Here is a 115,343-nt window from a genome sequence, read left to right as displayed (position 1 = left end):
TCGCTGGCTGGGTCTATGCGTACATCTTCAAAGCGCTGGCGGGCGAACTGGCGACGACCGATCCGCAGGTCGCCGGCGCGATCTTTGCCGGCCTGGTGGCCGATCCGCTGGCGTCGCTGGGCTGGCAGTGGCTGGTGCTCGGCGTCACCGGCAGCATCGTCATGCTCGGCGTCGCCAAGGGCATCGAGGCAGTGACGCGCAAGTTGATGCCCTTGCTGTTCATCCTGCTGCTGGTGCTCTGCGCGCGTAGTTTGAGCCTGCCGGGAGCGGCGCAAGGGCTGAGCTTCCTGTTCAGCCCCGATCTGGCGAAGATCACGCCCGCTGTCTTGCTCACCGCGCTCGGCCTGGCCTTTTTCAAGCTGTCGATCGGCATGGGCTGCATGCTCACTTACGGCAGCTATTTTCGCGATAACCAGAATATCCCGGCAACCGCGACGCGGGTGATGTTCGCCGACCTGTCGGTTTCGCTACTCGCCGGCATGGCCATCTTCCCGGCCGTTTTCGCCTTCGGTTTCGAACCGGCAGCCGGACCGTCGCTGGTCTTCATGACCATTCCGGCGGTGTTTACGGCGATGCCCGGCGGCACCGTGTTCATGAGCATCTTCTTCATCCTGACGGCGATTGCCAGCGTCGGCGCGATGCTCTCGCTACTCGAAGTACCGGTAGCCATTCTGGCCGAGCGCTACGCGCTGGGGCGCAAACGCGCGTCGCTGTACACAATTCTGGCGGTTGCCGTGCTCGGCGCGCCGGCGGCGCTATCGTCAAGTCTGACCAGCGAGATCAAGCTGTTTGGCATGAATCCATTCGAGCTCTTCGACTTCCTCAGTTCGAACATCCTCTTGCCGCTCGGTGGCATCCTGATCTGCGTCTTCGTCGGCTGGGTGTATGGCCTGCCGGAAATGACCAGGCAGCTCGGCAACCACGGCGAGCTGCGCAACCAGCGCCTGATCCGGCTGGTGTTCTTCCTGATTCGCTACGTCGCGCCCTTGTCAATCGCCGCCGTTCTGCTGCATGGGCTGAAGATCTTCTGACGCCGCTGCCGCGGCGACCCTGGCCATCGACCGGCCAGGTGGCCGCGTCAGACCTTGAAGTAGGCGACCGCCGATTGCAGTTTGCCGGCCAGCGCCTGCAAGTGATCGGCCGCGTCGGCGTTGCTGCGCGTTGCCGCATCGCTCTCTTCGGTCATCGAGGCAATGTTCTGCACGTGCGCGGCGAGGTCGGTGGCGGCGGCCGCTTGCGCGCGCGTGGCGGTGGCCACTTCACCCGCCTTGCCCAGCGAGTCTTCGGCGTGGTGCTGGATCGCGTCGAGCAGAGCGGTCGCCTGCGACGCCAGTTCCTGGCCGCGACGGCACGCGCGGCTCGGAGCTTTGCATGGCCGCCACGGCGTTGCCGGTATCGCCCTGAATCGTCCCCACCGTCTCGCTGATCTGCGCCGTCGCCAGGGTCGTGCGTTCGGCCAGTTTGCGCACCTCGTCGGCAACCACCGCGAAACCACGCCCCTGTTCGCCGGCGCGCGCCGCCTCGATGGCCGCATTGAGCGCCAGCAGATTGGTCTGGTCGGCGATCTCCTTGATCACCCGGGTGATCGCGCCGATCTCCTGCGAGCGGCCGACCAGCGCGTGAATCCGCGTCGCCGAGTCTTGCAGCGAAGCGGCGATGCCCTCGATCTCGCCGGCTGCCAGGCGGACAACGCCGGCGCCCTGCTTGGCCAGGTCGGCCGTCTGGCGCGAGTTGGATTCGGTCAGGCGGGCGATCTCCGACACCTCGTTGATGCTCGCCGTCAGCTCTTCGAGCGACGCCGCGGTGGCGGCGCTCGATGCCGCTTGCTGGCGCACCGCCAGGCTGATTTCACTGGTCGCTACCGACAGTTCGCCGGACTGCCTGGCGATCGCCTGGCTGCCCTGGTTGATGTCGCGGACGACGTCGTGCAGTCGGCTCTGCATTGTCGCCAGCGCGCCGAGCAGGTTGCCAGCCAGGCTGCTGCGCGAGCTGATCTGCTGCGTCAGGTTGCCTTCGGCGAATTGCTCGACCTGCGCCGCCGCCAGCGCCGGTTCGCCGCCGAGCTGCTGCTGCACGCTGCGGTTGATGGTCCAGCCGAGCGCCGCCAGCAGGGCGCTGACCACCAGCACGAAGGCGATGCTGGTGCTGGCGCTGCGCCAGAAGGCGGCGTCTACGTCTTCGATATAGACCCCGGTGGCGACCCACCAGCCCCACGGCGCAAAGAGCTTGGCGTAGGCGATTTTCGGTATGGGCTTCTCGGCACCAGGCTTGGCGAACTGGTAATCCATGTTCGCCTCGCCGTTGCGCTTGAGCAATTCGATCCAGTCCTTGACATAGGTCTTGCCAGTCGGATCGGTGGCATCGAGCGTGTTCTTGCCTTCGCGCTCGGGCCGCGTGCCGTGCATCATCGTCGTGCCGTCGAGGTCGTAGATGAACAGGTAGTCGTCCTGGTTGAAACGGCTCTTGCGCAGCGCGTCCTTGGCCACTTGCTGAGCCTCTTCGGGCGTCCGCTTGCCGGCCTGTTGCATTTCGTATTGCTGCTCGATGATGCCCATCGCCGAACTGACGACGGCGCGGATGGCCAGACGTTTTTCTTCCAGGATGTGCTGGCGCAGTTCGAAGACCGAATAAGCCCCGAGCGCAAGCAGCCCCAGCAACATGCTGGCGAGCAGCAGGTACAGGCGTGTTGTCAGGGTCAGCTTCCTCAGGAATCCAAGCATCGTTGTCTCTCCGGCAAATGGTTCAGACCTGGCCGGCACGCTCGGACAGGAGGTGTCGACAGTATCGGCTGAAACCCGGAATTCTTGAGGCTTATCGTCGCGCTGAGACGATGGCCTACTTTCGCCCGATCACGTTAGACTGCGCTCTTCGCCACGATTTGCCCGGCCTTCGCGCGGGCAACCTGCCTGCCATGGACCTTTCGCGCAAGCCACCGATCAAGCCCTTGCCGGCGCTTCCCCGCTGACATGACCAGCACTCAACAGGTGCGCGACACGATCCCGCTGACGCTCGCCGATCTGCAATGCGCGCGGGCGCGCATCGCTGCCGCGGTGCTGGCGACGCCGCTATGGCTCAACGATCCGCTGTCGCGCGAGTTCGCCGTGCCGATTCACTTCAAGCTCGAGAATCTGCAGCCGACCGGCTCCTTCAAGCTGCGCGGCGCGACGCACAAGATCGACCGCCTGCTCGCTGCCGGCGCCGCGCCGCGCGGGGTGATCGCCGCATCGGCGGGAAACCACGCGCAGGGTGTGGCGCGCGCGGCGCTGGTCAAGGGCCTGGCGGCGACGGTGGTGATGCCGGTCGCGGCACCGCTGACCAAGATCGAAGCGTGCCGCGGTCTCGCCGCCGAGGTCATTCTCGCCGGCGCCAACCTCGAGGAGGCCAAGCTCGTCGCCGAGCGCCTGGCCGGCGAACGCGGACTCGCCTTCGTGCACCCCTACGACGACTGGGAGATCATCGCCGGCCAGGCGAGCGTCGGCCTGGAGATCATCGAAGCGCTGCCGAGCGCCACGCTGGTCGTCGTGCCGCTCGGCGGCGGCGGCCTGATCGCCGGCGTCGCGCTGGCCATCAAGCTGCAGCGTCCGGACGTACGCATCGTCGGCGTGCAGACCGACAGCGTCGCGCCCTTCCGTCGTTTCCTTGACGACGGCAGCCTGGAAACGGTATCGCTGGCGGCGCATACCATCGCCGACGGGATCAAGGTCAAGGCGCCCGGCGTGTTGACCCGCCGCGTCATCGCCCGCTACGTCGACGCCATCGTCACCGTCGACGACAATGCCATCGCCGAGGCGATGGTCTGTCTGCTCGAACGGACGCGGACCATCGGCGAGGGCGCTGGCGTCGTCGCGCTGGCGGCACTGCTCAAGGGCAAGGTCGTACCGCAGCCAGACGATCGCGTCGTCGTCGTGGTCAGCGGTGGCAACGCCGACATGACGCTGGTCGGCCGTTCGATCGACTACGGCCTGGCATCGAGCGGGCGGCTGATGAGCGTCGCCGTGCGTGTCGCCGATTCACCGGGACGTCTGGCGGCGCTGCTCGGCGTCGTCGCCGAACACGGCATGAACGTTCGTCACGTCGAGCATCGGCGCGGCGAACTGCACGTGCCGGTGGGGATGACCGAGATCATCATGCAGATCGAGACGCGCGATTTTGCGCACCAGGGCGAACTGCTCGATCACTTTGCCGGGCAGGGGCTGGATGCGCGCAACCTCATCGCTGCCGCGGTGTAGAGCGGCCGCGCTCGGCGGCCTGCCTCCGAGTGCGACGTGAGCGCTGAGCCGCAGGCCGCGTCATCGTCGGCGCGCGCCGAGGCGGCGCTGCGGCCGCTGCGACCGCTATGGCGCTGGCTGGCGCTGCGCTTACTGCCGGCGAGCGTGTTGCCCTTGCTGTTGGTCGCTGCGCTGGTGTGCTTCAGCCTGCCGCAGCGGCTGGCCGACGCCGAGGCTCGCCAAAAGGTGCTCGCCACTGCCATTTCGCGTCAGCTCGAGGCGCAGCTGCGCGGTGCCGAACGCGAGTTGTCGGCGCTTGCCGGGCAACTGCGGCGACACAGCGATCAAGAACCCTCATTCTGGCTCCCCGAGCTTGACGCACACGTCGGCACGGGCGAGTGGTTGGCGGCGATCTACCTCGTCGATGCCGCCGATGCGGTGCTCGCCGTCGGCTTGCCGGAAGGCTTGCGTGGCCAGCGCGGCGAGCTGCAGAAAGTCGATCTGGCCGCCTGGCCGGTGCTGCGCGAAGCACGCGCCAGCGGCCAGCCGCTGTGGTCCGAGGCCTGGCCTGCAGCGGTCGCTGGCCGAGGGTCGCTGCGCCTGGTGATGCCGCTGGCCGGTGCCGCCTTGATTGGCGAAGTGGCGAGCGATCGGCTGGCGGAGTTTCTCGACAATCTGGCCGCCGACAGCGGTCTGGTGGCGATGATTGTCGACCGTCGCGGGCAGCTCGTCGCCAACTCGCCCGACGCCGCTGGTGGCGACCAGCGCCAGCTCGGTCAGCTAGCGATCGTTGCCGATGGCGTGCACGGGCGCTTCACGACGCAGGACTTCAGCTGGCGAGGGAAGGAATTTGTCGGCACGCTGCGCGGCATCGGACAAACGGGCTGCATGGTGCTCGTCGCGCAGCCGCGCAGCGAGCTGCTCAAGCCGTACCTGGACACCCTGTGGGCGCTGGCGGCCGGCACGCTGCTGGCCGTGCTGCTGGCGACCAGCAGCGCGCTGCTGCTGGCGCGCGCCGGCGTTCGCCGCCTCGGCGACTACAGCGCCCGCGCCCGCGCGCTCGCCGACGGTGACTACGAGCAAGGCTGGCCGGCTTCCCACATCAGCGAATTTGCCGCCCTGGCTGACGACCTCGAGCGCATGTCGCAGGCCATTCGCCAACGCGAGCTCGATCTGGCGAGCAGCGAGGCACGCTATCGTGCGGTGATCAGCAGTGTTCCGCTGGTCATTTTCCAGTTCGACGAGGGCGGCATCTTCTCGCTCAGCGAAGGCAAGGGCCTGGCCGGCCTCGGCCTGGCTCCCGGCGAGGCCGTCGGCCAGTCGCTGTTCGACCTTTATGGTGACTACCCCGAGATCTGCGAGCCGGCGCGGCGGGCGATCGCCGGCGAGGAACAGCACTTGAACCTGCACGCTGGCAGCGGCGTTTTCGAGACCTATTTCAACCCGGTACACGACGGCGACGGACGGCTGCAGGTGATGGGCGTGGCACTCGACGTCAGCGAGCGGGTGCGCGCCGAGGAGCAATTGCGGCAAGCGAACCTGGTGGTCGAGAACAGCCCGGTGATGCTTTTCTGCTGGCAAGCGGTGGCCTCCTGGCCGGTGCTATTTGCGTCGCGCAACGTCAGCCAGCTGGGCTATGCCGCCGCCGAACTGCTCGATGGATCGGTTCGCTTTGCTTCCCTGATCCACCCCGACGACCTGCAGCGCGTCGGCGCCGAGGTGCAGGCCTACTGCGAACGCGGCGTCGACCATTTCCAGCAGGAATACCGCATCGTTCGCCGTGACGGCGCGATCCGCTGGGTAGACGACCGGACGGCCGTCGAACGTAACGTCGCCGGCGAGGCCAGCCACTTTCTCGGAATCGTCATCGACATTACCGAGCGCAAGCACGCCGAACGCCTGCTGCGGCGGATGAACCGGCAGTTGCGCATGATCAGCGAGTTCAACCAGGCGCTGATTCACGCCACCGACGAGACGGCCTTGCTGGCTACCGCCTGCCGGATTGTCGTGCAGATCGGCGGCTACCGCATGGCCTGGATTGGTTACGCCGAGAACGACGAAGCCAAACAGGTGCGCGCAATCGTTCATGCCGGGCATGAAGACGGCTATCTCGAGCGCCTGGATACCAGCTGGGCCGACAGTGAGCGCGGCTGGGGCGCCAATGGCACGGCGATTCGCAGCGGCCGCCCGTGCGTGATTCAGGACCTCGCCAGCGACCCGCGCTTTGCCCCCTGGCGTGCGCAGGCGGCGGCGCGTGGCTATGCCGCGCTGTGCGCACTGCCGCTGCGGGCAGGCGAGACGATCATCGGCGCCTTGAGCATCTACTCGTCGGCAGTCGATGGCTTCGACGCCGACGAAGTAGCCCTGTTGAGCGACATGGCCAATGATCTGGGCTTCGGCGTCAGCGTCGTGCGTCGGCGGATCGAACACGCCGAAGCCGATCGCGCATTGCGCGAGAGCGAGGCGCGTTACCGCCTGCTGTTCGACAGCAATCCGCATCCGATGTGGGTGTACGATCGGGAAACGCTCGCTTTCCTGACCGTCAATGACGCGGCGCTCAAGGGCTACGGCTATGCGCGCGACGAATTTCTGAAGATGAGCGTCACCGATATACGGTCGTGCGACGACACGCCGATCCCCGCCGAGGACATCGTCGAGGAGTACGCAGGGGACGAGGTGGGAGAGCTGGGAGAGGGCGGTGAGCGCGGTGAGGGCGGTGAGGGCGAAGACGCCGACGAGCCGGCCATTTTCGCCGGCGTCTGGCAACATAGCCGCAAAGACGGCTCGATCATTGACGTCGAGGTCGTCTCGCATCCCGTTTCCTACCAGGGGCGGCGCGCAGAACTCGTCCTCGCCGACGACATCAGCGAGCGCCGGCGCTCCGAGCAGGCCTTGCTGGAGAGCGAGCTGAAGTACCGCGAACTTGTTGAAAACGCCAACAGCATCATCCTGCGCTGGACTCCCGAGGGCCGGGTGACCTTCGTCAACGAGTTCGGCCTGCAGTTTTTTGGCTACAGCGAAGGCGAACTGGTGGACCGTCATGTCATCGGCAGCATCGTTCCGGCGTATGAAAGCAGTGGCAAGGACCTGCGCACCTTGATGGACGAGATCTGTGCCAGTCCCGGGCGCTTCGAGCACAACATCAACGAGAACATGCGGCGCAGCGGCGAGCGCGTGTGGGTTTCGTGGACCAACCGGGCGATCACCAACGAGCACGGCCGGGTCGTCGAGGTGTTCAGCGTCGGCTCGGACATCACGCAGCGCAAGCAAGCCGAGGACGAGCTTCAGAAGTATCGCGAACACCTCGAGGAGCTCGTCGCCGAGCGCACCGCCGAGCTGCGGCAGGCGATGGCGCAGCTGTTGCAGGCCGAAAAACTGGCGGCGCTGGGCAACCTGGTCGCCGGCGTCGCGCACGAACTGAATACGCCGCTGGGCAACGCACGCGTCGTCGCCAGCCTGCTCGGCGAGCAGTTTCGCGAGTTCGCCGCCGCCGTCGCCGCCGGCAGCCTGCGCCGTTCGCAAGTCGACACGCTGCTCAGCCGCGGCCGTGAAGCCATCGACCTGCTCGAACGCAATACCGCCCGCGCCGCCGAACTGATCGGCCACTTCAAGCAGGTCGCGGTGGACCAGAGCAGCGCCCGGCGGCGCTCGTTCGACCTGCGTCAGACCGTCGACGAGATGCTCGTCACCTTGCGACTGAGCTTCAAACACACGCAGCACCGGATCGAAGTGGCGATCGCCGCCGACCTGCAGCTCGACAGTTATCCCGGCCCGCTCGAACAGGTCATCGCCAACCTTGTCGGCAACTCGCTGGTGCATGGTTTCGCCGGCATCGACGAAGGGCGCATCGAGATCGAGGCGCACGCCGCTGGTCCCGATCAGGTGATCCTGCGCTACGCCGACAACGGCGTCGGCATTGCCGAGGCGACGCGCAACCGCATCTTCGAGCCCTTTTTCACCACGCGTCTGGGGCAGGGCGGCAGCGGCCTCGGGCTGTACATCGTCTACAACCTGGTGAATGCGGTGCTGGGCGGCACGATCGAGGTCGATAGTCCGCCCGGTCGCGGCACGCGTTTCACCCTGACCTTGCCGCGCCAGGCACCCGATCGCTCTGCTTCTGCCGGAACGGATGGATCGCCGTCAGGTGACGGATTGTGACAATTCTTGTCAGTCGTGTGACGCAATGCGGCGCCAGCGGCAGGTGCTGCGTGCGGAAAGTCACGCTTTTACGTTCCTTCGGCGCCTGGCACGGAAATTGATACCGTTAAAGCAACGGATTGTCCGTTGCACTCACTGGAGGAGTCCAAACCATGAAGAAGCTGCAAAAAGGCTTTACCCTGATCGAGCTAATGATCGTCGTGGCGATCATCGGTATCCTGGCCGCCATCGCCATTCCGCAGTTCTCCGAGTACACCAAGAAGGGTGAAGACAAGTCGGCACAATCGGATGCGCGTAACCTACTGACAGCTGCCATCGCCAACTCGACCCTGTAAGCCTACTCTCTGATCGGAGATTTCCTATGAAAACTAGCACTATGAAAAATGTCATTATGGGTTCGGTTCTGGCAGTCGCCGCCATCAGCTCCCTTTCGGCGAATGCAGCCGAGGTCACCATTTGCGCAGGTGGCGGGGCAAAGGACGGTGCGGCGGTTACAGCTGGTACCGACTTCGTGAAGGTGGCCTTCACGCCGAAATGTTCAGCCAACGTGATCCTGTCCGGCGATGACGTTTCTGCGACCGTCTACAAGGTGGGAGCGGCTTCGGTCAAGGGCAAGACAGTTTTCGCGGGCTCGAGCCTTGGTGGTGCGGTGGGCAATGTCGGTACCTGCGGCGCATCGCCCTGTACCCCAGGTGAGATCACGACTGGCATGGGCACCTTGCCTGGTTCTTAAAACCCGGGATCTTGGTCGGAAAACCGGCGCGCCCCAGGGTGCGCCTTTTTTTGTGGTTGACGATAATGTTCGAGTTCGCTGTTTCGGGTCTGCGCTCCGGCCTACGGGGCAAGAGCTTCCAGGCGGTATTCATCTTCGGCGTCTTGCTTATCGGTATCGCCTATCTGTCGGGCTTCTTCTCGCCGCGGCAGCCGCAAACCGTCGCACTCGACGTCGGCTTTTCCGGAATTCGTTTTTCGCTCGTCCTGCTCAACCTTTTCTGGGTTCAGGAGTTGGTGGCGCGAGAGATCGATCGGCGGGTGATCCTTTTCTCGCTGGCCTATCCTGTTTCGCGTGGCGCTTTTTTGGCCGGTCGCTTTGCGGCCATTCTGCTTCTGTCGACGCTGGCGGCAGTTGTTCTTGGCCTCCTTCTCCTGTTGGCAGTGGTCGTCGTTGGTGGCGGCTATAGCCAGGAGTTCCAACTGGCTCTCGGAGTGCCGTTCTGGAGCGCTGTCGCCGGCTTCACGCTCGATGCTGCCGTCGTGGCTGCATTTGCCTTGTGTATCGCGGCATTGTCGACGGTCTCGGTTTTGCCGCTCGCGCTCGGGGCGGCGTTCGCCCTGGCGGGCAAGGCGCTGGGGGCGACCATGGCCTACCTTTCGCAAGGCGCCGATGGCAACGAGGAACTGGTTAGCAGCTACAGTCCGCTCGTTGATCTGGTGAAATGGCTGGTTCCCGACCTTTCTCGCCTGGATTGGCGCGAGTGGGCCATGTACCAGTTGCCGCCGGGCAGCCAGGTAGTTTTTTGGGCGGTGACGATGGCGGCCGCCTACATCCTTGTTCTCCTGGTGTGTGCGAGCCTGTTGTTCGCCAGGCGCGAGTTTTCCTGATGCCTTCCCGGCTGACGACGCTTCCACTGCTTGCGCTCGGCCTTCTTTCGGCGCTGGTCTATGGCCTTGCCGCACAGCGGTTGTCTGAACTTCCCCGAGCCACCGCCAAACCCGAGCTGCTGATAGCTTTGCCGCGCTTCGCGCAGGTCTTGCTGGCTGCGGGTGATCGCTATCTCGCCGCCAACCTGGCAGGTTTTCGCGTGCTCGTTGCCGAGACGGCGCACATGCGCCCAGAGGATTACGCGGTGCAGGCGAAGCTGCAGCGAGACATCGCCTGGTTCAACCCGTCGCACGAGGACAATTACTACATCGCAGCGGCGATCCTGCCCTGGAACGACCAGGTCGATGCCGCGGAGTACGTGCTGCGCAAGGCTTCGGATGCGCGCACCTTTGACTGGTATCCGCTGTTTCACTACGGTTTCCTCCATTATCATTTTCGCCACGATCCGGCGACCGGCGCGCAGTGGCTGCTCAAAGGTGTTCCGCGGGTCAAGAACCAGCAGGATGCGTGGGCGCTGCAGAATGTCGCCGCGGCGTGGATCGAAAAAGGCTACGACACGGCCAATGCGGCCGGATTGGTCGGCGCGATGGCAGCAAATGCGCCGCAAGGCGCGTTTCGCAACTATCTGCAGGTCAGGGCCGATCGTCTGCGCGACCTGGCAAGCCTGCAGGACGCGGCGAAGCGTTTTCGCGAGCGCTATGGCAAGGACGTGCAAGGACTCGACGAACTGGTAAGCAGCGGTCTAATCACAGAAATCCCCAAGGACGCGCTTGGCTTCGGTTTCGGGCTCGATGCATCGGGTCGGCCGATATTGCATTCATCTTCGGAGGGCCGCAAATGACGCTCCCCGCCATCGCCATTGATGGCCTCGAGAAGCGCTATCGGAAAGGCTGGCGGTCTTCCCCGGTTGCTGCGCTCGCGGGCGTGTCACTGACTGTCGAAGCCGGCGAGGCTTTTGGCTTCATCGGTGCGAACGGAGCCGGCAAGACGACAACGATCAAGATCCTGATGGGCTTGATCCAGGCCACGAGGGGAAGCGCGAGCATTTTCGGGACCCCCGTCGCGTTGCCGAGTGCCCGCCTCGGCCTCGGCTACGTTCCCGAGAATCCCTATCTTTACGACTACCTGACGCCGCTCGAAGTGTTGCTGATGAGCCTGCGTCTGCATCGTGTCAAGGTCGATCATCCGGAAGCTCACTGCATGAACTGGCTGGAGCGCCTCGGCCTGGCGCACGCAGCGAGGAAGACCATTCGCTCGTTCTCGAAGGGTATGACACAGCGGGTGGCGATTGCGCAGGCCTTGTGCATTAATCCGCGCTTGTTGATTCTCGATGAGCCTCTGTCGGGCCTGGACCCGATCGGTCGCCGCGACGTGGTTGATATCCTTTCTGACTACAAGCGCGGCGGCGGGGCGCTGTTTCTCACCTCGCACGTGTTACACGATGTTGAGAGACTGGCGGACCGTTTCGGACTGATTCACGAGGGCGTTCTGCGTGCCGTTCGCTCGCCGGCGGAATTGAGCGGCGACGAGGAAATGGTGCTCGTACGTTCCTTGGGGCAGGCGCCCGTCGACGGCATGCGCGAGGATTTTTCGGGACGCTGGATAGGCGAAGTGCCGCGTGCGAATCTCTGGGCGTGTCTCAACGCCTTGCAGAATGCCGGGCATGTGTTGCTCGAGGTCCGCCCGAGCCTATCCTTGGAGGTGGCGTTCATGCGGGCCGTCGGTCAATAGCGTCCAGCGCCTGTGGCGGCGCTTGCACGAACTGGTGCGGCCCCGATTGATTGAAAGAAGTGTCGAGACAATGAAGACTTTTCGCAAGAAACAGCGCTCGGGCAGCACGAAGCGAGCGCCACTCGATCCTGAATGCCTGGCCCTGATGCGCCTCGTCGATTCCGGCAGCTACGTCGATGCCGAAGCGGCAGCGCGACGCATCCTCGGTGGTCGTCCAACACATTCGTTGGCGTTGAAAGCCGTTGGCTTTGCCTTGATTGGCCAGGGACGTTATGACGAGGCGCTGCCGATTGTCAGCCATGCCATCGAACGTACTCCCGACGATCCGGAGTTGCACAATAACCTCGGGATAGTCCTTTCGTCGTTGATGCGCTGGGATGAATCGATCAAATGCTTCGCACACTCGATCGAGCTCAAGGCTGGTGATCCGGAGGTGCTGAAGAACTACGGCGTTGCCTTGGCGCGAATGCACAAATTCGGCGAGGCCGTTCCCTATTTCCTCAAGGCCATCGACTGCCATCCCGGTGACTATCTGGAAGCGATCGAGCAGCTTGCCGGTGCGCTGCTGAGCAGCAACCGCAATGATGAAGCCTGGGTCTGTCTCAACGAACTGTGGAAGAACGATCCGGGCAATGCCGCCATTCTGTCGCAATTTCTTTGTGCGAGCCTCAAGCGCTGTGACTGGAGCGACCTGGAGGCGAGGCTGCTCAGCCTGAGGTCGCTATCCGCGGATTACCTTTCGCTGACCGAAAATCCCTTTGTTACTTTATCGTTCCCATCGGTGACTTCCGCAGAGCAGCTGCGAGTGGCGGCCAATTTCGTGCGCCGCAGCATTCCGGTGGGTGTACTGGATGCAAAGGACCTTGATTGGCCCCCTGGCGATCCGGACCAGGCGTCTGAGCGACGTTTGCGGATCGGCTATCTGTCGGCGGATTACCGGAACCACCCGGTCGGTCTTATTCTGCCACAGGTCATCGAATTGCACGATCGCTCGCAGGTCGAGGTTTTCGGCTATTCGATGGGCATTGATGATAAGAGTGACATTCGGAGACGTCTGCTTGCTGCCTTCGATCATTTCGTTGATCTCTTGGACTGCAGCGTGAGTGAGACGGCGCGGCGCATCCGGGCAGACCGGATCGACATCCTGATCGACCTGCACGGCTGGACGACCGATGGGCGACCGGAGGCGCTGGCCCTTCGATGTGCTCCGGTGCAAGTCAACTGGCTTGGCTATGCAGGCACGCTTGGACACCGGAAACTGGCCGATTATCTTCTCGGCGACCCGGTGGTCACGCCGCTTCAGCAGCAGGCCTGTTACAAGGAGACGCTTGCGCACCTGCCGAACTGCTACCTGCCCGCCGATACCAGCACGGCATTGGGCTGTCGACCGGCACGGCGTGACGCTGGCTTGCCGGACGAGGGTTTCGTTTTCTGTTCGTTCAACAATAGCTACAAGTTCAACCCGCAGGTTTTCGACCTTTGGTGTGGGCTGCTACGCGAGTTGCCGGGGAGCTGTCTGTGGCTGAGTCAGCCGAGCGGTTCGGCTGCGGAGCGTTTGCGCGAGGAAGCGCGTGCTCGCGCTGTGGACGCCGCCCGGATCATCTTTGCACCGCGGGTTGAGTCGCGAGTCGATCACCTGTCGCGCCTGCAACTGGCGGATCTGGCGCTCGATCCCTTTCCCTACAACTCGCACTCGTCGGGGCTTGATGTGCTGTGGGCGGGCGTTCCGATGGTCGCGCTACTTGGCGACACGTTTCCGGGACGTGTTGGCGCCAGCTTGTTGCGCGCCGCCGGCCTTGAGGAACTGATCGCTGCTTCCCCGGATGACTACTACCAACTGGCTTTGGCACTGGTGCGCGAACCGTCGCGTCTGAATGCGTTGCGCTCGAGGCTGGCAGAAAACAAACGCGACTGCCCGCTTTTCGATATGCCGCGTTTCGTTCGGTCGCTGGAGGAGGTGTACGCGAGGATGTGGGGACAGCATCAGCTGGGGAGCACGAGCGCGCTGGTTTGAGCAAGGGCGCCGCCTGGCTGTCGCGGCGTCAAGAACGGCGTTTCAGCGTCTGCCAGGACACCTGCGTTTGCTCATTCAGCGCTTGTGCGGGGCGCCGGGAGCGGCTTCAGCCAATCTCGCAGCGGCGAGGCGCTGAGTCGTCCAACATAATGTTCTGCTGGCTGGCCGCCTTGGTGATCGGCCAGCGTCTGCCGGTAGTTTGGTGCCCATCGCGGAAAGGTGGCTGAGCGCCAGAGTTCATTGAAGGCGGTGTGGGCGCCTATAAGAAGAAAAAGGGCGGCTATCCAGAGTGTAGAACGGAGAGGCACGTCGCTTTGTGCAAACAGCGTTTGCAAGCAGATCGCCAGTAGGAATACCAGCGGTATCGTACTCAGCCGCAGCCCGAGATCGTTCGTCGGGCCGAAACGGAGTAGCGGCAAAGCCAACAGGACGACTATCGCCAGCCAGAATTCTGCACGTCCCTGGCGAACGTGCGGCGCCATGACCAGTGCCAGGAACATGAACTCGCAGCCGACGAAGAGCAGGTAGCCGCGTAGCGACACCTGCTGCAAGGCGTACTTCACGGCAGTCGTCGATGGCGTGGTCGCTACCACGGAATCGATGTGGCCGATGTCAGACGTCAGGAAAAGCAGCATTGGCAGCGAAAAGGCGCTCGCAGCGAGGATGGCGTCCCATGGCACGCTGCGCCAGCCATGGTGACGGATGCCGAGCACCGCTCCGAGGGTCACGAACGGGATCAGCCCGATCACCGAAAATGGTGTCCAGATAAGGGTCAGGGGAAGCGCTGCGCTGGCCATTGCGAGAAACTCGCGACCATGCCGATGGCGAAAGCAGAGCGCGGCGGCGAGCCAGCTCGACAGGCAGTGATTCGGCGCCCAGAGCAGTTGGCCGGTGAGCGAAGGGTAGCTCAACGGGGACCACCATTCCAAGCGCAAGGGAAAGATCGGCAAGGACTCGGTTGCGATGACGACACCGACGAAGTCCATGCCACTGAAGAAAACGACCAGCAGCAGGGCCGCCGCAAGCCGCCAGCCGGCGCTTCTGGGCAGCGGCAGCAGGAGCAGAAAGATCAGTACCCCGAGCGCAGTCCACAAGTGGACGGCGATATCGATATGGGTCAGGCCGAAGATCTTTCCGAGCATGGCAGGTGGCAGAAAGTAGCCAATTGCCGAGCGGAGTATCAGCGGTATCCCCTCTGCCGACAGGTAGTGCACCGGCCACTCACCGATTACCAAGTCACCGAGAACCGCATCACGGATCTCCCAGTCGGCGTTCGCGTACATGTAGTGGCTGCCGCCGCCGAATGCCGACCACGCACAGCTCGTTGCGACGATCAGAAGAACAGCCGACTGCGTATGTTTGCTGCGCCAGGTGCCAGTTCTTGACCAGAACACTTTGGCGAGGCAATAGAACATCGCGGAACACAGCAAAAGGGCCAGCGGAAGGCGCAACCAGCCGAAGAGAAACAGCAGATTGGGCAGGGCAAGGTAAGCGAACGAGCAGGCCGTAAGGCCGTCGGCACCGTTCGGCTCACCGATCAAAGCTTCGGCTGACTCAGGAGGCTGTATCGGAAGCCGAGTTGCCGCCAGCGCGGCGCTGGTGGTGTCAGTCGATGCTTCCCATCTCTTCATTCATCAGCCGTGGGGAAATTGATGCGCTCCTTTTCCACGACCAACGGTCGCTTCAGGACCTGTGTGTGGATCGCAGCAATGTATTCGCCGAGGATCCCGATGAAGAAAAGTTGCACCGAGGCGAAGAAGAAGAACCCGATCAGTACCGGCGCGATGCCAAGCGAGAACTGTTCCCAACTGACCAGTTTGTAGATTAGGTAGGCGATTGCCACCAGCAGGCTGAGCGCTGAAAGTGCGAAGCCGGCCATCGTCGCCAGACGTATTGGCACTTTCGAATGGCTGGTGATGCCGAGTATGGCAATGTCGTAAAGCGTGTAGAAGTTGTTCTTGCTGATGCCGCGGATGCGCCGTGGTTGCACGAAGGGGATTTCCGCGTGTTCAAAGCCGATGTCGGCGATCAGTCCGCGAAAGTAGGGATAGGGGTCGTCCATCTGGCGGATGATTTCCACAACCTTCCGGTCGTACAGGCCGAAGCCGGTGTAGTTCGGGATCAGCCGGGTGTCCGAGATGCGCCCGATGGTGGCGTAGAACGAGTGGCGGATGAAAGTCATCGCCGTGGTGTGGGCGCTGCTCGGCTTGACGGCGGCGACGACGCGGTAGCCTTGCTCCCATCTGGCGATGAAGTCGGGAATCAGTTCGGGCGGTTCCTGCAGGTCGGAGGCCATGGCGATTACCGCGTCGCCGCGCGCCTGCAGCAGAGCGTGGATCGGCGACCTGATATGGCCGAAGTTGCGCGTATTGACGATCAGCCTGACGCGCTTGTCGTGTGCAGCGAGGGCCTTGATCCGGGCGACCGTAGCGTCGCTCGATGCGTTGTCGATGAAGATGTGTTCGTAGTCGTACTCCGGCAAGCGTTCGAACTGCGCGCGGATGCGCTCGTAGAGCTCGTCAACGTTTTCTTCTTCGTTGAAACAGCCGGTGACGACACTGATCAGCTTCATTGTGTGCCGTCGAGGTCGAAGATGATTGACTGAAACAAGGCCGTGCCCGATCAGAGTCCGCGTTGGTAAATGAGCGCCTTGAGCTGTTCGATCTCGGCGTAGGGGCTGTCGATCATGTCGATCATGATCGGCTCGTCGGCTGCGACATCGCTCAGCAGCACCTCGCCGCGCATCAGCTCGCGGCACGAGATCTGGCCCTTCTGCAGCGGGATCGCCAGGTAAATGTCATCGTCGCAGAGCGCGTGTCCCCGGCGCAGATCACGCCGCGCGTAGACACCGCGCACGAGCGCGTCGAGATACTGGCTTTCCCGGTTCAGCGGAATGCGTTTCTGGGTTCCCGGCGCACCGCACATTTCGACCACGCGCCGGTACGCCTTGAACCACTGGTCGATCTGTTGCGGCAGGCTGCAGTACGCGGCGACCGTGATGTCGTCCGCCGCGATGTCGATATGTCGTTCGAAGCTGCGCGCGCCCTTGGCGTAGGCGACGGCGATCGACGTGTGCCAGTCGCGGTGTTCGTGCGTCGACAAGCCGATGACGTTGAGCGGGTAACGGCGACGCAGGAAGTCGATCTGGTTGAGCTCGATCTCGTGGTCTTCGGATGGGTAGAGCGAGACGCAATGGTTGATCGCCAGCGGAATCGCGCGCCGGTTGAAGAACTTGACCAGATCGTCGACATCCTTCAGCGACGACCCGCCGGTCGACACGATGACCGGCTTTTTAGCGGTGGCGATCTTCTCGATCAGGATCCAGTCGTTGATGTCGGAACTGGCGATCTTGATGATGTCGACGCCGAGTTCGACGCAGAGGTCTACTGACACCTCGTCGAAGGGTGTTGCCATCGGGATGCAGCCGCCACGACGGATGGCCGTCGTCAAGCTGGCGTACTCATCCTTCGACAGGCGGGTGTCGAGCGTTCTCTTGATGTAGCGGATGTCGGTGCGCGCACGGAAGTCGCGGTGAATGAAAGCATCGACATCACGAAACTGCAGCTTGATTGCCGCCTTGACGTTGTTGAAGCGGACGATTCGCGAGAAGTCCCGGACGATGCGCAACCCGCGCTCCAGGCTGCCTTGGTGGTTGTTCGCCAGTTCGAGGACGAACAGATGTTCAAAGATCTCTGCGGTTTGCGAAGGGTTCATGGGCTTGCCGGTGAATTGCCGCAGGGGTCTGCATGGCCAGGGAAGGGGCACAGGCAGTTGCGGGCGTCGGAGAGCTGATGTGGATTCCCCCGAATTCTATACGCATTGCAGCCGGATGCGCTGCGCCAGCGCTGCTTGCATGCGCCAAAGCCTCTTCAACAAGACGTCGCCAGAAGGCGCCAGACGCATCGCTGAGCTAGCCACGCGGCGCTGTCTGCATCTGCTCGCCTAACTGCATGTCGCTGCAGCACAGGACGCCGCCGGCCGAGCGCTGACGGTGGTCGACGCGTTCAGGCCGGCGCATCGGTATCGTCGGGCGGCCACAGGTTGCGCGCCAGTTCTTCCCGATCGAGGAAAGGGTACATGTCTTCGAGCGGCGCCGAAACGATGCGCCCGTCATCGAGTTGTCGCGAACTGGTGCGCGGTTCGAATGGCTGCTGCTCGTCGAGCATCACCTGGCACAGTTGCGGGCCGGGAGTGTCGAGAATGCCGGCAATCCGCTCGGCGAAGTCGGCAGAGTAGAGGCGCGACGCCGGAATGGCGAAGGCCCTCGCGACGGCAACGAAATCGGGAAGCACCACGCCCGACTCCGGGCCGGCGCCGGCCAATCGGCCGAAGAAGTTGTTCTGCGAGCTGCGGATCGACAGGTAGCCGCCGTTGTCGAGAACGAAGATCTTCACTGGCAGTTGGTGCTGGGCGACGGTCTGCAACTCCTGGATGTTCATCATGATGCTGCCGTCACCGGCCAGGCAGATGATACGTTCCAGCGTGCTGCGGGCCGTGCGAGCGCCGTAGAAGGCGCCGATCGCCGCGGGCAGGTCGTAGCCCATCGACGCGCTGCCCGAATTCGAGAACATGCGCATGCCAGGCTTGATGGTCGCCGCCTGGAAGGGAACGATGGTCGCGCTGGCGTTGCCGCAGGCGACGATGTCGCCGCCGGTCAGTTGCGCGAACAATGTTTCCACGAAGTGGTAGGGGTTGATCCTCTCGCCGGCCGGCGCGCGTTGCTCGGGGCGGACGTTTGGATAGTCGAGCAGGCGTTGCCTGCACCACGCCAGCCAGGCCTGATGGTCCTGGTTCGGACGCCAGTCGTGCAACTGCTTTGCGAGGGTGGCGAGGAAGTCCTTGAGATCGGCAACGATCGGCAAATCGGGTCTCACCGTCGGCTTGTTCAGCTCGGCCGCGTCGATATCGACCTGAATCTTGAATGCCTGCGGTGCAAAAGCCTGCCAGTTGTAACTGACCTGGCGGACGTTCAGGCGGCTACCGAGGATGAGCAGGAGATCGGCGTTCTGGACGGTGAAGTTGCCGGCGCGCGTGCCTATCGTTCCGGGCCGGCCGCAGAACAGTGGATCGTCGGAAGCGATCAGGTCGTGTGTCCAGGCGGTGGCAACCGGTATGCCGAGGCGACGAATGGCAGCCTCGAACTCGGCAGTGGCGCGCGCTGCGCGTACGCCGCTGCCGGCGAGAATCACCGGCCGGCGGGCAGTGCGCAGCTGCTCGACGACACGCTCGATGTCACCGGGCAATGTCGTGCAGGGACTTGCCGGCGCCGGCACGAAGCGGCGCAGTCTTGCCGCGTCGATGCTCGCGCTTTGCACGTCGATCGGAATGTCCAGCCACACCGGCCCCGGTCGGCCCGAGGTCGCCAGGTGCAGTGCCTGGTCGAGGTGCCAGGCGATGTCTTCGGGACGTTCCACGAGCGCCGCGTACTTGCTTATGCCGGAAACCATGGGGATGATTTGCGCTTCCTGGTCGCCCAGTTGCCGCAGCCCGGGAACGGGTGTCGTCGCCAGGCAGGTGGCTCGCTTGACCTGGCCCGAGATGACGATCATCGGCACCGAGTCGGTCCAGGCGCCGAAGACGCCGTTGAGTGCATTGATGCCGCCGGGCCCGGTCGTGACATTCAGGATCGGCGGTCGCTCGGCGATGCGCGCGTAAGCCTCCGCAGCCATCGCGGCGGCCTGCTCGTGATGGAAAAATACCGGCTCGATATCGGGGTGATGGCACAGGGCGTCGTTGAGGAACATCGCACCGCCACCTGTGACGAGTAATGCATGTCGACATCCATAGGCAGCAAGGCGGTCGGTGAGGTAATAGGCCAGGGTAATCATGAAGTGTGTTTTTCGTGGTTGGTCAGTCGCCGTTGGACCATGTACGACGAGACATCGCGAGGTGCCGCCGCAGAAAAGCAAAACTTAAGTAGCTGGCTTTACGGATGCCATCGCGGCGAAGTGTGATGAAGAATTCACGTCCGAGCATCAGCGCTAGTCGTGGCAGGGCCAATATCCACTGCCATGGCGACAAGATACGCACTGTACCCAGGGACATGGGTCGAATTGGTATTGGCGAAGCTGAAAGCTGCGGGGTATTGAAGTGTCGTGGGCATTTGCTTGAGGGTGGTGGTGGCAGGGCTTGGTCGCGGACCGACGATTCACCGGTAAGCATTTGCTGTATCGACGCAACGATGGTTTCTGGGGATGAAAAATTGTGGCAGTTGGTGCCTCCGTATCGAATGCACTTGTCCCATCCCAGACATGGACAACAGACTTCACCACGCTGGAGCGAGATGTGATTGGCGCCGATGTTGCAGGCGGAGTGTACAGGGTGGGTGCTGGAAAAAAGATGGACCGTACGGCATTTCCGAGTCAGCGCAGCATAGTGTGCGGGAAAGGAGTCCATCCCGACCAGCACATCAAAGCTGGCAAGGAGATCGTCAAATGCGTCGAGTGTGTTGAAGCGCACTGATTCCGCGCCGGTAATGGGAATTTTTGCGTCGAGCGTGGTAACTCGAAACCCAAGGCCTAGCAACAGCGCTACAAGCTCCTTCTGATCGGCCGATGGATAGATCTTGAGTGGCCATCCCGCATCGAAGTGCAACAGAGCGGAAAGAGATGGCGACGGTTTCTGCTTTACCGCTCGGACCGCAGCGGCTGCATGTACGACACCGCTTGGCATTATCCCAAGACAAAACCGGAAATGGTCGATGTAGTGGAAGTCTGTGAAGTTGTAGTTTCGAGTTGTGCGGCAGTAAGCGTAGAGGGCAGTTCCGGGCAAGGTCTTGGCGACGTCCATAAAATGCTCGCAGTCCTCCTTGTGATAGTCGCCGCGGAACGGAACGGGACATCGGATGGATGAAAACGCTGTTTCGCCATTGAATCGTCGTGCGATCGGGAGGTAGTTGTCATGCACGATGATCTCATCGTAATAGGGCGATCCGGCGTCTCGCGATGCGATTGCCATGAATAGCACGTCGCCCGCATGATGGGTGAAGAATGCCTTGATCAAAAGGGCATCACGGGCGGCTGCTCGCTCCGCCAGAGGCGTGTCGGCAGTACCACAGCTAGTCTGCAATACCTTCGTGGCGTGCCTAGCGCACCATTCCATGGGGCGACGATAGGCCGCTGGCAGAAAGCCATCCGTCATGCTGTCAAGCAAAGGAAGTCCGAGTTCCAGTTGATCGACGGATGTGAACAACGCGGCAGCAAGAAAGGCTTGATCAATGCTGGTCGAAGAGCAGGACAGCAACAGCAGAAGACGCCGGCAACGAGTGTGGGTTGCATCAAGCAGGTAGGCCATCGGGACGTCGCGGCGGGCGCTCAGAATGGCTGCATTACCCGAATACTCCTTGGCATGTGCTAGACACGCTCGTACGGAAAATTCCGTAAGCCGGAAGCGTGGGTTGAATACTAGGACGCGTTGAACCGAGGACAGTTGCTGGCCGGCGCGTGCGAGCATTTCAACCAGGTAACGACCGGGTGAGGAGACGAAGCTGTCGGGCATGGCCAGTCCCGTCGCAGCACTTTGCGCAATCGAAAACCCTGGATGGATACGAAAGCTGCCGACTTGGCTCTCAGCGATTCCGAGATGCGCATAAGTTCCCAGCACCAAGGTTGATGGCGTTGGCTCAATGCAGATTTGGTAGGCACTCACGGCGATATCTGGCGTTTCTGGGCAATGATTTCAATCTGTGCCAGTGCATGGCCGAGCGTTTGATCGATCGCGTAGCCGAGGTGAAAGAGGAAGTGAAACAGCCCGGTGCGCAGCCAACGTCCGCCACGGCCAAGCCGATCGAGCACCATCAGCAGGCGCGATACCGAAACCGGTAAGCGCTTGCGTGTTCCATCATCCCGGAGACGTTCGTCGTAGGCTTGACATTGAATCCCTGCCGACAAGATCTCGCATTCGGGTAACGTCGCAAACAGCGCGCGAACCTCGATCGATCTCGGACTCCAGGTTGACTCGCCATCCACGCGAAATGTCCACTTGTGATCACCATTGAAAAGGCTGGGCCAATGCTGCTGCTCGTAAAGCGTTTCTTCCGGGACCACCACAATCAGCTTGCCGCCAGGTTTGAGCAGATTCCACCATTCACGCAAGGCGTTCCCCGGATTCCGCATGTGCTCAAGACAATGCGAACTGTGCACCGCGTCGTAGGAACACGGCTGTCGGTAGAGCGTCACATAGTTGGCATCGCCGTCGGCCATGTCAAAGCCTTCCGCCCACGGACATACCAGATCATTGCCGGCACCGATGTCAATGACGCGGCCGGCAAGGTGATGATCGCTGAAATCTGGTGGGCGAATGGCTTGTGTTTTCGAAGCTTCGTGCATGGGGAGGGGCGAATGGTTTCGACAGATTTGGTGGGGGGAACGCAGTCCGGCTCTGAGCAAAGCCTAATAATACGGTTCCGAACAGACAAAAGCCGTATGCATGGTCGTCGGCCAGCGGTTGAACGTGTCCGGGTAGGCGACGATTCTCACGGTGTTGAAGCGGGATTTCAAGAGTCCCTCCTGAACGTCGAGAGCCGGATAGCGAGCGACATAGTGGCATTGCAGGGCGTCCGAGAAGCCATCCATCAACAATTCGACCCCACGCGAGATCTGGTTCTTGACGACCATGGTGCCTGCCGGTGCCAGCCAGTTGCGGGCTTTTTCGTAGATCGATTCTTCCTCATCTGCTTCCAGATGCGTAACTACGCCAAACAAGAGGATAAGGTCAAAGGTGGAGGCAGTGGCGAACGATTCCAGGTCAGCACACTGCTTGATGACTCGTGGATCGTCGGGGATGTCCTCAAGGAAGCCGGGGTATTTGTCGACCGCGAGCAAGTGCGTCGTATCGAGTAGCAACTTGCGCGACAACTCCGCAGACCCGCTGCCCAGATCGAGAATCCGGCAGTTTGCGCCGACCATCGGCGCCAGCAATTCACGCTCGAAATTGAGCATCGGGCTCTCTGTCCATCTCCCGGCGCCGGTGGCGGAGCGTTGCCGCCAGAATTGATCAATGACAGCCTTATCCATGGAAAACTCCTTGATCGAGCAGTTCCTGCAACCATGCTTCCATTGCCGGAATCTCCTCCGGATAATCGATCTCCCGACAGCGGACGTGAACCGCGGGGCACGGCAACAGCGTTCGGATCATCTGATAGACATGGCCCGTACCGTGCACCTTATGCTCTTGTGGTGAGAGCGTTACCAGACCGGTCCATTCCAGCGTATCTACGCCCGGAGGAGCTGGTTCCCCATGGTAAAACGCGGTCGCTTGGACGAGGCCGGAAGGGGCGTGGTGTGTGCCGACGAGGACAGGCGCCAGGCTTTGGATGTCGCTGACCCCTATGGCGGGAACCGTTTCACCTACCAGTGCAAGGAGATCGTCAGGATGCACCAGCAGGTCACCGTCGACTGATACCACCGGAAATCGTGCGCGCTTCAGTGCGACCGACAGGCTGGCCGCCGTTCCTGTCGATTCGAACGCCGGGTTGGTCACGAACACTGCATCCGGGCGTAGTTCGCCCACAGCCTCAATCACTTCGCGAGCCTGGAAACCTACGACGACAAGGACTTCCGAAAAAGCGGCCAGAGCCTGCAATTGCCATTCGACAAGAGGTCGTCCCAGCATCGGCGTTAGACACTTTGGGCGGATTCCTCCCATACGTGTCCCTCGCCCTGCGGCATTGATAACAGCCGTTCTGCTTCGGATCATCGGTGTGCTCCAAGTAGCTGATCTATCGATTCCAACAGGAGCGGGAAGTTGAATGGGGGGGCCGCCGCATTGGATGCGAACTCACCGGCACCACTTGGATTCTGCATATCAGGGTCAAGGATGACTGCCTGGACACCAAGGTAGCGAGCTTCGGCGACAACGGAACCCGGGCTGTTGACGAAAACAGAGCGGCTGGATGCGATCAGGGCGGTGCTTGACAGCGAGGCGGGAAGAACGTGTGCGCCACGGGCCACTAGCTCAGCCGCGAGTGAATCACAACCGGGCCATTCGGGCAGTTTCAGCGGCAGTCCCTTGGCAAGGATCTGGGGGTAACTGGCCAGCAGATAGCTTGCTCCCCCCGAACGCATTAATTGAACAATTTGGTTGATGAAAATAACGCCGCGCTCGGCAACCATGGCCTCGACGTCCGGCGCAAGTCGGTCGAGGCCGTTGTGTTTTATCCATCCAGTTTCGATGACCTTGCAGTAGTGCCGCAGGGCCGGGTTGACCGGGCCCGCGGGCGCCCCATACAGGTCGAACGCGTTCATGTAGATCAATTCCTCAGGCCGGATCGGCATCTCAAGATCATGGGGAATGAACACGGAACACGCGGGACGAAAACGCTGCATGATTTCTAAGGGCGCGACATACTGGTTGAAAGGAAAGTCTTCGCCCCAATGCGCCTGAAAAACCTGCGAGGAACAGGCTGGATGTTGTGACGTGACGAGAATGTGGGGACCATCAATGACGGCAGGCAAGGGGGTCTCCTGCATATCAACGGTGATTACCTTGTACCCGTCGTTTCCTAAATAGCGAGCCAGAGCCGTCAGCGAATACTCGCAGCCGAAGCCGCACAACAGAAATTGATAGCCGCTACGCAGGCTATCAATCGACATGGTCGACCCGGCGTTCTGTTTTTCGCGGGCAGCGCCGGGCTACAAGCCATCCGCCGTGAGTGTGCGCCTCACTTGGTGAGTCGCCAAGTTTGATATAGCGCGGCTTGCAATTCGTGGCTTCGGCATGACTAACCGCCGTGATCTCGGTCTTTCCACCGCTGGTACCGCGGTACGCGCACGCGACTTCGATGAAGCCCAATGAATGAAGCACCAAGCGGCAATCTGCTTCCGGTAGAAACTCGAAGCGAGTTGCGATCAAGAGCGTTCCTGCGACCGTGCTCAAGGATGACCAGCGGGTTTCCATGAATCGCTGGAAATGATACTCGTCGAGAAAAACAAGGGCGCTATTTGCGTCCACGATGTCGATGTCGGGATGCGCTCCTTCCGCGTCAACAGGTGAAAAGGCGGTGGCCCCGGGAAACTGTAAAGCGACGTCCGCGGCGTAGTAGCCGATAAAGTGTAGGTGGCCGCAATAGCCAAGGATGTCGCGGGGCAGAAACTCAAGGCAGATCAGTTCGTTCTTGATGACGACCGGAAGTAAGCGCGGGAACAACGCGGAATCGACTCTTGCCAGTTTTTCGTCCAGATGTCTGCGCAGCCGATCATCAATTCGGCAAACAAGCGGTTCCAGCAACCAGTTCAAGACGGGCGAAAGCATTTTTTTCAGCAGGTTTATCATCAGGCAGTCTTAGCCACTGTACCGTTGCAAGATGTCGGATTCTATAGGCGCGGATTCGACGATCCGGCCATTCTGCAACCATGTTACGTGAGTTGCCAACTCGCGCACCAGCGATAGATCGTGCGAAACAATTATGGCCGAGCGACCGCTGGACAGTCCAGCCTTCAAATGTTCCATGCATTTTCTCTGGAAGTCATGGTCGCCTACGGCGAGAACCTCGTCGATTACCAGCATATCGGCAGAGACGTGGGCTGATACGGCATAGGCCAGACGTACGTACATGCCGTTAGAATAACGCTTGACGGGCGTGTCTAGGAAGCGTTCAACCCCCGAGAAGTCAACAATCGCGTCGAATTGGCGCTTCGCCTCTCGCTCAGCACAACCAAGCATGGCCGCATTCAGAAAAATGTTCTCGCGACCTGTCAGTTCGGGATGAAAGCCAGTACCTACTTCCAGCAGCGATGCAATTCGCCCGCGAATGCGAACCCGCCCTTCCGTTGGCGGAATGATACGGGACAAGATCTTCAGCAGCGTCGACTTGCCTGATCCGTTCTTGCCAACCAATGCACGGCACTCACCTCGGTGCACTTGGAATGAAACTCCTCTGATCGCCCAGAATTCCTCGACGTTCGGCTTCGGCCCATTCGCGATGGCCCGGTTTACTGCGCTGAGCAGCCATGACTTTATTGAGTCCGTGCGTTGCTGGTGCGACAGCGCATAGCGTTTTCCTAGCGTTTCCACGTCAACTACGATTTTTTCCATGGTTGTCAGGCAAGGTCTGCCAGACTTGCCTCGATCGCAAGAAAGTGTCTCGTCGCGGCGAGACCAATGGTGAGCGTGACGGCCAGTGACAGCAGCACCGGTGTTTCAGGAAAGCCGTCCATCCCGCGCAGCAGGCTCCAGCGCAGGCCTTCGATGATGCCGACGAGGGGGTTGAGAGCGTACAGCAGTTTCCATGGCTCGGGGATGCGCGCAATCGTGTAGCCGGCCGGGGTGAGGAAGAAACCGCTCATGAGCAGGAAGGGAACCAAGTTGCCGATGTCGCGCAACTTCACGTTGGCAACGGCCAGCCAGAGACTGACGGCGGTGCAAAGAACAAGCAGTTGCAGGCAGAATAAAGGGAAGAAGACAATCTGCCAGCCGGGCAGATAGCCAAACCAGAGGCAACCGAGTGCGAAGAGTAGCCAAGCGACAAGAAACTCGATGGCATCGACGGCGACGGCGGCGCAGGGGATTATCGCCCGAGGAAAGTATGTCTTCTGGATGATGTGCATGTGGCCGAGCAGCGAGTTCATCCCGTCGGGTACGGCATTGGAAAAGAAATACCATGGGATGACGCCGCAGAATATAATAAGCGGATAGGGAATGCTGTGATTCTTGTCGAAACCGGCGAGAAAGCCAAAGGCAAAGCTCATCACCGCCATGAGTATCAGCGGCTTGAACAGTAGCCAGGCTAAGCCGAAGTAAGTTTGCCGGAAGCGCACGATCAGGTCGCGGCGAATCAGCATCTTGGCAACTTCGCGGAACTTCCACAGTTCCAAGCAGTACTCCCGGAAGCTGGGGGGGCTGCCGTCGATCAGTATTTCTGGTGGCGAGTCGGGCGTCATTGCGCAGTCAAATGCGGTCGTTCAAGTGCGTGAGTGTGGCCACCAGTCTAACATCGTAGGTAGGCTTGCTCCTTACTTCGTTCGTAGAACGGCCTTGTGGTACCTGGAAAAACCGACTTTCATGTGACGTTGATCCTTCCGTAACTTGCCCTTTTCGGTGGTCTGCACGACCAGTCCATCGTCCGACGCAAGGCGGTCGTCAGCGGTATCCTGACTTCCAGTTCGAGTTCTTTGCGAGCCTTGTCGATCGCTGGGATATAACGTTGTGGTGGGCCGGATGATCGCGGCTGCGCAATTTCCATTGGCACATCGCCCGCGGTGGCAATAGCCCCGGCCAAGCTGGTCAGATCGATGCTTTCGTCCGAGCCGACGTTGTAAGCCTCGGACGGCGTGCCCTTGACCAGCAGGGTCAGTAGCCAAACTGCCAAGTCGGCAGCGTAGAGGTAGCTGCGCAGTGGCGTCCCGTCACCAAGAATACGGATCGGCCCACCGGCAAGCGCGTCGCGCATGAAACTACCAATGGCGAACTTGTCGGTGAGCGGCAGGTAAGGGCCGACAAAAGCAAAGCCGCGGGCGATGACGCACTCGACGTCGGGCGTGAGGGCGCACATCAGTTCGCTCACACGCTTGAGCTCGCCATAGGCGGACATGGGCTGGCTCGTATCCGGAGCGCCGATGTAGTCTTCTGAAATATGGCTCAGATCGACCGGCTGGTGCCCGTACACTGCGCCGGAGCTGGCAAACAACAAACGCTTTGCGCGCGATTGTCGGGTGAATTGAAATAGGCGATGCATGCCCAGGAGCGCCGACGTGAGCAGGGTCGTGCCGCCGGCGCCAACTTCCGCGGCGGACGGGGTGGCGAGGTGGACCACGAAATCGAACTGACCCGTGGGGTAGCTGAAGCTGTCGATTTCGCCAGCGAGCCAATCGAATTCCGGCCGCAGTGCCAGACGCGGCAGTTCACGGGCGAAGCGCGTCGGGTCTCGGCTGAGCAGCGTGGCGGCGACCTTGACGCCGAGTGCATCATTGGCGGCGACGATGCTTTCGAGCAGCCACTTTCCGAAGAAGCCTGTGGCGCCGGTGATGAACAGACGCGTGCCGCGTATTTCCCGCCAGATATCGCAGGTATGGGCGAGGATATGTTTCAGGTCACCGGCGGGCAGGATGGGCGAGCCGTTCAAAAGCCGACTCCGAGAAACTCGCCGATCTTGTCGGCCGCGTAATCAAGCATGTCGGTGCTGAGCCCCGGCCAAAGCCCGATCCAGAAAGTATCGTTCATCACCCGATCGGTGTTGGGCAGCGGGTTGGCGATGCGGAAATTGCGTTCGGCCATGTACGGCTGGCGGGTGACGTTGCCGGCGAAGAGCAGGCGTGTGCCAATGCGGTACTGGTCGAGATACGCGAGCAGGTCGACACGGTCGCAGCCGGCTTCGGGCTTTAGCGTCAGTGGAAAACCGAACCACGATGGGTCGCTGGCAGGCGTCGCCTGCGGCAGGACGAGAAAGTCTTCGAGCGGCGTAAGGCGCTGCCCCAGGTGCGCGAAGTTTCTCTTGCGGGCAGTGATGAAGTCCGGGAGTTGGTCCATTTGTGCCAACCCGCAGGCGGCCTGAATGTCGGTGATCTTGAGGTTGTAGCCAAGCTGCGAGTAGGTGTACTTGTGGTCGTAACCGAAGGGCAGGTCGCCATGCTGTTGCGCGAAGCGCTTGCGGCAGGTGTTGTCGCAGCCGGTCGCGCAATAGCAGTCTCGACCCCAGTCGCGTAGCGACTCCAGAATGCGCTTCAGTTGCGAGTTTTGCGTGAAAACTGCCCCTCCTTCACCCATGGTGATGTGGTGGGCTGGGTAGAAGCTGAGCGTGCCGATGTCCCCGAAAGTGCCGACGGAGCGGCCCTCATAGCTTGAGCCGAGCGCGTCGCAGCAGTCTTCGATCAGCCACAGGTGGTGCTTCTTGGCGATCCGGCAGACCTCGTGGAGATCAAAAGGATTGCCCAGCGTATGGGCGAGCATGATCGCTCGCGTGCGGCTGGAGATCGCTTTCTCGATCTGGGCCACGTCGATGTTGTAGGTCGGCAGGGTGACGTCGACGAAAACCGGCACACAGCCATTCTGGAGGATTGGATTGATGGTCGTCGGAAAGCCGGCGGCAACCGTGATAACTTCGTCACCGGCCTTTATGGCGCGCTCACCAAGGCTAGGCGAGCAGAGCGCACTGAATGCCAGCAGGTTCGCCGACGAGCCCGAGTTGGTGGTCAGCACGTGCTCGACATTAAGGAATTGGCCCAGGCGTTGCTCGAACCCGGTGTTGAAGCGGCCGCTAGTCAGCCAGCCGTCAAGCACGGCATCGACCATGTTTCGAAGCTCGCCGGCGCCAATCACCTTGCCGGCTACCGGTACGGCGCTGGCACCTGCCAGGAAGGCGGTGGTGGGCCGGGTCTCGCGGGCGTGGCGTTCGACGAGCTCTAAAATCTGCTCTCTCAGTGGGTCAGCGTTCATGCCATGACTACGTTGGAAGTGGCTCGGCAGTAGCGGTTGATCTGTAGACTGGAAACAGCGGCCATATCTTCGCCGCGCAAATGCGCGTGGTGCCAGGCTACGGTCATCCGCAGGGCAGAACCGAGTGACCAGCGCGGCTGCCAGTGCAGCATGGAGATTGCTTTCGAAGCATCGAGTCGAAGCTGCTGCGCTTCATGCGGATGCGCGTTGCGGTCGTGCTCCCAGGTAGTGCCGTCGCCCCAGAGGCTACCCAGCGCATCTAGTAGCTGTTCGACACTGGGTGCGTTTTCGTCGGACGGGCCGAAGTTCCATGCGTCAGCGAAGCTTGCACCCTGTTGGACCAGTTGCTCGGCGAGCATCAGGTAGCCGGCCAGAGGTTCGAGAACGTGCTGCCACGGGCGAATCGCCGCGGGATGGCGTACCTGCAGCGGCCGCTTGTCGACGAACGCGCGAATGGCATCGGGAATCAAACGGTTGGCCGACCAGTCACCACCACCGATGGCGTTGCCGGCACGCGCGGTGGCGATCGCGGTGCCGTGCTTGGCGTGATCGACAGGTTTGAAGAAGGAGGAACGATAGGCGGCGGTGACCAGTTCGGCGCAGCCCTTGCTACTGCTATAGGGATCGGCGCCACCAAGTGAATCTCCCTCGCGGTAGGCGTGTCTCGACTCTCGGTTTTCATAGCATTTGTCGCTGGTGACGACGACGACGGCACGTACGCCCTGGTTCTGGCGCACGGCTTCGAGAACATTGACGGTGCCCATTACATTGGTGCTGTAGGTCTCAACGGGGCGGGAATAAGCGGGCAGCATTTCGGCCTGCGCGGCGAGATGGAAGACCACTTCCGGCTGGTGCGTGGAAAAGGCCGCGTGCAGCCAGTTCGCATCCCTGATGTCGGCGAGAATTGACTCCATCTTCTGGCCGACGCGGGCGATCTCGAACAGATTCGGCTGAGTTGCCGGCGGTAGCGCATAACCAATGACTTCGGCACCCATTGTCTGCAGCCACAGAGAAAGCCAGCCACCCTTGAAGCCGGTATGCCCGGTGACCAGGACGCGCCTGCCTTTCCAGAACGCGGGCTGAATCACCAGTTTTTCCAAGGGGCGGTTCCGGAGGCCCAGAGGTTTTCGAGGTGTTTCTTGTCGCGCAAGGTGTCCATGCCCTGCCAGAAGCCGTCGTGTCGCCACGCGGCAAGTTGGCCGGTCTGAGCCAAACGTTCGACCGGGCCCGCTTCCCAAATGCAGCCATCGTCGTTGATCAGGTCGAGTACGCTGGGGTTGAGGACGAAAAAGCCGCCGTTGATCCAGCCGCCATCGCCGCGCGGCTTCTCGCAAAAGGCGACGACACGGTCATCCGCCAGCTCAAGGGCACCAAAACGCCCAGGCGGGGTGACCGCCGTGACCGTGGCGCTTACCTGACGCTGGCGATGGAAGGCGATCGCTGCGCTGACGTCGATGTTCCCGACACCATCGCCGTAGGTGAAACAGAATGCTTCGTCCGTGTCGAGATGCGCACGCACGCGGCGCAGCCGCCCACCGGTTTGCGTTGCCTCGCCGGTGTCGACCAGCGTTACTCGCCAGGGCTCGGCGTGACGCTCGTGCACTTGCATCTGGTTGGTTGCCATGTCGAAGGTCACATCCGAGGTGTGCAGAAAGTAGTTGGCGAAGTACTCCTTGATCATGTAACCCTTATACCCCAGGCAGATCACGAAGTCGTTGATGCCGTGGCCGGCATAGATCTTCATGATGTGCCAGAGAATCGGCTTGCCGCCAATTTCAAGCATCGGTTTTGGTCGTACGATCGTCTCCTCGGCCAGGCGCGTGCCCGTTCCGCCGGCAAGGATGACGGCTTTCATGCGCCCGCTTCGCTTTTCAGAAGGGCCGCAGGAGAAGCGCAACAAGGTCCGCTTGGCGTCATGCGTTGCGCGCAGCCGGACTGGGCGCTGACGCTGTCGATGAACTCGGGCAGCGCAGCAAAGTGCCGCGGCGACAGTGGCCAGCCGCTACCCGCGTCGAACAGGGCATTTGCTTGTGGCTGCGGGTCGGCTGACTTTCTCTGGCACGAGAGGCGCGGTTCGCTGGGTTTGCGGGCGGGCTTGCGGCTTCTTGCAGCGGCTTGTCCGGTGTTCGTGGTCATGGCATCGGTGGGTTTGCGTTTAGGATTGGCGGCGGCGGGCAGGGACAACGGCGGGTGTGGTCAAGGTCGAGAGTCATGGTGGTAACTCTTCGGGCCCTATGGTCTGCTGCGTTCGCGTGCGCAAGGATACGCTAAGAGGCTTGTCAGTTCGGTGTCGGGGTGAACACGGAGGCTATGTTCGGCGCGTTCACGGCGGCATCGAACCAGGCTTCGAGCTGTTCGAGGTCGGCCGTCCCTATGCGCTCGACAATGGTCGTCGGGATTGCGCCAAAGCGTTGAGAAAGCAGGCGTTGCAGGCCTTTTTGCTCGCCCAGCAGCATGCCTTCCGCTACCGCCTTCGCCCGCCATTGATCAATACTCGTTTCCAGCATTTCGGTTCCTTTCAGCATGTCGTCGAGCTCCAGCAGTGGCAGCCCGGGCATTTTTCGACTGAGACGGTACTGCATCCACTGCATCACCGCTCGGTCTATGGTCTGTTTGAATGGCGATTGGGCGACCGCCTGGCCAAGATAGCGGATCGCTCGTTTCGCATCTTCCGTGTCGCGAGTGTGCTCCATTCGGAATATCGCCGCCATGACTCGTTGCAAGCCCTCCAGGTATTCGGCACTGAAGCGCCCCTCGTCGAGCAACCAGAATTTCAGCCTTGGCTGAAACTCGGTCAGCACCGCCGGGTGCGGCTGGATCAGCTCGAAGACCTCTGGACTGTGGTTCCAGCGCGTGTCGCCGTTGTAGATCACGATTGGCAGGACCGGCGGCAGGCCGTCTGCCGGATCGACGGTCTTGCCGCGTACCAGATGGTCGTAGAGCGCCGCAACGTACTGCATCATCCGCACCGGCATGCCCTTGTCGATCGACGACTGGAACTCGAGCAGCAGGTACAGGTAGATGCGTTGTCCTTTTAGTTCGATCGACCAGACCACGTCGTCTTCACGCTTTTTCATCGCCGGCGTGATGAAGTTGCCGGTTTCCGGGCGCAGCGTGCCGTAGTCCAGCAGTTCGTTTACACCGGGTGGGGCAAATACTTCCAGCAACTCGCGCACCAGGTCGGCGTGCGAGAAAAGGTATTTGTAGCCCGCGTCGTGAAGGTGAACCATGGCCTGGATTGTAATTCTTCGCCAAGCGGCGAGCAAAGCGCAGCGACAGCGGCTGGCGCGACGGCACGCGCAGGCGGCAAGGTCGCCGCCAAAGCCCGCTGGCGCGAGTCTTTAGGTGATTTCTACGGATCTTCATACCGTGCAAGCCGGTCGGATCAGGATGTCCCACTTGGGTAGAAGTGGGTTTCGTGCCAGCCTGGACTCGACAGCTTGCATGGCATCCTTGGCCACGGTGATTCCTTTTTCATAGACCGTGCGGCTCAGTTCGACGACGGGATGAATGCCTTTCCACGTCATGCTCTTTGCCCACTCCAACATCGTTTGGGTGTCGGTGAGCTTGGCGCCGTTCCAGTGCTTTTCCAGGATTCCCCAGCAACGCTCCACCGGATTGTATTTGCTGTGGTACGGCGGATAGTACAAGAGGCGGATGGACTTGCCGGTGTGATCGGCAAACTCGACGATTCGCTTGAGAAATTGCGTACGCCGGCCATTGCTCTCCGGCCCGTTATCCGCCTTGATTTGGATGTGTGTGACGCGAGCACACTCCTCGGACGCTTGACTCTCCCGCCACGCGTAGAGGCTGTCGATGATGAAATCGCTGGTCTTCGCCGAGCTTCCGAAGGACAAATGGAGCCGCCCACTGTCTTCGTCGACGACACCAAACGGTGTGTGTTTCTCTTCGCATCCCATGTCGTGATCCGCCGCTTGGTTGTCGCCCCGCGTCTTGCCACCTCGCGAGTAGTCGCCAATATTCACCGTCGCCTTGCAGTCCATGCTTACGCGCATGACGGCCTCGCCTTGGCAATCTCGGTCATGCTCCCGGATATTGGCGAAGATGGCGTCGGTTTCGGGGACTTTTTTTGGGGTTTGGCCTTGAGCACCGGACGCAGCCGGTACCCGTTGCGGTTCAGTACTTTCGACATGCCGCTTCGTGACGGCAGCACGTCGTCGGCAAAACCCCGCGCTCGCAACTGCTTGATGGCTTCCTCGGCCGTCAAGCGGGTAAATGACAAAGTCGTGCGAAAAGTCGGATCTTGTTGGGCATGGCTTTCCGCCAGTTCCCAGAGAGCTTGCGCCACCTCCGGGTGTTTCTCCTCCCACAATTTCGCGCCGCAGCGGAACGCGTGCAGCCCCAGACAAACAATCCCCGTACGTTTCTCATGAAGACCACGCTGCACCGTCTGCCGACTCCATCCGAAAACGTCCTCTGCACGCCGAGGATTGCCCTCGCAGTATTTCAGCGTCATCTCCGCCTGAAACACCCTACGGTCCGCTCCCGTCATCTTGCTCGAAGCAAGCCGGATATCTTCAATGTGGACGGCTTCAAGAGAAACCTTGCTTTCAGCTACCGTGGCGACCTTCATCAGTAATACCTCCAACCTCATAATCTACTGAAAGTATCGCATACAACGGTATGAACAATATGGGAGATCGCCTTAGCGTTCATGCTGGCGCCCGCCAGCGACGCTATTTCGGCTTGCCGAACAGCGCCAACAGTCCTTCGGCGAGGCTGTTCACCGTCTGAGGGTCCGGTACCGGTAGCCTGAGATAGCGCTGGCCAGTTGCCGGGTCGGTGTGCACCAAGGCCGATTGACGCTCGCCTTGCGACGCGGCCGCCAGTTCGCCGAGCAACTGCGCACCGGCGGCCAGCAGCGGCGCCCAGGGATTGGCGACGCCCGCTGCCGCCGTTCCGTCAGTGGCGGGCGCTGGCGGTGCCGCGGCGGTGCCGGGTGAGGTGTCGGGCGGCTCATCGCCGTCACCGGTGCTTGCCGGCGCTGCGGCGGCGGCCATCGCTTCGGCTTCGCGCTCGTTGGCAGCGGTGTCCTCGATGTCGCCGGTCGCCGCCAGCGGCGGCGTATCCTGACCATCTTCTTCGCTGGCGGCCTGGCCTTCGACGACGCCGGTCGCCTGCTCGACCGCTTCCATGAACTTCGACAGGCGTGTTCCCTGCAGGGCCACTTCGCTTTCGCCACCGTCGAGGACGCCGGCAAACAGCGATTGCTTGAACGCCAGTACCGACAGCATGCCTTCCTCGATCGTGCCGCGGGCGACGAAGTTGATCACCTGCACGCCACGCGTCTGGCCGAGCCGGTGCACGCGGCCGATGCGCTGCTCGAGCACCGCCGGATTCCACGGCAGATCCATGTTGATCACCACTGCCGCGGCGTGTTGCAGGTTGAGGCCGACGCCGCCGGCGTCGGTGCTGAGGAAGACTCGGCAGCCGGCATCCTGGTTGAAGCGGTCGACCAGTGCGCCACGTTTTTCGCTGGCGACGCCGCCGTGGAACAGCACGTGTTGCCAGCCGCGCTCGTCGAGCCGACGGATGATCAGCTGGTGCGTGCGCAGCCACTGGCTGAAGACGACGACCTTGGCGTGTGGATCGTCGAGGATGTCGTCGAGCAGCGCCGCCAGTTCGTCGGCCTTGTAGCCGTGGTCGCTTTCGTGGTCGAGCAGGAAGGTGCTGTTGCACGACATGCGCATGTTCTGGAGCGCGCAGCGCATCCGCAACTGGTCCTTCTCGGAGAGAAAGCCGCTGTGGCGCCAGCGCTGGACGAGGCGCGCGACCTGCAGGCGGTTTTCTTCGTGGAGCTCGGCCTGCTGCGGCGTCATCGGCACAAACAGCGTGTTGTCGACGCGTTCCGGCAGTTGTTCGAGCACCGCCGCTTTGCGCCGGCGCAGCATGATCGGTGCCAGCGTCTCGCCGATCTGCTGCAGCTTTTGGTAACCGACGACGCGGCCGCGTTCGTCGCGCTGCTGGTGTTCGTCGAGCAGCCGCCAGGTCGGCCCGAGGCGGTGCTGATCGACGAACTGAACGATCGAAATCAGTTCCTCGAGGCGGTTTTCCAGCGGCGTGCCGGTAAGTACCAGCGCGTAGGGGCTGTCGATGCGCTTCAACGCGCGTGCGGCGATGGTGTTCCAGTTCTTGATTCGCTGTGCTTCGTCGACGATTACCACGTCCGGCGCCCACGCCTCGATCAGGTCGAGGTCGCGACCGAGCGTCTCGTAGTTGGTGATCTTGCAGAAGTCGTCCTGCGCGTAGCGCGCCTGGCGGACGGCGCGCAGGCCGCCGATGACCGTTGCGCGGCGTTCGCTGAAGCGCGCGATCTCGCGTTCCCACTGGTGTTTGAGCGAAGTCGGGCAGACGATCAGAACGCGTTCGGCGGCGAAGTGGCGAGCGAATATTTCCATCGCCGCGATCGCCTGCACGGTCTTGCCGAGGCCCATCTCGTCGCCGATCAGCGCGCGGCCGGCACGCACCGCGAACAAGGCGCCTTCGCGCTGGTACGGATACAGCTCGACCTTGAGCAGACCCTGCAGGCCGGGGCTGTCGGCGCCCAGCGGGTAGAGCGCGGCGAGCGTCTGGCGGCGCGCTTCGCCGTCGCGCACTTCGGCGACGAAAGCCAGCGCGTCGTCGTGGCAGCGCAGCTCGTGGCCGGCGTTGCGGACGTCGTCGATGAACTCCGCAAGGTCGGTAAAACGCTCGGGCGGCAGTCGCCAGCCATCGCTCGCGTCGAACAGGCGGCTGGTTGCCGGCTGCAATGGCGCCGGAAAGTCGCTGCCGAGACGTAGCCGCACGCGCCGCTGGCCGGCGTAGTCGAGAAAGAGTTCGCTGAACGATCCGGCGAAGCCGTGCTCGAGCGCGCGCTTGCCGGCCGGCGTCGCAGCGATCCGGGCGAGGGTGAATTCGATGTGCTTGCAGGTGCCGAGATCGTTGGTCGCAAAATCAGGGCAGGCGCAATAGTTGTCGCCTGGCCGCGCGCCACGGATGACGACGCGGTAGCGGCGGCTGCTCGCCGGGTTAAAGACGACGAAATCGGAGAATACCGGATCGTCGCCGAGGTTCTCGAAGTCGAAGGCCTGCTCGCGGCCGAATTGGCGGCGCAAGGCTCTTTGCCAGTCGTCGACGGGCAGGTCGGTCGGTTTGCGTTGGCGCGAAAGGCGCGGCTCGGCAGCGGCGCGGGAGCTCGCTTTGCGGTCTTTGGCGGTGCTTGGTCCGGAGGTCTTGGTCATGGCGTCGGCGGGCGTGGGGTCGGGAGTGTTGTCAAGAGCGGTGTCAGGAGCGGTGTCAGGAGCGGCCGCTGCTGATTATAAAACTTTCCTTCAGTGCGGCAGGCGCGACCCGGCGCTGCGCACCGGCATCCCTTGCGTCAGGTGGGCGATGAGCTCGCGAGGCGTCGCCAGGCAATGCGTGCCGGGCGTCGAAAATTCCCCATAACCCCAGCGGACTCCTGCGAAGTGCAGGCCGTTGGCGGTGGCGGCGACCTCGTCCTCGGGCGTGTCGCCGACATAAATCGTCTGCGCCGGGGGCAGCGCCTTGTCGGCGATGAGCTGCGCGAGCATCGTCGCCTTGTCGGGCAGTCGTGGCGTCTGGCAGTCGAGCGCGTAGACGGCCTCGAAGTAGTTCTGCCAACGCAGGTACTCCAGGATCAGGCGCGTCGGCAGCAGCCGCTTGTTGGTCGCCAGGAAGCAGCGCGCGCCGGTCGCCGACAGCGTTGCCAGCAGCTCGGGGATGTCGGCGAAGACTTCGCTGGCCTGGTAGCCGGTGCTGTCGTAGTGCGCCTTGAAGTGCTCGGCAAGCGATTCGAGGACGAGCGGGTCGCTGCTGCCGCTCAGCTCGCGCAGCGTTTCGGCGAGTGGCGGACCAATGCGCACGGCGCCCAGCGCGATCCGCGGCGCGATGCCTTTTTCCGCCAGCGCCTTGCCGAAAGCGTCAAGAATGGCCGCGCGTGAGTCGATCAGGGTGCCGTCAAGGTCGAAAATGATTGCATCAAACACGCTGTAATCCGATCAGGGTCCAGGTTGGCAAAAATGGAGCAAGCCTAGACGCTGCGAGACAGGGTGGCGATGCGCCGGTGAGTCCCGGGAATGCCGCGACTGGTTCGCGGTCTCGCCGGTCGCGTCTTGACGCGGCGAATTTTATACGCTTTGCGCCCGCAACGGCCCCGGAATCCCTTCGCCTGTGATACGGCGGCTGATCGGCGGCAAATCTTGCGGCGCCGGCGGCCGTCTGGTCGGCCCCGGGCGATTGCCGGAAAAGGACGTGCCAGAGAGTATGTCCTTGGCCAGAAATCGCCTAAGATACCGGCGACACGACGGAGCATTGACGAACATGGGTAGAGGCGGTGCGTTTCATTCGACTGTAGCGGCCGCTGCCAGGCATGTGCGGTTGCCGAGCGGCGTGCGCCCGGCGTGGCTCGAATACCTGATGGCTTTCCGTAACGTCACTCGCCAGTATCGTCGCAGTCTCCTGGGAATCGCGGCGGTCGCCTTCGGCGTCGTCTCGCTCGTCCTTGCCGCCGGTTTCATTGAGTGGATCTATTGGGCCACGCGCGAGGGCGCCATCCAGTCCGGGCTCGGGCACATTCACGTCATGCGAGCCGGTTATCTGGAAAAAGGCCAGGCGGACCCGATGCGTCATCTCCTGCCGTCGTCGTCGGCGGAGTTGCAGGAGATCGAGCATTTCGCCAAGGTCAAAACGATCGCGCCGCGCCTCTCGTTCAACGGCATGATCAGCCACGGTGAGTCGACGATTTCCTTCGTTGGCGAGGGCGTCGACCCCGAGGCCGAGCGTATCGTCAGTCGTGCCATGAATCTCAGTTCCGGACAGACGCTGTCCAGCGACGCCCCGACGGGAATTGTCCTCGGGCGTGGTTTGGCCGAGAACCTGGGCGTCAAGGTCGGTGGCACCGTGGTGTTGCTGGCGACGACCGGTGCCGGAGGTCTCAACGCCGTCGAGTGCACCGTGCGTGGTCTGTTTACCTCGGTCAGCAAGGCCTACGATGACTCGGCCTTGCGGGTGCCGATGCCGCTGGCGCGGCGCTTGCTGCGCGTAGATGGCGCTCATCGCTGGATCCTCGTTGTCGACGATACCCGCGACACGACGGCGACGATGCTGGCGCTGCGGGAAAAGTTTCGCGGCAGTGGCCTGGAGTTCGTGCCGTGGTACGAATTGGCCGATTTCTACAAGAAGACGGCAGCGCTGCTTTCGAAACAGGTGAGCATCGTCGAACTGATCATCGGCATCATCATCGTCCTCAGTATCACCAATACGATGATGATGAGCGTCCTCGAAAGAACGGCCGAGATCGGCACTTGCCTGGCAATCGGCCGCCGCCGTCGTCAGATTCTCCTGCAGTTTGTCTACGAGGGGCTGACCATCGGCCTCATCGGCGGCGCCCTTGGACTGACGCTGGGCGCTTCCCTGGCGATGCTTATTTCATATGTTGGCATCCCGATGCCACCACCGCCCGGGATGTCGGAGGGCTACAGTGGCGAAATCATGCTGACCGGTGCGCTACTGAGCAAAGCCTTTCTGCTGGCCATCGGGACGACCACGCTGGCCAGTCTCTATCCGGCGTGGAAGGCTTCGCGCCTGGAGATCGTCGATGCCTTGCGGCACAATCGTTAGTTTGGACGAGGCCCCATGCTGAGGCTCGCGCTACGTAATCTGTTTCGCAACCGGGTGCGGACGCTGATGACTTTGGCGTCGATCGTGTTCGGTGTCGTCGGCCTGATTCTCAGCGGTGGTTTCGTGCAGGACGTCTATTTCCAGCTCGGCGAGGCGCTGATCCACTCGCAGTCGGGGCATTTGCAGGTGTCGCGGGCGGGCTTCCATGCCAAGGGGACGCGTAGCCCCGAGAGCTATTTGATCGACGACCTCGAGAAGCCGCGTCGGCTCCTGGCGCAGCAAGCGGGCGTCGTCGACGTGATGGCGCGGATCAGCTTCTCCGGGCTGCTCAGCAATGGGCGTACCGACTGGCCGATAGTCGGCGAGGGAGTCGAGCCGGACCAGGAGGCGGCGCTCGGCAGTCAGCTCCAGATCACGGCCGGTCGGCAGCTTTCCGGAAACGACCCGCGCGGCATCCTGTTGGGCGATGGTGTGGCGCGCGCGCTGCAATTGCGGCCGGGAGACCCGGTGACGCTACTGCTGACGACCGCTGACGGCGCGCTGAACAGCATGGAACTGACCGTCATCGGCAGTTTCCAGAGCTTTTCTTCGGACTTTGACGCCCGCGCTGTGCGCATTCCACTCGCCGCTGCGCAGGAGTCGCTGGCGACGCAGGGTGCCAACACCCTCGTCCTGTCGCTGCAGCGAACCGAGGACACGGCACGCGTCCTGGCGGCCCTGAAGGACCAACTCGACCTCGGCTACTATGAGGTGATGGGGTGGACCCAGCTCAACGAACTGTACGAGGGGGCGGTCGCGCTTTACGAGCGCCAGTTTGGCGTTCTGCAGTTGATCATCCTCGTTCTGGTGTTGCTCAGCGTCGCCAACAGTGTGAACATGAGCGCCTTCGAGCGTGTCGGAGAGTTCGGAACTATGATGGCGCTGGGCAACAGGGGTAGCACGGTATTTCGCCTGCTGGTCATCGAGAACGTATTCCTTGGGATCGGTGGCAGCTTGCTCGGGGTGGCACTCGGGATAGCGCTGGCGTTCGCCATTTCAGCGATCGGGATTCCCATGCCGCCACCGCCAAACGCCAACATTGGCTACACCGCGTACATCCGTGTCGTGCCGGAAGTTGTTCTGATGGCCTTTGGCGTCGGCGTTGGCGCGACCATCCTGGCGTCGCTGTTACCCGCCTGGCGAGTGGGGAAAATCGCGGTCGTCGATGCGCTTCGGCAGAACTACTGATTGGCTGGCTACTGACCGGTCGTTTGCCGCCGCCGAGCCGTGTTCAGGGGCTGTTGGCGAATCGCCGGACGTGTCTGGCTGGAGCTCTGTTGCCGGTGACCGCTGCCGCCGTGCAAGGCGTTCTTGCCGCTTGCCAGGCCAGGCGTCGCCGCGGTTTGCGTATACAGCTTGGGTGCCTGCGAAAGGCCGAGGAGAGTGTCGGAAAATTTTACACACGTCCCATTTGGAGCCGTCTATTGCCTTGAGGCCGCCCCATGTAAAAAAATAAAAGTGTTTTATAACAGCAGATTGAAAATTGTAAACGAAGTCAGGCACGGGGATTGCTTATCTAGGGCACGCCCAACAAGAAACGGGCGAACAGCCCAGAAAAAATTGCAGTGAATGACAGAAGTTTCTTGTAACAACTCGACAGGAGTACTGATATGTTCAACCTCAACAAAAAAGTAATTACAGTGGCGGTTGCGCTCGGCACGGGCCTGGCCGGTGCAGCGCACGCTGGTTCGATCGAATTCACCTTCAATCCACTGGGCAACGGTTTCGGTGCCGGCGCCGTCACCAAGGCATCGGTGATCGACCAGGCGCCGGGTAACGTTCTGGCGGTCGGCGGTGGTCTTCCTTCGCTGGGTGGAGGCGTTGGGTCCAAGGTCATCGACCTCTACCAGGCCAATCTGGCCACGGTGACCAAACTCGATAACAGCGTCCTCTATGCCAACGGCGGTTCCAGCAAGTTCTTCACCTTCGCGGCCGGCTACGGCGAGGTGGTGACCGGCATCTTCGGTACTTGCCCCTTCGGCCCCGCCTGCACGGCGACCTTTGCCTTTGACCCCACGGCGACGGTCAACTTTGTCGAAATGAACCTGCAGACGGCTCTGGGCAACAACCTGACCGGCTTGGGCTTCACCTCGGCGACGGCTGGTGCCTTGAACATCCTCAAGGGCCACGTCACCGAGATCGGCACGACCTTCACCGTCTCTTCTCCGACGACAGTAGCTGGTCCTTTTACCGCTTTTGATCAGGCCTGGCGCCAATAATTACCCGACTGTCAAGACGCTGAGCGGTAACGGCGGTGGCAATATCCTGTTTGTGGTTGACTATGCCAACCCGGATTACTTCCCCGATCTGGCGCAGGGGACGACTCTGACGTTTGGCAAGGTTTCTACCAACTTGCGCACGTCGTTCGATCAGGTCAATCCGTCAGGCAAGTTCAGTAGCGATCCGACCAAGAACGGCGATGTGTTGCCTGGAATTGGTACGATTAACGGTCTGGACGGGAAAAACTTCCAGTTCCAGGCCGACGCTAGCACCTCGTTCGTTCCGGAACCCGGTTCGCTGGCTCTGCTGGGCCTTGGCCTGGCCGGTCTTGCCGGTATCGGCCGGAAGCGCAACATCTAAGCAGGCGGTCACGTCTGAACACAGGGGCCTGCGGGCCCCTTTTTTTTGTGGCGGCCCGTGTATCTGCGCGTGTATCATCGCCTCAAATGGAAACCAACGCCAAAGACTACGTCTATTCCAGCTGCCTGATCGGTCTGGTCGTCGCGGCGACGGCGTTGACGCTGTGGGCGGCGCACGGCTGGCTGACTTCACTCTTCGGTGCTTTCGCGGCGATTGCCCTGTTGGCCCTGCTGGCGCTCGCTTACGGGGGCTTCACCGCCGTCGTGCTGGCGGTTCTGGCGGCCCGGTTACCGCTGCGCGAAGGCGAATACGCGCTTGACGATCCACAATTCACGCTCTGGAAAGTGCAGCACGTCGTCGGCGAACTGGGCAAGGTCGCGCTGTCGCTGTTTTTTCCGGTGTTCGCGCGGGCGGGTTTCTATGCCGCGTTCGGCGCCCGCATCGGCCGGCAGGTGGCGGTTGCCGGCAAGATCCTTGATCCGCGACTAACGATCCTTGACGACGGCTGCGTTCTTGGCGAGGGTTGCGTGCTCACTTCGCACGCCATCGCCAGGAATCGCCTGATCCTGCATACAGTGCGCGTCGGCAAGGGCGCCACCGTCGGCGTCGGCTGCATTCTCATGCCCGGCGTCACGATTGGCGCCGGCGCGGTCATTCTTCCGGGTTCGGTACTCAAGGCTGGCAGCGACGTGCCGCCGGGCGAGACCTGGGGCGGGATGCCGGCGGTGCCGATCCGCGCTGCGGCAGTCTGAGCCGACCTCGCCGATCAGCGGTCAATCTGCCCGCTCGGTCTTTTTCAAATGGCGCTGCTGCGCGGCAGCGCTGACTCTCGTACCGGCGTGGCCAATGGTGGCTGTTCGGCGCGTGCTTTCAACGCCAGATTCATCTGATCAAAGCCGCTGAGGACGTTGTCTCGCAACCACGGGGCGAAAACGGGAATCAGCGCGCCGGAAAAACACTCGGTCTGGGTGAGCCGGGTGGTGTCCGCGCCGACCGCTTCAAGCAGGAAGCGGTGATCGCCATCCATCAGCCCCTTGATTCCGAAATGACCCAGCCAGCGCAGCTCGTGCGCCGGGCTGGCGGTCAGCACGTCCAACTCGTAGTGGCTTCGTTTCAGACCGGGCCAGTGGATTAGCACCCGCAGCACGCTGCCGGCGGTCGCTTCGCCGGTGGCGCTGGGGATCGCCTGGTTCCAGCCGCCGTAGGCCGCGAAGTCGGTGATGATTTCCCAGAGCCGCTGCGGACTGGCGGCGATAAAGATTTCGCTGCTGAGCGTCAGGCGAAACAGCGAGTTTCTTACGGCCGATGAAGTCGTTGTGGGTTGCGTCGCCGCTTTGCCGCGCATGCTTTGGCTCACTGAAGGTCTCCGTCTAACGGGGGTGGAGGAGGTGGTCGGCGACGCGCAGCGCGTTCGCGGCGATGGTCAGTGCCGGATTGGTGCCGCCGCTGGAAGGGAAGAACGAGCTATCGACGACGTAGAGGTTGCTGAGGCCGTGCGCACGATTTTCAGGATTGAGAACGCTGCTTGCCGGGTCGTTGCCGAAACGGCAGGTGCCGCAGACGTGGGCCAGCATGGAATTCTTTTCGGCCTGGTGCAGGCTGAGGACGCGATAGGGTTTGAGGACGCGCCGCACGTGCTGTCGGAAAGCGTCCAGACGGCGCATGTCTTCGGCCTGCGGGCGGTACTCGATGGCCAGCGGTGGGCCGGCGACGACGCGATTGCCGGGCGCCGGCAGGTCTTCCATGATTGCTGCCAGCAGGACGCCGCGAGCGAATAGCCGTGACAGCAGCGCCGGCAGCAGTGGGCGGACGAGCGCCAACAGCGGCGACGCCCATGGCGCGGCGTCAGCGACGTCCTTGGCCAGCGTTGCCGCCAGGATCGGCGCTGGCGGCAGGAGGCCGAAGGACTGCAGGCTGCCGAGTTTGCCGTCGGCGGTTTGATAGAAGTCGCTGAGGCCGATTTCCTTGAAGGGGTTGGCGCCGCCGCTGCGCGTGAAAACCAGGTGGAGATCGACGAAATGGCGCATCAGATTTCGCCCGACGAGGCCCGAGGCGTTGGCCAGACCCTGCGGCCAGTGCGCCGATGTCGAGCGCAACAGCAGCGCCGGCGTGATCAGCGCGCCAGCCGCCAGCACGATGCGTTCGGCACGCAGCGTCAGAGTCTGCTCCTGGTAGCGACAGATCACACCGCTGACGCGCGTCGCCGTCGCTTCCAGCGCGATGACTTCGCATTGATCAAGCAGGCTGGCGCGGTGCTCGCGGACAGCCGGTTCGATACAGATCCGCGCGGCGTCGTTCTTGCAAGCGCGGCTGCAGAGATAGCCCTGGCAGCATTCGCAACCCGGGAGCGATTCGCAGGCCAGCGGCAACTGGTAGGGGTGCAATCCCTGACCGGCGAAGTGCGCGTACAACTCGGCATTGTGCGCGGTCAGCGGCGGTGGCGGCAGCAGCAGTTCGCTATCGCTGCCACGCAAGGGGTCGCGGCAGCCGCGAACGCGGTACAAACGTTCCGCCTGCTGGTACCAGGGGAGCATGTCGGCATAGCTCAGCGGCCAGGCGGTGGCTGCCGAGTCCGGGCGCCGCTCAGCAGCGTCGGCAGGCGGCGCGAAGTCGCTCGGCAAAAAACGCTCCATGGCCATGCCATAGAGCGCGCTCGACCCGCCGGTGCCGCAGCCGATGAACGGCACGAAGCGGCGCTTGCCGTCACGGATTTCGTCGTAGCAGCGCCCTGCTTGCGCCAGTTGCGAAGCGTTGCGCGGCGACGCGACGTCGATCCGGGGAAAGCTCAATTCCGGGTAGCTGCCGCGCAACGCATCGTCGTGGAGGAAGGCGGCGCGGCCTTTTTCGACGAATAACACGTCCCTGCCGGCGGCGGCCAGCGCGTGCCCGAGCGTGCCGCCGCCGATGCCGGTGCCGATCACCAGACAGTCCCAGTGCTTGGCGGCGATCTCGTCAAGGCTGAGCATGGCGGCAGACCTCGTCGAGGATTCGGCTCAGGCGCGCCGCCGGGTCGTAGTCCGCCAGCGCGTTCGACAGCGTCCGCGCGCGCTGCTGCATGGGCTGGTCGGCGAGCATGCGCGTAACCGCCTGGCGCAGCGTCGCCGCGCTCAGCTGGTCGCTGCGCAGCAGCTGGCCGACGCCGGCCTGCTCGACGTAGCACATGCTCAGCTGCTGGTCCATGTGCGCGGCGATGCCGATCAGTGGCTTGCCGGCACTCAGGCACTGGTAAACGGTCAGGCTGCCGCCGTTGCAGATCATCAGGTCGGCGCGGGCCGCGAGCTGCTCGCCCGGCGCGTAGTCGACCAGGCGCGCGTTGGCTGGCGGCGCTGCCCGCAGGACGCGCGCTGCCGTCGTCGCGACGACCGTGATCGGCAGGTCGGCGAGTGCGCCAAGGATCAATTCAAGGACCGCCGGGTCGCCCGAACTGCCCATGGTCGCGTAGATCAGCGGGCGGTCGTCGGGGAGCTCGTCCCACCAGCTCGGTAGTGGCACCGCCGGCGACCAGGGCACCGGGCCGAGGTACGAGTGAGTCGCCGGCAGCCCGCTGGTCGGCACCAGTTCGCTGGCATCGGCGTAGAGCGTGCGGTCGGCGTCGGTGTAGGCACGAAACCAGTCTCGCCCGAGAGCCGGCAGGCCGTAGTCGCGGCGCACGCGGTTCAGGGGAGCGGTATGCCACGCCGAGGCGAACGGCCAGGCCAGGCGGAACATCGCCTGCGCGAGAGCCGTGCCAAACCAGCGACTGATCGGCAACTCGGGCACCGGCAGTAAGCGGCGGAGCGTGTACGGGCTCCAGTAAGCGTTGATCACGCTGAGGTAGGGGACGCCAGCGACGCGGGCGCTGACCGACAAAGACAGCCGGTGGTCGCCGACGACGGCGGTCGGCCGCAGGGCTTCGAGCAAGGCCAGGTCGTCACGCACATAGCTGCGCAGCGTGCTGGTGTCGTAGAGTGGTTTGCCGTTCGCGGCCGCCTGCAGGAAGCGTTCGCTGGCGATCGACGGCAGTGGCAGGGTTGGGAAGTCCAGCGCGCTGAGGAAGCGCTGGTAACGTGGATCGCACGCCAGGACGACCGAGAAGCGTTCCCGATCGAGGCGCCCGGCCAGGGCGCAGGGACGAGCCACGTGCGCCAGGGTCACGGCATCGGCGACGAACAGGATGGTCGGTCGTTCCGACATCACTTCGACGAGTCGGTGCGTGCGTGTCTGCGTGCGTGTCTGCGTGCGTATCTGCGTGCGTATCTGCGTGCGTTTCCGCGTGCGTATCGTGTGCCGACGCCAGAGCAGCGAGTCGCGCCGCCGTCGCGGGGCGCGCGCAGGGCGCTAGTGGTCGACGCCATAGTGTCCAGGCGCCAGGATGTTGTCGGGATCGAGGGCGGCCTTGATCCTGGCATTCAGACGGCGCATCTCCGGCGCGTCCTTGAACAGTTCGCGCCAGCTTTGCAGGCCGGCACGATACTGCTGGAACTGCCGCTCGCGCATCAGCACCAGTAGCTCATCGTAGAGCTGCTGGCTGTGCGCCGTTTCGTCGGCATCCTCCTGGTCGTAGATCACCGCCATCAGACAGACCACCGAGCGCGGGTTCATCAGCAGCATGGCGACGTAGAAATCGAAGCCGTGCGCGGCAAAGCGCTGCTTGCAGGCCTCGAGAAATGGCCAGACGTGGGCGTTGGTGAACGGCAGGATGGGCGCGAACCAGATCAGTCCACAACGGTCGCGCGCCGGCTGCACGTCTTGCGCTGGCCGCGGCCGGCGGTAACGGTAATAGGCGTGCTTGACGAAGTATTCGGTCGGGATACCTTGCAGAATCTTGTGCACGTAAGGTGCCGATTCGAGGACCGGCAGCGAGGTTCGCGCGCCAACTTCGACCAGGCGACGAAAGAAGTCGCTCTTCCACGCTTGGTTGATGAGTCCTTCCAAAAAGGGCAGCACGCGGTCCGAAATGAAGATCAGTCGTCCATACGGAGACAGCGCGGCGCGCAGCAGCGAGCGCTGCAGCTTGACCTGGCCGCGGGTTCCGTAGATGCCGCCGGCACAGTTCCACGGCGAGACGCCGTACTTCTTGCGCAGGGCCGCCAGATCGGCGTCGCTCAGTGGCCCGTCCTGCGGAACCTGCTCGCTGACGCGTTGGGTCAGGATGGTCATCGACACGAAATCGTTGATCATGTGCAGCTTGGTGTTGACCACGCCGGTCAGCGCCAGGCGGCGAAAAGCGTCGAGGACCTGCGGCAGGTGTCGTTCGTCGCGAATTTCATAGACGAAGGAGTTGTAGCATTCGGGTCGCGGCATCAGCCAGATGCCGGCACGGGTGACGATCCCCAGGTTGGACTGTGTAAACATTCCCTCCAGGTAGGGACCGACTCCCCACTTGTGCGTGTGCCAGGTCTTCAGGCCCTGCACCGCGCCACCGATGTGCACCAGTTCGCCGTCGGCGAGTACCACCTGCAGGCCGCACAAATTACCGAAGTGGTCGCCGTAGGGGGTCTCGCCGATACCGCGTTCGAGCGCGTTGCCAATGACGCTTCCCTGTCCGGAACCGTCGGTGCAGTCGATCCACAGCTTGTAGCCCTTGCTGCGCAGATGGGCGTTGAACTGCTCGTAGGTGACGCCGGGCTCGATGACCGCGTAAGCGAGTTCTTCATTGACTTCCAGAACACGATTCATGCGTTCGAGAATCATCACCAGCGCCCCGTCGTCGATCGCCAGCGTCGTCCCGTAACCCCAGTTGCGGCCCTTGCTCGATGGCCACACCGGCAGTCGGTGGTGGGCGGCGACTTTGACGACCGCGGCGACCTCTTCGGCCGAGGCCGGAAAGACTACCGCCGCGCAGCGGCTTTGCCAGGGAATCGTGCACCGCGAGTAGCGGTCGAGATCGTCGGCGCTGGTGCACAGGTACTCGTCGCCGACGATGGCCCGCAGCTCGCTGGCCATCGCCTGGTCAAAAGGCTTCCTTTCGACACCAGCTCCCATCAGTGTTCCTTTCGTGTTGCGCCGGGACGGTCGCGGGCGGTCGCCACTACAGCGCTTCGAGTTCGCGCGCGTAACGCTGCCAGTTGGCGACGTAGTGGTCGGCGCTATGCCGCAGACGCTCGACGTCTTCGGCACTGAGTTGGCGAACGACCTTGCCGGGCGAGCCGACGATCAGCGAATGGTCGGGAAAGACCTTGCCTTCCGGAACCAGCGTGTTGGCGCCGACGATGCAACCCTTGCCGATGACGCAGCGGTTGAGCAGCACCGAGCCGATGCCGATCAGCGAGCCGTCGCCGATGGTGCAGCCGTGCAGCATTACCAGGTGGCCGACGGTGACGTCGCGACCGATGGTCAATGGCACGCCTTCGTCGGTGTGCAACACCGAGTTGTCCTGGATGTTGCTGTTCTCGCCGATAGTGATCGGGTCGTTGTCGCCGCGTAGCGTTGCGTTCCACCAGATCGATGCATTTTTGGCCAGACGGACGTCGCCAATGACGATCGCCGTCGGCGCAACCCAACTGTGCGGGTCGATCTGCGGGCGGCGGCTACCGATTGCAAAAATGGGCATGGCTAGGTCTCGCTGTCGTTTTGGATTGCTGATTGTAGCGCCTGCGGACCTATTGATGGCGCAGCGCTTCGATCGGGTCAAGCGCCGCGGCGCGGCGTGCCGGGTAGAAACCGAAGAAGATGCCGATGCCGGCGGCGACGGCGAAGGCGACCAGCACCGAGGCGCCGGAGATGACGATCGCCATGTCGGTGATGGCGTTGGTCAGCAGCGCGCCGGCGATGCCGAGGGCCAGGCCGATCAGACAGCCGGCGACCGAGATCATCAGGGCTTCGAGCAGGAACTGCGCGAGGATGTCCTTCTGACGCGCGCCGATGGCCATGCGGATGCCGATTTCGCGCGTTCGTTCGGTCACCGAGACGAGCATGATGTTCATGATCCCGATGCCGCCGACGAGCAGCGACACCGAGGCAATGGCGCCGAGCAGGACCGACATCACGCGCGTCGTTTCGGCCGCCGTGTCGGCCGCCGCGGCGAGGTTGCGGACGTAGAAGTCGTTGTCCTGTCCCTCGCGCAGCCGATGGCGTTGGCGAAGCAGCGCGATCATGTCCGCTTCGACCGCCGGCATCGCTTCGGCCGAACTGGCCTGGACCATCAGCAGCCGTACCGAACCCGGGAAAGGGGTGCCGAAGACCTTGCGCTGGGCGGTGCTCAGCGGCACGATCACGGTGTCGTCCTGATCGCGTCCGTCGAGGTTCTGCCCCTTCTTGGCGAGCACGCCGATCACCAGGAAAGGGCTCTGCTGGATGCGGATGGTCTTGCCGACCGGGTCTTCGGCGGCGAACAGGTTGTCGGCGGTGGTCTGGCCGATCAGCGCGACGCGGGTCGCCGAACGGACGTCCGAGTCGCCGAAAGCGTAACCGCTGGCCATCGTCCACGCGCGCGCGTCGAGGTAGGCGGGCGTCGTGCCGACCACCGTGGAGCTCCAGTTGTTCGCACCATGGACCAGTTGCTGCCGCCCCTGGTGTACCGGCGCGACGTGGCTGACGCCGTCGAGTTCGGCGATCGCCTCGCCGTCGGCGACGTTCAGCGACGGGCCGCCGCCGCCGCCGCTGCGCAAGCCGCCGGAGCTGGTCGAGCCCGAGATCAGGATGTAGAGGTTGCTGCCCATGCTGCTGATGGTCTGCGCCACCGCGTACTGCGCACCCTGGCCGATGGCCATCATCAGCACCACCGAGCCGACGCCAATGACCATTCCGAGCATCGTCAGCGCGGTGCGCAGGCGGTTGGCGCCCATCGCGTACCAGGCCTCGCCGAGCATTGCCTTGAGCATTAATGTGAAAGTCGCGCAAGCGACTCACGAAGCTCCCTTCTCCCCTCGCGGGAGAAGGGTTGGGGGTGAGGCGGGGAATTCAGGGAGCCTGCTCCCTGCCCGGCGAACGATTCCGGCGTGCAAGCCGGAATGCGCACTGCAAGTGAGAGGGGAATGGTCATGACTTTCATGATCTGGGGTATCTCAACGTGTCATGACCCTTAGGCAAGCGCTCGCGGTGGCGTCGCGACGTCGCTGACGATCAGGCCGTCGAGGAAGCACACCTGTCGCCGCGCCCAGGCGGCGATGTCGGGCTCGTGCGTGACCAGCACGATGGTGATGCCTTCGCCATTGAGTTGCGAGAAAAGCTTCATGATTTCTTCGCTGGTATGGCTGTCGAGGTTGCCGGTCGGTTCGTCGGCGAGGAGCAGTTGCGGCGAGTTGACCAGCGCCCGGGCGATCGCCACGCGTTGCTGCTGGCCGCCAGAAATGCGGCTGGGCAGCGAACTGGCGTAGCTGGCGAGACCGACGCGGGCCAGTTCCTGGCGCGCGCTTTGGCGGCGCTGCTCGCGTGCGAGTCCGCGCCCGGCATAGACCAGCGGCAGCGCGACGTTATCTTCGAGGCTCATCCGTTGCAGCAGGTTGAAACCCTGGAAGACGAAGCCGATGGTCTGGTTGCGTAGCGCCGCCAGTTGCTCCTGGTCGAGGTCGGCGACCTTGCGGCCGGCCAGGAAGTAGTCGCCGCTGCTGGCTGTATCGAGGCAGCCGAGGAGGTTCATGAAGGTCGACTTGCCCGATCCGGAGTGGCCCATGATGGCCACGAACTCGCCGGCGTCGATGCTCAGATCGACGCCGCGTAGCGCCGGGAACGGTGCGGCGGCGGTGCGGTAGGACTTGCCCAGCGCGGCGACGCGAATCAGTGGTTGCGACATCAGAACAAACGTACGCCGACGCTGCTCGGCTTGCCGTTCGAAGAGCCCGGGTTCTCGCCGACGACGACGCGATCGCCGACCTTCAGGTCGCCGCCGACGACTTCGCTGTTACGGCTGTCGGTGATTCCCAGTTGCACGTTCAGCGCTTTCAGCTGCTCGTTATCGACGACGTACACGGTGCCCTTGCCGCCACTGCTGGCCTCGCTGCCCTTGGCGGCGTCAGCAGCGGCGGCCGGCGGCGCTGGCGCGCGCTGGGTGGTGTTGACGAGTTCCCTGGGGGGCTTGAAACGGAGCGCGGCGTTGGCCACCAGCAGGACATCCTGACGACTGGCGACGGCGATGCTGACGTAGGCGGTCATGCCCGGTAGCAGAAGCTGTTCGGGGTTGGCGAGCGAGACCCGGACGTTGTAGGTGACGACGTTCTGCTGGGTCGTCGGGTTGAGACGAATCTGTTGTACCTCGCCGTGAAAATTCTTGTCGGGAAAGGCGTCGACGGTGAAGCGGACCTGCTGGCCGGGCCTGATCTTGCCGATGTCGGCTTCGGCAAAGCTCGAGTCGATGCGCATTTCGGAGAGATCCTGGGCGATCTTGATCAGCGTCGGCGTCTGCAGGCTGGCGGCAACCGTCTGTCCGAGGTCGACGACGCGGTCGACGACGACGCCCGAGACCGGCGAGCGAATCGTCGTAAAGCGCAGGTTGACCTGGTCCTTGTCGGCGGCCGCCCGGGCCTGCGCCAGCTGCGCCGCGCTCGAGCGGCGCAGCTGGATCGTTTGTTCGAGCTCCTGGCGCGACACGTACTCCTGCGCGAACAGTTGCTGCATGCGCGCTTCATTGGCGCGCGCCAGGTCGAGCGCTGCCGAAATGTTGAGCACGTTGGCCGCCGACTGCCGCGCCTGCGCGGCGAGCAGCGAGTTATCGAGCTCGAGTAGCGCTTGCCCTTTCTCGACCTTGTCGTTGAAATCGACGTAGAGTTTGGTGACCGTTCCCGAGACCTGCGTGCCGACGTTGACCAGCACCACCGGGTTGAGCGTGCCGTTGGCCGACACAGTCTGCGTGACGTCGCCGCGCTCGACGCTCTGCAGCTTGTAGCGCTGCGCGGGCGATTGGGCCGCGTTCTGACGCTGCCAGTACACGCCGCCGGCAGCCAGCGCGACGAACAGCACGGCGATCGCCGACCTGCCGAGTGAGAGCTTCATGGTCTGTAGTCTTTCTGTGGGGCGCTGACCGACAACAGCAGGCTGCTGTCGAGGACGCCGACCGCCCTGGCCAGCGCCGCTCGCGAGACGTACCAGTCGAGCATCGCCTGGATGCGCTGCAGACGGGCGGCGGCGAGTGCGCTCTGGGCGTTGAGGACGTCGAGAATGTTGCCGACACCGGCCTTGTAGCGGCCGAGCGCGACGCGCTCGGACTGCTCGGCGCTGGCCAGCAGGTCGGCCGAACGACGGATCGTCTCGCTGGCCGTGCTCAGGCTCTGATACGTTTCCCAGACGTCCAGCGCGACCTGCTGGCTGGTGTTGTCGAGGCGCGCCGTCTGGACGTCGCTTCTGGCCTCGGCGGCGCGGACCTTGTAGGTGGTGTTGAAACCCGAGAAGATCGGCACGCTGAGCGTCAGTCCAATCGAATTGCCGTGGTTCGACAGTTCGCCGAGGTCTTGCCATTGCGGCCCGGCGCTCAGCGAGATCGTTGGCCGGCCGGCAGCACGCGCGTAGTCGATACCGGCTTGCGCGGCTTTCAGCTCGGCTTCGGCGGCTTTCATCTCGGGTCGCTGCCGGCGCGCCTGCTCGATCAGGGCGGCGACGCCGCGGTCGAATGCCGCGTCGGGTACGGCCGCCGGAATCTCGTCGAGGTGCAGCGGCTGGTTGGCGTCGAGGCCCATGACCTTGGCCAGCCGGCCAAAGGAGGTGCGCAGCAGGCCCTCGGTCCTGATGCGGTTGAGCGCTGCCTGTGACCAGGCGGTTTGCGCCTGCAGGCGGTCCGCCGGCGTGCCGCTGCCGACCCGGTAGCGAACCTCGGCCGCCGACAGGCTCTCGTGGCTCGCTTTTTCCGATTCCAGCGCGGCGACGACCGCCGCGCGCGCGGCCTGCGTCGTGTAGTACGCCTGCAGGGCGCTGAGGAAGACGCTTTGCACAGTCGCGTCGAGCGTCGCCGCCGCGGCACTGAGCAACTGCCGGGCGGCTTCGAGGTTCGCCGAGCGTGCGCCAAAGTCGACCAGCAGCCACGACAGCGTCAGCGCCGCACTGCGCTGATTGGCGCGGCGCGAATCGATGGCGACGCGGCTGGCGCCGACGCGGCCATCGAGCGTTGGCAGGAACTCGGCCTGCGCCAGACCGACCTGCGCCGTCTGCACGCGCGCGATCGACCACACTTCGCGGGTGCTCGGATTCTTGCACAGCGCCAGGTCGACGACTTCGACAACGCCATAGGCGACGTCGGCGGGTAGCGCCTGACACGGCCGCTGAGCGCTGTCCGGACCGGCGAGCGCCAAGGCCGGGCGCGGCGGAACGAGCGCGCTGGTGGCAAACGGATCACTCGCATCGCGAGCAGCCAGGTCGGCAGGAAGGGCGGCAGGAAGGGCGGCAAACAGTGCGGCGGAGGCGATCAGGAGTGGCGCCGCGCGGTCGGGCAGCGATCGGGATGTGGTGGGAGCCATTTTTCGCTAGTATAGCCAAGCTGCCGTTGATCGCCATGCCGCTTCGTGTCAGAGCGGGCGTTCTGCCGCTGTTCTTGCAACATGCACTTGCCAGCGGCGATCGACGCGGTTGGCGACTAAGCACACCAGGGACTTTCAAAGTGACACGTCAGAGCACCTCTTTTGGAATTTTTGCCCTCCAGACCGCTCGGCGTCGTCGCGGCATCGGGCGCATTTTGCCGCGCGCTGCCGGCGTCGGCGCCAGAGGCCGCTGATGCCGTGGATGGAAATCCTCAGCCTGCTCGGCATGCTCGCCGCCGGCTGGCTATGGCTGGACAGCTTCAGGGCACGTGAGGCGGGCATTCGCGCCGTGCGCGCGGCGTGTGATGCCGACGATCTGCAGCTCCTTGACGACACCGTCGCGCTGGCGTCGCTGCGTCCCGCTCGCGACGACGAGGGCCGCCTGCGCTGGCGTCGCGTCTATCGTTTCGAGTACAGCGACACCGGCGACAATCGGCGTACGGGCCAGGTCACTCTCCTGGGCAGCGAGCTGCTGTTGTTGCACCTGCCGCGTGCGCAGGGCTTCGGTTTGCAGTCGGTGGCGAACGTCGGCGAAGCGCCGCCGCGGCCCTTTCCTCGACTGCCGTCGTGAACTATCTGGCGCACGCGCTGCTGGCCGGCCCGGACGACGACTTGCGGACTGGGCGGCTTGCTCGGTGATTTCGTCAAGGGACCGCTGCTGCCGGCGCCACCGGGACTGAGCGCCGCCGTCGTGCGCGGCCTCGTTCTGCACCGGCGAATCGACAGTTTCGCCGACGCGCATGCCGCTTTCCGCCGCAGCCGGCAGCGGCTCAGCGCCGGCCGCCGCCGCTATGGTGGAGTCATTATCGACATGTTCTACGACCACTTTCTGGCGGTGCACTGGCGGCGTTTTTCCGAACAGCCACTAGCAGCCTTTGCGGCCGGGGTTTACCTACTGCTGGGGCAGCGCTCGTTGCCCGAACGTCTGGCGCGGATCCTGCCCACGATGCGCCGGGAAGACTGGCTTGCCGGCTATCTTGAAGCAGCCGCGGTCGGTCGGGCAATCGATCGGATTGCCGTGCACCGCGTCAGTCGTCGCAACACCATGGCCGGTGCGGGTAGCGAGCTGGCCGGTGGCTACGGCGACTTCGAGAGCGACTTTCTCGAGTTCTTCCCAGCGGTGACGGCTTTCGCCGAGCAGTTCAGGCGCGCCGCGCCGGGCGCGGCGAGCAGCTGACGTCGCCGGATGCCAAACATGGGCGAGGGCCAAGCGCAGGCAAGTCTGGCCGGCGCGTCGAGTACAAGATCGTTCCTCGGGAGTCGCGTATTGACCGTGAACGCGGCGAGGATGTGGACAATTCGCCGTTCTTGCCCGAATATTGAGCAGTCCAAAGCTCCTGGGAGGCTTGCCCGGAATCACCAGGGCAAGCTCGCCGGCCGCTGGGTGAGCCGAATCGGCGAGTCGCTGGCGCGCTCATTCGCTCAAGGCCCTGGGGTTTCGCGGCCCCGCGATCGCTCGCCCAATGTTTCACCAGGGATCTGGATGGCAGGGGCACATCGGCCGCTGGTGGGCTGGATGCCGTCCAGGTCGCGTTGGCGACGCAGCGATGCTGGCAGCCGCTGAAGTCGCGCCGCGGGCAAGCCGTTGCTCGACCGTGCTACGCTGGCCGGCTCGCTGTTCACCGGCTGTGGAGAAATTACAATGAAGAGATGCACCAAGTGTCTGGTGCCAGATCGTGTCCCCGGCGTATCGCTGTCCCCCGACGGCGTCTGCAATCTGTGTCGCGACGAAAGCTCGCTGGCGGCGACGACCGCCAGGACGGAAGAAGCTCGCCGCGCGTACGAGGCCGATTTCGAGAACACCCTGCTCGAGTGCCGAGGGCAGGGCGAGTACGATTGCCTGGTACCGCTCAGCGGTGGCAAGGACAGCATCTATCTTCTTTACCGGCTGGCCGTTGAACTCAAACTCAAGGTGTTGGCGTTCACGGTTGACATCAACATCCCGGCGCTGGCCTGGGACAACATCAAGCGCGCGCTCGGCAAGTTGAATATCCATCACATCAGCTATTCGCCCGCGCCGGATTTCTACAAGAACATCTTCCGCTATCTGCTGTGCAATCAGGAAGAGCGCGGTGCGGTCTACACACTGTCCTACGTCTATGCGCCGCTGTTCGAAGGCGACGCGATCAAGCTGGCGATCGCCAAAGGCATCCCGCTGGTGCTGGCTGGCTACTCGCCCGGCCAACCCGAGCCCGAGCGCATGCTCTACGAGTTCTCGCGGCAGCTGCTCTGCGAGACCGACTGGACGCCGCCGGAGCTGGCGAACTGCGGTGAGTTCAGCGCCGACGATCTGGGTCGCTTCTACAACCCGCGCAGCTATCCGCCGGGAACGCAGGTGCCGCGCTACCTCGCGCCTTTTCATGCCTGGCCGTACAACCAGGAGGAAATCATGCGCAAGGTCGTTGATCTTGGCCTGGTGGCGTCGAGCAAGCACGCCAACCCGATTCACAGCAACTACCCGATCAACTGGTTGCTGATGTATTCGGACCTCCTGACTTTTGGCTACAACCCGTACGCACCCGAGTTTTCCAGCCTGATTCGGCACGGCAAGGCCAACCGTCGCTACTGGCAGGTGATGGGCCCGGTAGTCGACTTCCTGATCCGCAACCGGGTTGGTCCGGGCCGCGAGGTGACCCGCAGCATGAACTGGCTGGGCTTGACGGCCGACGATTTGCGGATCACCAGACCGCGCGGTGCTTATGACCCGGTCCTCGAGCCGCGCGCAGCAGCCGACTCGCCAGGGCCAGCCGCGCGTGCCGAGGGCGAGCGTGAGTAGTGTGCCCGTTCGTGATGCGGCGATCGAAAGCAGCGGCTGGACCGTTCCCGGGATTTTGCACGCCCGCAGCCTGCGGACCCCGGACGCTATCGCGCTGCGTCAGCTGCCGTCGGCCGGTGGTGAGTGGCTGGGGACTACCTGGCGGGCCTATCGCGAGGCCGTCGCCACGCTCAGCGTTGGTTTCAGGAAGCTTGGCCTGGCCGGCGGCGAGCGGGTCGGCATCATGGCGCCGAGTTGTCGCGAGTGGGACTTCGCACAGCTTGGCGTTCTTGCCGCGGGCGGCGTCGCTGTTGGCCTTGATCCCTACGCTCTCGACGAACACTTGCGCGAGTTGGCACGTGGCTGCGACTTCGCCGGCCTGGTACTCGCTCAGCCGTCGCAGCTCGACAGGTTTGACGATGCGCTCAGGCAGCGCCTTCGTTTCGTGATCTGTCTCGATGTCGCCGAGGGCGGGGCCGCGGGCATCGTCTCGCTCGAAGAAATACTCGCCGAGACGGCGGCCGAAGAGGACTGGAATCTAGCGCAGGCGGACGCCACGGCGACGATCATTTTTACCTCGGGGACGACCGGCGAGCCCAAGGGGATCGAGTACAGCCATCGGCAGATGTGTCTCGCCGCCGCAGCGATTCTCGCTGCCTACCCTGAAGTCGTTGAAGGCAGTCGTCTGGCGTGCTGGTTGCCGTTGTCGAACCTCTTTCAGCGCATGATCAATCTGAGCGCCATCGGTCGTGGCGCGCAGACCTACTACGTCGCCGATCCGCGTGAAGTGATGCGCTACGTCAAGAGCATCGAACCCACGCTGTTCATCGGCGTCCCGCGCTTTTTCGAGAAGCTGCATGCCGGAATCGAGGAGGTCATCGCGCAGCAGCCCGCCTGGCAACAGGAACTGGTGCGCTGGGCCTTGTCGGTGGGGGATCGGCGGGCCCGCGCGAAGCGTGCCGGCGAGCCGCCAGATCTGCTCCTCGAGATGCAGTTCGCGATGGCCAACTGGTTGGCGCTCGGCAAGCTGCGCAACGTTCTCGGTCGCGCTCTGCGCTTCATGATCAGCGGTTCGGCGCCGATGCCGGTGTGGCTGCTCGAACGCTTTCACGCGATGGGCCTGCCGATCCTCGAAGCTTATGGCCTCAGTGAAAATATCATTCCGGTGTCACTCAATCGGCCCGACTGTTTCCGCTTCGGCACCGTTGGCCAGGCTTTGCCAGGCAGCGACGTGCGTCTGGCCGACGACGGCGAATTGCTGGTCCGCGGTCCCGGCGTGTTCTCGGGTTACCTGGGCGACGCTGGGACGGCCCTTGAAGTGCAGCTTGACGGCGATGCTTACCTGGCAAGCGGCGACTTCGCGAGCATCGACGCCGACGGTTTCATTACCCTGATCGGCCGCAAGTCCGAGATCTTCAAGACCTCGACGGGGCGCCGTATATGCCCTGCAGCGATCGAAGGCCGGCTGCAGCAGGTGTCACAGGTGGAGCACGCCGTTCTTTTCGGCCGCAGTCGCCCGCAACCCGTCGCGCTATTGGTGGTCAGCGACGCGGCGTGGCAGGCCGGCGAGCGAGAATCGTTCACCAGCCTGCGGGCGCAGGTAGCCGCCGCCAGCGAGCCTCTGCCGGCGTACCAGCGGCCGGCCGGACTGCTGATCAGCGCGCAGCCGTTGAGCATCGCCGACGGCGATCTGACGAGCAATTTGAAACTGCGTCGGCAGGTTATCGAAGCGAGGTTCGCCGCGGCCTTGCGCGACCTCTTTGTTCTCCTCGACGACGCTCACGGCGCTGCTGAAGCCTGGAGCGAGGACACCCGCAACTTCTATTGCCGATCATGAAAAACTACTTCATAAGCGGCGCCACCGGCGCCATCGGCAGCGCGCTGATTCCGGTCCTGCTGCGCGATCCGGAAACGCGTCTCAGCTTGCTGTTGCGGGCAGCGTCGAACGATGATCTGGCGGCACGCCTCGAGTCGCTCTATCGCTTCTGGCAGATCGGCGCCGCTGATACGGCTCGCCAGCGCGTGCGCGCTCTACGCGGCGACGTGACGCGGCCGCGCCTGGGCGTCGACGACGCCGACTATCGCCAGCTGGCTGCCGAGTGCACGCACATCGTGCACAGCGCGGGTAACGTCCGGATGAACCTGCCGATCGAACAGGCACGCCACTCGTCGATTGACTCGGCGCGCTACATCATCGCGCTGGCGCACGCTTGCCCGCTATTGGCGAAAGTCGAGTTCGTCAGTACCGTCGGCGTCGGCGGACGCACGCACGGCTACGTTCCAGAAGAATGGCTGAGCGGCGCCCGCGATTTTCACAACACTTACGAGCAGGCCAAGGCCGAAGCCGAGGACGTCGTTCGCCTCGAGCTCGAACGCGGTCTGCCGCTAACCGTGCATCGGCCGAGCATGGTCGTCGGCGACAGCGGCAATGGCCGGATCATCCATTTTCAGGTTTTCTACCACTTGTGCGAATTCCTCTCGGGCAGGCGCACCCTTGGCCTGTCGCCGAATTTCGGTGGCGCGCGTCTGGACATTGTTCCTGCCGACTACGTCGCCAGGGCCATCGCCTGGTCGAGCACGACGACGGCCAGCACCGGTCGCATCATTCATTCGTGTTCGGGACCAACAATGGCGTTGGCTCTGGAGCCCTTGCGCGAAAGCGTTCGCCGTGCCTTTACTCTGGCCGGACGCCGCGTGCCGCGCCTGGTTAACCTGCCGACCGGTGTTTTCAGCAAGCTCCTGAGCGCGGCCAGTTTGCTGATGCCGGCCGACGCCAGGCGGGCGGTAAAGACGCTGCCGGTCTTCCTCGATTACCTGGCCACCGAGCAGACCTTTGCCAACCATCGCACGCAGGAACTCCTGGCGGCCGCCGGGATCGCCGTGCCGCTACCCGAACAGTACCTTCAGCAAGTGCTCGGCTACTACCTGGAGAGCAGCGCGCGATCGTAGTCGGGCGTCTCAGGGCGGCAAGCGTCCCGCTCTGCCGCCGGTAAGAAAAAGCCTTCGCTCAGTCGCGTGATGCCCGGCGGCGTTCGTTGTCGGTGAGCAGGCGCTTGCGGATGCGGATGCTCTTCGGGGTAATCTCGACCAGTTCGTCGTCGGCGATGAATTCGACCGCCGACTCGAGCGTCAGCGCGACCGGCGTCACCAGACGAACCGCTTCGTCGGTTCCCGAGGCGCGAACGTTGGTCAGTTGCTTGCCCTTGATCGGATTGACCACCAGGTCGTTCTCGCGGCTGTGAATGCCGATGATCATTCCCTCGTAGAGTCGGTCGCCGGGACTGCTGAACATTCGCCCACGGTCCTGCAGTTTCCATAGCGAATAGGCGACCGCTTCGCCTCTTTCGGCCGAGATCAGGACGCCGTTGCGGCGGCCCGGGATGTCGCCCTTGACCGGCGCGTATTCGTCGAAAACGTGGCTGATCAAGCCGGTGCCGCGGGTCAGGTTGAGGAATTCGCCCTGGAAACCGATCAGGCCACGCGCCGGAATTCGGTATTCGAGGCGGACGCGGCCGCGGCCGTCGGAAGACATGTCCTGCAGGTCACCGCGACGATAGCCGAGCGCTTCCATGACGCCGCCCTGATGCGCCTCTTCCACGTCGAGGGTGAGCATTTCGTAGGGCTCGCAGGCCTCGCCGTCGATCTCCTTGATGATCACCCGCGGTCGGCCCACCGCCAGTTCGTAGCCTTCGCGTCGCATGGTCTCGAGCAGGATCGTCAAGTGCAGTTCGCCGCGTCCGGAAACCAGGAAGCTGTCGCTCTCGGATGTTTCCTCGACGCGCAGCGCCATGTTGGTCAGCAACTCCTTGCGCAGGCGCTCGCCGATCTGCCGACTGGTGACGAACTTGCCCTCGGTACCGGCGTAGGGCGAGTTGTTGACCATGAAGGTCATGTTCAGCGTCGGTTCATCGATGCGCAGCATCGGCAGTGCTTCGGGCTCGTCGATCGAGGTGATCGTGCAGCCGATCGACAGGTCCTCGATGCCGGTCACCAGCACGATGTCGCCGGCGACGGCTTCTTCAAGGGATACCCGTTCGAGGCCCTGGAAACCGAATACTTGATTGACCTTGGCGGTCTTTGGTGAGCCGTGCTCGAATTTGCCGTCGGCATCGGCCTGGCCGTACATCACCAGCACCTGTTGTGCTTGCCGCAGGCGACCACGCTGCAAGCGGCCAATGCCGATGCGGCCAACGTAGCTGGAGTAATCGAGAGCGGAAATCTGCAGTTGCAGCGGCCCATCGATCTCGTCGGCGTGCGGCGGCGAGACGTATTTGAGAATGGTCTCGAACATCGGCCGCATGTCGGCTGACGGCTGCGCCAGATCGAGCGTTGCGTAGCCATTGAGGGCGGACGCGTAAAGCACCGGGAAGTCGAGCTGTTCGTCGTTGGCGCCGAGCTTGTCGAAGAGGTCGAAGGTGTGATCGACGACCCAGTCGGGCCGCGCGCCGTCGCGGTCGATCTTGTTGACCACGACGATCGGTTTCAAGCCGAGAGCCAACGCCTTCTTGGTGACGAAGCGCGTCTGCGGCATTGGGCCTTCGACGGCGTCGACCAGCAGCAGCACGCCATCGACCATCGACAGGACGCGTTCGACTTCGCCGCCGAAGTCGGCGTGACCCGGCGTGTCGACGATGTTGATGTGCACGCCGGCGTAGTCGACGGCCAGGTTCTTGGCCAGAATGGTGATCCCGCGTTCCTTCTCGAGGTCGTTCGAATCCATCATCCGCTCGGTGACGTGATGGTGCGCGGAGAAGGTGCCGGCCTGGACCAGCAGCTTGTCGACCAGGGTCGTCTTGCCGTGGTCGACGTGGGCAATGATGGCGATGTTACGAATGGCGCGGGACATGTCTGGTCAAGCCTATCAAGAAGGGCGGTCATTCTAACACAGGCAGCCGCCCCGTGCTGCACTGCAAAAACCGGGGCGGCTCAGGCGGGCTGGTTGCGCATGAAATCGGCGGTCCTGAAGAAGGACTGCGACAACTGCTGGCGAAGTTCTTCGTCGATGCCGATCGCCTCCATCGCCAATACCATGCACGCCACCCATTGGTCGCGCTCGCTTTCTCCGATGGCAAACGGCAGGTGACGGCGGCGCAGCATCGGCTGGCCGATATTCTGGACGTAAAGGTCGGGCCCGCCCAGCCAGCCGGAAAGAAACATGAACAATTTGTCGCGCGACGACTGCAGGTCGGAGGGGTGCAGGGCGCGAATCGTCGCGAACTGCGGCACCGTATTCATTAGTTCGTAGAAGCTTGCGCACAGCCTGAGCACCGACGCTTCACCGCCGATCAGCTGGTAGGGGGTCTGTTCCTGCATGATGCACTTCCTTTGCTCGATTGCGCCTTCGCGAAAAAGGCGTGTCTGGTGTGATTTCGGCCGGCGCCGCGTCGTCGCCTGGCGGCTTCAAGTGTCCTTCGGGAAGGCGCTCAAGGGCTTGCTGGCGCCGCCGGACAAGCCCCGCGGCGGAGTTCGGTTTGCGCAAGCGTGCTCTGCGGCGAGCTTTGTTGCGGCGCAACAATAGTGCTTGACAATCGCCGTCCGAAGGTTACAATGACTCATTCGCTGCAGTGCAGCAAATGACCTCAGGTGGCGCGAAGCCTGAGGCAATGTTCAAGGTTCGCAACTTCGAGGAGAATACCGTGTACAACGTAGCTGAGCAATTCACCAAGTCCAGCCTGGCTGGCCTGGAAGCGCTGAAGACTGCCATCAATGTATCCTTTGACGGTGCCGGCAAACTGGCCGCCTTGAACCTGCACACGGCGCGCGCCGTCGCAGCACGTAACACCGAGAACTTCAAGGCGCTGGCCGCGGTGAAGGACATGGCCGGTCTGAAAGCGCTGCAGCAACCGATGGCGATTTCCGCTGTGTCGCAGTCGGTGGCGTACTCGCGTCGGACGTACCAGATCTGCAGCGAAACGTCGAACGGCATGACTCAGGTCCTCGGCAGCCAGTTGTCGCACGCCACCGGCGGACTCGTCGCGGCGGTCGACAAGCGTCGCAAAAATGCGCCGCCGGTTCTTGACTTCGCCAAGGCCAGCGGCAAGCTGATGATGGCCATGGCTCGCTCGACCTTCGCCAACGTCGGCCAGCTGGCGGCACCTGCCGCGGCCACCGCCGCGCCGGCGGTCAAGCTGCTCGAAAAACAAGCCTGAGGCGGCGATCGCCAGCCACGCCTGCCGCGAACGCGGCAGGTTTTCGAAAAAGCCCGGTGCCTTCCGGGCTTTTTGCTCTTGGCCGCGGCTGGATTGGCTGGCTGTGCTTGCCGCTTCCTGATCATCAGGGCCGGACGACAGCACCGCCGGGCACCGGCAAGGTGAAGCCGAGATTTGCCAGAATCGTGCGTGCAGCGCACACTAGGATCTTTCGCCAGCTGGCGAAGGCATTTTTTGGGGATTTCAGATGACCGATGCGATTCTTGGTTTCTTGCGAGCCAATGGTGAGCAGCTTGATGTCGATATCGCCGCGGCGCTCGACATTCCGATCGTGGACTTGCGCGACGAGGTGGCGCGGCTCGCTTCCCTCGGAGACCTGATCTGTTGTCGGGTGACGCGTTTCACCGATGGCCGCAAGATCGAAGGGACCAGTTGCCGGCTATCGTGCGATCCGCCGACGCCAGCGCGGGGGCGGAAGCCGGGCGTCAAGAAGACCGACGACACGGAAACGAGCAATTACTGAGGGTGTCGTAGCGCTATCTGAGCAGGTGCAGACTGAAATGGCCCTTGATGAATTCCTGGAATTTTTCAACGCCCTTGAGGGCAATCTGCAGTCTGCCGAGTTCCATCATGTTGAGGCGCGCTAGCGGTATGTAGTTATCCGGCTTGCGCCCTTCGCGCAGTGCCTCGACCTGCCCACGCAGCCGCATGAGAACCAGGAAGTCGAAGGTTTCGGCAACGTTGTCGGCCATCTTCTGGTTGACCACCTTGTCCTTGACCAGCGCTTCCAGGCGCTGGTGCGTGCTGCCCTCGAGCTTGCCGGCCTGGATGGCCAAGGCCTTGACGCCCTCGGAAATCGCAAAGATCCCGGCTTTCTTGATCTCCAGCATCCCGGAGTGTTCGCCGCTTCTTTCGCCCTTAACCTTGCCGAACCAGCCCAGCGGTGGGGCAAAGCGCAGGGTGCTCTCGACCATGCGCATCAGGAATAACTTGTCTCGCTGCACGTACTTGTACAGTTGTGTCTTGAGTTCTTGTTCGAAAGAATCGTCGCCGTAAATGGTACGGATGTCGACGAAGGTGCCACAGCTGAGGACGTGTTTCGGAGTCGGTGTCTGTAGCCAGCGCTCGAGTTGATCGTGCCATTTGCCGATGCTTCGTCGCCACTCCTTGTTCTTGGCCATGATGCCGCCGGGACACGGCGGGATGCCGATGGTGATCAGCGAATCGACGAGAACCTGCGAGAATTCCTCGATCTGCTCGACTTCGGCGGTGCTCAGCTCGTCGCCATAGACGATGGCGTTGTCCTGATCGGTGAGCAGCGTTTGCTCGCCACGGCCCTCGCTGCCAAGGACGACAAAGGCGAAGCGTGCCGGCAGGTCGGGAAAACGGTCGGCACGCAGCAGGGCAATCAGGCGTAACAGGATCTGATCGTTGAGGTGGGCTATCATGCGCACCATGTCGCGGGTGTTGGTGCCGCTGCCGCTGAGATGCAGTACCAGGCCCTGGATGCGCGTGTATACCGCTTTCACTTCGTCGATGCTGGCCGTGTTCTCGATGTCGAGAACCAGCTGCTGCGGTGAGTGTGACTGCAAGCGGATGATGTCGCTGTCGGTAATGATTCCCGAGAGCCTGCCCTTGCCGTCGACGACCACCAGGCGATGGATCTTCCGGCGCGACATGCGGTAGAGCGCTTCGTAGAGCAGGTCGTCCTCGCCGATCAGCGACAGCGGACTGTTCATGATTTCCCTGACCCGCAGCGTCGATGGATCCGTGCCGGAAGCGACCACCTTGTTGCGCAGATCGCGGTCGGTCATGATCCCGTTCGGTAGCTTGTTATCGCAGACGACGACGCTGGAAATGTTCTTTTCGCGCATGATCTTGACGACGTCCACCAGCGCGTCATCGGCTCCGCAGGTGACCACCGCACGCTGGCAGAAATCCTTCACCGGCCGAAAAAATTGACCTCCCTCAGCCATCGTCTGCTGTTCCTTGTTGTCGGTTTGTGCTTACCCGTGGCGGCGCGGCTGGCGGCTTGGCCGGGCGCGCGGCCGATTTGCGGTGCATCGCCGCTTTCCCCAGCAGGTACGCCGTTATCGGTGCGGTGATGAACAGAAAGAACAGGGGCGCGAGTTCGTGCAAGCTGATGCCAACGGGGTCAGTGGTCGAGAAAAAGACTGCCGAAGCGAGCAGCACCGAACCGACACCCATGGTTGTGGCCTTGGTCGGCCCGTGCAGACGCATCAAAAAATCCGGCAGGCGGGCGAGACCGATCGAGCCGAGCAGGACGAACAGTGCGCCGAGAACGATCAGCGCCGAGATGAGGAATTCGCTCGCCGCGCTCATTCGCTGATGTCGCCACGCAGGAGAAACTTGCACAGCGCCACGGTGCCGACAAAGCCCAGTAGCGCCAGCAGCAGGGCCGCTTCGAAGTAGGCGGTGCTGCGGCTGCTGATCCCGTACAGCACGAGCAGCGCGATGCAGTTGATTCCCAGAGTGTCGAGCGCCAGGATGCGATCGGTGGTATCCGGCCCGACGATCAGGCGATAGAGGTTGAGCGCCAGCGCCGCGCCGATCAGGATGAAAGCGATTTCGATGGCCGCGTTCAGCATGCAAACATCTCCTTGAGTGCCCGTTCGTAGCGCTCCTTGATCTCGTCTACCAGCGCTTGCGGGTCGGGAGCATCGAGCGCGTGCACCAGCAGCACCCAGCGTTGCTGATCGACGTGCAGCGAGACGGTCCCCGGCGTCAGCGAGACGATGCTGCCGAGTAGCGTCGCGATGAACGGGTCGCGCAGGTCGAGTGGCACCTCGACGAAGGCCGGCGACAGGCGGTGCAGCGGCCCGATTACCTGGCGTCCTACGCGCCAGTTGGCGGTGACGATGTCGAGCGCGAAAACGCCCATGAAGCGCAGTGCCCGCCAGGGGCGGACCAGCCGTGGCGGATCTGGCCAGAAACTGCGAGTCAGCAGCGGGATGACGATCGCCAGTACGACGCCAAGGACGAGTTGGCCGAGCGACGCGGCATTGGTGATAACCGCCCACAGCACAAAGACCGTCAGCGACAAGCCCGGGCGTGGCATTACGGTGCGGATCATTGCCTGGCCTCGTGGTCGATGCTTTTCGCCGCACCGGCTCCGAGAACGCCAGTCACGTAGGCGCCGGGCGTATGCAGTTGGGCGGCGGCGCGTCCGCTGTAGTCGGATAGTGGGCGCGCCAGCAGCGCCAGCAGCGGTCCGGCAGCGACCAGCAGCAGCAGCGCGGTCGTCCGCTGCCAGCCGACGGGCTCGACCGCCAATGGCCGCGCTGCCCCCTTGTGTTTCCAGATCAGATAGCAGCCGTCGCGCGCCAGCGCCGCCATGACGATGAAGCCGCTGCCGAGCACGACCGTCCAGATCACCGGGCCGGCGGCAACCTCGCGCAGGCTGCTCAGCAGCATCAGCTTGCCGACGAAGCCGGAGAATGGCGGCAAGGCGGCGGCGGTCGTCGCGACGATCAGAAAAGCGATCTTCAACCAGGCGGCTTGTAGCGGCGGCCCGGTCATGAAGTGATCGGCGACCTTGCCGCGTTGTTCGGCGATGATGCCGCTGAGCAGGAAAAAAGCCGCGCCGGCCAGCGTTGATTGCACCAGGTAGTAAAGCGCCGCGGCGCTGACCTCGACGCTGGCCTGCGCCGGGGTGAGCAGCAGCGTGCCAGCCGACAGCAGGACCAGCCACGCCGCCAGAGCGCGCAGCCGCACCGCTGCCAGCGCGCCGAGTGCGGCAAAGACGATGGTCGCCAGCGCCAGGGTGGTCAGCCAGTTGGCGAGCAGGTCGGGCATCACCGGCGCCAGGGCGATCGCCTGTAGGCGCAGGATGGCGACGATGCCGACTTTGGTCATGATCGCAAAGAGCGCCGCGACCGGAGCGCCAGCGGCGGTATAGGTGTGCGGCAGCCAGAACGACAGCGGCAACAGTCCGGCCTTCAACGCGAAGACGACGATCATCAGCGCCAACGACAGCCGCACGAGCGCCTGATTGTAGCCAGGCTGCGTCAGGGCGCGCGCCACGTCGGCCAGATTCAGCGTGCCCAGCGTACCGTAGAGCAGGCCCAGCGCGATCAGGAAAAGCGCCGAGCCGATCAGGTTGAGGACCACGTAAGTGATGCCCGCGCGCGTTCTGGTCAGCCCGCCGCCGTGCGCCAGCAGCACGTAGGACGCGAGCAGCATGATTTCGAAAAAGACGAAGAGGTTGAACAGGTCGCCGGTCAGAAACGCGCCGAGCAGACCCAGCAGTTGAAACTGGAACAAGGGGTGGAAGTGCATTCCTTCTCGGTCGAATCCGGCGCTGGCGTAGAGCAGCACCAGAAAGCCGAGAACCGCCGTGAGCAGGGTCATCGCGGCCGCCAGACGATCGACGACGAGCACGATGGCGAAGGGTGGCGGCCAGTCGCCGAGCGCGTAGACGCGCAATACACCGTCGTCGGCGAGCAGCGTCAGCCAGCCGGTAAGCAGCACCAGCAGGCCGGTGGCCAGCAGTCCGACGAGGCGCTGAAAGGGTAGCCGACCCGAAGCCATCTGCAGCAAGGCGGCCGCCAGTGGGATCAGGATCGGCAGGATGGGCGCGTGTGCGTTCATTCGTCCTGGTCGGTGTCGACGTGATCGGCGCCCGATTCGGACAAGCCACGCAGCGCGAGGATCGCCAGATAGGCAGTCATTCCGAAACCGATGACGATGGCGGTCAGCACCAGGGCCTGCGGCAAGGGGTCTGCATAGCTGGCGCCGGCACGAATCAGCGGCGGTGCGTCGACGCGCAGCCGGCCGCTGGCAAACAGGAACAGGTTGACAGCGTAGGACAGCAGGGTCAGGCCGAGCAAGACCGGGAAGGTGCGTGCGCGCAGGATCAGGAATACCCCGCAGGCGGTGAGCACGCCGATGGCAATCGACAGCAGCACTTCCATCAGCCTGCCACCTCGTGTTTGTGCGCTCGCTCCGATAGCAGGCCGAGTCCGGAGAGGACGGTGACGACGACGGTGACCACCACCAGGTAGACGCCGAGGTCGAAGATCATCGCCGAAGCGAGTTCGAATTCGCCGATCAGCGGCAAGGAGACATGGCCGTGCGCGGTGGTCAGGAAGGGGCGATCGAACAGCCAGCTGGCCATGCCGACGCCGGTCGCCAGCGCGAGTCCCAGGGCCAGCAGCGCGGCCGGGTTGCCAGGCATGCGGCGGTGGGCGAAGGCGTTGCCGTTGGCCAGGTACTGGACGACCAGTGCGACGCTGGTGATCAGGCCGGCGACGAAACCGCCGCCGGGAAGATTGTGCCCGCGCAACAGGATGTAGACCGAGACGGTCAGCGCCAGCGCCGGCAGTAGGCGCATCAGCATCGACAGAAACAGCGGATGCGCTTCGCGTGCCCACGCTCGACCGTCGCTATCGTAGCGCGGCGCGATCAGCGTCAGCCGGTCGAGCAGCGCGTGCGAAGCCAGGGCGACGATGACCAGCACGCTGATTTCTCCGAGCGTATCGAAACCGCGGAAGTCGACCAGAATCACATTGACGACGTTGGTGCCGCCGCCACCGGGAACGGATTCCTGCAGATAGAAGCCAGAGATCGTCTGGAACGGCGTGGCGAGCATCTGCAAGGTGACCAGCATCAGGCCGCCGCCGGCGAACAGCGCCAGCAGCACGTCGCGAACCAACCGACTGGCACTGCTCCCGGGCGCCGTGCGCGCTGGCAGATAGTAGAGGACCAGCAGCATCAGGACGATCGTTCCGGTCTCGACGGCGAGTTGCGTCAGCGCCAGGTCGGGCGCCGACAAACGAATGAAAATCATCGCCACGACGAGTCCGACGACGCCGACCAGGAGCACTGCCAGCAAGCGTTTTCGATACAGCAGCGTGGCGCCGACGCTGCCCAGCAGGAGCGCAAACAGCGCCAGGTAGGCGGCCTCGTCGGCGGCTTGCACGGCGATCCGGATGCTCGCTTTCTCTCCCGAGAAGAAGGCCCAGCTGCCAAGCACCAGGACAAAGCCAATCAGCAGCGCGTTGTAGCGCTGCAGTGAGCCATTGTCGAGCAGCGCCACGCCACGGCGGGCCGCGTTGGCGAGCACGCGGTAGGCGCGCTCAAAGGCCGTCCGTGGGTGCATCGTCGGCAGTTGTGCTTGCCAGGCGAAGAGTGGCGCGCGCAGCGCGTAAAGGAAGACGCCGCCGGCGAGCGCCAGCAGACTCATCATCAGAGGCCGATTGAAACCGTGCCACAGTGCCAGTTCGAAAGCCGGCAGCGGCCCTTGCAGCGTCGCAGCGGCGGCGACCTTGAGCAGTGGTGCAACGGTCAATTGTGGAAACACACCGACCAGCAGACAAAGCAGCACCAGCAGTTCGATCGGTGCGCGCATCCAGCGCGGCGGTTCGTGGGGCTGGCGCGGCAGGTCGATCGGCTCGCCGTTGAAGAAGACGTCGTGGACGAAGCGCAAGGAGTAGGCCACGGCGAGCACCCCGGCGATCGTCGCGACCACCGGTAGCAGCCAGGAGATTGCTTCGAACTGCGGGTGACCAACAGTTTCGGCGAAGAACATCTCCTTGCTCAGGAAACCGTTCATCAGGGGGACTCCGGCCATCGACGCGGCGGCGATGATCGCCAGCGAGCCGGTGATCGGCATGCGTTTGAACATGCCGTTGACCCGGCGCATGTCGCGCGTGCCGCATTCGTGGTCGATGACTCCGGCGGCCATGAACAGCGAGGCCTTGAAGATCGCGTGATTGATGATGTGGAAAACGCCGGCGACGATCGACAGCCGCGTGTCGAGACCGAACAGCAGCGTGATCAGCCCCAGGTGGCTGATCGTCGAGTACGCCAGCAGCCCCTTGATGTCGTGGCGAAAAAGCGCCGTGGCGGCGGAGTACAGCAGGGTCACGGCGCCGGTGCCACTGACCAGCCAGAACCAAAGGTCGGTGCCACCAAGCGCCGGGTGCAGGCGGGCCAGCAGGAAAACGCCAGCCTTGACCATGGTCGCCGAATGCAGGTAAGCCGATACCGGCTGTCGGCGCCGACATCGCGTTCGGCAACCAGAAGTGAAAGGGAAATTGCGCCGACTTGGTGAACGCGCCGAGCAGGATCAGGATCAGCGCCGGTGCGTAGAGCGCATGCGCCTGAATGCGTCCACCAGCCGACAGGACCACCGACAGCTCGTAGCTGCCGGCGATATGGCCGAGCAGGAGGATGCCGGCGAGCAGCGCCAGGCCACCGCCGCCGGTGACCGCCAGCGCCATGCGCGCGCCGATTCGCGCCTCGTACTTGCCGTTGTTGTAGGCCACCAGCAGAAATGACGAGAGGCTGGTGATTTCCCAGAAAACGAGCAGCAGCAGCAGGTTTTCGGACAGCACGACACCGAGCATCGCCGCCATGAAGAGCAGCAGAATCGAATAGAACCGGCCCAGACGATCGCTGTCGGGCAGGTAGTAGAAGGCGTACAGGACGACCAGCAGGCCGATCCCACAAATCAACACGCCGAACAGCAGCCCGAGACCGTCCATGCGCAGGCTGAGGTCGAGGCCGTAAGCAGGCAACCACGGCAGGTACGCGAGTTGGGTGCCGCCGGCGAAGATGGCCGGTGCCAGCTGCAGCACCAGCGCCAGGCAGCTGCCGATCACCGCCGCCGCCGCCAGCGCCGCGGCGCCACGACCGAAGCGCTGCAGCAGTAGCGGCAGCAAGAACGCAGCAAAGGCCGTAGCGGGGATCGCTGCAAGCAGCAGACTCGAATTCACAAAGGCCGATCCAGAAAAGAATGGTCCGGGCGTGACGCCGGCGTAGCGGAGCTGCGATTATAACCATCCCTGACTTCTGTGGTCGGCTTTGGCCAGATCCGTCGAACGCTGTCGTCGGCGCATCGTGTCGATCGGTGGCCGGCAGCGCCGCACCGCCATCGAGGCTCCGGAAGCGGCGCGGCAAGCGAGCGCTGCGCGCTCCTTGCCCGGATTCGGCGACAGTGTCATCGCTTCGTCGGCGATCCCCCTGTCCTTGCATTTACAGCTGTATCGCCCATAATCCTGCGGTCCGAGGGGTTCCGCTTACAAATAATCGCGGCCGAGAAACGGGCGCCTGGCCGCTCTTTCTGGAAGGAGTAATAACAGTGAAAAAAATCACCCAACCTGCTGTTGCAACGCTTTGCATTTTGTTCGCGAGCGCCGCCTATGGTTCTGGCGGCGGCAAGTGCATTCCGGTGCACGGCTTTGTGCAGTCTACTCCAGCCAAGTTGTGCGACCAGGCCAAAGCGGATTACTTTGCTTGGCCTTCTGACAACAGTGAGGGCGCCGATCCATTGCTGATACTGGTAAATTCGCAGCTGCCGCCAGGAAAGGTCTGTCTTGACATTAAAGGTTTCGGCGTTGCGCAGTTCACCGGGTCGTCGGGACTCACCGCTGTCCAGGTAGGCAACGCTGTCCCGGCATCACCATTCTTTGTCGCGCTCTCGTCGCCTGGTGAATCCGTTCGGCGCTACGCCGCTTAATTTCGGCTCCGGAGTGCGCGCGGGACTGACCGTTTTCACCTCGCAGGCGGTGCTTGACGGTAAGCTTCATGGACTGAAGGGCAAGCTGTACACGAAAGACACGGGCGTGATCACCAGCGATGGAATGGTGGGGCAAGTTCTCAAAATCGTTGGGGGAAGCGACGACTTTAAAGGGGCTTCGGGGACGATCGCCGTTGCCGGGCAGGAAGTCGGTGGCCTCGCGTCCTACACCGGCGAGGTCTGCGCAGGCAAGCCGGGCAAGTAAACGCGCGTTGCCCGAGTAGTCCACGGTGGCCGTAGGAGGCTTCCTGTTTCCCCAGCGGATGAATGGCTCGGCAGCGGCTGTGTCGGGCTATTCGTTCGCGTCGCTATCATCGGCCAGAGCGTCGTCGTCAGACTCGTCCAGCGAAGGCCCTTCGTCCAACGGCGGTACGTCGCGCGGTTTCAGTTCGAACACGAGCACTGGCGTAGCCATTTTGGCGAGACTGCCGGCGATCTCTCCAGAGATGTGATGGACGCCGGCCAGCACACTGCTGCTCGGGTCGTCGATCAGAATGTGCCACATTTCATCCAGCGCGGCAGTCGAGCATTTGGCGAAGCTGCGCTTCCAGTTCCGGCCGCTCTTTGGCGTGCGCGATGGCGCCGATTCCGGTTGCGCCCAGCGATAGCACCATCCCCGCAACGCCACCGAGCGCGGCCGCGGCGGCGCTTGCGCCGCCACTGACGGCCAGCCTGGCCAGCAGTTTTTCGGCGGTTCGTTCGGCCACTGGCGAGATTGTCGCGTCCGCTGGCCCGGCGCCGACGCCACCACCGGCCTGCTTGATCCTCGCCAGGAGCGCCGCATAGGCCGCCAGGGAGTCAAGGGGCCGGGCGTGAACAAGTTCGTAGAGCGAAGCGCTGGGCGCCGGCGCAATCGCCCGAATGGCCTTGAGCCGTCGCTCGAACTGCCTGGCCGGAACGCCGTAGCGTAGCCGGATCCCCGGAATTTGCTCGCCGAGAAGTCGGGCATAGAGCGCCGTCGTTTGCCGCCTGATCGCTTCGGGATCGATCTCTTCGGCGACCGGAGCCAGAACGCGCTCGTGGTACTGGTCCTGCAGGTAGGCGGCCAGCCGCCTGACCGCGGCATTGTCGCCTTCGCCGTCGCCAAGCTTGTACCAGGCGACCTTGATTGACAGCCATTGCTGCGTCCAGTAGCTGGTGTACCACGGAATGAAGTCTTCCTCGCTGCGCTGGCGGACGCGGCTCCGCCATGCCTCCATCGAGCCGCGCGCGTAGTTCTCGGCGGGGCCTTTGGCGGTCAGCGAAGCGGCGCCGATGTCGCGGTCTACCCACTGCCAGGTACGCTCGGAGACCACTAGCGGCTGATCCGGGTCGGGCGCGCCTTCGCGGCCGGTACAGCCGGCCAGGGCGAGCAGCAGCGCGGCAGACAGCGAATACGCCGCAAGAACCACTGTTCGGTGAATACGGTCTGGCACGTTTTTGCCCGCTCGCGCTAGTTGGAAGAATAAGGGTGACTTCGCCAGTTTACCGGGCAAGGCGCGCATGGGCTGCGAATTCGGCGCCTCACTCGCCGGTACTTCACGCGCCGAGGCGAGCGGGGTAGGCAGGAGCCGTGCTCGACAGGCTGGCCGGCGAAGGGCCTCTGATGCGCAGCGGGCTTGCTATAGTTCCGGCGGCGTAAGTCGAGGCGGCGATGCGGTGGCCAGGCGGCGTGCCGCTCGTCTCGTCGGCCAATTCTGCATAAAGGAAGAAATGTGAAAACTGTTCGAAGAATGCTCGCCCTGTGGGCTTGTTTTGCGGTGCTTGCCGCGCAGGCGGCGGATAACATGAAGGCCTTTCCGGCAGCCGAAGCAGGGATGGTTCGCCACGTCCTGCAGCTACCGGCGCAGGATGATGAAGCCGATTTCAAGGTCGAGCTGATCGCCGGGCGAACGCTCGAGCTGGACCCGGGGAACCAGTATTTTTTCAGCGGCAGCATCGCCGAAGAAACGATCCAGGGTTGGGGGTTTCCGCGTTACGTCGTTAGCTCGCTGGGCTCCTTGGCGGGTACGCTGATGGCCATCGACCCGAGTCAGCCCAAGGTCGATCGTTTCGTGGCGCTGCGTGGCGAAGCCCATCTGATCCGCTATAACAGCCGTTTGCCGATCGTCGTCTATGCGCCTGAAGGCGTCGAAGTTCGTTATCGAATCTGGAGCGCCAGCGCGCAGGCGAAGGCGATTGACCGGGGGTGATTGGAAGGCGCTGGCCGGCGGGTGGCGTGTCGACCACAATCAGCAAGCGGCGCACGATTGGCCGCTCTTGGGATCCTCCAGGCGATGATTGTCCACGGCAAGTTTGTTCTCTGTCGGGGCCGGAAAGGGCGATAAAAAGCAGCTGGCCCTGGCGATTGACCGCGACTTGTCGGAGCCCATATACTGGCTCGCAGCATCTTTGGCTTGCCGGTTCTTTCGCCGCATGTCGGAACGCCGGGGATGTTCGGGGTGGGCGCGCCGGTAGGCGCGGCGCCAGCCCGCCGTTGCTGTTCAGGACAACTGGCGTTTGCGCGACGGTTTCCTCGTGCCGCGAAAAGATCCGGCGCATGCCCCGTCGCAGCCAGGCAACACTTACCGGGAGAGCAGCACATGTTCAAGAATATCCTTATTCCCACCGACGGTTCGGAAGTGGCGCGCAAGGCGATCAAGGCCGGCGTCAAATTTGCGCAGTCGCTCGGCGCCAAGGTCACTGGCTACTACGCCATCGTGCTGCTGCCGCCCTCAGTCTACGGCGACGGCGATCTCATCGACAAGAGCCTGATGAATACACTTGACCGCCTGGCGCACGCCACGGGCGAGAAGTACCTTGAGGAGATTGCAAAAGCGGCCGAAGAGGCTGGCGTCGAGTATTCCGGGTTCATCACCAGGCCGCCGTCGGCGTACGAAGGGGTCATTGACGCGGCGAAGAAGAAGAAGTGTGACGCCATCTTCATCGCTTCGCGCGGTCGCAGCCAGCTCAAGAACCTGGTGCTCGGCAGCGTTACGCAAAAGGTGCTGTCGCACAGCAAGCTGCCGGTGCTCGTCTACCGCTAAGGGCCCGTTTACGACTGCCGGTTTGGCAGTGCGTAGCGACCAGCTGTCGCCGGCGCTGCAGTCGTTGCAGCCGCCGTGTCGCGCGGCAGGGCGGGCCGGCAAGCCCTGCCGAGCCACTTCTTGCTGGCGGCGAAGAGTATGCCAGGAGTTCACTATCGCTCATGCCCGCTCTCGGGCTGCTCCGAGAGGCTGCCGCTTCCATCCGCCGCCCTGCCCGCCAGCGGTTCACCAGGCACCAGGCTGCCCCCCATCTTAATTGCCGTAGCGGGCCAGTCGGCTCGGCGGCTTCGCCGCTCGGATCGCTTCTCCACCAGGTGAGTCATGGCCCGCTCGTCTCGTCAATTGGTATCGTGATTATCTCAACAAGCGGTTCTTTTCCGAACCGTTTGCACGTGTAAAGTGCGTCGCATTCGGGGTGCGCAGTGAGCGGCCGGTCGCCGCCCCGGTGAGCATTTCAACCGATTGATCCGGCCCACAGGAGATAAGTCTTTGGAGCTTGCCGATAAATCACTACTCAAGCAGTTGTGTTACATCGACGGAGAATGGCTGGGCGCCGATAGCGGGCAGACCTTCGCTGTGAGCAACCCGGCGACCGGTGAGCAGCTGGCGGCGGTAGCCGACGCCGGTGCTGCCGAGACGCGCCGTGCCATCGAGGCGGCGCAGCGTGCGCTGCCGGCGTGGCGCGCCAGGACGGCCGGCGAGAGGGCCAAGGTTCTGCGGCGCTTGGTACGAGCTGCTGCTTGCCAACCAGGAGGACCTGGCGCGGCTGATGACCGCCGAGCAGGGCAAGCCGCTCGCCGAAGCACGCGGCGAGATCGTCTACGCCGCTTCGTTCATCGAGTGGTTTGCCGAAGAAGGAAAGCGCATCTACGGCGACATGATCCCCCCGCATCACGCCGACAAACGCATACTGGTAGCCAAGGAAGCGATCGGCGTCTGCGCGGCGATCACGCCGTGGAATTTCCCGGCGGCGATGATTACCCGCAAGGTCGCTCCGGCATTGGCGGCTGGTTGCACGGTGGTGCTCAAGCCGGCCGAAGCGACGCCACTGTCGGCGCTGGCGCTGGCCGGAACTGGCCGAACGCGCTGGCGTCCCCAAGGGAGTCTTCAATGTGCTTACCGGCGATCCGATCGCCATCGGCGGCGAGTTGTGCGCCAATCCGACGGTCCGCAAGCTGAGCTTCACCGGCTCTACGGAGGTTGGTCGGATTCTCATGCGGCAGTGCGCAGCGACAATCAAGAAGCTGTCGCTCGAGTTGGGCGGCAACGCGCCGTTCATCGTTTTTGACTGATGCCGACCTGGACGCGGCGGTGCAGGGAGCGATGCTTTCCAAGTATCGCAACGCCGGCCAGACCTGCGTCTGCGCCAACCGCTTGCTGGTCCAGGAAGGCATTCATGATCGATTCGTCGAAAAACTGGCGACCGCGGTAGCGGCTCTGCGTGTCGGAGATGGCAGCGAAGACGGCGTCACGCAAGGCCCGCTGATCGACGACGCGGCGATCGCCAAGGTCGAAGAACTGGTCGCCGACGCCTGCGCCAAGGGCGCTCGTGTCGTCTGTGGCGGCAAGCCCCACAGTCTCGGCAAGACCTACTACGAGCCGACGATCCTCGCTGGCGTGACGCCGCAGATGCGGATCGCCCGTGAAGAGGTCTTCGGACCGGTGGCGCCGGTCTTCGTTTTCAAGACCGAGGCCGATGCGGTGGCGATGGCCAACGATACCGAGTACGGGCTGGCGTCGTACTTCTACACCGAGAACCTGGCGCGCAGCTTGCGAGTGGCCAGCGCCCTGGAATACGGCATGGTCGGCATCAACACCGGTCTGATCTCGACCGAGGTGGCGCCGTTCGGCGGCATGAAGTCGTCCGGGCTGGGTCGCGAGGGTTCGAAGTACGGGATCGAGGATTACCTGGAAATCAAATACATCTGTATCGGCGGCGTCGATTAAGCCGCCACACCACTATTGCAAAGGAATTGGACATGAATGCACCGAACGAAAAACTGCGCTTGAAAAGCAATTCCGAGCTGATGGCTCGACGCCTGGCCGCGCTGCCGCGGGGTGTCGGCCAGGGCCACGCGCTGTTTGCCGAAAGCGCCAGGAATGCCGAAATCTGGGACGTCGAAGGCCGTCGCTGGATCGACTTCTGCGCCGGTATCGCGGTGGTCAATACCGGGCACTGCCATCCCCGGATCGTCGATGCGGCGCGCCAGCAACTGGCGGCTTTCACCCATACCTGTTTCCAGGTGGTGGCCTATGAATCGTACGTCGAGCTGTGCGAGCGGCTAAACGCCGCCGCTCCGGGCAGTACGCCGAAGAAATCCTTCCTGGTCAATACCGGCGCCGAGGCCGTCGAGAACGCCGTCAAGATTGCCCGTGCGGCAACCGGGCGTTCGGGGATGATCGCCTTCGGTGGCGGTTTCCATGGTCGCACCATGTTCGGCATGGCGCTGACCGGCAAGGTCGCTCCGTACAAGCTCAAGTTCGGTCCATTCCCGGGCGAGATTTTCCATGTTCCCTTCCCGAATTCCCTGCTGGGTGTTTCCGAAGACGATTCCATCGCCGCCATCGAGCGCCTGTTCGCGACCAGTATCGAAGCCACGCGCGTCGCGGCGATCTTCATCGAGCCGGTACAGGGCGAAGGCGGCTATCTGCCGGCGCCGCTCGGCTTCCTGCGCCGCTTGCGGGCGCTTTGCGACACGCACGGAATTTTGCTGGTTGCCGACGAAGTGCAGACCGGAATTGGCCGCTGCGGCAAATTGTTTGCCAGCGAACACTATGACGTCGAGCCCGACATCATCACCCTGGCCAAGGGCCTCGGCGGTGGCTTGCCAATCGCCGCGGTAGTCGGCAAGGCGCAGATCATGGACGCGGCCGACGTCGGCGGTCTCGGTTCAACGTATGCCGGCAGCCCGGTGGCGGTTGCTGGCGCCCTGGCGGTGCTCGACGTGATCGAGGAAGAACAGCTCTGTGCGCGCTCGATGGCGCTTGGCGAACGCCTGCGCGCGCGTTTCGGAGCCATGCAGGAGCAGTTCTCGACGATCGCCGACGTGCGCGGACTGGGCGCGATGACGGCGGTCGAGTTCTGCCGCAATGGCGACCCGCAGCAGCCGGCGGCGGACATCGCCACCGCGCTCAAGAACGAGGCGGCGCAACGCGGCTTGTTGCTGCTCTTGTGCGGGCCGCAGGGCAATGTCTTGCGGGTGATGGTGCCGCTGACGATCTCGGAAGCCATACTCGACGAAGGTCTGGATATCATCGAGGCGTCGCTGCGCGCGTTGGCTGCCTGACTGCTCAAGGCCATCAACGCCGGCGCGGCTGCCGGCATCCTGGCCAACTGCGTGGAGCACGCGCAGCTCTGATCAGGTGAGTCGGCAGCCGGCAGTCGTGTAGTTGGTGCGCGCGACGAAGAAAGGCCAGGCAGCGACGCTGCCTGGCCTTTCTGTACGGCGGCTTCGCCCTTGTCGCGCCTAATCCTAATCGTAGGCCTTGTCGTTCGGCGACTTGTACAGTTTCTTGAGCGCGTACGAGAGGGCGAAGTTAAGGTTCAGTCCTTTCGGCGGGATCGGCTGCAAGAACCACCTGGCGTAGAGCTTCTCGGCTTCGCCCGAGGTCATCAGCCTGGCCAGCGCGTCATCGACGACCTTCTTGAACGCCGGGTCGTCCTTGCGCATCATGCAGCCGTAGGCTTCATACGACTGCGGCGTACCGACGACGGCCCATTCGCGGGCGTTCCTGGCTTTGGCCATTTCGCCATACAGCAATACCTCGTCCATTACGAAAGCCGCCGCGCGACCGCTTTCCAGGGTCAGGAACGCTTCGCCGTGATCCTTCGCGCTGATGATCTTCATCTTCATGTTGTTGTCTGCGTTCATCTTGCGCAGCAGACGCTCGGAGGTGGTACCGGCGGTAGTCACGACGTTCTTGCCAGCGAGGTCGGGAAAATCCTTGATCCCGGAGTTGGTCCTGGTCATCAGACGCGTGCCGACGACGAAAATGCTGTACGAGAAACTGACCTGTTGCTGGCGTTCGCTGGTGTTGGTCGTCGAACCGCATTCCAGGTCGACCGTGCCATTCTGGACCAGTGTGATGCGATTCTCCGAGGTAACGGGCAGCAGCTTGATGTCGAGCTTGGCCAGCTTCAAATCGGCCTTGATCGCCTCCACCGCCTTGAGCATCATGTCCTGCGAGTAGCCGATGACCTGCTGCTTGTCGTCATAGTACGAGAACGGAATCGACGATTCGCGATGGCCCAGCGTGATCACGCCGCTATCCTTGATTTTCTTCAGCGTAGCGGTCAATTCCTGCGCCACTGCCGGAGCCGACAGCAGGGCAGTGGCAAGCATTACCGTACTGGCCAGACGCCGCAAACTTGGCAACATCGTCTCGGTCTCCTCTGGCCTCGTAGTTTCGTGGCGATACCTCAGCGAGGCCAGCGTGCCCTGGCTGCGACGCGCGCCGATCGCCGCAAGTTCGCTGCGACCGATCAATGCACACAGATCGGCGCCATCCGCTTGCAGCTTGGTGAGCGGCGATAGTCGCTTGACCAGTCCGATGCCACTTTCCGGTCGTCGCCCGCAAACGCTGTGGTGGCGGCTCAGTGGGGCCGTGTTGCGGCCAGTTCCGGTGTCGATAGTCATGACTTGTCTCCAGAAGTGCCGGCGCTTCGCTGCCGCCGGCTAGGTGGCGCTGGTCGAATCCGATCGCCGCGGCGAGCGCCGAAGGTGGCTCGCCGATCTGCTCTGACTAGCCAGCGACCCAGAGTATCCAGGGCGTGCCGATAACCAAAAACACGACCGTGCAGAAAAGAGTCGTCGTCAGTCCCAGGCGGTACAGTTCGCTTTGTTTCAGATAGCCGCTGGCGACGAAGATGATGTTCTGGCTGCCGCCCTGTGGCGTGATGACCGAAAAGTAGCTGCTGGCAAACAACAGCGCAAAGGCCATCAAGTGGACGGGAACGCCCGACTTTACGCCGACGTCGAGAAACACCCCGAGCAGCGCCAGAACCTGTGCGTTCTGACTGACGAAACCGAAGTGGAGTAAGACGTAGATGACCAGCAAGGCGACGTAGGCGACCGGCCAGGCGAGACCCTCGAGGCCCACCGCCAGTCGTTCGCCGACGTAGCCCATGAAGCCCATTTCGTTGAGTTGGCCGCTCATGCCGAACAGCACGGCCAGCCAGATGAAGGTCACCAGAGTTCCGCCCTGTTTGCTCATGTCATCCATCGTGAGAACGCCGGTGATCATCAGCGTGGCGAGACCGGCGAGGGCAATTGCTGTCAGGTTCAGCTTGTACGGAGCGGCGAGTATCCAGCCGGTGACCATGACCGCGAAGGTGATCGCCGTAATCCATTCGTGGCGCGACATCGGGCCCATCGCACGCAATTCCTTGCGGGCGTTCTCGGGAGCATCGGGGGTACTGGTGATTCCGGGCGGGAAAATCTTGTAGAGCAGCAGCGGCAGGATGGCGATCACCACCAGGCATGGCACGCTGGAGGCCAGCAGCCAGGAGCCGAAATTGATCGCCAGCCCTTGTTCGGCGGCCAGCGACGCGCCGACCGGGTTGCCCGAGGTGGCGGTGAACCACAATGCCGAGGTGATCGCCAGACTGGACATGCCGCAGAACATCAGGTAGCCGCCAAGACGTCGCTTGGCGTCGTCGTCGGGCGTCGAGCCGCTGTTCTGCGCCAGCGCCAGGATGACCGGGAAGAGTACGCCACCACGCGCGGTGTTGCTCGGGAAGCCGGGGGCGATCAGGGTGTCGGTGATGAAGATGCTGTACGCCAGGCCGAGCGTCGATTTGCCGAATACGGTGATTACCCGCAGGCTGATGCGCTTGCCGAGGCCGCTCTTGACCACCGCTTGCGAGACCAGGAAGGCGGTCACCACCAGCAGTACGATGGCGTTGGCAAAGGCGCCGTAGGCCTTCGCCGGGGTCAGCGTGTTGGTCAGCACGACAATTGCACAAGCCAGCAACGCCGAGGTGAATAGCGGGAAGACGTTGAGCACCACCGAGGTGATCGCCGACGCGAAGACGGCGAAGAGATGCCAGGCCTCAACGGTCAGGCCTTCGGGAACCGGCGCGAACCAGAGGCCGAAAAAGACGATCAGGAGGAGCACCAACTTCACGATCCTGCCCGTTCCGAAAGCGGCTGTACTCATTGTTGACCTCCTGCAGTGGTGGGAGCAAGCGCGCTGGGCGAGCCCAGGCGGGCCCAACCGCTCAGATCGACGACCCGGCCGGTCAGTTCGCTGCCTTCGATAGCGCCGATGCGCTTCCATTTGAAGCTGTATTCACCGCTAATGCCGGCGTAGCGACCACTGCCACCGGTAAGCTTGCCTTCGATCAGCAGGCCTGGTCCAAGCCCTTCGCCGCTTAATTCGCTGAAGACCTTGTCGCCGTGCTCGTCGGTCCACACGCTGCGCCCCTGCAGGCCGGTGGTGGTGTCGGAAAAGCCGATGACCTGGGCTTGGAAACCGCGATTGATTCGCTGTTTGCCGTTCAGCAACAGCGAACCGCTGAGTTGGAAAATGACGGCTTGCTGGCCGGGTCCGAGGTCTAGGACCTGGCGCGTGCCGATCGTCGTCCAGTCGCCGGTGAAGCTGCCGTCCGCCGCCACCGTGCCATCGCTGCTCACAGTGGCCGCTTTCGTCGCCGGTGGAGTTGCCGGTGGAGTTGCCGGCTGGCCGCAGGCGGTGACCAATAGCACGCCGAGCAGCACAATGCTTTTTGCGCAATGGATATTTGCATGATTCAGGTGGAAAACGCATGGTCGTGCCTCCCGTCGGAAAAAGAAGCGGCAAAACGCAAGCGGCAGGTTCGCTACGACCTGTGCAGGTGGCCCCCGCGCCTAGTGGCCGAAGACTAGCACTTTGCTCTTTGGCCAGCCATGAGTTTTTTCTGGTGCCCTCAGCACCTGCCAATAGTTGCCAACGTCCTAGTGGATAGGCATGAACCATTGTTGCGGCACAAGCTCTTGTGCCAAGCTTCTGAAGGACTCGAGGCGGCCAGCAACTTGCCAGATGACTTGCCGCTGGCACAGCGGCGGCTTGCGGTCAGCTGAACGAGCGTGTTGGCTTGCTTGACTGTCCGAGCTTTACGAAACCGATGGCGTCGGGCGGTTCGGCCGCTTTCGCCGGTGCCGCGTAATATCGATCGTAGGCTTCGGCGGCTCTCTTCACCGAAACGTAGAAGTCCGTGCCGCCGATTTCCTCTGAAAGCCCGACCTTGGCGAGTTCCTCCCGGAACGGCCTTGGCGCATCGGCGATCTTGACGTCAACGCCCCTGGCGATCAGTTCCCGATGCAGTTCGACAAAGCGCTGTGCGGATGTGATGTCCATGTCGTGAATCGCCTGCGCGTCGATGACCAGCCATTTAACCGGCGGCTCGGCCTGTTCTACCAGCGACCGGATACGATTCACCACGTGCCTGGCATTGGCGAAGATCAGCGGCGCGTAGAGCCGGTAGACCAGCAAGCCGGGAACGCTCTCGGCTTCATCGTCGTCGAGACAGTCGTGAAACTTGCCGTCGCTGCGCAAGCGGCGAAGCACCGCGTCGCCCGGGCGCGAGACCTCGACCAGCACCGTGGTTAGTGACAGCAGCAGGCCCAGGATGATCCCCGGCACGACGCCGGCCAGCAGGATCGCCGCGGTGACGCCGAAAGCAATGCCGCATTCGACGCGATCGATCTTGTACAAACCCTTGAGCGACGCCACTTCCAGCATGCCGATGGCGGTGACGATCAGGATCGCTCCCAGCGCCACCTTCGGCAGCAGCGCGATCAGACCGGTCAGGAAGAACAGGAACAACAGCAGACCAAAGGCCAGGATCAGCTGTGCAACCTGCGTCATGCCGCCGGCCGAATCGACGATCGACGTCCGTGACTGGCTGGCCGAAACGGGAAAGCCCTGCCACAGACCGGCCAGGATGTTCGCCGAGCCGAGGGCGACCAGTTCGCGGTTGGGCCGTACTTCGTAGCCGTTTTTCTCGGCGAAGGTCTGCGCCAGCAGAATACCGTCGGAGAAGGCCAGGAAGGCGATCGCCACCGCGGCCGGCGCCAGCGCCGCGATATCGCCCCAGCCGAACGACGGAATCGTCAGGTGCGGGATTCCCGAGGGCACCTTACCGACCAGCGCGATGCCGTAGCTGCCCAGATCAAAAACAAAAGTGGCGGCGACGGCCACCGAGCAGACCGCCAGCGCTCCCGGCACGCGTGGCAGCCAGCGTGCCAATCCGACCAGCAGAGCGACCAGCAGAACGCCGAAAAAGAAAGTCGCCAGATGCGTCTCGGGCAACTTCTCGAACACCGTATAGACGATCTGGAAGAATTCCTCGCCCTGGGTCTTGATGCCGAACATCTTGCCCAACTGCGTGGCGATCAGCACCAGCGACGCGCCATTCAGGTAGCCGATCAGCACCGGCCGCGACAGGAGATCGGCGATGATGCCGAGCTTCAGGCGCGCGGCGAGCAGCAGCACGACGCCCGAGAGGAGGCTGAGCACCGCGGCCAGGACGACGATCCGCGACGGATCACCCGCCGCCAGCGGCAGGATCGCCGAACCGGCGAGCAGTCCGATCGCCGCATCGGGCCCGGCGATGACGTGCCGCGAACTGGAAAACAGGGCGTAACCGATGGCCGCCGCCAGCGCCTGCGTACAAGCCGGTAATCGCTGGCAGATGGACCAGCTCGGCGTAGGCAATCACCGACGGAATCGAGACGATGCACGCTGACAGCCCGGCGATCGAGTCCTTGCCGAGCCACGCCAGGCGGTACTCGCGCAGCGTCGTCAACAAGGCAAACCGGTCTGCAGGTACTTCGAAAAGGCAGAAGTATTCATGTGCTAAGCTCCGGTAAAAGGGGGGCTGGCCGGCAATATACCGCGATCTGCGGTTGAATTCGATGAAAATTCAGATGTTGCTCGCGCCAGACATGATTATCCTCAATGAGTTTCTGTGGCTACAATGACGGCAGGCCGTGCTCATCGAGGCCTTGAACACCAGCGGCCCGGTGCCTGGCCGCACTTTGATTCGTTTGGCGATTTTGACGGGAGGAACAGTCCATGGGTATTCTCGACTGGTTCAAGAATCGGCCGGCTCAATTCGATCCGGAGCGGGTATCTGACGAAATGCTTCGCGCGGCGGTTGACAAAGCGATCACGCTGACCAACCCCCGGCTCAGGCTGCTGCCGAACTGCCACAAGCGGCTGACGCCGGCCGTCGCGACGACGATTGAATTCCTGCGCACGCTGGTTCTGGCGCTGCCCGCCGCGCGACCTCTGTCGTCGAGTGCCTGGGCTTCCGATCCGGCTTTACGGGCGTTTTTTGTTGCGCCGTCCGATATTCCAGCGATGCTCGGCCGCTCGGACAATCTGCGCACGCTGTTCGACAAGTTCCCGGAGCTCGACGAAGCGTGTCTGGTCCTGGGAATGGATCTGAAGGAACAGCGCGTCTTTGGTATGGCGCTGCACGGCGGCATGGTGCAGCGCGACGTGGCGCAGACCACCGTCGGTTTCTCGGATCACAGGGCGCGCTTCTGCGGTGCAGATGAATCCCGCTTACGCCGCGTCGTCGGCGTCGGCGTTTCCGAATACCTACTGGCTCATGCCCTGTCGGAGATCGGCGAAGAGCGTGTCGAAAGGCAGGAACTGCAGGCCAGCCGTTCGCTGACCCGCGCTCGCCTGCGCTTGCTCAAGCAACACGGACCGGGCCTGGGATCGATGTTCGGCGAGGCACCGGCGGCGCAAAGCGAGCAGGCCAAGCTGGAGGCCGAGCTCCTGGAAAACGAGCGGCAGCTGGCAGCGATCGGCAGCGGTGAGTCGGTACTGGAAGCCGAACTCGAATGCCTGGAGAGCGTTCTTGACAACCCGCAGCGCTACCTGCACGTTGAGCAGCGGCACTTGCGGCTGAGCCCGCTGAACGTGGTGCTTGATGAGGCCAGTAGCGACGCCGCGGCCGACGTCGATTTCTCGCTCGCGGAGCTCAGTGGTTCGCCGCCGATGCGCCGAGCTTTCGTGCTGGCGCGGGTCGCGCGCAGCGACTTGCCGCCGCCAAAAAAAGTCAATTTTGCCGATGCCGGTCGCTATCTCTGAGCGGACGAACACGCCGACAGACTAGCCTACGAGCGCGGCAAGGGCCGATTCCCGGTGGGCAATCGGCCGGGCCGCCGCGCTTCAGAAAACTTCCGGGATGTACTGCACGGGACGGTCGCTTTCCTGGTACTTGCCGGCGCTCTGCCGTTTGGGAAGGGTGACTTTCGCTCGTTTCGGTACTTCGTAGGGAATGCTCGTCAGGATGTGCTTGATGATGTTCAGCCGCACGCGCTTCTTGTCGTCGGATCGCGCGGCGTGCCAGGGCGCCCATTCGGAATCGGTGGCTTCAAACATGTCGTCGCGGGCCCGCGAGTAGTCGTACCAGCGGCTGTACGATTTGAGGTCCATCGGCGACAGCTTCCAGTGCTTGCGGGGATCGGTGATGCGCGCTTCGAGCCGGCGTGTCTGCTCGTCGATGTCGACCTCCAGCCAGTACTTGAGCAGGATGATGTCGTTCTTGCTGACCATGAGTTTTTCGAACAGCGGCGCACCCTTGAGGAAATCCTGCACCTGCTCGTCGCTGGCGAAGCCCATGACGCGTTCGACGCCGGCGCGGTTGTACCAGCTGCGGTCGAAGATCACGACTTCGCCGGCTGCCGGAAAGTGCGGCAGGTAGCGTTGCAGGTACATTTGGGTCTTCTCGCGGTCGGTTGGCGCGGGCAGGGCGACGGTCCTGAAGACGCGCGGGCTGACGCGGCCGGTAATCGCCTTGATCGTGCCGCCCTTGCCGGCGCCGTCACGGCCTTCAAAGACGATGATCACCTTGAGACCCTTGCTGACCACCCATTCCTGCAGGTGAACGAGTTCGGCCTCGAGTTTTCCGAGTTCCTTCAGGTAGGCCTTGTTGGACATCTTCTTCGTCGCGACGGCCGCGGCCTCAAGCGTCGGGCCGCTCAGCAAGCCAGCCGCTTGCGCCAGAGCGTTCGACTTGCCCTTCTTGGCAGATTTTTTCTTCTTACTCATGTTTTTATCCTCTTGCTGGCAATGTTTCGTTGGACGCTCAGAGAACATGCCTGGTGATCGAACTCACCTGGCAAGTGAGCGGAGAATCGCGGTTGGTAAAACGCCCGATTTACCTAATGCCTGCTTGGTGCAGTGGTTTCTGAAGCAGAATCTGGTGGCACTTCCCCGGTCGCTCCGGTCAGCTTGTCGGCCTCGCTCACCCAGCCGCCGCCCATCGCCAGGTAGAGGTTGATCATCGCCTGGAACTGCACCTGCTGCGTCTGCGTGTATTGCAACTGCGCGTTGAACAGGCTGCGCTCGGCGTCGATGACTTCGATGTAGCTGCTGTAGCCGTTGTCGTAGCGCAGCCTGGCAGTCGCCGAGTACTGCTCGAGCGCTTCCACCTGCTGCTGCTGCGCGCGCAGCTGCGCGCGCGTCCGGTCCTGATCGACGAGCGCATCGTTGACCTCGCGGAAGCCTTGCTGGATGGCCTTCTGGTAGGCAAACAGCGCTTGCTGTTGGACGGCCTCGGCGGACTGAACCTGGCCGGCGATGGCGCCAGCGGTGAAGATCGGCATGCTGATCGGCACGCCGTAGCTCCACACCTTGTTTTGGCCCTGGAAAAGATTGCTCAGACTGGTGCTGGCGTAGCCGAAGAGACCGGTCAGCGAGATGGTCGGGAAATAAGCTGCCTTGGCGGCGCCGATCAACGCATTGGCGGCGATCAGGTTCTGCTCGGAGCGGCGGATGTCGGGGCGTCTCTCGAGCAGTTCGGATGGCAGGCCGGCGGGGATCGCCGGCAAGCGCAGTTGATCGATGTCCTTGCCACGCGGAATCGGGCCGGGGTTGCGGCCGAGCAGCACGCTCAGGCCGTTCTCCTGCTGGGCAATTGCTTTTTCGATCGGCGGGATGCTGGCCAGCGCTTCGTCGTACTGCGACTTGTTCTGGCTCAGCTCGAGCAGCGAGATGACGCCGCCCGTGTAGCGATCCTTGAAGATGCCGTACGACTCGCCGCGAATTCTTGCCGTTGCCCGGGCAATTTGCAGCTGGCGATCGAGGTCGCGGAGGTTGACGTAGGCGCCGGCAACGCTGCCGACCAGGGACAGGATCACGCCCCGGCGGCCCTCTTCGCTGGCCAGGAGCTGCGCGCGCGCCGCCTCGGTCTGGCGGCGAATGCGGCCCCAGATGTCGATCTCCCAACTGGCGTTCAAGACAGCGCTGTAGCTGTTGTAGGTAGTGCCGCTGCCGGCGCCGACCACCACCGCGCTGATGTCCCGCTGCCGCTTGGCCTCGTAGCCGGCATCCACTTGCGGGAAGAGACTGGCACGAACGAAGCCGTAGTTGCCGGCAAATTCCTCGATGCGCGCGGCGGCGATCAGCAGATCGTGGTTTTCACGCAGCGCGGCGCTGACCAGATCGTCGAGCACCGGGTCGTCGAACTGTTGCCACCAGGCGGTGTTGGCGAGGTCGTTGGCGGCCTCGTCGCTGAGACGCCAGGCCGGCGGCGTCTCGACCTGCGGCCGAAGGTAGTCGGGGCCGACCATGCAGCCACTGGCAAGCAGTGCCAGCAGCGCCGCAATCAAGGATTTACGCATGATCGCCATCCCCCTTTGCAGCGGCTTCCTTGGCCAGACCGACCGGGCTGGCGTCGGGGCCGCCGTCATGGTGCGAGGCTCCGGTATCGCCCTTGTGCGACATTCGCTCGACGACATAGAAAGTCACCGGAATGATGAAGATCGCAATGCCGGTGGCGGCCAGCATGCCGCCGATCACCGCGCTGCCCATGACCTGCCGCGACAGGGCGCCGGCACCGCTGGCGATGGCCAGCGGCACGCAGCCGAGGATGAAGGCGAACGAGGTCATCAGGATCGGCCGAAAGCGCAGTTGCGCGCCCTTCAGCGTTGCCTCGGCGAGAGAGAGTTCGCCCTTCTCGTATTCCATCTTGGCGAATTCGACGATCAGGATCGCGTTCTTGGCGGCCAGGCCGATCAGCATGACCAGACCGATCTGCGCATAGACGTTGAGTTCCTGTCCGCGCAAGAGCAGCGCCGCAAAGGCGCCGGCGACGGCGATCGGCGTGCCGAGCAGGACCGAGAACGGCAAGGACCAGCTCTCGTACTGCGCCGCCAGGATCAGGAAGACGCAGAGCAGCGAGAAACCGAAAATGACCGTTGGCGATACACCCTGCTGCGCTTTCTGCTCCTGGAACGACATGCCCATGTAGTCGTAGCCCATATCACTGGGCATGGTTTCGGCGAAAACCGCTTCGAGCGCCCGCATCACCTGTTCCGAGCTGTAGCCGGGCGCCGCGGAGGCGTTGATCTGCGCGCTGCGGTAGAGGTTGTAGCGCATCGTGAATTCCGGGCCGGAGATCGTGCGGATCGACGTCAGCGCCGAGAGCGGCACAGCCTCGCCCTTGTTGTTGCGCACGTAGAACCGCCCGACGTTCTCGATGTTGGTGCGGTAGTCGCCCTCGGCCTGGACGTACACCTGCCACTGCCGTCCGAAGCGGTTGAAGTAGTTGATGAAGCCGCTGCCCAGGAAGCTCTGCAGCGTCTTGTAAACGTCGCTCAGGAGGACGCCCTGTTTGAGCACCTTGTCCTGGTCGACGTCGATGAAGAGCTGCGGAACCGTCGGCCGGAAGGTGGTCGAAACGCCGGCGAGCTCGGGGCGTTTTTTCGCCGCTTCGACGAACTTGTTGGTGTTCTCGGAGAGGAAGGCAATGTCCTTGCCAGCCCGGTCCTCAAGAATGAAAGTCGCGCCACCCGAGGTGCCGAACGCCCTGGATGGCCGGTGGCGGAAACGCAAAGGCGATGGCGCCGGGGATGGTGGCAAGCTTCTTCGTCAGCTCGGCCTTGATCGCCGCGTACTGCTCCTCGGGCAGCTTGCGTTCTGACCAGTTCTTGAGCGTGATGAAGAAGAAGGCGCTGTAGGTATTGGTCACCTGGCTCAGCATGCTGTAGCCGACGACGGTCGTCGTGTACTGGACGCCGGGCACCTTCATGATCAGATCTTCGGCCTGCGCGGCAATCTCCGACGTGCGTTGCAAAGACGAGGCATCGGGAAGCTGCACCTGCGGCAAAGACGTAACCCTGATCTTCATCCGGGAGGAAAGCGGCAGGGACGAGCTTGCCAAAGAAACCGGCGCCGACCGTAACGGCAACGAGAAAGAGGACACTGATCACGCTGCGGCGAATGGCGATCCGGCAGACGCCGACGTAGCCGCCGGTGACGCGGCCGAATACCCGGTTGAAGCCGTCGTAAAATTTCTGCAGCGGGCCGCTGCCCTTGACCTTGGGCTTGAGCAGCATGGCGCACAGTGCCGGGCTCAGAGTCAGCGCGTTGAACGCCGAGATGATCACCGAGATGGCGATGGTGACCGCGAACTGCTGGTAGAGCTGGCCGGTGATGCCGGGGATGAACGCAGTCGGCACGAAAACGGCGGCCAGGATGACGGCAATGGCGATCACCGGTCCGGTGACCTCCTCCATCGCGCGCAGCGTTGCGTCCTTCGGCGACAGGCCGTGCTCGATATGATGTTCGACCGCTTCGACGACGACGATTGCGTCATCGACCACCAGGCCGATGGCCAGCACCAGACCGAACAGCGACAGGGTGTTGATCGAAAAACCGAACATCGGAAAAAGCATGAAGGTGCCGACCAGCGACACCGGCACGGCCAGCAAGGGAATCAGCGTCGCCCGCCAGCCCTGCAGGAAGACGAAGACGACGATCATCACCAGGACCAGCGCTTCGAGCAGCGTATGCTGGATTTCCTTGATCCCTTCGGTGACCGACAGCGTCGTGTCGAGGGCAATGACGTAGTCGAGGTCGGGCGGGAAACTTTCCTTGATCTTCTCCATCAGCTTCTTGGCGCCATCGGCGGCATCGAGGGCGTTGGCGCCAGGCATCTGGTAGAGGGCAACGAGGGCTGCGGGCTTGCCGTTGAGCCGGCCCTGCTGGCTGTAGGTCTGGGCGCCGAGGTCGATGCGGGCGACGTCGCCGACGCGAACGATCGAGCCGTCGGGGTTGGCGCGCAGCACGATGTTGGCGAATTCTTCGGCGCTTTGCAGGCGGCCCTGGGCGCGCACCGCGTAAGTGAACTCCTGCCCCTGCGGTACCGGTTCGGCGCCGATTGTTCCGGCCGGATTGACGGTGTTCTGCGCCGTGACCGCGTTCATGATTTCGGGAATCGTGATGTTCAGCTTGGCCAGTTGGTCGGGTTTGACCCACAGCCGCATCGCATACTGGCCGGCGCCGAAGATGGTGACGCTGGCGATTCCCTTGACCCGCGTCATCTGGTCATTGATGTTGATGTACGCGTAGTTGGCGAGGAAGATATTGTCGTAGGTGCCGTTCGGCGAGTAGAGCGCGAACATGACCAGCGGCGACGACGTCGACTTGGCGACGGTGACACCGTAGTTGCGCACGTCCGAAGGCAGCTGTGATTCGGCCTGACCCTGGCGCATCTGGGCGAGCAACTGGTCGGTGTTGGCGTCGGTACCGAGTGCGAAGTTGACGTACAGAGTGGACTGGCCATTGTTGGCGTTGATCGAATACATGTAGTCCATGTTGTCGACGCCGGACATCTGCTGCTCGATCGGCGTCGCCACGGCCTGTTCGACGGTCAGCGCATCGGCGCCAGTGTAGGTGCTGCTGACCGTAATCTGCGGCGGAACGATATTCGGGAACTGGGCCGTCGGCAGGCCGGCCATGGCGACCAGACCGACGATGGTCATCAGGATCGAGATGACCATGGCCACGATCGGCCGGTTGATGAAGAACTTGGACATGACGGCTTACCCCTTGCTTTCAGGCGCAGGCGCCGCCGGTTTTTCCTCGGATTTCGTCGGCTTGGCAGCGGCAGGCGCTGGCGGCTCGAAAGGCTTCGGGTTGACCGTCATTCCCGCCCTGATCTTCTGCGTTCCCTCGGCGATCACCTTCTCACCCGGCTGCAGGCCGCTGGCGATGATCCAGTCTGAACCGATCCGCTCGCCGACCATGACCGGACGGATATCGACCTTGTTGTCGGCGCCGACCACGGCCAGCAGGTACTTGCCCTGGACTTCGGTCACCGCCCGTTGCGGCACCAGCAGCGCGCCCTCGGCGACCGACATCGTCGCCCGGATGCGGCCATACTGCCCCGGGCGAAGCAAACGCTCCGGATTCGGGAAGAGGGCCGTGGCCTTGAAAGTGCCGGTGCTCGAGTCTACCTGCCGGTTGAGCACCGAGAACTGGCCCTCATGCGGAAAGACCGAGCCATCGACGAGGATCAACTCGATCGGCACGTGCTTGCGTTTGTGGTCGGAGCCCTCGGCGAGGACGGCCCGCGCCAGGGGGAGATATTCCCGCTCGCTGATGTTGAAGTAGACCTTGATCGGATCGACGGTCGATACGGTCGTCAGTTCGGTTGGCATGCTCGGGCTCAGCAGGTCGCCGATCTGCGCTTTGGCGATGCCGGCGATGCCCTCGATCAGAGACGTGATGCGGGTAAAGCTGAGGTTCAGCTTGGCGGTCTCCAGCGACGCTTCGGCGGCGTCGAGAGACGCCTTGGCCGACAGCTCGGCGCCGGTGGTGTCGTCGAGATCCTTCTGGCTGAGCGCGTTCTTGGCCGCCAGAGGCTTGACCCGCGCCAGATTCGCTTTTGCCGTCTGATAGAGCGCGCGTTGCTGGGCAACCAGTCCCTTCGCCTGATCGACCGCTGCCTGGAAAGTGCGCGGGTCGATCTGGAAGAGCAATTGACCCTTTTTCACCAGGTCGCCCTCGCGATAGTTCTGCTTGATCAGGTAACCGGTGACCTGCGGACGGATGACCGCATTGACATCGCCGTCCAGCGAGCCGATCCATTCCTGGTAGATCGGCACGTCCTTCTGCACCACGGTGACGACGTCGACGCTTGGCGGCGCCGGCGGCGCTGCCTCTTCTTTCTTGCCACAGCCGGCGCTGAGCAGCAGCGCCGTGCCGGCCAGTACGGCAATGGCGTAGCCGAGCGTGCGGCGTGCGCCTGAAAAGGAGAGTTGCGTAGAGGTCATGACGGCTCCTGCTGGGGGAGAGTGGGGTGCTTGCTGTGGCGAATGAGCCTCCCACGCAAGCAACAGCTTGCGGTGGCGAAGGTCTCCCTTGTCGCACTGGTTTCGGGAACGGGGGGGCGACCCGTGCAAATAAGTGAAGAATTATGCAGCATATGGCAATGCGAATCCAGCCGGCGCCGATTTTCACATTCCTTCCGCATGCATTTTCCCGACCTGGCGGCGTCCGCTGGCACCAGCGTCCGAGCGGCGCGGCCAGGGAGGCGACCCGCAAAACGATGGTCATCGGCTACGGCCTGCGTCGCCACGCTGCCCGCCAACCAAACGCCCTGCGGCTTGGCCACCCGCCCCCGGCCGGCGAAAGCAGGCACGCAAGCCTGCGAGGCTTGACGACGACTGTTCAACGATCAGCGCTGACTCACCGAGCGATGAAGTTGAGTCATCGAGAGTCACGGCTGACTATCCAGGTCATGAAGTTGAGTCCTTGAGAGTTAGCGCTGAGTCTCGAAGGAATGAAGTCGAGTCTTCGAGAGTCGCCGCTGACTAGCAAAGGGACGAAATCGAGTCCCGGAGCCTTGCGCTCGACTCTCCGGACCATGATCTTGAATCTCTGAGCGTCGTGAAGCGGTCCGGGAACGCGAGCGGTGACAGCTGCAGGTATTCATGCGTCGGCGAAGAATGCTCGCCGAGCAGTTGCCGTCGGAGTTGCGTCGCGTCCGTCACGGTAAGCACGCGAAATCCGGCCGAGCGCCAACTTGACGAGCACGACGCCAGAGCCAGGCGAGCATGGCACGAACGTGGTGCGTGTTCTGCAGATGTATACGGATCGACCAGATGTCCTTGGGCTGCAAAGGCGGCTTCTGGCCGACCCGTTTTCCTTTTTTCCCGCGTTCGCGGCGTTGAGTGGATTCCATGACCGACTCCGTCGTTGTTGATCGGAGCCTGATTGTTCTGCCGGGGCGCAAATTTCCCAGTGATCGGCTTGAAGAGTGGTGCCGCTATTGGTAGCTTTTATCCATGTCATCTATCCAGAAGATTCTCGATCAAATGAGGCACGAGTCGGCGAACGTCCGGTTCGGAGATCTCGATAGGGTTTGCGAGGAATACTTCGGGAAGCCGCGCCAATCGCGCACGAGTCGTGCGCTCTTCCAGACGCCTTGGGTCGGCGATCCCCGGATCAACATCCAGAACGACAAAGGCAAGGCGAAGGGGTATCAGGTTCGGCAGGTGCTAACGGCAATTGATGAGTTGGCGGGCATGCGCAATGAGCGCTGATCATTACACCTACCGTGTCACCCGGTCGCCCGAGGACGGCGAACACGTTGCCCTGTGCGCTGAATTTCCGTCGCTGTCGTGGCTCGCAGCGGCGCCAGAGGCAGCGCTGGAGGGGATCCGTCAGGTCGTATCCGATGTCGCCGCCGACATGAAAACGGCTGGGGAGGCCGTTCCTGTAGCTCTGGCGGAAAAACACTACAGCGGTGAGTTCCGTGTCCGAATTCCGCCAGAAGTCCATCGTTCATTGGCCATGCAGGCGGCCGAGCAAGGCGTGAGCCTGAACAGGCCGGCCAGTGCAAAGCTGGCTGGCTGACCGCTACGACGTTCGCTAACAATCTGACCACACCTCTCGCCAGATGGTGATGGGCTGTTTTCGGCGCGGATGCTGGGGGAGTCCTATCGGCCGATGAGGCGACAATTTGTCAGTCGAGACGAGCGACAGCTCCCCAGTCAGCAACACAAGCAGCCGTTCGAGGCCGTTTGCTCGTGCTGACGCCATGTTCTCGTGGGGCGATCGCTGACGTGCCTCGGGACTGTGCGCCCTTTCCTGGCGCCTGCCGACTCCGCGCAATTCGCCCGCAGCTCCGGCCCTGCCTCCGCAGCGCGGCCATTGGGGTGCATCGGGTCGGTGGCGAATGCTGTTCACCTGAAAACGACCTGGCGACGCCATCGGGCGTCGTTTGGCAGTTGTCGAACGCCGCACGAACCTCGGCGTTGCCTCGCCGTTCCGGTGACGAGGGTGCGGCCATCGCGCTGGCGGGCGTTCAGCTGAGGTCTGGTCGAGCGAGCGCTCGCTGACGGCGCCTCGCCGTGCCCGCCGGACGCTCATGATCGTCATGATCGGCGGCTGCTGTTCGCGGCCATGACGCATTGTTTCGCTCGCCGTCGAAGCAGCGGATCGGCAAGGACGGACCGCCGTCGCCGCTGCCGGCGACATCTTCCGGTAACATGGGCAGCGTAGCTTGACCGCCGTTATTCTCTTCGGACGCCAGCCTGCCTCATGAGCGATCATCTCAGCAAACAATTCGATCTTGAACTTGAACATATCCGTAGCCGCATCCTGCAGATGGGCGGCCTCGTCGAAAGGCAGCTCGTGGCGGCCATCGAGGCCTTCAGCAGCGGCAGCCTGGAGACCATGGAGCAGGTGATCGACAGCGACAGCGAAGTCAATGCGCACGAAGTCGGCATCGACGAGGAGTGCACGCTGTTGATCGCGCGGCGGCAACCAACGGCGCGCGACCTGCGGCTGGTGATGGCCGTCTCACGCATCGTTACCGACCTCGAGCGCAGCGGCGACAAGGCCGCGAAAATCGCCAACATGTCGCGCAAGCTGCAGCGCGCCGGCCGTCAGCGCATCCCGCGACTGTCCGATATTCACCATTGCGGACGTCTTGCCACCGACATGCTGCAGGGCGCGCTCGACGCGCTGGCGCGCATGGATGTCGACGCGGCACAGCAGGTGATCGGCGCCGACAAGGCGCTCGACGAGGCCTTCAACGCCATCCTGCGGCAACTGATCACGTACATGCTGGAAGACCCGCGGACGATCACCGAGGCGCTCGACATCATCTGGATCGCCAAGGCCATCGAGCGCGTCGGCGATCATGCGACGAACATCGCTGAAAACGTGATCTACATTGTCAGCGGCGTCGACGTCCGTCACACCGGTGCGGCTCGCAAGAAGGCGGTCGAAGCATGACGATAACTCCTGCCCACTCGGCGGCGCTGCCGCTGGTGCTGGTCGTCGAGGACGACAAGGGTATCCAGGAGCTGCTGCGCTTCACCTTGCTGCGCGGCGGCTACCAGCCGCTCTGTGCCGATAGCGCCGAACACGCCGAGACGCTGTTGCGCGAAACGCTACCCGACATCGCGCTGATCGACTGGATGCTGCCCGGCCGCTCGGGTCTGGCGCTGACCGGTCGCCTACGCAACGACCCACGGACGCGCGCTCTGCCGATCATTCTGCTGACCGCGCGCGGTGAGGAAGCCGACCGTGTCGCCGGTCTTGAAGGCGGTGCCGACGACTACATCGTCAAGCCTTTCAGCCCCAAGGAACTCCTTGCGCGGGTGCAGGCGGTGCTCCGTCGCTGCGCTCCGGAGTACGTCAAAGGTACGCTCAACGCGGGTCCGGTCGAACTCGACACGGTCAGCCACGAAGCGCGTATCGACGGCCGCCGGATCACCCTGACGCCGACCGAATTCCGCCTGCTGCGCTTCCTGATGGCCAACCCCGGGCGCGTCTACACGCGCCAGCAGCTGCTCGATAACGTCTGGGGCGACCATGTGTATATAGAGGATCGGACGGTCGATATCCACATCCGGCGCTTGCGCGTCGCGCTCGGACCGACGGCCGAACAACTCGTCGAGACCGTCCGCGGTTCGGGTTACAAACTCAGTGGTCGCGCCGAGTCCAAGCTGACGGCGTCATGACGGGTGGCGGGCGATGGTTGGCGAGCTTCCTGCTGACCACTGTTCTGCCAATTCTCGCCTTCGCCGTGCTGGCCTGGCTGAGCCATGGCTCAGCGTGGGCGTGGGCGCTGGCGGCGCTGGCTTTCGCCCTTGTTGCCGGCATTCGCAGCCGGCAGCTGTCGATGCTTTCGCAATGGCTGGAGTCTCCCGACGATAGCCGCGATGCTGACGCCGATCGTGGAGGCGGTGAAGTCCTGGCCAAGCTCGGGCGCCGGCTGCGCGACGATGCCCGCAGCCGCGAAACCGTCGAAGCGCGCTTGCGATCGTTCAGGGAGGCGATGGACGCGGTTCCCGATGGTCTGGTGATTGTCGATGCCGCCCATCGGATTCACTGGGGCAATCGCGCCGCCAGCCACCACCTGGGAATCCGCCTGCCGCGCGACGCCGGGGTGATCATCGAGCATCTCGTCCGCGCGCCCGGGTTTGCCGAGTATCTGGCTGCTTCGGACGCGGGTGTTCCCTTCGTTCTGCAGTCGCCGGCGGCGCGAACGCGCGTTTACACCGTGCGCGTCTTGCCGCTGGGCGAGCGCAATAAATTGCTGGTCAGCATCGACGTCACCGACGCCCGGCGCGTCGACTCGATGCGCAGTACCTTCGTCGCCAACGTCTCGCACGAACTGCGCACGCCATTGACCGTGGTCAGCGGTTTTCTCGAGCATTTTGTCGACGATGGCGTGCTCGACGCCGAGCAACGCCGGCAGTTCGCGCGTCTGATGAGCGATCAGACGGCGCGCATGTTGACGCTGGTTGACGACCTGCTGACGCTGTCGCGGCTGGAAGCCGACGACGCGCCAGCGAGCGAAGAGGACGTCGATATGGCCGATCTGCTGGCGCAGCTGCTGGCCGAAGGGCAAAGCCTCAGCGATGGCCGCCATCGCCTCGAAGTCAATTGTCAGGGGCCGGCGGTGCGCGGCAATCGCAAGGAGCTGCACAGTGCCTTTGGCAACCTGGTGTCGAACGCCATCCGTTACACGCCGGCCGGCGGCAGTATCCGTATTGAATGGAGCGTTGGCGATGGCGATGGCGCCGGCACTTTTTCGGTGTGTGATTCCGGCGTCGGTATCGCCGCCGAGCACCTGCCGCGGGTGACCGAACGCTTCTATCGCGTGGACCGCGGCCGCTCGCGCGAAACCGGCGGCACCGGCCTTGGCCTGGCGATCGTCAAACACATCCTCCTGCGTCACCAGGCAAGCCTGGCGATCGAGTCCGAAGTCGGCCACGGCAGTACCTTCCGCGTCGTCTTTCCATCCTGGCGGCTGCAGCCAGCGGACTAAGCGGCGACCTGGCAGGCGGCTGGCCGGCAGCGGCGGGCCTTGCTCGCCGGCGCGGCCGGATCCCTGGCCGTCAACTCCCTGTTCAAGGCGCCGCGCGCTGCCGATCCGTTACCGCCATGTTCGTTGGCATCGCGCGGTCACGGCGCTGAAACATGGCGCCCGTAAGATCGCTGCCATTGACACACCAAAGTGTCAACTTACTGGAGCGATCATGATCACTTGCAAACGTAGTTTCCTGAAACTCTCGCGTCTGGCGGCGGCGATCGCCATGGGCTGTGCCGGCGTCGCCGCGCAAGCGGCCGATATCACCGGCGCCGGAGCGACTTTCCCTTACGCCGTGTACAGCAAGTGGGCCGAGGCCTACAAGGCGGCAAGCGGCAACACGGTGAACTATCAGGGAATCGGTTCTTCGGGCGGCATCAAACAGATCAAGGCCAAGACCGTCGACTTCGGCGCTACCGACGCGCCACTCGCTGAATCCGACCTCGCCAGCGCTGGCCTGGTGCAGGTTCCCGCCGTCATGGGCGGCGTGACTATCGTGGCCAACGTGCCCGGCATCGCGTCGGGTCAGTTGAAGCTCGACGGAGCCACCGCCGCCGACATTTTCCGCGGCGCGATCAGGAAGTGGAACGATCCCGCGATCGCCAGGCTGAACTCGGGCGCCAAGCTTCCCGACACGGCGATCACCATCGTGCACCGCTCGGACGGTTCGGGGACCACCGACGTCATGACCAACTATCTGGCCCGCCAGTCTGCCGCCTTCAAGAGCGAAGTCGGTGTGGGCAAGAGCGTCAACTGGCCGGCCAACGGAATTGGCGGCAAGGGCAACGCTGGCGTCGCGGCCAACGTGCAGAAGATCGTCGGCACCATCGGCTACGTCGATTTCGCCGATGCCAGGAAAAATGGCCTGAAGTTCATCGCCTTGAGCAACAAGTCGGGCAATTTCGTTGTGCCCAGCGGCGACAGCTTCAAGGCCGCCGCCGCTGGCGCCAATTTCAGCGTCAAGGGGATGGCGCCGGACCTCATAGACCAGACCAACAAGGACGCCTGGCCGATCGTCACCGCGACCTACATCCTGGCCTACGAGAAAGGCGATAACCCTGACGGCCAACAGGGCGTCGTCGATTTCTTCACCTGGGCGCTCAACAACGGTCAGTCGCTGGCTGACGGACTCGACTTCGTCGCCCTGCCGAGCAGCGTCGTGAAAGCCGTCGAAGTCGAGATGCGGCGCATCAAATGACGCCAGCGCCCCGCCAGTCGAACGCTTCCGGCCTGCCAGCCGGACGGCGCACGGCAAGTGGCGCGAAGGCGTCGCGGCTTTCATCATCGTGGCGGTCGCCAATGGTCATGACCCTTAAGCGGCTCGTCGGAGCCGGGAGGCATTGAAGATGAGTACGCTGGAAATGAGTGGCATGGCGGTGCGCCGCCCGCTTGACGTGCAGGCGCCGCAGATCGACGTTTTCAAGCGCCAGGATCGGCTCTTTCATCGGCTCACGCTGCTCTTCGCTGTGCTCGTGCTGGCGGCGCTGGCGGGCATCCTGATTTCGCTGACGATCGAGGCGCTGCCGACCTTCCGGGCCTTCGGTGCGGCCTTCCTGTGGAGCGACGTGTGGAGCGTCCCGGACGATCGCTTCGGTGCGCTGATCTCGATTTACGGCACGATCAGCACCTCGCTGATCGCCTTGCTGATCGGCGTGCCGGTGAGCTTCGGCATCGCCCTGTTCCTGACCGAAAGCTGCCCGGTCTGGCTGCGGCGGCCGCTTGGCACCGCCATCGAACTGCTGGCCGGAATTCCTTCGATCATCTACGGCATCTGGGGCTTGTTCATCTTCGCGCCCTTGTTCGCCAGCCATGTGCAGCCCTGGCTGCAGTCGCTGTTCGGCGATCTGCCGCTGATCGGTGGTCTGGTCGCCGGGCCGCCGATCGGCGTCAGTATCCTGGCGGCGGGCATCGTCCTGGCGCTGATGGTCATCCCGTTCATCGCCTCGGTGATGCGTGACGTCTTCGAGACCGTGCCGCCGGTGCTCAAGGAATCGGCGTATGGCGTTGGCTGTACGACCTGGGAGGTGGTCTGGAATATCGTTCTGCCCTACACGCGGGTCGGTGTGATCGGCGGCATCATGCTCGGGCTGGGACGCGCGCTGGGCGAGACGATGGCCGTCACTTTCGTCATCGGCAACGCCAATCGCATCGCCACCAGCCTTTTCTCACCCGGCAACTCGATTGCCTCGGTATTGGCCAACGAGTTCGGCGAGGCCGATCCCGGCCTGCATACGTCGTCGCTGTTCGCGCTTGGCCTGGTCCTGTTTGTCATCACTTTTCTGGTTCTGGGATTGTCGCGCTGGCTCGTTCAACGCGCCAACGCCAGGCAAGGCAACTGAGCGGAGATTTCGGTATGAATGTGTATGGACGTCGCCTGCTGATCAATCGCCTGGGCATCGGCGTGTCGATGATCGCCATGGCTTTCGGTCTGGCGGCATTGATGTGGATCCTGTGGACGCTGTTCTCCAGGGGTTTCGCCGCTTTGAGCTGGGATTTCTTCACGCACGACACGCCGGCACCTGGTTCCGCGGCTGGCGGCCTGCGCAACGCCATCGTCGGCAGCCTGCTGATCGTCGGCTTGACGACCGGCGTGTCGACGCCGATCGGCATCCTCGCCGGCATTTACCTGGCCGAGTTCGGCGATACCTCGAAGTTTGCCGCCAGCACGCGCTTCGTTACCGACATCATGTTGTCGGCGCCGTCGATCGTCATCGGCCTGTTCGTCTACGCGCTGATGGTGGTGACTTTGGGCGGCTTCTCGGGCTGGGCCGGTTCCGTGGCCTTGTCCCTGATTGCCATCCCGGTGGTCGTACGGACCACCGAGAACATGCTCCGCCTGGTACCTGCCAGCCTGCGTGAAGCGGCGTTCGCCGTCGGTGCGCCGCGTTGGCAGGTGTCGCTGAAGGTGAGCTTGCGCTCGGTCCGCGCCGGCGTCGTGACGGGCATTCTCCTGGCCATCGCGCGAGTGACCGGCGAGACCGCACCGCTGCTGTTCACGGCGCTCAACAACCAGTTCTTCAGCACCGACATGTCGCAACCGATGGGCAATCTGCCCGTGGTGATCTTTCAGTTCGCGATGAGTCCGTACGATAACTGGGTCCATCTGGCTTGGGGCGGCGCCTTGCTGATCGCCCTGCTGGTGCTGGCCATCAACGTCGGCGCGCGGCTGCTCTTTCGCCAAACCAACACCCCCTGATCCCTGGAGTACCGTATGCCCGCAACATCCCGGTCCGCCGCCCAAATCGGCGAACACGCCGCTTTACAAGTCCGCAATCTGGATTTCTACTACGGCCATTTCAAAGGCCTGAACGCGGTCAATCTGGATATTGCCCGCCACCGCGTGACCGCCTTCATCGGTCCGTCGGGTTGCGGCAAGTCCACGCTCTTGCGCACCTTCAACCGCATGTACGACCTTTATCCCGGCCAGCGCGCAGAAGGCGAGATTCTGTTCAGGGGCATGAACCTGCTCGACAAGAAACAGGACGTCAACCTGGTGCGGGCCAAGATTGGCATGGTTTTCCAGAAGCCGACGCCGTTTCCAATGACCATCTATGACAACATTGCCTTCGGGGTCCGTCTCTACGAAAGGTTTTCAAAGAGCGAGATGGATGATCGCGTCGAATGGGCTCTGCGCAAGGCCGCCTTGTGGGAGGAGGTCAAGGACAAGTTGTCGCAGAGTGGCCTATCGCTTTCCGGTGGTCAGCAGCAGCGCTTGTGCATTGCCCGCGCGGTGGCGGTGAAGCCCGAGATCGTCCTGCTCGACGAGCCCACTTCGGCGCTCGATCCGATCTCGACGGCCAAGGTCGAGGAGCTGATCAATGAACTCAAGAGCGAATACAGCATCGCCATCGTCACTCACAACATGCAGCAGGCCGGACGGATCTCCGACTACACCGCCTTCATGTACCTCGGCGAATTGATCGAGTTCGGTCCCACCAGCCAGCTGTTCGTGAAACCGACCGTCAAGCATACCGAAGACTACATCACCGGCCGTTTTGGCTGAGCTCGCCGGTGCCGGGGGGCTGGCTGCCCCGGCTTGCGAGCGCGGCTGGCTAGGATCTGCTCAGCAAGCCGCCGAGTAATCCCAGCAAATCCTTACTGTTACCCAGGCCGGCCGGCGGCGCTTCGCCGGCCGGGGTCAGTTGGTCGATTAAGCCGGGCAGGAGTTGCGACAGCTGGCTGGCTGTATCGCTCGAGCTGGCGCCCATCTTGCCGGCCAGGTCGGCGACCGTATTGGCTCCCAGTGCCTGGCTGATCTGCTCACCCGAAATGGCCTGGTTCGGACCCGCAGCGATCCATGAGCCGATGATATCGCCGAGGCCGGCCTTCTGGAATCGCGCCAGCAAGCCGCCGAGGCCGCCGCTGGCGCCATCGTTGCCGAGTAATTCGGCGAGCGCTTGCAGAAGTTGCGGGTTGCGCAGCGGCGCGCCGACGAAGCCCGCCAGACCAGCGCCCTGGCCGCCATTTGCAGACTGCTGGCCGCCGAGGACAGAGCCCAGGACAGAATCGAGTAAACCCATGTTGTCTATCTCCCGGTGAAAACTATTGCCGAAGCGGCAGACCTTCTTCTTGCTCCGCATGTCCGAGCGCCCGCAGGCGATCGCCACGCGCCGATTCTACACGGACGCCGCTCGGCTGCCGTTCGCCGCGGCGTGTTTGTGTCGTGCCGGCGATCGGCGATGGCCTCTGCTCACGCTCGAAGATCGATCGCTGCCCGCCGAATTCCCTCTTGACTTGAGTATCGATATGACTACACTCATCGACATGTTTGCTACGGCTCTTTCGCCAACCGGTCCCTGAGGAGCAACGATGTTGGATGATTACAGTCGGACGATTCCGCGCCAGTGGCAGGCGATGTCGAGGGTTTTCGCGGCGCTTGGCGACGAGCATCGCCAGCGTATTCTGCTGCTCTTCGAGCCGGGTGAGCGCCTCAACGTCGGCCAGATCGCCGAGGTGTCGACGCTGGCCCGGTCGACCGTTTCGCATCATCTGAAGACCTTGCGCGACGCCGACGTCCTGCTTTCCGAGAAACTGGGCAAGGAGGTCTATTTCTGGATCAACAAGGCCTTCCTCGAAGAATGCCTGGGTAATGTGCTCGACTATCTGCGGCAGTCGACGTGAGTCGCGGCAGGCGTCGGCGGCCGACCCGCGAGTGGCGATGAAGCGGCGGCGTCGCGCTTTCCTGGCTGCTGGCCTGGCGCTTGGCGGGGTGAGCGTCGTGGCGCTGCTGGCGCGGCGTTCACCGGCGCTGTTCAACGCCTGTCAGGCGGCGCTGCCGGCGGCAACGGCGACGCACGAACTGGTTCAGTCGGCGTGGGCGGGAGTCGACCCGACGCGTTTCATGGACGTGCACGTGCATCTCGTCGGTAGCGGCGATTCGGGCAGCGGCATCGAGGTCAATCCGCGCATGGCGAGCATCTTCAACCCGCTGCAGTACGCGCAGCGCCTGTTCTATCTGAACGCCGCTTGCGTGCACGATGCACCCGGGCGAATCGACGACAGCTACGTCGAGCGCCTGCAGAATCTCGTCGACGGCCTGCAGCCGGGTGCCCGACTGCTGCTCTTCGCTTTCGACCGCTTTCACGACGTCGACGGTCGCGCCGACCGCGAGCGCAGTTCCTTCTACACGCCGAACGCTTACGCACAGGCGGTCGCCGCCCGCCATCCGCAGGTCTTCGAGTGGGCAGCATCGATTCATCCGTATCGTCGAGATTGCGTCGAGGCGCTCGCCGCGGCGGTGCGCGGTGGCGCACGCGCGCTCAAGTGGCTGCCGCCAGCGATGGGTATCGATCCGTCGTCAGCGCGTTGCGACCGCTTCTACGCGGCACTGGCCAGCCACGACTTGCCGCTGATCACTCACGCCGGCGAGGAAAAGGCCGTCCATGGCGGCGATCAGCAAGCTTTCGGCAACCCCTTGCTGCTGCGTCGGCCGCTCGAGCACGGCGTGCGCGTCGTCGTTGCGCATTGCGCGTCGATCGGCAGCGCAGTCGATCTGGATCACGGGCCGAACGGCCCGGAACGGTCGTGCTTTGAGCTCTTTGCCCGGCTGATGGGCGAAGCGCGCTATGAAAAAAAGCTGTTTGCCGACATCTCGGCGCTGACCCTGCGTAACCGCAGCGTCGACATCGTGCGCACGGTCATCGAGCGCAGCGAGTGGCATCCGCGCTTGCTCAACGGTTCGGACTATCCCTTGCCCGGCATCGTGCCGCTGATTTCGCCCAGCGAGTTCGCCGAGCGTGGCATGCTGCCGTCGTCGGCGGTGGCGGTGCTCGAGACCATCCGGCAGCATAATCCCCTACTTTTTGACTTTGTCCTCAAGCGCCAGCTGTCGGTGGCTGCGCAGCGCTTCGCGCCAGCGGTTTTCGAGACCCGCGCTTTCTTTGAAAGGAACCCCGCATGAGTTCCCAGTTTGCTCTGCTCAAAACGCGTCGTTTCGCGCCTTTTTTTGGCACGCAGTTTCTCGGCGCCTTCAACGACAACCTGTTCAAGAACGCGCTGGTGGTCCTGCTGACCTTCCAGGCGACGAGCTGGACGACGCTGACACCGGCAGTGCTGACCAACCTGGCGGCGGGGATTTTCATCCTGCCGTTCTTCCTCTTCTCGGCGACCGCCGGACAGCTCGCCGACAAGTACGACAAGGCCCGGCTGGCGCGCCTGACCAAGCTGCTCGAAATCCTCATCATGGGCGTCGCCTTGCTCGGCTTCGTGCTGCACAGCCTCGAGGTGCTGCTCGCCGCGCTGTTTCTGCTCGGCCTGCAATCGGCACTGTTCGGGCCGGTCAAGTACGCCATCCTGCCGCAGCATCTACACGAGGACGAACTCGTCGGCGGCAACGCGCTGGTCGAGTCGGGGACCTTCGTCGCCATCCTCATCGGCACGCTGGCTGGCGGTCTGCTCGCCGCGGTCGACGGTGCGACCACCTGGATCGCGCTTGCCGGGCTGCTGGTGGCGGTGCTCGGCTATCTGTGCAGCCGTGGCATACCGGCAGCGCCGGCGCCAGCGCCCGAGCTGCTCGTCGGCCTCAACCCGTTTACCGAAACCTGGCGCAACGTCGGCTTTGCCCGCCAGAACCGGACGGTCTTTCTGTCGATTCTCGGCATCTCGTGGTTCTGGCTCTACGGTGCGCTGTTTCTGGCGCAGTTTCCGGTCTACGCGAAGGACGTTCTCGGCGGCAACGAGAGCACCGTGACGCTGCTGCTGGCGGTGTTCACCGTCGGCATCGGTCTCGGCTCGCTGCTCTGCGACCGGCTGTCGGCCGGGCACGTCGAAGTCGGCCTGGTGCCTTTCGGCTCGATCGGGCTGACGATTTTTGGCATCGACCTGGCTTTCGCTTCACCGGCTCTGCTGCCCGCCGGCGCGCCCTTGCCGCTCCTGGGCGTGCTCGCCATGCACGAAACCTGGCGGGTTCTTTTCGACCTCTTCGCGCTCGGGCTTTTCGGCGGTTTCTTCATCGTGCCGCTGTACGCGCTGATCCAGTTGCGCAGCGCCCCCGAACAGCGGGCGCGAATCATCGCCGCCAACAACATTCTGAACGCGCTGTTCATGGTCTGCGGTGCGCTGGCGGCCGCCGGCCTGCTCGGCAACGGCGTCTCGATCCCGGCCTTGTTCGGCATTGCCGCGCTGTGCAACGCGGCGGTGGCAATCTATATCTACAGCCTGGTTCCCGAGTTCATGCTGCGCTTCATCGCCTGGCTGCTGATTCACTCGGTGTACCGCCTGCAGCAGAAAGGGCTGGCGAACATCCCGGACGAGGGCGCGGCGGTGCTGGTCTGCAACCACGTCAGCTTTGTCGACCCGATCGTCATCGCCGCGGCGAGCCGGCGGCCGATCCGCTTCGTGATGGATCATCGCATCTACCGGCTGCCACTGATCAGCTTCGTTTTCCGCCATATGCGTGCCATCCCGATCGCGCCGGCTCGCGAAGACCGGGCGATGATGGCAGCGGCCTTCGAGGAAGTCGCCAAAGCGCTCGCCGAGGGCGAGCTGGTGGCGATCTTCCCGGAAGGGCGGATTACCGACAGCGGCGAGACCTATCCCTTCCGCCCGGGCGTCCAGCAGATCGTCGAACGGACGCCGGTGGCGGTCGTTCCGATGGCGTTGCAAGGCCTGTGGGGCAGCTTCTTCAGTCGCCAGGGCGGGCCGGCGATGAGCAAGCCGCGGCGGCTCCTCGGGCTGTTCTCGAAGATCGCGCTGAGCGTCGGCCCGGCGGTGGCGCCCGAAGAAGCGACCCCCGAGCGGCTGCGCGAGCTGGTGGTGGGTTTGCGCGGCGACTGGCAGTAGCCACAGGAATTCTCGCAGAGCGCGAAGGAGGCTCGTATGTGGCTTCTCGGACTCGTCCTCGGAGCGGCCTTCGGCAGTCTGCTCGGGATCGCCGGGGCGCTGCTCGGTGGCGTTCTCGGCGTGTTGATCGCCAGGGAAGCGGCGCAGCGCCTGGCCAGGCGCCAGGGCAACGCGCCGCTGCCACTGTCGGCGCAAGAGCAGCGCTTGCAGACGCTCGAGGCACAGGTCGACTGGCTTTATCGCGAGTCGCAGGCGCTGCGCGCCGAACTGGCCGTGCGCCGCGGCGCGCCGGCGACGACGCCCGACGGCGTGCCGCCGGCCGCGAGCTGGGTAGCGACCACCACTGCCGATGCCGCGCCGCCTTTGAGCGAGCCGGCGACGGCCGGCGATTCGCCTGCCGCAGCGCCAGCCGTCGCTGAGCGCGAGTCGCGTTTGCCAGCCTTGTCGGCCGCGCTGGACAGCGCCGCGGCGACCTTGGACGGCTCCAGCGCGGCGCCGCCGACATCCTGGTGGTCGCGACTGCTGGCCGGCAATCTGCTGGCCAAGGTCGGCGTCGTCCTGCTCTTTTTTGGCGTCGCTTCGGGATTGCGGCTGGCCGCCGAGCTCGGCTTGCTGCCGGTGCCGCTGCGCCTGTTGCTGGCTGCCGTCGGCGGTCTGGCGATGCTGCTCTTCGGCTGGTCGCAGGCGCAAAAGTCGGCACCACAGCCGGCGCCACCGACGCAGCAGATGTTCGGGCTGGCGCTGCAGGGCGGCGGTCTGGCGATCCACTATCTGCTGGTCTATTTCATGCTCGGCCGCTACGCGATGCTTGGCGAAGCCAGCGCTTTCGCGTTGTTCGCCGCGCTCGGCGTCGCCTGCGTCGTCCTCGCGACGCGTCAGCAAGGTGAGCTGCTGGCGGTCTTCGGCATCGCCGGCGCTTTTCTGGCGCCGTTGCTGGCGGCGGCAAACAGCGCCGATCCGCGACTGTTGTTCGCTTACTTCAGCTTGCTCAACGCCTTCGTTCTCGGCATCGGCTGGGTGCATGCCTGGCGGCGGCTCAATATCGCCGGTTTTGTGTTGACCCTGGTGGTTGGCATGAGCTGGGCGATCGAACTGTATCGGCCGGCGCATTATCTGCTGATCCAGGGCTTCCTGATCGCCTTCTGCGTAATGTATTCGGCGGCCTCGCCACTGACCGCACTGTTGCGCGCGCCGGGCTGGAAGGGCTGGGGCGAGGGCATCCTGCTCTTCGGAACGCCGCTCGCCGGCAGCGCCCTGCAGGCAGCGCTGCTCGGCGACGACCGCTATGGCCTGGCGCTCAGCGCGCTGCTGGCGAGCGTCTACTACCTCGGCTGGTGGGTCGTCCTCTACCGCCGTCGCGACGCCCAACTGCGCCTGCTCGAGCGCTGTCATCTGGCGATCGCCATCGCCTTCCTGACCCTGGCCGTGCCGCTGGCCTTTGGCGCGCAGGTCACTTCGGCCTTGTGGGCGGTCGAAGGCGTCGCCGTGCTGTGGTTCGGCGTGCGCCAACAGCGACGTGTCGCGCAGGCCTTCGGGTCGGCGATGCAGTTCCTGGCAGGCGCTTCGTTCCTGGCCGGTCTGGGCGAGCTGGAACATGCGCGACCGCTATTCAACGACGTCTGTCTGGGTGGCGTGCTGATCGCTGCCGCCGGTCTGGCTGGAGCGCGCCTCTTGCACGCGTCGGCGAAGCCACTTCTGCCGTCGTCGCTGTTGCTCGCCTGGGCCTTGCTGTGGTGGTTCGCGACGGCTGGCCGCGAGATCGATGCCTTCGCACCGTCGGCGCTGCAAATCCCCCTGTTGCTGCTCTTTGGAGCGTTGTCGCTGGCGGCTCTGGAACTCTACGGTGGCGCCCGGCGATGGCCGGCGGCGCGTTGGGCCGCGGCCTTGCTGTTGCCCTTGCTGTGGCTGCTCAGCGCCGCGGCGGTGCTGCGCGACGGGCACGCGCTGGCCGGCGCCATGCTGGTTGTCGTTCCCGGCGCGCTGGCGCTGCACTACTGGATTCTGGCCCGGCAGGAAAAAGCCGGCCGGGGAGCGGCCGGCGAGGCCGGGGCGGCGATGCCGCAACTCGTTGCCGCGCGCCACGTCGCGGCCTGGTGGTTGTTGCTGCTCATCGCCGGCAACGAACTGGCCTGGCTGGCGCAGCGTCTGGCATCAGGCGTCAGCCTGTGGCCGTTGCTCGGCTGGGGGCTGCTGGCGGCGATCGGCATTCGCCTGCCCGACGCGGCGCATCGCCAGTGGCCGTTCGCCGCACAGCTGGCGGCCTATCGTGGCGCGGCGACCTGGCCGCTGGCGCTGGCCGCCGCGTGCTGGTCGGTCGTCGCCAACGTCAGCCATGCGGGTGGCGGCTCGGGTCTGTCGTACCTGCCGTTGTTCAACGCCTTCGATGCGACGCAGCTGCTGGTCCTGGCTGCACTGCACGGCTGGCTCGCTGGCCTGCGCGCGGCGCCGCTAGCGGGCTGGCCGGCCGGCATGCGCCTGCGCGCGCTGCCGGCGCTGCTGGCGCTGCTGTGGATCAGCACGCTCGCCGCGCGCATCGCGCATCACTGGGGTGGCGTGCCGTTTCAGGCGCAGGCGCTGTTTCACTCGGGCCTGCTGCAGGGCTTGCTGAGCGTCTTGTGGTCGGCACTGGCGCTGGCCGTGATGATCCGCGCCACGCGCTTGCGTCGCCGCCAGGGCTGGTACGCCGGTTTCGCGCTGCTCGCCGTCGTCGGCCTGAAGCTGCTGGCGCTCGACCTGGCCAACGCCGGTACCGCGACGTGGAGCGCGTCGCTGATCGGCGTCGCGCTGCTGGTCCTGGCCGCCAGCTATCTGGCGCCGGTGCCGCCCCGAGAAGAGCAGCCGCTGCCAGAAGCGCCGGCAGAGCCGCTGCCGCCAAGCCAAGCGAGAGCGCCATGAGGACAGGTTAGAATGACGGCCATGCAATTTTCACGGCAAAAACTGCGCGAGCGGATCGATTTGTACGAGCGGCTGATGCGCCTCGACAAGCCGATCGGCATTCTGCTGCTGCTGTGGCCGACGCTGTGGGCGCTGTGCTTGTCGGCGCAGGGCCGGCCGAACTGGCTGGTGGTCTGGATTTTCGTCCTCGGGACGATCCTGATGCGTTCGGCGGGCTGCGTCATCAACGACCTGGCCGACCGCAACTTCGATCCGCACGTCGCGCGGACCAGTCAGCGGCCGCTGGCTACCGGTGCGGTTTCGGTCAGGGAGGCGCTGCTGCTGTTCGCCTTCCTGGTCGCGTGTGCCGCCCTGATCGTTCTGCCGCTGCGCAGCTGGCTGCTCGCGGCGCTTTGCGTCGTGGCGCTGTTTCTCGCCGCGAGCTACCCATTTACCAAGCGCTTCCTGGCCATTCCGCAGGCCTATCTCGGTATCGCCTTCGGTTTTGGCATCCCGATGGCCTATGCGGCACAAGTTGGTAGCGTCCCGGCAGAGGCCTGGTGGCTGTTGCTGGCCAACGTCGTGTGGGCGGTCGCCTACGATACCGAGTACGCGATGGTCGACCGCGTCGACGACCTGAAAATCGGCATCAGGACTTCAGCGATCACCTTCGGCAGCGCCGACGTCGCGGCGGTGATGGCGTGCTACGCCCTGACGCTGGCGCTGCTTGGCGGCGTCGGCTATCGGCTCGGCCTGGGGGCGCCGTTCTACGCCGGCCTGGCGGTCGCCGCGGCGATTGCCGGCTACCATTACACGCTGATTCGCGAACGCGATCCGCGGCGCTGCTTCAAGGCTTTTCTGCACAACAACTGGTTCGGTGCCAGCGTCTTTGTCGGCATCGCCCTCGATTTTCTGCTTGCGAAAGGAATTGGCCGATGAAAACCATACTGATTGGCGCGCTGGCATTGCTGGCGGGGACTTTGCACGCGGCTGACGATGGCCGACAACTGGTCGCCATGCCGGCCGCTGCAGAAGCCGCTCTGCGCGTTGAAATGCGTGCCAACCTGCTGGCGATCAACGAGATTCTCGGCCTGGTGGCGGCCGGAAAAATCACCGAGGCCGGCGAAGTCGCTGAAAAGGAACTGGGGCACTCGGCGATGGGTAAGCACCGCAGCCAGCCTTTCGACGCGCGCCCCGGGCCGCACATGCCAGCGGCGATGCACGCTATTGGCATGGAAGGTCACCAGGCGGCGAGCGACTTTGCCCGCGTCGCGGCCAGCGGCGATCGCGACAAGACGATCACCGCGTTGCCGTCGCTAACCAGCGGCTGTGTCGCCTGTCACTACGCTTACCGCATTCGCTAGCGCGCCCGGCGCCCGGCTAGCGCTCTTCGCCGGGCAGTCGGGCAAAGAGCTCGCTTCACGGGAGTCAAAATGATTGCTGGCTTGACCCGAATGGCGCGGCGGATTGTCGTCGCCATCGCCTATGGCGCCAGCGGCGCGACGCTGGCGCTGCTGGTCGCCGGTATCGTTTACCTGGACAACCAGCCGGAGCTCGACGTCTGGCATCTGGCCAAGCTCGACGCCGAGTTCACCGAGACCTCGGCAGTCGATAGCTTCGCCGGCTACCTGGCACTCGAGGAGCGACTGTTCGCGCAGCTCAACGAGCAGGTCTACGCGCGAATTGCCAACGACCAGCGGCGTCTGATCAACCGCTACAACCGCGGCAGCCTGTCGGACCCGGAGCGCTGGTCGCCGAACTGGAACCGCAGTTTCGTGCTGCGTGCAGAGCAGCCAAGGGCTGGCGTGCTGCTGTTGCACGGCATGTCCGACTCGCCGTACAGCCTGCGCGGCATTGGCCAGACGCTCAACGCGGCCGGCGCAACGGTCGTTGGCTTGCGCCTTCCCGGGCACGGCACGGCACCGTCGGGACTGGTCGAGATCAGCTGGCAGGACATGGCCGCGGCGGTGCGCCTGGCGATGCGCCAACTCGCGGCCGAGTTGGGCGAGGGCGATGCCGCGCGGCCGCTCTATATCGTCGGCTACTCGACCGGCGCGGCGCTGGCGGTGAACTATGCGCTGGCGACGCTCGACGACGCCGCGCTGCCGAAAGTCGACAAACTGGTCCTGCTGTCGCCGGCCATCGGCGTCAGCAGTGCCGCCGTCCTGGCCGTCTGGCAGGCTCGCCTGGGTCATCTGCTGGGTCTCGAAAAGCTCGCCTGGAACGCCATCGTTGCCGAGTACGACCCCTTCAAGTACAGCTCTTTCGCGGTGAACGCCGGCGACGTCGTTTATCGCCTGACCCGGCACATCCAGAGTCGGCTCGAGGCCTTGAGCCGCACCGGCAAACTCGCCGGATTTCCTCCCGTGTTGGCTTTTTCGTCGGTCGTTGATGCCACGGTCTCGGCACCGGCGCTCGTTTCCGGCTTGTTCGAGCGCTTGCCGGCGGGTGGCCACGAACTGCTTCTGTTCGATATCAATCGTGTCGCCGTGATCGAGCCTATCCTGAAAGTCGATCCGATCGCTGCCGTGCTGGCCTTGCGCGACCAGCCCGGTCGCCGGTTTACGCTGAGCGTCGTCGGCAACGAGAACGACAGCAGCCGCCGCGTCGTCGTCCGCAGCGCGCGCCCGGGCGAGGCGGCGAGCAGCGAAACAGCTCTCGGTCTGGCGTGGCCGGACGAGGTTTACTCACTGGCGCACGTGGCGCTGCCGTTTGCTCCGGACGATCCGGTCTACGGTGGTCGGCCACTTGGCAAGAGCCCCGGTGTCCATCTGGGCGACCTCGCGCTGCGCGGTGAGCGCGGGGTGCTGCAGATCCCCGCGTCGGACATGCTGCGGTTGCGCTGGAACCCCTTCTACCCCTATCTCGAGTCGCGCATCCTGGCCTTTGTCGGGCTGTCCGGCGACCAGGGGACGCGCTCGGCCTTGCCGCGCCGCGTGCGTCCGGCCGGCTGGCGGCCGGGTGAGGCGGCTATAATCAGCGGCTGGACGTTCCACCGCGCAGCAGCCAAGGCCAGCCAGCCAGGCTAGTGCGGCGGGGCGAGACTCGACGCTGACCGTCGCGACGCTGCCGCCGGAAGCTTCCGGCCGGAAATCTGCTGATGAAATATCAAGACCTGCGCGACTTCATCGCGCAACTGGAAACGCTTGGCGAACTACGGCGCGTTGGTGTCGAGGTCGATCCACGCCTCGAGATGACCGAGATTTGCGATCGCGTACTGCGCGCCGGCGGGCCGGCGCTGTTGTTCGAGAATCCCCGCGGCCACAGCATGCCGGTGTTGGCCAATCTCTTCGGTACACCGCGGCGGGTGGCGCTGGGGATGGGGCAGGAGTCGGTGGCGGCGCTGCGCGAGGTCGGCAAGCTGCTCGCTTATCTGAAGGAGCCCGAGCCGCCGAAGGGGCTTCGGGACGCCTGGGACAAGCTGCCGGTGCTCAAGCAGGTGCTCAACATGGCGCCGCACCTGCGTTCGTCGGCGCCGTGCCAGGAGATTGTCTGGGAGGGCCGCGACGTCGACCTGTCGCGCCTGCCGATCCAGCTGTGCTGGCCGGGCGACGCCGCGCCGCTGATCACCTGGGGGCTGACGGTGACCCGCGGGCCGCACAAGAGCCGCCAGAACCTGGGCATCTATCGGCAGCAGGTGCTCGGAGCGAACAAGGTGATCATGCGCTGGCTGGCGCATCGCGGCGGCGCGCTCGATTTCCGTGAGCACTGCCTGGCCAGGCCCGGGCAGCCGTTCCCGGTAGCGGTCGCGCTGGGTGCCGACCCGGCGACCATTCTCGGCGCCGTCACGCCGGTTCCCGACAGCCTCTCGGAATATCAGTTCGCCGGTCTGCTGCGTGGCGCCCGCACCGAGTTGGTGAAATGCCTGGGCTCCGACCTGCAGGTGCCGGCGGCCGCCGAGATCGTCCTCGAAGGATTCATCGACCCGGCCGAAACCGCCCTCGAAGGACCCTACGGCGACCACACCGGCTATTACAACGAGCAGGCGCACTTTCCGGTGTTCACCATCGAGCGCATCAGCATGCGCCGGCAGCCGATCTACCACAGCACCTACACCGGCAAGCCGCCCGACGAACCGGCGATGCTCGGCGTCGCGCTCAATGAAGTCTTCGTGCCGTTGTTGCAGAAGCAGTTTCCCGAGATCGTCGACTTCTACCTGCCGCCCGAGGGTTGTTCGTATCGACTGGCGACGGTGAGCATCAAGAAGCAGTACCCGGGGCACGCCAAGCGCGTGATGTTCGGCATCTGGAGTTTCCTGCGCCAGTTCATGTACACCAAGTTCATCATCGTCGTCGACGACGACGTCGATATCCGCCAGTGGAAGGAAGTTATCTGGGCGATGACCACGCGTGTCGACGCCGCGCGCGATACCTTGATCGCCGAAAACACGCCGATCGATTATCTCGACTTTGCCAGCCCGGTCGCCGGCCTCGGCAGCAAGATGGGCCTTGACGCGACCAACAAGTGGCCCGGCGAAACGAGCCGCGAATGGGGAACGCCGATCGTCATGGACGCCGCCGTCAAGCAGCGCGTTGACGCCATGTGGAGCGAACTCGGGCTGTGAGCGACCGCGACACGGCAATTGAGCGCATCGCGGCGAAGCCGCTGCGCGACTGGAGAAGGCCATGAATCAAGAATTGATCCCCGCCGGCAGCGACCTCGAGGGTGCCCGCGCCTGGTGCCATGTGATCTACGGCCTGCACGCGCTGGCGGTGGTCATCGGCGTCACCGGCGCGGCGACGGTCGCCGGTGCCTTTGTCTTTGGCGTGCCGTCGCTGATCGCCGTCGTCCTCAATTACATCAAGCGCAGCGAGGTTCAGGGGACCTGGCTCGACAGCCACTATCGCTGGCAGATCCGGACTTTCTGGTTCACTGTCCTGTGGCTGTTGGTCTACGGCATGTTGATCATCACCATCGTCGGTATTCCGATCGCCTGGTTGCTGATCGTCATCCTGGGCCTGTGGGTGGGCTATCGCGTGATTCGCGGCTGGCTGGCGCTGTCTGGAAGGCGGCCGATCGACAGCGCCTGAAGTGCCGTCGGTCTCGCCGGCCAGAGGGTTTTTTTGGCCGCATTACGAAATCCCTATCGGCTGGCAGGTATCATGAACCATTAGTCAAGTCAATGGCTGCTTCTCGTGCGCTTCCCCCGTCGCCGCTACCTGCTTCTCCTGGGTCTTGTCAGCGTGCTGCTCAGTGTCTGGGCCGGCGCTGGCGCGCGCGCCGAGCTCGCCGCAGCCACCGTTCTGACCGTGGTGACCGACGATAATTATCCGCCTTACGTTTTTCGCGACGGCGAAGGGCGGCTCGTCGGCTACCTGGTAGACAGCTGGAAACTGTGGGAGACAAAGACCGGCGTGCGCGTCGACCTGCGCGCCAGCGACTGGGCGACGGCACTGCAGCGGATGGCCGACGGCCAGGCCGATGTCATCGACACTTTGTTCATGACGCCGGCGCGCGCTCGTACGCTCGATTTTACGCCGCCGTACGCGCAGATTCCGGTGGCCATCTACACGCATGCGAGCATCGGCGGCATCGTCGATCTGAACACCCTGCGAGGCTTTCTGGTTGGCGCCAAGGACGGCGATGCGTGTATCGAGAAGCTGGCCGCCGCCGGCATCCCAACGGTCCAGCGCTTCGCCAGTTATCAGGCGCTGGTGCAGGGGGCAATCGCTGGCAAGGTGCGCGTGTTCTGCCTTGACGAGCCGCCGGCCAATTACCTGCTCTATCTGAACGACGCCGGTGAGCAGTTCAAGAAGGCCTTTTCACTGGCTTCGGGTGACTTTCATCGCGCTGTCCGCAAAGGCGATGTCGATACCCTGGCCTTGGTACAGCGTGGTTTTTCCAGCATCACGCCGGCCGAAGAGCGGGCCCTGCACGAGAAGTGGATGGGGACGCCGCTGGCGCCGTCGCCCTATGTTCGCTACCTCGGCTACGCGCTGCTGGTCGGAACCCTGGTCGCCGCTGTGCTGTTGCTTTGGGTGATCAGCTTGCGGCGCGTCGTCGCGCGGCGCACCGCCAGGCTGCAGGCGACTCTCGATGCCGTTCCCGACCTGATGTTCGAGCTTGGACTCGACGGTTGCTACCATGACTTCCATTCGCCGCGTACCGACTTGCTGGCGGCGCCCGCCGAATCGCTGCGCGGCCGCCTGCTGTCCGATGTTCTGCCGCCAGCGGCCGCTGCGACTTGTCTGGCGGCCTTGCGCGAGGCCAACGAAGTGGGTTACTCGGGTGGCCAGCAGTTTGCGCTCGATCTGGCGCACGGCAGATTCTGGTTCGAGCTGTCGGTGGCCCGCAAGCGTAGTAGTCGTGGCCAGGAGCCGCGCTTTATCGTCCTGTCGCGCGACATCAGCGGCCGCAAGCTGGCCGAGGCGGCGCTATTGCGCCGCGGCGAACAGCTGCAATTGATGTCGGTGGCGAGTCAGCAGATCAACAGCGAGCTCGACCTGCCGGTGATCCTGCGGCAGCTGGTCGCCGCTGCGCTGCAGCTGACCGGCGCCGCGTCGGGAGCCGCCGCCCGGATGAGTGGCGGCCAGCTGGTGTTCGGCGAGTACAACGAGGGTGGCCAGCTGACGCCGGTCGATTACCGTTTTGGCCCGGGTTACGGTGTTCCCGGACATGTGCTGCAGACCGGTAGGTCGTACCTGAGCAACGATGCCGAGAACGATCCGCACGTGATCGCCGAGATCCAGCAGGCGCTGCGCTTCGAAAACCTCCTCGACACGCCGATCATCAGTCGTCACGGCGAACTGCTTGGTTGCTTCGAGATTCACAACAAGCCCGGCGGTTTCGACGACGCCGACGTCGGTTTGCTGCAGGGCTTGGCGGCGAGTGCCGCCGTTGCGTTGGAAAATACCGCCCTGCTCGGCGAACGCCGGCAAGCCGAGCAGGCGCTGCGCGACAGCGAGGCGCTCAAGGCTTCGGTGCTTGCCGGCGCCGCCTGCGGGATGATCGCCACCGACCCGCAGGGATTGATCACGGTCTTCAACCCGGTCGCCGAAGCGATCCTCGGCTACCGCGCCGACGAAGTCATCGGCCAGCAGACGCCGCTCATTTTCCACGACCCCGCCGAGTTGGCGGCGACGGCCAGGGCCTTGAGCGTCGAGCTCGGTCGTCCTCTCGAAGCCGGCTTCGAGGCGCTGGTCGTCAAGGCACGGACGAGCGATCAGGCCGACGAGCGCGAAATGACTTACCTGCGCAAGGATGGCCGGCGGATCGCCGTGCGCCTGGCGGTGACCGTGCTGCGCACGCCGGCGGGAGTGCTCATTGGTTACCTCGGAACGGTCGTCGACATCAGCGCGCAACAGCAGGCGGCGGCACAGCTCAAGCTGGCGGCCAAGGTTTTCGAGCAGGGTGGCGAAGGGATCGCCATTACCGACGCGGCGTGCAGGATGGTGATGGTCAATCAGGCATTCACCGCGATCACCGGCTACAGCGAGGCCGACGCGCTCGGCGACAACCCACGCCTGCTCGCCTCGGGCCGGCACGATGCGGCGTTCTACCAGGGCATGTGGGCGGCGATCGAGTCGCAAGGCTGCTGGCAGGGCGAGATCTGGAATCGCCGCAAGGACGGCAGCGTCTACCCGGAGTGGTTGTCGATCAGCCGCGTCCAGGACGATGGCGTGACGACGCACTATATCGGCACCTTCATCGACATTAGCCAGCACAAGGAAGCCGAAGCCCGCATCCAGCGGCTGGCGCATTTTGACTCACTGACCGGCCTGCCCCAACCGCAGTCTGCTCGCCGAGCGCGTCCGCCCACGATCTGCGACGGGCGCAGCGCGGCCGCGAGCCGCTGGCGCTGATCTTCCTCGATCTCGACCGTTTCAAAACACGTCAATGATTCGCTGGGTCACCGCGTTGGCGACCAGCTGCTGATCGAAGTCGCGCAGCGCCTGACCGGCGCCGTCCGTGACGAGGACACCGTCGCCCGTCTGGGCGGCGACGAGTTCATTCTGGTCTTGCCGAATACCGACGCCGACGGCGCCGCGCACGTCGCGGCCAAGCTGCTTGAGGTCACTGCGCCGCCGTATCGCCTCGAGCAGCACGAGCTGACGTGCACCGCGTCGCTGGGCATTGCCCTGTACCCGGCCGATGGCACGACGCTGGAAGCCTTGGTCGATGAGCGCCGACAGCGCGATGTATCGGCCAAGGAGAGCGGTTCGCAAGCCTACTGCTTCTTCACGGCCGACCTGCAGGAGCGCTCGGCGCGCACCTTGCAGCTCGAGAACGAGTTGCGGCGGCGCTGGAGCGCGGGTCCAACTGCAGCTGTATTACCAGCCGCAGCTGGCGCTTGCCGATCAGCGTCTGCTTTGGCGCCGAGGCGCTACTGCGCTGGCAGCATCCGCAACTGGGGATGGTCGAGCCGGCCGAATTCATCCCGATCGCCGAGGAGTCGGGGCTGATTCTGCCGATCGGCGAGTGGCTGCTCCGGACCGCTGTTCGGCAGCTGCGCGTCTGGCAGCAAGCCGGCCTGCCGCCGATCAGCGTCGCCGTCAACGTCTCGGTGGCGCAGTTCCGGCTACCGCAGCTTATGCCGCAGCTGCTGGCGCGGATTCTCGACGAAGAGCGGCTGCCGGCGCACTGTCTCGAACTGGAACTGACCGAGCGCGTGGCCATGGAAAGCCCGCTGACGGCGATCGCGATGATCGACAAGCTGCGCGCGCTGGGCTTGCGGCTGGCGATCGACGATTTTGGCAGCGGCATCCGTCGATGAGCTACCTCAAGCGTTTTCGTGTATAAGCCAAGACTCAGTCGTTCCTTTGTCGCCGACATCAGTGGCGATCCTGACGGCGAAGCAATCGTGTCGCGATCTTCGGCCTGGCGCACATCCTGGGTCTGCAGACCGTCGCCGAGGGCA

Annotated in this window: 99 protein-coding genes and 4 pseudogenes (1 of these 103 running past the window's edge); 50 read left to right on the top strand and 53 right to left on the bottom strand. The window is 63.6% G+C overall.

What is annotated here, in order from left to right; all coding sequences use genetic code 11:
• Positions 1 to 1,031 carry the 3' portion of a sodium-dependent transporter gene (locus tag QZ656_RS21790; RefSeq protein ID WP_291995375.1) on the top strand. The gene continues 337 nt to the left of window position 1, outside the view, so only the last 1,031 of its 1,368 coding nucleotides appear in the window; its start codon lies off the left edge, out of view; it ends in the stop codon at positions 1,029 to 1,031.
• 47 nt (positions 1,032 to 1,078) lie between these two features.
• On the opposite strand, the gene QZ656_RS21785 is transcribed toward QZ656_RS21790, so the two are convergent.
• Positions 1,079 to 1,258: a hypothetical protein gene (locus tag QZ656_RS21785; protein WP_291995374.1), complete on the bottom strand. Its 180-nt coding sequence runs from the start codon at positions 1,256 to 1,258 to the stop codon at positions 1,079 to 1,081.
• A 1-nt stretch (position 1,259) separates the two neighbouring features.
• Positions 1,260 to 2,720: a methyl-accepting chemotaxis protein gene (locus tag QZ656_RS21780; protein WP_291995373.1), complete on the bottom strand. Its 1,461-nt coding sequence runs from the start codon at positions 2,718 to 2,720 to the stop codon at positions 1,260 to 1,262.
• Between the two features lie 246 nt (positions 2,721 to 2,966).
• Here QZ656_RS21780 and ilvA point away from each other — a divergent pair, with 246 nt between their 5' ends.
• The 8 genes from ilvA to QZ656_RS21740 all read left to right on the top strand — a co-directional run bounded on the left by ilvA (position 2,967) and on the right by QZ656_RS21740 (position 13,714).
• Positions 2,967 to 4,229: a threonine ammonia-lyase gene (gene ilvA, locus QZ656_RS21775; RefSeq protein WP_291995372.1), complete on the top strand. Its 1,263-nt coding sequence runs from the start codon at positions 2,967 to 2,969 to the stop codon at positions 4,227 to 4,229.
• Positions 4,230 to 4,265: 36 nt separating this feature from the next.
• The gene (locus tag QZ656_RS21770) at positions 4,266 to 8,366 is read left to right on the top strand and encodes a PAS domain S-box protein (protein ID WP_291995371.1); all 4,101 of its coding nucleotides are present in this window, start codon (positions 4,266 to 4,268) and stop codon (positions 8,364 to 8,366) included.
• 152 nt (positions 8,367 to 8,518) lie between these two features.
• Entirely contained in the window at positions 8,519 to 8,701 is a 183-nt protein-coding gene (locus QZ656_RS21765; protein ID WP_291995370.1) for a prepilin-type N-terminal cleavage/methylation domain-containing protein, read from the top strand.
• Positions 8,702 to 8,727: 26 nt separating this feature from the next.
• Positions 8,728 to 9,099: a hypothetical protein gene (locus QZ656_RS21760; protein ID WP_291995369.1), complete on the top strand. Its 372-nt coding sequence runs from the start codon at positions 8,728 to 8,730 to the stop codon at positions 9,097 to 9,099.
• Positions 9,100 to 9,164: 65 nt separating this feature from the next.
• Positions 9,165 to 9,968 carry a hypothetical protein gene (locus QZ656_RS21755; protein WP_291995368.1) on the top strand — a complete coding sequence of 268 codons (804 nt, stop codon included), beginning with the start codon at positions 9,165 to 9,167 and terminating at the stop codon, positions 9,966 to 9,968.
• Positions 9,968 to 10,810 carry a hypothetical protein gene (locus QZ656_RS21750; protein WP_291995367.1) on the top strand — a complete coding sequence of 281 codons (843 nt, stop codon included), beginning with the start codon at positions 9,968 to 9,970 and terminating at the stop codon, positions 10,808 to 10,810. Before QZ656_RS21755 ends, QZ656_RS21750 begins: the two co-directional genes overlap by 1 nt.
• Positions 10,807 to 11,700 (top strand): ABC transporter ATP-binding protein, encoded by an 894-nt coding sequence (locus tag QZ656_RS21745; RefSeq protein ID WP_291995366.1) that lies wholly within the window; start codon positions 10,807 to 10,809, stop codon positions 11,698 to 11,700. Before QZ656_RS21750 ends, QZ656_RS21745 begins: the two co-directional genes overlap by 4 nt.
• Positions 11,701 to 11,770: 70 nt before the next feature.
• On the top strand, positions 11,771 to 13,714 hold the full coding sequence (locus QZ656_RS21740) for a tetratricopeptide repeat protein (protein WP_291995365.1): 1,944 nt from the start codon (positions 11,771 to 11,773) through the stop codon (positions 13,712 to 13,714).
• Between the two features lie 71 nt (positions 13,715 to 13,785).
• On the opposite strand, the gene QZ656_RS21735 is transcribed toward QZ656_RS21740, so the two are convergent.
• The 20 genes and pseudogenes from QZ656_RS21735 to QZ656_RS21640 all read right to left on the bottom strand — a co-directional run bounded on the left by QZ656_RS21735 (position 13,786) and on the right by QZ656_RS21640 (position 37,089).
• Positions 13,786 to 14,997, bottom strand: coding sequence for a hypothetical protein (locus tag QZ656_RS21735; RefSeq protein ID WP_291995364.1), 1,212 nt, complete (start codon positions 14,995 to 14,997; stop codon positions 13,786 to 13,788).
• A 344-nt stretch (positions 14,998 to 15,341) separates the two neighbouring features.
• Entirely contained in the window at positions 15,342 to 16,286 is a 945-nt protein-coding gene (locus QZ656_RS21730; protein ID WP_291995363.1) for a glycosyltransferase family 2 protein, read from the bottom strand.
• A 50-nt stretch (positions 16,287 to 16,336) separates the two neighbouring features.
• Entirely contained in the window at positions 16,337 to 17,428 is a 1,092-nt protein-coding gene (locus QZ656_RS21725; RefSeq protein WP_291995362.1) for an N-acetylneuraminate synthase family protein, read from the bottom strand.
• Between the two features lie 290 nt (positions 17,429 to 17,718).
• The gene (locus QZ656_RS21720; protein ID WP_291995361.1) at positions 17,719 to 19,542 is read right to left on the bottom strand and encodes a thiamine pyrophosphate-binding protein; all 1,824 of its coding nucleotides are present in this window, start codon (positions 19,540 to 19,542) and stop codon (positions 17,719 to 17,721) included.
• A 22-nt stretch (positions 19,543 to 19,564) separates the two neighbouring features.
• Positions 19,565 to 21,361 (bottom strand): hypothetical protein, encoded by a 1,797-nt coding sequence (locus tag QZ656_RS21715; RefSeq protein ID WP_291995360.1) that lies wholly within the window; start codon positions 21,359 to 21,361, stop codon positions 19,565 to 19,567.
• On the bottom strand, positions 21,358 to 22,041 hold the full coding sequence (locus QZ656_RS21710) for a methyltransferase domain-containing protein (protein ID WP_291995359.1): 684 nt from the start codon (positions 22,039 to 22,041) through the stop codon (positions 21,358 to 21,360). The genes QZ656_RS21715 and QZ656_RS21710 overlap by 4 nt, the downstream gene beginning before the upstream one ends.
• Before the next feature lie 63 nt (positions 22,042 to 22,104).
• On the bottom strand, positions 22,105 to 22,728 hold the full coding sequence (locus tag QZ656_RS21705) for a class I SAM-dependent methyltransferase (RefSeq protein ID WP_291995358.1): 624 nt from the start codon (positions 22,726 to 22,728) through the stop codon (positions 22,105 to 22,107).
• The gene (locus QZ656_RS21700; RefSeq protein WP_291995357.1) at positions 22,721 to 23,410 is read right to left on the bottom strand and encodes an NTP transferase domain-containing protein; all 690 of its coding nucleotides are present in this window, start codon (positions 23,408 to 23,410) and stop codon (positions 22,721 to 22,723) included. Before QZ656_RS21700 ends, QZ656_RS21705 begins: the two co-directional genes overlap by 8 nt.
• Positions 23,407 to 24,306 (bottom strand): hypothetical protein, encoded by a 900-nt coding sequence (locus QZ656_RS21695; protein ID WP_291995356.1) that lies wholly within the window; start codon positions 24,304 to 24,306, stop codon positions 23,407 to 23,409. Before QZ656_RS21695 ends, QZ656_RS21700 begins: the two co-directional genes overlap by 4 nt.
• The gene (locus QZ656_RS21690) at positions 24,296 to 24,985 is read right to left on the bottom strand and encodes a hypothetical protein (protein ID WP_291995355.1); all 690 of its coding nucleotides are present in this window, start codon (positions 24,983 to 24,985) and stop codon (positions 24,296 to 24,298) included. The genes QZ656_RS21695 and QZ656_RS21690 overlap by 11 nt, the downstream gene beginning before the upstream one ends.
• A 9-nt stretch (positions 24,986 to 24,994) precedes the next feature.
• The gene (locus QZ656_RS21685; protein ID WP_291995354.1) at positions 24,995 to 25,747 is read right to left on the bottom strand and encodes an ABC transporter ATP-binding protein; all 753 of its coding nucleotides are present in this window, start codon (positions 25,745 to 25,747) and stop codon (positions 24,995 to 24,997) included.
• Positions 25,748 to 25,752: 5 nt separating this feature from the next.
• A complete protein-coding gene (locus QZ656_RS21680; RefSeq protein ID WP_291995353.1) occupies positions 25,753 to 26,526 on the bottom strand; it encodes an ABC transporter permease in 774 nt (257 codons plus the stop codon).
• A 185-nt stretch (positions 26,527 to 26,711) separates the two neighbouring features.
• The gene (locus QZ656_RS21675; RefSeq protein WP_291995352.1) at positions 26,712 to 27,773 is read right to left on the bottom strand and encodes an NAD(P)-dependent oxidoreductase; all 1,062 of its coding nucleotides are present in this window, start codon (positions 27,771 to 27,773) and stop codon (positions 26,712 to 26,714) included.
• Positions 27,770 to 29,083, bottom strand: coding sequence for a lipopolysaccharide biosynthesis protein RfbH (rfbH, locus tag QZ656_RS21670; protein WP_291995351.1), 1,314 nt, complete (start codon positions 29,081 to 29,083; stop codon positions 27,770 to 27,772). Before rfbH ends, QZ656_RS21675 begins: the two co-directional genes overlap by 4 nt.
• Positions 29,080 to 30,183, bottom strand: coding sequence for a CDP-glucose 4,6-dehydratase (rfbG, locus tag QZ656_RS21665; protein ID WP_291995350.1), 1,104 nt, complete (start codon positions 30,181 to 30,183; stop codon positions 29,080 to 29,082). The genes rfbH and rfbG overlap by 4 nt, the downstream gene beginning before the upstream one ends.
• On the bottom strand, positions 30,168 to 30,938 hold the full coding sequence (gene rfbF, locus QZ656_RS21660; protein ID WP_291995349.1) for a glucose-1-phosphate cytidylyltransferase: 771 nt from the start codon (positions 30,936 to 30,938) through the stop codon (positions 30,168 to 30,170). The genes rfbG and rfbF overlap by 16 nt, the downstream gene beginning before the upstream one ends.
• A gap of 424 nt (positions 30,939 to 31,362) precedes the next feature.
• Positions 31,363 to 32,349 carry an Rpn family recombination-promoting nuclease/putative transposase gene (locus QZ656_RS21655; protein ID WP_291995348.1) on the bottom strand — a complete coding sequence of 329 codons (987 nt, stop codon included), beginning with the start codon at positions 32,347 to 32,349 and terminating at the stop codon, positions 31,363 to 31,365.
• A 96-nt stretch (positions 32,350 to 32,445) separates the two neighbouring features.
• Positions 32,446 to 33,560: pseudogene (locus tag QZ656_RS21650) on the bottom strand (ISAzo13 family transposase).
• Between the two features lie 220 nt (positions 33,561 to 33,780).
• On the bottom strand, positions 33,781 to 36,324 hold the full coding sequence (locus QZ656_RS21645; RefSeq protein ID WP_291995347.1) for a DEAD/DEAH box helicase: 2,544 nt from the start codon (positions 36,322 to 36,324) through the stop codon (positions 33,781 to 33,783).
• A 90-nt stretch (positions 36,325 to 36,414) separates the two neighbouring features.
• Positions 36,415 to 37,089: an HAD hydrolase-like protein gene (locus tag QZ656_RS21640; RefSeq protein ID WP_291995346.1), complete on the bottom strand. Its 675-nt coding sequence runs from the start codon at positions 37,087 to 37,089 to the stop codon at positions 36,415 to 36,417.
• A gap of 430 nt (positions 37,090 to 37,519) precedes the next feature.
• Here QZ656_RS21640 and QZ656_RS21635 point away from each other — a divergent pair, with 430 nt between their 5' ends.
• The 5 genes from QZ656_RS21635 to QZ656_RS21615 all read left to right on the top strand — a co-directional run bounded on the left by QZ656_RS21635 (position 37,520) and on the right by QZ656_RS21615 (position 42,093).
• Positions 37,520 to 38,722 (top strand): FtsX-like permease family protein, encoded by a 1,203-nt coding sequence (locus tag QZ656_RS21635; protein ID WP_291995345.1) that lies wholly within the window; start codon positions 37,520 to 37,522, stop codon positions 38,720 to 38,722.
• A gap of 15 nt (positions 38,723 to 38,737) precedes the next feature.
• Positions 38,738 to 39,949 carry an ABC transporter permease gene (locus QZ656_RS21630; protein ID WP_291995344.1) on the top strand — a complete coding sequence of 404 codons (1,212 nt, stop codon included), beginning with the start codon at positions 38,738 to 38,740 and terminating at the stop codon, positions 39,947 to 39,949.
• 422 nt (positions 39,950 to 40,371) lie between these two features.
• Complete coding sequence (locus tag QZ656_RS21625) at positions 40,372 to 40,980, top strand: hypothetical protein (RefSeq protein ID WP_291995343.1); 609 nt, start codon at positions 40,372 to 40,374, stop codon at positions 40,978 to 40,980.
• A 52-nt stretch (positions 40,981 to 41,032) separates the two neighbouring features.
• A complete protein-coding gene (locus QZ656_RS21620; RefSeq protein ID WP_291995342.1) occupies positions 41,033 to 41,341 on the top strand; it encodes a PEP-CTERM sorting domain-containing protein in 309 nt (102 codons plus the stop codon).
• Positions 41,342 to 41,427: 86 nt separating this feature from the next.
• Complete coding sequence (locus QZ656_RS21615; protein WP_291995341.1) at positions 41,428 to 42,093, top strand: hypothetical protein; 666 nt, start codon at positions 41,428 to 41,430, stop codon at positions 42,091 to 42,093.
• 44 nt (positions 42,094 to 42,137) lie between these two features.
• Here the strand turns inward: QZ656_RS21615 and QZ656_RS21610 are convergent, their stop codons facing one another.
• The 9 genes from QZ656_RS21610 to QZ656_RS21570 form a co-directional block, all read right to left on the bottom strand.
• Positions 42,138 to 42,698: an SRPBCC domain-containing protein gene (locus QZ656_RS21610; protein ID WP_291995340.1), complete on the bottom strand. Its 561-nt coding sequence runs from the start codon at positions 42,696 to 42,698 to the stop codon at positions 42,138 to 42,140.
• 13 nt (positions 42,699 to 42,711) lie between these two features.
• Positions 42,712 to 44,307, bottom strand: a complete 1,596-nt coding sequence (locus QZ656_RS21605) for a GMC family oxidoreductase (RefSeq protein WP_291995339.1) — start codon at positions 44,305 to 44,307, stop codon at positions 42,712 to 42,714.
• A complete protein-coding gene (locus QZ656_RS21600) occupies positions 44,294 to 45,514 on the bottom strand; it encodes a glycosyltransferase (protein WP_291995338.1) in 1,221 nt (406 codons plus the stop codon). The genes QZ656_RS21605 and QZ656_RS21600 overlap by 14 nt, the downstream gene beginning before the upstream one ends.
• 144 nt (positions 45,515 to 45,658) lie before the next feature.
• A complete protein-coding gene (locus QZ656_RS21595) occupies positions 45,659 to 47,305 on the bottom strand; it encodes an FAD-binding oxidoreductase (protein WP_291995337.1) in 1,647 nt (548 codons plus the stop codon).
• A 46-nt stretch (positions 47,306 to 47,351) separates the two neighbouring features.
• Positions 47,352 to 47,873 carry a gamma carbonic anhydrase family protein gene (locus QZ656_RS21590; protein WP_291995336.1) on the bottom strand — a complete coding sequence of 174 codons (522 nt, stop codon included), beginning with the start codon at positions 47,871 to 47,873 and terminating at the stop codon, positions 47,352 to 47,354.
• A 49-nt stretch (positions 47,874 to 47,922) separates the two neighbouring features.
• Positions 47,923 to 49,143, bottom strand: coding sequence for an ABC transporter permease (locus tag QZ656_RS21585; RefSeq protein ID WP_291995335.1), 1,221 nt, complete (start codon positions 49,141 to 49,143; stop codon positions 47,923 to 47,925).
• A 200-nt stretch (positions 49,144 to 49,343) separates the two neighbouring features.
• Positions 49,344 to 50,054, bottom strand: coding sequence for an ABC transporter ATP-binding protein (locus tag QZ656_RS21580; RefSeq protein WP_291995334.1), 711 nt, complete (start codon positions 50,052 to 50,054; stop codon positions 49,344 to 49,346).
• Entirely contained in the window at positions 50,054 to 51,250 is a 1,197-nt protein-coding gene (locus QZ656_RS21575; protein WP_291995333.1) for an efflux RND transporter periplasmic adaptor subunit, read from the bottom strand. The genes QZ656_RS21580 and QZ656_RS21575 overlap by 1 nt, the downstream gene beginning before the upstream one ends.
• Positions 51,247 to 52,704 carry a TolC family protein gene (locus QZ656_RS21570; protein ID WP_291995332.1) on the bottom strand — a complete coding sequence of 486 codons (1,458 nt, stop codon included), beginning with the start codon at positions 52,702 to 52,704 and terminating at the stop codon, positions 51,247 to 51,249. Before QZ656_RS21570 ends, QZ656_RS21575 begins: the two co-directional genes overlap by 4 nt.
• A gap of 253 nt (positions 52,705 to 52,957) precedes the next feature.
• Here QZ656_RS21570 and QZ656_RS21565 point away from each other — a divergent pair, with 253 nt between their 5' ends.
• The 5 genes from QZ656_RS21565 to QZ656_RS21545 all read left to right on the top strand — a co-directional run bounded on the left by QZ656_RS21565 (position 52,958) and on the right by QZ656_RS21545 (position 58,468).
• Positions 52,958 to 53,335 carry a DUF3301 domain-containing protein gene (locus tag QZ656_RS21565; RefSeq protein WP_291995331.1) on the top strand — a complete coding sequence of 126 codons (378 nt, stop codon included), beginning with the start codon at positions 52,958 to 52,960 and terminating at the stop codon, positions 53,333 to 53,335.
• A gap of 57 nt (positions 53,336 to 53,392) precedes the next feature.
• Positions 53,393 to 53,941, top strand: coding sequence for an acyl carrier protein phosphodiesterase (locus QZ656_RS21560; protein WP_291995330.1), 549 nt, complete (start codon positions 53,393 to 53,395; stop codon positions 53,939 to 53,941).
• Between the two features lie 465 nt (positions 53,942 to 54,406).
• Entirely contained in the window at positions 54,407 to 55,540 is a 1,134-nt protein-coding gene (locus QZ656_RS21555) for a hypothetical protein (protein ID WP_291995329.1), read from the top strand.
• A complete protein-coding gene (locus QZ656_RS21550; RefSeq protein ID WP_291995328.1) occupies positions 55,533 to 57,356 on the top strand; it encodes an AMP-binding protein in 1,824 nt (607 codons plus the stop codon). The genes QZ656_RS21555 and QZ656_RS21550 overlap by 8 nt, the downstream gene beginning before the upstream one ends.
• On the top strand, positions 57,353 to 58,468 hold the full coding sequence (locus QZ656_RS21545; RefSeq protein ID WP_291995327.1) for an SDR family oxidoreductase: 1,116 nt from the start codon (positions 57,353 to 57,355) through the stop codon (positions 58,466 to 58,468). Before QZ656_RS21550 ends, QZ656_RS21545 begins: the two co-directional genes overlap by 4 nt.
• A 58-nt stretch (positions 58,469 to 58,526) precedes the next feature.
• On the opposite strand, the gene typA is transcribed toward QZ656_RS21545, so the two are convergent.
• On the bottom strand, positions 58,527 to 60,365 hold the full coding sequence (gene typA / locus QZ656_RS21540; protein WP_291995326.1) for a translational GTPase TypA: 1,839 nt from the start codon (positions 60,363 to 60,365) through the stop codon (positions 58,527 to 58,529).
• Between the two features lie 80 nt (positions 60,366 to 60,445).
• Positions 60,446 to 60,832 (bottom strand): group II truncated hemoglobin, encoded by a 387-nt coding sequence (locus tag QZ656_RS21535; RefSeq protein WP_291995325.1) that lies wholly within the window; start codon positions 60,830 to 60,832, stop codon positions 60,446 to 60,448.
• A 323-nt stretch (positions 60,833 to 61,155) separates the two neighbouring features.
• Here QZ656_RS21535 and QZ656_RS21530 point away from each other — a divergent pair, with 323 nt between their 5' ends.
• Both QZ656_RS21530 and QZ656_RS21525 read left to right on the top strand, forming a co-directional pair.
• Positions 61,156 to 61,668: a phasin family protein gene (locus tag QZ656_RS21530; RefSeq protein WP_291995324.1), complete on the top strand. Its 513-nt coding sequence runs from the start codon at positions 61,156 to 61,158 to the stop codon at positions 61,666 to 61,668.
• Between the two features lie 247 nt (positions 61,669 to 61,915).
• Positions 61,916 to 62,191, top strand: a complete 276-nt coding sequence (locus QZ656_RS21525) for an ArsR family transcriptional regulator (protein ID WP_291995323.1) — start codon at positions 61,916 to 61,918, stop codon at positions 62,189 to 62,191.
• 13 nt (positions 62,192 to 62,204) lie between these two features.
• Here the strand turns inward: QZ656_RS21525 and QZ656_RS21520 are convergent, their stop codons facing one another.
• From QZ656_RS21520 to QZ656_RS21490, 7 genes and pseudogenes are all read right to left on the bottom strand, one after another.
• Positions 62,205 to 63,644, bottom strand: a complete 1,440-nt coding sequence (locus tag QZ656_RS21520) for a DUF294 nucleotidyltransferase-like domain-containing protein (RefSeq protein ID WP_291995322.1) — start codon at positions 63,642 to 63,644, stop codon at positions 62,205 to 62,207.
• Positions 63,637 to 64,011, bottom strand: a complete 375-nt coding sequence (locus tag QZ656_RS21515; protein ID WP_291995321.1) for a Na+/H+ antiporter subunit G — start codon at positions 64,009 to 64,011, stop codon at positions 63,637 to 63,639. The genes QZ656_RS21520 and QZ656_RS21515 overlap by 8 nt, the downstream gene beginning before the upstream one ends.
• On the bottom strand, positions 64,008 to 64,277 hold the full coding sequence (locus QZ656_RS21510) for a K+/H+ antiporter subunit F (protein ID WP_291995320.1): 270 nt from the start codon (positions 64,275 to 64,277) through the stop codon (positions 64,008 to 64,010). The genes QZ656_RS21515 and QZ656_RS21510 overlap by 4 nt, the downstream gene beginning before the upstream one ends.
• Positions 64,271 to 64,762, bottom strand: coding sequence for a Na+/H+ antiporter subunit E (locus tag QZ656_RS21505; protein WP_291995319.1), 492 nt, complete (start codon positions 64,760 to 64,762; stop codon positions 64,271 to 64,273). The genes QZ656_RS21510 and QZ656_RS21505 overlap by 7 nt, the downstream gene beginning before the upstream one ends.
• Positions 64,759 to 66,279 (bottom strand): monovalent cation/H+ antiporter subunit D, encoded by a 1,521-nt coding sequence (locus tag QZ656_RS21500; RefSeq protein WP_291995318.1) that lies wholly within the window; start codon positions 66,277 to 66,279, stop codon positions 64,759 to 64,761. The genes QZ656_RS21505 and QZ656_RS21500 overlap by 4 nt, the downstream gene beginning before the upstream one ends.
• Positions 66,276 to 66,602 (bottom strand): Na+/H+ antiporter subunit C, encoded by a 327-nt coding sequence (locus QZ656_RS21495; RefSeq protein ID WP_291995317.1) that lies wholly within the window; start codon positions 66,600 to 66,602, stop codon positions 66,276 to 66,278. The genes QZ656_RS21500 and QZ656_RS21495 overlap by 4 nt, the downstream gene beginning before the upstream one ends.
• Positions 66,602 to 69,341, bottom strand: a pseudogene (locus QZ656_RS21490) (monovalent cation/H+ antiporter subunit A). The gene QZ656_RS21495 and the pseudogene QZ656_RS21490 overlap by 1 nt, the downstream one beginning before the upstream one ends.
• On the opposite strand from QZ656_RS21490, the gene QZ656_RS21485 reads away from it, so the two are divergent.
• The 3 genes from QZ656_RS21485 (at position 69,247) to QZ656_RS21475 (ending at position 70,415) form a co-directional block, all read left to right on the top strand.
• Positions 69,247 to 69,453 (top strand): hypothetical protein, encoded by a 207-nt coding sequence (locus tag QZ656_RS21485; RefSeq protein ID WP_291995387.1) that lies wholly within the window; start codon positions 69,247 to 69,249, stop codon positions 69,451 to 69,453. The pseudogene QZ656_RS21490 and the gene QZ656_RS21485 sit on opposite strands and share 95 nt — an antisense overlap.
• 319 nt (positions 69,454 to 69,772) lie before the next feature.
• Positions 69,773 to 70,150, top strand: a complete 378-nt coding sequence (locus QZ656_RS21480) for a hypothetical protein (RefSeq protein ID WP_291995316.1) — start codon at positions 69,773 to 69,775, stop codon at positions 70,148 to 70,150.
• Positions 70,122 to 70,415, top strand: a complete 294-nt coding sequence (locus QZ656_RS21475; RefSeq protein WP_291995315.1) for a hypothetical protein — start codon at positions 70,122 to 70,124, stop codon at positions 70,413 to 70,415. The genes QZ656_RS21480 and QZ656_RS21475 overlap by 29 nt, the downstream gene beginning before the upstream one ends.
• Positions 70,416 to 70,502: 87 nt before the next feature.
• Here QZ656_RS21475 and QZ656_RS21470 read toward each other — a convergent pair whose 3' ends face one another.
• Positions 70,503 to 70,715, bottom strand: a complete 213-nt coding sequence (locus QZ656_RS21470; RefSeq protein ID WP_291995314.1) for a hypothetical protein — start codon at positions 70,713 to 70,715, stop codon at positions 70,503 to 70,505.
• Between the two features lies 1 nt (position 70,716).
• Complete coding sequence (locus tag QZ656_RS21465) at positions 70,717 to 71,625, bottom strand: hypothetical protein (RefSeq protein ID WP_291995313.1); 909 nt, start codon at positions 71,623 to 71,625, stop codon at positions 70,717 to 70,719.
• Positions 71,626 to 71,904: 279 nt separating this feature from the next.
• Here QZ656_RS21465 and QZ656_RS21460 point away from each other — a divergent pair, with 279 nt between their 5' ends.
• From QZ656_RS21460 to gabT, 4 genes and pseudogenes are all read left to right on the top strand, one after another.
• Positions 71,905 to 72,381, top strand: a complete 477-nt coding sequence (locus tag QZ656_RS21460; protein ID WP_366522214.1) for an ecotin family protein — start codon at positions 71,905 to 71,907, stop codon at positions 72,379 to 72,381.
• A gap of 240 nt (positions 72,382 to 72,621) precedes the next feature.
• On the top strand, positions 72,622 to 73,215 hold the full coding sequence (locus QZ656_RS21455; RefSeq protein ID WP_291995312.1) for a universal stress protein: 594 nt from the start codon (positions 72,622 to 72,624) through the stop codon (positions 73,213 to 73,215).
• Between the two features lie 489 nt (positions 73,216 to 73,704).
• Positions 73,705 to 75,162 (top strand): annotated as a pseudogene (gene gabD / locus QZ656_RS21450) (NADP-dependent succinate-semialdehyde dehydrogenase).
• A 32-nt stretch (positions 75,163 to 75,194) separates the two neighbouring features.
• Complete coding sequence (gene gabT / locus QZ656_RS21445; protein WP_291995311.1) at positions 75,195 to 76,502, top strand: 4-aminobutyrate--2-oxoglutarate transaminase; 1,308 nt, start codon at positions 75,195 to 75,197, stop codon at positions 76,500 to 76,502.
• Positions 76,503 to 76,688: 186 nt separating this feature from the next.
• Here the strand turns inward: gabT and QZ656_RS21440 are convergent, their stop codons facing one another.
• The 5 genes from QZ656_RS21440 to QZ656_RS21420 all read right to left on the bottom strand — a co-directional run bounded on the left by QZ656_RS21440 (position 76,689) and on the right by QZ656_RS21420 (position 81,916).
• Positions 76,689 to 77,594 carry a glutamate/aspartate ABC transporter substrate-binding protein gene (locus QZ656_RS21440; RefSeq protein ID WP_291995385.1) on the bottom strand — a complete coding sequence of 302 codons (906 nt, stop codon included), beginning with the start codon at positions 77,592 to 77,594 and terminating at the stop codon, positions 76,689 to 76,691.
• 364 nt (positions 77,595 to 77,958) lie between these two features.
• On the bottom strand, positions 77,959 to 79,374 hold the full coding sequence (locus QZ656_RS21435; protein ID WP_291995310.1) for a DASS family sodium-coupled anion symporter: 1,416 nt from the start codon (positions 79,372 to 79,374) through the stop codon (positions 77,959 to 77,961).
• Positions 79,371 to 79,934, bottom strand: coding sequence for a hypothetical protein (locus QZ656_RS21430; RefSeq protein WP_291995309.1), 564 nt, complete (start codon positions 79,932 to 79,934; stop codon positions 79,371 to 79,373). Before QZ656_RS21430 ends, QZ656_RS21435 begins: the two co-directional genes overlap by 4 nt.
• A 334-nt stretch (positions 79,935 to 80,268) precedes the next feature.
• Positions 80,269 to 81,810: a SulP family inorganic anion transporter gene (locus QZ656_RS21425; protein ID WP_291995384.1), complete on the bottom strand. Its 1,542-nt coding sequence runs from the start codon at positions 81,808 to 81,810 to the stop codon at positions 80,269 to 80,271.
• Positions 81,743 to 81,916: a hypothetical protein gene (locus QZ656_RS21420; protein WP_291995383.1), complete on the bottom strand. Its 174-nt coding sequence runs from the start codon at positions 81,914 to 81,916 to the stop codon at positions 81,743 to 81,745. The genes QZ656_RS21425 and QZ656_RS21420 overlap by 68 nt, the downstream gene beginning before the upstream one ends.
• A 356-nt stretch (positions 81,917 to 82,272) precedes the next feature.
• Between QZ656_RS21420 and QZ656_RS21415 the strand changes: the two genes are divergently transcribed.
• The gene (locus QZ656_RS21415; protein WP_291995308.1) at positions 82,273 to 83,301 is read left to right on the top strand and encodes a hypothetical protein; all 1,029 of its coding nucleotides are present in this window, start codon (positions 82,273 to 82,275) and stop codon (positions 83,299 to 83,301) included.
• Between the two features lie 81 nt (positions 83,302 to 83,382).
• Here QZ656_RS21415 and ppk2 read toward each other — a convergent pair whose 3' ends face one another.
• The 5 genes and pseudogenes from ppk2 to QZ656_RS21390 all read right to left on the bottom strand — a co-directional run bounded on the left by ppk2 (position 83,383) and on the right by QZ656_RS21390 (position 91,186).
• Entirely contained in the window at positions 83,383 to 84,153 is a 771-nt protein-coding gene (ppk2, locus tag QZ656_RS21410) for a polyphosphate kinase 2 (RefSeq protein ID WP_291995382.1), read from the bottom strand.
• 224 nt (positions 84,154 to 84,377) lie between these two features.
• Entirely contained in the window at positions 84,378 to 85,838 is a 1,461-nt protein-coding gene (locus QZ656_RS21405) for an efflux transporter outer membrane subunit (RefSeq protein ID WP_291995381.1), read from the bottom strand.
• A pseudogene (locus tag QZ656_RS21400) lies at positions 85,831 to 89,036 on the bottom strand (multidrug efflux RND transporter permease subunit). Before QZ656_RS21400 ends, QZ656_RS21405 begins: the two are co-directional and overlap by 8 nt.
• Positions 89,037 to 89,042: 6 nt before the next feature.
• Positions 89,043 to 90,275 carry an efflux RND transporter periplasmic adaptor subunit gene (locus tag QZ656_RS21395; RefSeq protein ID WP_291995307.1) on the bottom strand — a complete coding sequence of 411 codons (1,233 nt, stop codon included), beginning with the start codon at positions 90,273 to 90,275 and terminating at the stop codon, positions 89,043 to 89,045.
• Between the two features lie 716 nt (positions 90,276 to 90,991).
• Complete coding sequence (locus tag QZ656_RS21390; RefSeq protein WP_291995306.1) at positions 90,992 to 91,186, bottom strand: hypothetical protein; 195 nt, start codon at positions 91,184 to 91,186, stop codon at positions 90,992 to 90,994.
• A gap of 103 nt (positions 91,187 to 91,289) precedes the next feature.
• On the opposite strand from QZ656_RS21390, the gene QZ656_RS21385 reads away from it, so the two are divergent.
• The 9 genes from QZ656_RS21385 (at position 91,290) to pstB (ending at position 99,335) form a co-directional block, all read left to right on the top strand.
• Positions 91,290 to 91,547 carry a toxin HicA gene (locus tag QZ656_RS21385; protein ID WP_291995305.1) on the top strand — a complete coding sequence of 86 codons (258 nt, stop codon included), beginning with the start codon at positions 91,290 to 91,292 and terminating at the stop codon, positions 91,545 to 91,547.
• Positions 91,537 to 91,860 carry a toxin-antitoxin system HicB family antitoxin gene (locus QZ656_RS21380; protein WP_291995304.1) on the top strand — a complete coding sequence of 108 codons (324 nt, stop codon included), beginning with the start codon at positions 91,537 to 91,539 and terminating at the stop codon, positions 91,858 to 91,860. The genes QZ656_RS21385 and QZ656_RS21380 overlap by 11 nt, the downstream gene beginning before the upstream one ends.
• Before the next feature lie 687 nt (positions 91,861 to 92,547).
• On the top strand, positions 92,548 to 93,246 hold the full coding sequence (gene phoU / locus QZ656_RS21375) for a phosphate signaling complex protein PhoU (protein ID WP_291995303.1): 699 nt from the start codon (positions 92,548 to 92,550) through the stop codon (positions 93,244 to 93,246).
• Positions 93,243 to 93,977 (top strand): phosphate regulon transcriptional regulator PhoB, encoded by a 735-nt coding sequence (gene phoB / locus QZ656_RS21370; RefSeq protein WP_291995302.1) that lies wholly within the window; start codon positions 93,243 to 93,245, stop codon positions 93,975 to 93,977. Before phoU ends, phoB begins: the two co-directional genes overlap by 4 nt.
• Positions 93,978 to 93,994: 17 nt before the next feature.
• On the top strand, positions 93,995 to 95,290 hold the full coding sequence (gene phoR, locus QZ656_RS21365; RefSeq protein ID WP_291995301.1) for a phosphate regulon sensor histidine kinase PhoR: 1,296 nt from the start codon (positions 93,995 to 93,997) through the stop codon (positions 95,288 to 95,290).
• 211 nt (positions 95,291 to 95,501) lie between these two features.
• Complete coding sequence (gene pstS, locus QZ656_RS21360; protein WP_291995300.1) at positions 95,502 to 96,530, top strand: phosphate ABC transporter substrate-binding protein PstS; 1,029 nt, start codon at positions 95,502 to 95,504, stop codon at positions 96,528 to 96,530.
• Between the two features lie 172 nt (positions 96,531 to 96,702).
• Positions 96,703 to 97,671 carry a phosphate ABC transporter permease subunit PstC gene (pstC, locus tag QZ656_RS21355; protein WP_291995380.1) on the top strand — a complete coding sequence of 323 codons (969 nt, stop codon included), beginning with the start codon at positions 96,703 to 96,705 and terminating at the stop codon, positions 97,669 to 97,671.
• Between the two features lie 14 nt (positions 97,672 to 97,685).
• On the top strand, positions 97,686 to 98,528 hold the full coding sequence (gene pstA / locus QZ656_RS21350; RefSeq protein ID WP_291995299.1) for a phosphate ABC transporter permease PstA: 843 nt from the start codon (positions 97,686 to 97,688) through the stop codon (positions 98,526 to 98,528).
• 15 nt (positions 98,529 to 98,543) lie between these two features.
• Positions 98,544 to 99,335, top strand: a complete 792-nt coding sequence (gene pstB / locus QZ656_RS21345) for a phosphate ABC transporter ATP-binding protein PstB (protein ID WP_291995298.1) — start codon at positions 98,544 to 98,546, stop codon at positions 99,333 to 99,335.
• Between the two features lie 49 nt (positions 99,336 to 99,384).
• On the opposite strand, the gene QZ656_RS21340 is transcribed toward pstB, so the two are convergent.
• The gene (locus QZ656_RS21340) at positions 99,385 to 99,939 is read right to left on the bottom strand and encodes a YidB family protein (RefSeq protein WP_366522213.1); all 555 of its coding nucleotides are present in this window, start codon (positions 99,937 to 99,939) and stop codon (positions 99,385 to 99,387) included.
• Positions 99,940 to 100,141: 202 nt separating this feature from the next.
• On the opposite strand from QZ656_RS21340, the gene QZ656_RS21335 reads away from it, so the two are divergent.
• The 12 genes from QZ656_RS21335 (at position 100,142) to QZ656_RS21280 (ending at position 115,199) form a co-directional block, all read left to right on the top strand.
• Complete coding sequence (locus QZ656_RS21335; protein WP_291995297.1) at positions 100,142 to 100,453, top strand: metalloregulator ArsR/SmtB family transcription factor; 312 nt, start codon at positions 100,142 to 100,144, stop codon at positions 100,451 to 100,453.
• A gap of 37 nt (positions 100,454 to 100,490) precedes the next feature.
• A complete protein-coding gene (locus QZ656_RS21330) occupies positions 100,491 to 101,732 on the top strand; it encodes an amidohydrolase family protein (RefSeq protein WP_291995296.1) in 1,242 nt (413 codons plus the stop codon).
• On the top strand, positions 101,729 to 103,612 hold the full coding sequence (locus QZ656_RS21325) for an MFS transporter (protein ID WP_291995295.1): 1,884 nt from the start codon (positions 101,729 to 101,731) through the stop codon (positions 103,610 to 103,612). The genes QZ656_RS21330 and QZ656_RS21325 overlap by 4 nt, the downstream gene beginning before the upstream one ends.
• A 36-nt stretch (positions 103,613 to 103,648) precedes the next feature.
• The gene (locus tag QZ656_RS21320) at positions 103,649 to 106,507 is read left to right on the top strand and encodes a DUF2339 domain-containing protein (RefSeq protein WP_291995294.1); all 2,859 of its coding nucleotides are present in this window, start codon (positions 103,649 to 103,651) and stop codon (positions 106,505 to 106,507) included.
• 12 nt (positions 106,508 to 106,519) lie between these two features.
• Positions 106,520 to 107,425 carry a 4-hydroxybenzoate octaprenyltransferase gene (gene ubiA, locus QZ656_RS21315; protein WP_291995293.1) on the top strand — a complete coding sequence of 302 codons (906 nt, stop codon included), beginning with the start codon at positions 106,520 to 106,522 and terminating at the stop codon, positions 107,423 to 107,425.
• Positions 107,422 to 107,850 carry a cytochrome C gene (locus QZ656_RS21310; RefSeq protein WP_291995292.1) on the top strand — a complete coding sequence of 143 codons (429 nt, stop codon included), beginning with the start codon at positions 107,422 to 107,424 and terminating at the stop codon, positions 107,848 to 107,850. The genes ubiA and QZ656_RS21310 overlap by 4 nt, the downstream gene beginning before the upstream one ends.
• Positions 107,851 to 107,919: 69 nt before the next feature.
• Positions 107,920 to 109,515 (top strand): alpha/beta fold hydrolase, encoded by a 1,596-nt coding sequence (locus QZ656_RS21305; protein ID WP_291995291.1) that lies wholly within the window; start codon positions 107,920 to 107,922, stop codon positions 109,513 to 109,515.
• Between the two features lie 71 nt (positions 109,516 to 109,586).
• On the top strand, positions 109,587 to 111,050 hold the full coding sequence (gene ubiD, locus QZ656_RS21300) for a 4-hydroxy-3-polyprenylbenzoate decarboxylase (protein WP_291995290.1): 1,464 nt from the start codon (positions 109,587 to 109,589) through the stop codon (positions 111,048 to 111,050).
• Between the two features lie 61 nt (positions 111,051 to 111,111).
• Entirely contained in the window at positions 111,112 to 111,516 is a 405-nt protein-coding gene (locus QZ656_RS21295; RefSeq protein ID WP_291995289.1) for a hypothetical protein, read from the top strand.
• Positions 111,517 to 111,621: 105 nt separating this feature from the next.
• The gene (locus tag QZ656_RS21290) at positions 111,622 to 114,288 is read left to right on the top strand and encodes a PAS domain S-box protein (RefSeq protein ID WP_291995288.1); all 2,667 of its coding nucleotides are present in this window, start codon (positions 111,622 to 111,624) and stop codon (positions 114,286 to 114,288) included.
• A 9-nt stretch (positions 114,289 to 114,297) separates the two neighbouring features.
• Positions 114,298 to 114,888: a GGDEF domain-containing protein gene (locus tag QZ656_RS24200; protein ID WP_366522217.1), complete on the top strand. Its 591-nt coding sequence runs from the start codon at positions 114,298 to 114,300 to the stop codon at positions 114,886 to 114,888.
• Positions 114,777 to 115,199: an EAL domain-containing protein gene (locus QZ656_RS21280; protein WP_291995286.1), complete on the top strand. Its 423-nt coding sequence runs from the start codon at positions 114,777 to 114,779 to the stop codon at positions 115,197 to 115,199. Before QZ656_RS24200 ends, QZ656_RS21280 begins: the two co-directional genes overlap by 112 nt.
• Positions 115,200 to 115,343: the final 144 nt, after the last annotated feature.

The sequence above is a fragment of the Candidatus Accumulibacter sp. ACC003 genome (assembly GCF_907163085.1).
In the GTDB taxonomy this organism is placed as follows: Bacteria; Pseudomonadota; Gammaproteobacteria; order Burkholderiales; family Rhodocyclaceae; genus Accumulibacter.
Note: the sequence above shows the minus strand (reverse complement) of the source record. Positions and strands in the feature narration are given on the sequence as shown.

Coding starts and splice junctions, on each gene's coding strand:
- QZ656_RS21780 (WP_291995373.1), bottom strand. CDS start 2,720: ATGCTTGGATTCCTGAGGAAGCTGACCCTGACAACACGCCTGTACCTG.
- ilvA (WP_291995372.1), top strand. CDS start 2,967: ATGACCAGCACTCAACAGGTGCGCGACACGATCCCGCTGACGCTCGCC.
- QZ656_RS21765 (WP_291995370.1), top strand. CDS start 8,519: ATGAAGAAGCTGCAAAAAGGCTTTACCCTGATCGAGCTAATGATCGTC.
- QZ656_RS21760 (WP_291995369.1), top strand. CDS start 8,728: ATGAAAACTAGCACTATGAAAAATGTCATTATGGGTTCGGTTCTGGCA.
- QZ656_RS21755 (WP_291995368.1), top strand. CDS start 9,165: ATGTTCGAGTTCGCTGTTTCGGGTCTGCGCTCCGGCCTACGGGGCAAG.
- QZ656_RS21750 (WP_291995367.1), top strand. CDS start 9,968: ATGCCTTCCCGGCTGACGACGCTTCCACTGCTTGCGCTCGGCCTTCTT.
- QZ656_RS21745 (WP_291995366.1), top strand. CDS start 10,807: ATGACGCTCCCCGCCATCGCCATTGATGGCCTCGAGAAGCGCTATCGG.
- QZ656_RS21740 (WP_291995365.1), top strand. CDS start 11,771: ATGAAGACTTTTCGCAAGAAACAGCGCTCGGGCAGCACGAAGCGAGCG.
- QZ656_RS21735 (WP_291995364.1), bottom strand. CDS start 14,997: ATGTACGCGAACGCCGACTGGGAGATCCGTGATGCGGTTCTCGGTGAC.
- QZ656_RS21730 (WP_291995363.1), bottom strand. CDS start 16,286: ATGAAGCTGATCAGTGTCGTCACCGGCTGTTTCAACGAAGAAGAAAAC.
- QZ656_RS21725 (WP_291995362.1), bottom strand. CDS start 17,428: ATGAACCCTTCGCAAACCGCAGAGATCTTTGAACATCTGTTCGTCCTC.
- QZ656_RS21720 (WP_291995361.1), bottom strand. CDS start 19,542: ATGATTACCCTGGCCTATTACCTCACCGACCGCCTTGCTGCCTATGGA.
- QZ656_RS21710 (WP_291995359.1), bottom strand. CDS start 22,041: ATGCACGAAGCTTCGAAAACACAAGCCATTCGCCCACCAGATTTCAGC.
- QZ656_RS21705 (WP_291995358.1), bottom strand. CDS start 22,728: ATGGATAAGGCTGTCATTGATCAATTCTGGCGGCAACGCTCCGCCACC.
- QZ656_RS21700 (WP_291995357.1), bottom strand. CDS start 23,410: ATGATCCGAAGCAGAACGGCTGTTATCAATGCCGCAGGGCGAGGGACA.
- QZ656_RS21695 (WP_291995356.1), bottom strand. CDS start 24,306: ATGTCGATTGATAGCCTGCGTAGCGGCTATCAATTTCTGTTGTGCGGC.
- QZ656_RS21690 (WP_291995355.1), bottom strand. CDS start 24,985: ATGATAAACCTGCTGAAAAAAATGCTTTCGCCCGTCTTGAACTGGTTG.
- QZ656_RS21685 (WP_291995354.1), bottom strand. CDS start 25,747: ATGGAAAAAATCGTAGTTGACGTGGAAACGCTAGGAAAACGCTATGCG.
- rfbH (WP_291995351.1), bottom strand. CDS start 29,083: ATGAACGCTGACCCACTGAGAGAGCAGATTTTAGAGCTCGTCGAACGC.
- rfbF (WP_291995349.1), bottom strand. CDS start 30,938: ATGAAAGCCGTCATCCTTGCCGGCGGAACGGGCACGCGCCTGGCCGAG.
- QZ656_RS21645 (WP_291995347.1), bottom strand. CDS start 36,324: ATGACCAAGACCTCCGGACCAAGCACCGCCAAAGACCGCAAAGCGAGC.
- QZ656_RS21635 (WP_291995345.1), top strand. CDS start 37,520: ATGGCTTTCCGTAACGTCACTCGCCAGTATCGTCGCAGTCTCCTGGGA.
- QZ656_RS21630 (WP_291995344.1), top strand. CDS start 38,738: ATGCTGAGGCTCGCGCTACGTAATCTGTTTCGCAACCGGGTGCGGACG.
- QZ656_RS21625 (WP_291995343.1), top strand. CDS start 40,372: ATGTTCAACCTCAACAAAAAAGTAATTACAGTGGCGGTTGCGCTCGGC.
- QZ656_RS21615 (WP_291995341.1), top strand. CDS start 41,428: ATGGAAACCAACGCCAAAGACTACGTCTATTCCAGCTGCCTGATCGGT.
- QZ656_RS21605 (WP_291995339.1), bottom strand. CDS start 44,307: ATGCTCAGCCTTGACGAGATCGCCGCCAAGCACTGGGACTGTCTGGTG.
- QZ656_RS21600 (WP_291995338.1), bottom strand. CDS start 45,514: ATGTCGGAACGACCGACCATCCTGTTCGTCGCCGATGCCGTGACCCTG.
- QZ656_RS21595 (WP_291995337.1), bottom strand. CDS start 47,305: ATGGGAGCTGGTGTCGAAAGGAAGCCTTTTGACCAGGCGATGGCCAGC.
- QZ656_RS21590 (WP_291995336.1), bottom strand. CDS start 47,873: ATGCCCATTTTTGCAATCGGTAGCCGCCGCCCGCAGATCGACCCGCAC.
- QZ656_RS21585 (WP_291995335.1), bottom strand. CDS start 49,143: ATGCTCAAGGCAATGCTCGGCGAGGCCTGGTACGCGATGGGCGCCAAC.
- QZ656_RS21580 (WP_291995334.1), bottom strand. CDS start 50,054: ATGTCGCAACCACTGATTCGCGTCGCCGCGCTGGGCAAGTCCTACCGC.
- QZ656_RS21575 (WP_291995333.1), bottom strand. CDS start 51,250: ATGAAGCTCTCACTCGGCAGGTCGGCGATCGCCGTGCTGTTCGTCGCG.
- QZ656_RS21570 (WP_291995332.1), bottom strand. CDS start 52,704: ATGGCTCCCACCACATCCCGATCGCTGCCCGACCGCGCGGCGCCACTC.
- QZ656_RS21565 (WP_291995331.1), top strand. CDS start 52,958: ATGCCGTGGATGGAAATCCTCAGCCTGCTCGGCATGCTCGCCGCCGGC.
- QZ656_RS21555 (WP_291995329.1), top strand. CDS start 54,407: ATGAAGAGATGCACCAAGTGTCTGGTGCCAGATCGTGTCCCCGGCGTA.
- QZ656_RS21545 (WP_291995327.1), top strand. CDS start 57,353: ATGAAAAACTACTTCATAAGCGGCGCCACCGGCGCCATCGGCAGCGCG.
- typA (WP_291995326.1), bottom strand. CDS start 60,365: ATGTCCCGCGCCATTCGTAACATCGCCATCATTGCCCACGTCGACCAC.
- QZ656_RS21535 (WP_291995325.1), bottom strand. CDS start 60,832: ATGCAGGAACAGACCCCCTACCAGCTGATCGGCGGTGAAGCGTCGGTG.
- QZ656_RS21525 (WP_291995323.1), top strand. CDS start 61,916: ATGACCGATGCGATTCTTGGTTTCTTGCGAGCCAATGGTGAGCAGCTT.
- QZ656_RS21520 (WP_291995322.1), bottom strand. CDS start 63,644: ATGGCTGAGGGAGGTCAATTTTTTCGGCCGGTGAAGGATTTCTGCCAG.
- QZ656_RS21515 (WP_291995321.1), bottom strand. CDS start 64,011: ATGAGCGCGGCGAGCGAATTCCTCATCTCGGCGCTGATCGTTCTCGGC.
- QZ656_RS21510 (WP_291995320.1), bottom strand. CDS start 64,277: ATGCTGAACGCGGCCATCGAAATCGCTTTCATCCTGATCGGCGCGGCG.
- QZ656_RS21505 (WP_291995319.1), bottom strand. CDS start 64,762: ATGATCCGCACCGTAATGCCACGCCCGGGCTTGTCGCTGACGGTCTTT.
- QZ656_RS21500 (WP_291995318.1), bottom strand. CDS start 66,279: ATGAACGCACACGCGCCCATCCTGCCGATCCTGATCCCACTGGCGGCC.
- QZ656_RS21495 (WP_291995317.1), bottom strand. CDS start 66,602: ATGGAAGTGCTGCTGTCGATTGCCATCGGCGTGCTCACCGCCTGCGGG.
- QZ656_RS21485 (WP_291995387.1), top strand. CDS start 69,247: ATGGCCGGTGCCAGCTGCAGCACCAGCGCCAGGCAGCTGCCGATCACC.
- QZ656_RS21470 (WP_291995314.1), bottom strand. CDS start 70,715: ATGTGGCACATTCTGATCGACGACCCGAGCAGCAGTGTGCTGGCCGGC.
- QZ656_RS21455 (WP_291995312.1), top strand. CDS start 72,622: ATGTTCGGGGTGGGCGCGCCGGTAGGCGCGGCGCCAGCCCGCCGTTGC.
- gabT (WP_291995311.1), top strand. CDS start 75,195: ATGAATGCACCGAACGAAAAACTGCGCTTGAAAAGCAATTCCGAGCTG.
- QZ656_RS21440 (WP_291995385.1), bottom strand. CDS start 77,594: ATGTTGCCAAGTTTGCGGCGTCTGGCCAGTACGGTAATGCTTGCCACT.
- QZ656_RS21435 (WP_291995310.1), bottom strand. CDS start 79,374: ATGAGTACAGCCGCTTTCGGAACGGGCAGGATCGTGAAGTTGGTGCTC.
- QZ656_RS21415 (WP_291995308.1), top strand. CDS start 82,273: ATGGGTATTCTCGACTGGTTCAAGAATCGGCCGGCTCAATTCGATCCG.
- ppk2 (WP_291995382.1), bottom strand. CDS start 84,153: ATGTCCAACAAGGCCTACCTGAAGGAACTCGGAAAACTCGAGGCCGAA.
- QZ656_RS21405 (WP_291995381.1), bottom strand. CDS start 85,838: ATGCGTAAATCCTTGATTGCGGCGCTGCTGGCACTGCTTGCCAGTGGC.
- QZ656_RS21395 (WP_291995307.1), bottom strand. CDS start 90,275: ATGACCTCTACGCAACTCTCCTTTTCAGGCGCACGCCGCACGCTCGGC.
- QZ656_RS21390 (WP_291995306.1), bottom strand. CDS start 91,186: ATGGAATCCACTCAACGCCGCGAACGCGGGAAAAAAGGAAAACGGGTC.
- QZ656_RS21385 (WP_291995305.1), top strand. CDS start 91,290: ATGTCATCTATCCAGAAGATTCTCGATCAAATGAGGCACGAGTCGGCG.
- QZ656_RS21380 (WP_291995304.1), top strand. CDS start 91,537: ATGAGCGCTGATCATTACACCTACCGTGTCACCCGGTCGCCCGAGGAC.
- phoU (WP_291995303.1), top strand. CDS start 92,548: ATGAGCGATCATCTCAGCAAACAATTCGATCTTGAACTTGAACATATC.
- phoB (WP_291995302.1), top strand. CDS start 93,243: ATGACGATAACTCCTGCCCACTCGGCGGCGCTGCCGCTGGTGCTGGTC.
- pstS (WP_291995300.1), top strand. CDS start 95,502: ATGATCACTTGCAAACGTAGTTTCCTGAAACTCTCGCGTCTGGCGGCG.
- pstC (WP_291995380.1), top strand. CDS start 96,703: ATGGCGGTGCGCCGCCCGCTTGACGTGCAGGCGCCGCAGATCGACGTT.
- pstA (WP_291995299.1), top strand. CDS start 97,686: ATGAATGTGTATGGACGTCGCCTGCTGATCAATCGCCTGGGCATCGGC.
- pstB (WP_291995298.1), top strand. CDS start 98,544: ATGCCCGCAACATCCCGGTCCGCCGCCCAAATCGGCGAACACGCCGCT.
- QZ656_RS21335 (WP_291995297.1), top strand. CDS start 100,142: ATGTTGGATGATTACAGTCGGACGATTCCGCGCCAGTGGCAGGCGATG.
- QZ656_RS21330 (WP_291995296.1), top strand. CDS start 100,491: ATGAAGCGGCGGCGTCGCGCTTTCCTGGCTGCTGGCCTGGCGCTTGGC.
- QZ656_RS21325 (WP_291995295.1), top strand. CDS start 101,729: ATGAGTTCCCAGTTTGCTCTGCTCAAAACGCGTCGTTTCGCGCCTTTT.
- QZ656_RS21320 (WP_291995294.1), top strand. CDS start 103,649: ATGTGGCTTCTCGGACTCGTCCTCGGAGCGGCCTTCGGCAGTCTGCTC.
- ubiA (WP_291995293.1), top strand. CDS start 106,520: ATGACGGCCATGCAATTTTCACGGCAAAAACTGCGCGAGCGGATCGAT.
- QZ656_RS21310 (WP_291995292.1), top strand. CDS start 107,422: ATGAAAACCATACTGATTGGCGCGCTGGCATTGCTGGCGGGGACTTTG.
- QZ656_RS21305 (WP_291995291.1), top strand. CDS start 107,920: ATGATTGCTGGCTTGACCCGAATGGCGCGGCGGATTGTCGTCGCCATC.
- ubiD (WP_291995290.1), top strand. CDS start 109,587: ATGAAATATCAAGACCTGCGCGACTTCATCGCGCAACTGGAAACGCTT.
- QZ656_RS21295 (WP_291995289.1), top strand. CDS start 111,112: ATGAATCAAGAATTGATCCCCGCCGGCAGCGACCTCGAGGGTGCCCGC.